Below are 82,315 nucleotides of genomic sequence, written 5' to 3'. Positions count from 1 at the left end.
GGCAACGATAGTTTAGGGGTTGCCCTACGCTAAAATAGCTCGATGCCAGGTTTATTTTTAAACATAAAAAGTCTCTCTAACTACATAAGAGAGGCTTTTTATTTGCCCACTAACCAGCTTAGACTCAAATAAAAATAAGACCAAATAAAAGCCGTGGAAATTTAGGCAATCCAACGGCTTTTTAGTGTGGTGTAAGGAGACTTAAGTAATTATCATGATAAACTCAGCAGACTATTAGTATTAGATACCTAACGTAATTTGTAACAAAATTGTCCTTTTACGGCTTGAAGTAGGTGTAATTTATAATCGCCTGGCATTTATTTTTGCTGGCTTTAGAGCAAAGCACCACCACAGCTGGAACCACAGCCAGCAGTACAACCATAGCAATAAGCAGCGGTTTGTACTTCATTAATCAGGTCTAAACTACCAGCCTCTAGCAATTTGGCAACTGTCAAGATTTCACCGTTACGAGTTTTCGCAGGCAAATTCATCATCTGGTTAAAGTCACAATCATATACATTACCTAGATAATCAATTGAAAGTTCATCGCGACACATTAAATATTCGATAGTACCGGGATTAAAATGTGATTCTAAAAACTGCAAATAGTTGGTATAGAGTTTTTTTCGTTCTAAATGCATTTTGGTTCTACCAACTGGCAGATTGGTAATGGTGAAGAGGTTGTTAAACACAATATTAAAATGTTCCTGTAAGAAAGTTTTATAATCTTGTTCTAGGTTGCTCTGTTCTGGAGCTAAAGAAAATTTTTCCTCTGTAGGCAACTGAGGATTAAATACCAAGTCCAAAATTAAGTTTGGCTCTTTACCATAGCCGAGTTTGTTAAGCCACTGCAAAGCTTTGATTGAACTATCAAAGACACCAGCACCGCGCATTTTCTCAACATTATCTGCTAGATAGCAGGGAAGAGAAGCTACAATTTTTAGTTGATTTTTAGCAAAGTATTCTGGTAAATCGTCAAAACTATTTTCAAAAAAAATTGTTAAGTTAGAACGGACAATTACCTGTTTATTCGTTAACTTTGCAGCTTCTACTAGTGGTTTAAACCCATAATTCATTTCAGGTGCACCACCAGTCAAATCCACAATTTTTATTTCTGGAAATCTATAGATTAGTGAAATCAATTGTTCACAAATTTCTGGAAAAAGTTCTTCTGTACGTTTTGGGCTAGCTTCAACATGACAGTGTTTACAAGCCAAGTTACAGCGCTTACCAAGATTAATTTGTAAAACAGTAATTCTTTTTTTTCTTAAAGGATAATTAAGTTTGTTTTGGAATTCCGTTACAGATGTCTCTAGTGTATTTGTTAATTTAGTCTGCATTAGTTACTACTCCTTGAAGATAAGCGAAATATATTGAATATTTTTAGCCCTGTAATAATCTGTACGTTACTCCACTAATAACTGCGGCAATAGGTAAAGTGAAAATCCAGGACATTAGTATTTGATAGGAAACACGCGCATTAAATTTTTTAGGAATCAGTCCAACTCCAAAAATAGAACCCACTGAAAGGTGAGTTATGGAAACCAAAAGCCCAAACTGGCTAGCTATGATAGTCAGAACTCCGGTTACTATATTTGCTGATAAGCCTTGAGTATAATTCATTGAAGTAATCTTTTCACTCATGGTTATTGCAACTTTTTGGGAGTTGAGTAAACCGCCAAGTGCCATTGCGATCGCTATGGTGATCATTCCTCCCTGAATTGAAAAATATTCAATAATCAAAATGAGGGAGACAATCTTAGGAGTATAATTTAATCCTCTAGCAAAGCTGATAATTCCAGCGCTCAAAAAATGACAAGCATCAACTATTTTTTGGTTAAATGATAGGTGATATTTAGAATTAACATAGTCAAATAAACTGTAAAGTCCTGCTCCTAATAAAATAGCAATAATTGGAGCGAATAATAAAGGCAAAATAAAAGAAGTTACCAAAGCTACAAAATTAACTTTGAGTCCGACCGCTACTAATCCAGCACCAACAATAGCACCTATTAAACTGTGAGTTGTGGAAATAGGAAAGCCCATGAATGTAGCGATGAGCACAGTTAAACCAGCTGCGATCGCCACTGCTAAATGAAATTCTGGTGCATTGGCGATCGCATTTGGCACTAGTCCTTTTCCTGAAAAAATTTTAATTGATGTACTTGCTAAAAAAGTTGCAGATACGCCACCAGCAAAAGTTGTAAAACTTGACCACAAAATTGCTGTTTGATAACTACATGTTCGGCTACCAAATAGTGTTGCTACACCTTTGAAATTGTCATTAGCACCATTTGAATATGCTAAAAAAAGCGTAGCTAAAAATAAACTAATTAACAACATTTTGGGGTTTATAAATAAAAAGTCAGAATCCAGAATAATTTTTCAAATATTGAATTTTACATTCACTTTTTCAGTTGTACAGAATTATTCTGAATCCTGAACGGCATTTGCCCTACTTGGAGAGATCCTAAGACCGCACTATCTCCTTTTGACAACTGAATTATTAAAAAATTAACAGCAACCACCACCGCTATAATGCCAAGTGGAATCAGTAACAATTATTTCTGCTGGCTTGATAGTTGCAAGTTTAGCAGCAGTTTTATCGCACACGGCTGCGGGAATACCCCGTTGAAGTAAATGACCTGCTGAATCATCGAAGAAGGGTTCCGAACCAGCATAAATTGCTGTTTTACCCGTGAAAATACAAGCACCGTCTTCTGGAATAGCAACCTTAAAACAAACAGAATCTAGACTTTCTAAAAGTAGGTTTTCTTCTAAATTATAAGTCTGGGAATCTAGTAGACGGTAAGGACGACGCGCACGAATTTCAACTTGACCAAAGCCAGCATTTGTAATCCGTTCAGTATACTCTTCATAGGTGAGTGCCCCTGATAAACACATAGCTCTGAGTCGCTCATCTTCTTGGAGATGTACTGGAATTGGACGAGTAGCAATTGGATCGCTCATCTGCAAACGTCCACCTGGCTTTAATACCCGATGCGCTTCTTTTAAAGCACGAGTTAAATCTTCTGGTTCAAAGATGTTGAAAAGGCAATTCTGTGCAACGATATCAACGGTAGCATCACCAACGGGTAAGCTGAAAGCATCGCCTTCTCTGATTTCTACAAAACTGGTGTCAAACCAGGGGTTTTCTTGAGCAGCAATTTCTAGGTTGCGTGCAGCGGCTTCTTGCATAGCGGCAACTGGTTCAACGGCAATTACAGCACCTGCATAACGGGAAAAATAAGCGAACTGCAAGGCTTCTAAGCCACCACCAACACCAACATACAGCACAGTAGGTTGGTTTCCTAGTTCAGTTGAGTGAACAGTGGTACCACAACCATAGTTCATTTCCTGCATTGGCAAAGGAATTTTTAATCCCGGTAGTTGCAGGGGTGTACTTTGCACACAACAAAGTCCAACTTCTGGGGTTTGGGCGACTTCGCGGTAAAATTGCGCCGCTGTTTCTAAATACGTCATGCCACTTGAGATTTTGAATGATGACAACTTTGTGCATCCTAATACAATTAACTCTGAGTTGCATGAGTTGTTGCTGAGATTGCCAAAAACCCAAAATTCTCCTAATATAGAAAAATTTTGGGTTTTTGCATTATTTAAGACTGGGAGTGTGGGGAGATTATAACAAAGCTTCCCACTCCTCCCATACTCCCAATACCCACTAAGCACCCAATGTATAGCCGACATCAGTGACGGTTTGAATAAGGCACTTTTCATTATTGGCTTCAAGTTTCAGCCGCAGGTAGCGGATGTATGGCTCAATGATGTTGGCATCACTTGTGAAGTCGTAACCCCAGACTTCCTCTAAAATGCGATGGCATGTAATTACTTGTCGCGGATGGATAAGAAAATATTCCAGTAAATCAAATTCCTTAGCCGTTAATTCAATTAACCGCTGACATCGGTACACTTGGCGTGTGCGACGATTTAGACTCAGGTCTTCAAATTCTAAAATATCTGCGGTGTCTGCTTGATATCTTCTTCGCAGGTGAGTGCGGACTCTGGCTAATAATTCATCAATGCTGAAGGGTTTAACTAGGTAATCATCAGCACCAGCGTCTAAGCCTGCAATGCGATCGCTCACTTCATCTTTGACGGTTAATAAGATTATTGGCACTTCATAACTAATACTTCGCAGACGATGGCAAATTTCCAACCCTGATAAACCAGGTAGCATCAAATCTAAAATCACTAAATCTAGATGCAACTCCCGTGCTGCGGTAAGTGCAGTTAATCCATCGTAGGCGATGCTAACTTGATAACCTTCATAATTCAACTCCGATTCAATAAATCGTGCCAGTTTGACTTCATCTTCAATCAGTAAGATGTGCGTCATGATGATGTTAATGATTTCAGCAGGGTACGGTAAGGAACAATACGGTTTAGAAGCACTTTAGCCAGGTGTCAGCTACTAAATAGCCAGACATCTAATTAGGTGTACGCTAGCTTAGTATAAATCTGAGTAAGTAACAACCGTGAATCTGCAATTACCGATGGCTGCTAAATCAAACAACGATACAACTAACTATTAACAATAGGCTGTGACATCTTCACCGCATTCATCGGCAAGATAACAGAGTGCTCTGAAACGCAATCCAACTACTTCCTCGTACAGAGGATTTAATTTACACATTGGTGGAATGTGAAATAGCTTCCGACCAAATACAGTGATGTCTCGTTCAAATGGACACTGAGCAGGAATAGCCTTGCAGAGAAAATGAGCCAATTTGGAGTTATGAATTTCTACTGCTTCCAACCACTCGCGGACTGGGTGCAAGAAATCTTTGTGTAACCGGATTTGCATAAAGCTTGACATAATTGCTCTCCTTGATATTTTTAAAATAGATTGGGTTTGTTTTATTTGAACCTATATCAATACATACGGTCGGGTTTAATAGTTTTATGCGCTGATTGCTGGTTTTTTTTGGTTTTCTACAGAGATGGCTAGGCTCTCTAGGAACACTGTTAACTACACATTCAAGTGCCAAAATTCCAGATAATTTGCCAAAGTAAGCATAAGTATTTTGCCAAACGTTAGGCTAGATATTGCTGGACTGCAAAGCTATAGTTAACCAACTTCAAAGGAGGCGCAGCTACTTACCCTAAAAAAGCATTGAGCTTTAGGTAAGCTGCGAAAACTAATGACCTATGACTTTCTTAATAATAAAAAGTTCCTTTTCGATCGCTGGGCGCCAAGCTATGATTGGCTGTTTCCTTCAGTGTTTTATCGAGCTATCCACAAACGATTGCTAGAGTACGTCAATTTACCAGAGCGAGCAAATGTACTCGATATAGGGTGTGGTACTGGACGTTTACTTGAGCGCCTTGCCACTGAGTTTCCCGATCTGCAAGGCACCGGATTAGATTTATCTGCTAATATGTTGCGGATGGCAAGACTGACCAACCGCCGCCATCCACGCTTGATTTATGTTGAAGGCAAAGCTGAGTCTCTTCCTTTTGCTGAGGGTCAGTTTGATGCTGTTTTCAGCACCATCAGCTTTTTGCATTATTTAGAACCTCAACAGGTGGTTAGTGAGATATCACGGGTACTTTCTCCTGGTGGATGCTTTTATTTGGTTGACATTACTTCCAAAAAAGACGCACAACCTCAACTATTGCCAATTTCTCCTCGTGGAATTCGACTCTATAGCCCTAATCAACGTCAGCTTCTAGGTTCCTCTGCTGGGCTATTGTGTTTGAGTCACCATTACTTATTGGGGCCTGTGTTGCTAACGATTTTTGCTAAACCTCGGATTTGAAAACGGGAAGTAAAGGGTTGGAAACAACTGATATCAAGCTTTGTTGTGTATATCTTACTTAATTAAGAATTAGGACGATACTCCATAAACACCACAGGAACTCTGAGTAGCTTTTTAGCTAATTGTGAGAATCTAAATTTATCCTTGAGTGCAGAAGAGACTTTTGTCTTGGGAAATTGTGGTAGGTCTGCAAAAGATATTGGCACAAAACCAAAGCGATTGTAAAACTCTGCCAATCCCTGACCCAAACATTCAAGATAAAGTGGTTGCGTTGCTGTGCTAATCAAATGCTGGGTTAGTAAAGTACCCAAACCGCGACCTCTCCAAGCTGATGCAACGACTAAACTACCAAGTTCTTGCGCCCCTGAGAAATTACGTAATTGTCCACATGCTACCAGATGGCGTAGGCTTTGCCCGCCGTAGGCATCGCATTCAATTACCCAAAATTGCTGCCAATTTAATTGCGTAGGGTCGAGTTTCGCTGAAAACACTAGCAATCGAATCGACCACTGATCCCCAGATCTTGCCTTGCGAAGCACACACTCAGGTGGTAATGATATATTACTTTGATTCATTAATTATGTTTTAGTAGCTTATATCACAATTATCACACCATACTTTTGAGTCAATCACACTCAAGTCGCTATGCATTTTCTGGTAATTAATTAATCAAGGAATTTCAAAAGTATTTTGGATAAAAAATCCGTTTCTAGTTTTCCCTTAATCACTAGTGGCTTTTTGGGGTTCACTAATGACTAATTATATATTTCTAAATTTTCATAAGCATACATAATTACTATTAAATAATACTTTCGATAGAGGGGTATATCAGCCATAACTATATTCTAGATAGATGAAAACACAGCGCTCATCTTCTTAAGATACTCCTAAGAGTGAATGATTAGGAATCTAATAATGTCTGAACAACAAAAATCTAGTAATCAAGATACTACACCCACTTCTTCTGGTGGCTACCAAACTACACTTGACGAAGCTACCCGCAAAACTGGCGATGCTGAAAAAAGTGATGCTAAAACTACTGCTACCCCAGAAGCGCCAGAAAATGATACTGTACAAGGCAGCCCCAATCAAGGAACTGAGTCACGTTAATTAATTTCAACCTTCCCAAGTTTTAATTATTTTGTGGCGGTTTTTTAATGAGTTTAATCCAGTAAGTTGAGAGTGGATATGTGGTTATTACACCACAATTATCCACTCTTTTTTTGCGATAGGCATTGACAAGGAAAAATAGAGTGATACCTTCTCTACGAGAAGCTTCGCGTAGCTTGCTTCCCCGGAGGGGTAAGCTAACGCAGATTTCAACGTAGTGGAGAAGTTCGAGATTAAGGTGAAGATTGGAAAAAACTAAATTTCCAACGGTTCAGCTTAACAGGATGCGATCGCTGTTAGTTAGCTACAAGCTTGTCAACAGCTAAAATAAATAATTTTATTTGTATAATTTCTTCAAAAAATCTCGCTAATTATACTAGTATTATTTAATTTAAGGGACGCCAGAGTGTCCTGTGAGAGCTAGAACTGATTTGTGCGAGTATCTATGAACAAATTATCAGAAAAATTTGTTGTCGGTGGTTTTAGCTTGGCATTATTGCTAATGTCTGGTGTCGCAACAGCTTCCTACTTAAGTATTCAAAGGTTAACGGCAGAAAGGCGATGGGTAGTTGATATTCAACAAGTTTTAGAATCCATAGATCATGTACGTATTGGACTCGGTAATGCTGAAAGCGCACGAAGTAGCTACATTTTCACAGAAGACACAGTTTACCGAGAAACCTATAAAAAGCAGAAGCAGGAAGTTTACCAAATGCTTAAAGCCATGCGGCGACTAAGCAGTGATAACTCTAATCAACAAAGGCGACTTGATACGCTCGAACCTCTGATTGCACAAAAATTTTCTCTGCTTGAACAGTCCATCAATTTATTTGAGCAAAAAAGTTTAGATAAGCCAACTCAAATAGCTATTGTTATTCGGTGCATAGAGATAGACAAACAAATTAAGGCAATCAGCCAAGCAATGGAAAATGAGGAAAAAAACATATTACAAGAGCGAACAGCAGTCACTAAAGATCTTTTTCAGGAAATCGTTATTGTATTAAGTCTGGGATATGTTTTGAGTGTGGTTTTACTAATTGTGGTTTACTCACTGCTGCAAAAGCAAATTCAGATGAACAAGGCTTTATCACAAGAAGCTATTCGTCTGGAACAGCAAGCTGCAAAAGCAAAACTGGCAGATATTTTAGAAACTATTACAGATGCTTTTGTTGCCCTTGATCGCGACTCATGCTATACCTACATCAATCACAAAGCCGAACAAATATTTAATCGCCGCTCAACAGATTTGATTGGTAAAAACGTCTGGGAAGTATTCCCTGAAACTGTCGAATATAAGTTTTATCAAATTTACCATCAGGCTGCGGCAGAACAGCGAGTTATTCACATGGAAGAATATTATGCACCGTTCGGCCGCTGGATTGAATATTATATGTACCCCTCAGCGGAAGGAATATCAATTCTCTTTCAAGATGTCACTCGTCGCAAATTGGCAGAAATTGCTCTAGAAGAGAGTGAAAGACGCTATCGCTCACTGGTGATTGCTACTTCTCAGGCTGTCTGGACATCTGATAGTAACGGGATGCCAAAAGAGTTCTCATCTTGGATAGCTTTGACTGGGCAAACTGATGCCCAAGTCAAGGGATGGGGATGGCTCAATGCAATTCATCCTGAAGATCGAGAGTTGACACAGTTGTTGTGGACTGAGGCAATAAAAACTAAAAATCTTTACTTTAGTGAGTATCGCGTGCAGGTTGCGGATGGCAGCTATCGATTTTTTGCCGCCCGTGCAGTTCCTGTTTTAGATGCCAACAACGAGATTCAAGAGTGGATAGGCACTTACACGGACATTACAGAACGCAAACTAGCGCAACAGGCACTACAAGGGGTCAATGAGGAACTAGAAATCAAAGTTCGGGAACGAACAGCAGAATTACAAAAGCTTAATCAAGATCTACAACGCTCCAACCAAGAGTTAGAGCAGTTTGCCTATGTAGCATCCCACGATTTACAAGAACCATTGCGAGCTGTGGCGGGTTATACCCAATTATTAGAGAAGGAATATCAACACTGTCTAGATGATTCTGCCAAAGAATACTTGGCTTACATTGTAGATGGGGCAAAGCGGATGCAGCATTTGATTCAAGACTTATTAGCTTATTCTCGCGTGGGGACTCGTGGTCAGGAATTTGTCCTTGTTGATTGTAATACCGCGCTGAGTCTAGCTCTAAGTAATTTATATGTAGCGATCGCCGAAAGTGAAGCCATCATCACTCATGACCCTTTGCCAAAGCTACTCGCAGACAAAACCCAAATGGTGCAACTATTCCAAAATCTGGTCGGCAATGCCATCAAGTTCCGGCGACAAAAACCACCACAAATTCACATTGGCGTCCTGACAACAGAAAGGGAAGCAGAAGGAGAACTCTCCACTCCACGCTCCCAATGGCTGATCTCAGTACGGGATAATGGCATCGGTATTAAGTCTCAGTATCTTGAGCGGATTTTTGAAGTTTTCCGACGCCTTCATACTCGTCGAGAATTTCCTGGCACAGGTATTGGTCTGGCTATCTGCAAAAAAATCGTCGAGCGACATGGTGGCCGCATCTGGGCTGAGTCTGAGCCTGGTGTAGGAACTGTATTTTATTTTACCCTCAATACAAAGTAAGGTATTCTTTAAAAGATACATACTACATATCGAAATTAATAGCTCTTTACTAACTGCATGGTTGACGATCAGGCATCCCGACCTATTGAAATTTTGCTAGTTGAAGACTCTCCTAGCGATGCAAACCTCACTATCAAAGGCTTCTTGAATGCCAGAATCGCCAACAACTTGCACTGGGTTGAAGATGGTGAAAGTGCTATGAACTACTTGCGGGAGCAAGGAGAGTTTGCTAATGCTCTCCGTCCAGACTTAATACTGCTTGACCTGAATCTCCCAGGAATGGATGGACGCGAAGTGTTAACAGAAATCAAATCAGACCCAAATCTGAAATCCATTCCTGTTATCGTAATTACTACTTCTAATGATGAGCAAGATATACTACGTTCTTATCATCTGAGTGCTAATTGCTATGTAACAAAACCTATTGATGTCTTCCAGTTCATTCAAGTTCTACAGTTAATCAAAGATTTCTGGCTGATAGCAGTTACACTGCCACGAAACTAATTGGATTGTGAGTTTCACTTACTGCTGAAAACAGCAGAGAATTAAACCGTATCTGACGTAACAGTCCCCTTCTGAAATGTCTTCAATTTTGAATTTTGTTAGCGCAGCTAAGCCGTGTCCGCGAGCGTCATTTTGAATTTTGAATTGTTAACTCCCCTACTCTCTACCTATTTTGGCGCTTGAGGGTTTGGCGTTGGACAAGTTTGATTAGCAAAATCACACTGGTAAATGTACTGTTCTTGCCAACTCAGGGGAATTTCTATTAAGTCTCGTATTCCTGTTATACCTTGTCCAATAAATAGCAATAAAGCAATACAATTTAAAATCGTATGGATGATGCGCCAGCGATTGGATTTATCAACATAAATATCTTGCACAATTGCTAACGAAAAAACCATCAACATTGCTGCGGTCATCCCAATATAAAAATGTGACCAGTACCACTCATTGTCGCGCCGAAATACTCCATCCTGAAAACCTAGAATTATTAAACCTGCACCAGTTAAAGTGGCAAAAATTCCTCGCCATACTCGCTGCTGAGCGCGATAAAGTAGCGCTAAAGAAGCGATAATGCCGACAAATATTAACAGAATAAACACAACTTGGACAGGTGTTTGATTCCACAATTGATTTTTGATAATATTTTTGCCAATAGGGTAAGATAATCCTATTAAAGTTAGTCCAACCACTCCACTTGTTAACCATTCACCTAATTGCTTGTGTTCTACGCCCACAACTGGAGGAATTTTGCTCTTACTTCCAGCTAAAATTTGCAATCGACGTTGACGTGTCTGCCAAGCAAACTTAACTACTATACCGATGAGCGGAAACACAAAAATAACTGCGATCGCCGGATGTAAAATACCCAAAATATCTGTTATTTGCATAGAACACCTTTTGATAAATTATTGATACCTGGAATATTCAAATATAAATAAAAATAAGTATTTTTCACTGGCAGCATTCTTTTTGTCAGTTGCAATAACTATACCCGTAACATTGGCCAAATGATAAAATATTATAGTTCTGGCTTGGAAAAATCTTAAGACATCATACCATTAGTTAAATTAATTTAAGCTGAGAATTTGCTTAATATTTATTTTTTTATGTATAACTGATTCTCAGCAAATAAATATATCTTTTAAACTAGCAGATAATTTATTATTTAATGGCATATCACGTCGGCGTAAATTACGAACTTTAGCCAATTTCCAAACAGAGTAATAATTATCACCGTAAACAATATCTGTTTTGACGTTATACTTTTTTTCTATTCGTTCGCGCCAATTGTCTGAAGGATTGAGTAAAAATACATCAGCAAACTCTTTAGGAATTTTTGGAATTTTTTGATTATTCACCAACAAAAACCGCGCTTTTGGTTCCAACAGATAGCTTAGAGAAAAGACATGCCCATAATTATTGTCTAAAGAATTACTCATCAAAAGTGGGCTATTACTCTGATTGATAATTTGGGCAAATTGAAGATTGCCATAATTCATACTTTTATTCCACCAAGTTTCTGCTTGGGAATTCACCTTATAAGAAATCAGGCCACAAATAATCAACAATCCCATGATTATGTGCCAGCTGCTTCGACGTGACATGCTGCCATTATATAGTTGCGTAGCTAGTAGATAAGCAACAGCTAGTTGGATTCCTAAATAAAATGGTATTAAATATGGTTCAGTAAAAGATCGAATACCCCCAGCATTTAAATATGGTAGTATTATTGGCAGTGCTGGCACTACAATCAATGTAATAATAAATAACCAGACTTTAGAACTAGTGGTAAGACAAAGAAAATAAATTGCATATCCTACCAAAATTAAAAAAATTGGTGTAATTAAATATGTCAGAGGATTTTGTAATGTCAAATTTATATCAAAAAAAATCCGACTGCTCTGCATCAATAAAAATGGAATTATAGGTATCAAAGATGACTGTGTTGTTGTTTTCTCTCCTGAAATTAGAAATTGAAAAAATTCACCGATCGCAACTGTCATCCAAGGCATAAAAGCTAAGAAACTTACTAGTGATGCTAGCAAATAATTTCTCACAGTTTCAGTCAACTGAAATTTGGCTGTAGCAATCACATAAATTCCATGAGCAAGTGCTATAAATCCACTCCAAAGAAATGTATAAAGACTAATGGCTAAAGTTATTGCATAAATACTCCAAGCACCGAAAAAATCTGGTTGTTGTTTTGTTAGTTCATCTTTATCTTGTGCTTGCAACTTCATTGCTCGCAGTAGTGAAGTGCTAGATAGTAAGATAGTGATTAACCAGAGAATATATTCTTGTGCTTCTTGGGCATATACTAAGTGAATTGGAGAGATAGTCATAAGTGCGATCGCTACACCAGGAATGGGTAATGGCACATCAAATAATTCTCGACATAGCCGATAAACACAAGGAAAAACTAGGAAGCTAATGAATGCAGATAAACTTCTGATTGCTGTTACCGAATTACCAAAGATTTCCGTCCACAATCTAGCGATTATGTAATACAACGGCGTATGCTGAGAATCTTCTCTCGCCAAAGACATAATTGTGTCATTTAAACTTTTTTCTGGATTTGCACCTTGAAATTTAGCAAAACTTTCTTTGGCAATAACACGATTATTAAAAATTTGCTGTTTGACTTCAGTTATGGTAAACCCAGAAATCCGCAATGATGTATAAGTCTCATCATATGAGTAAACCTTGCCATCAAGGTTAAAAAAGCGAAACAATATACTCATCGTCAACAAAAAAAGAATTAAAAGCCGCAACCAACTCGGCGCAAATTTGAGATGGCGCATAAGTAATTTTCCCAAAAATTTATTTAAAACGATCCAGTTTGCTTGGCTGGATGAGATGCCCAGAGGTAGCCCATCGTAGACATTACCGAGACATCAACCGATGTGAGTTCGAGCAAGGTGATTTGACCTCTTTCTCAAAAAGCTTTCATCAATGAAACCTCCACTCAAACTTTTCCTTCTTCAAACCTCTCCTTTTCTAAGGGAGAGCCTTAAAATCCCCTCGTGGTAAGATACAGCGAGGCAGTAGGGGGTCACACCCCTCATTTGGTACATCTCTCATTTTCCTATGAAATAACCTTTGAGATATGCTAGATTTAACCCTAAAAAATCAATCCTGGTGTGAGGGGTAACATGCCTGAATAACGAGCAGTATCCTACTAGGAGAGGGAGGCTGAAGGCAAAGAGGTTTATTAAACTTCCTCTCAAGCGTAACTGCTTGTCAGACATCGCCAACTTAATTGAGAGTCACTTAATTTGCCAGATTGGCAATAAACACCCTCCTCTATTAACTATGAAAAGAATTGGGTAAGGTTGTATCAAATCCTGCAAAACTGGCTTCAGTCAACATTCGTTTTTTTTGTAGGGGTAGCCACGACTGACTGTTGCCAAGACAAAATATAATGTTTAAAAAATTTGATAACCCCATCTGACGAAATGTTTGCTATTAGATATAGTTAAAAAATCAATAGTTTTAAACTGGCGATCGATAGCTGGAAGACTACATATCTTAGCACCAATATTCAAGTATGCCTGCAAAATATTAGGAATTTCCACATCACATAAATCTGAACAATTTTGAGGCAATTCTAGACAATATTCAGAATTTGGATAAACTAAAATACTCGGATGCATCAAGCCATTCTGCCGAAAATAATTATAAACGCAAGTAGCTTTCCAAGGGGATTGTGTTAGTAACGATCCACAGCCAAAGAAATATTGATTTTTAGTCCAAATGAGATAATTTGCTAGCCCCTCCCAGAGTAGCAAAAGAGTCTGACTATTGCGGTATTCTTTAGCTATACATGCACGCCCAACTTCGACTGATGCCTGAAGTACAGAATCAGGAATTGCATTAAGATTAAATATATCGGCAGCATCAAAGCCTAGTCTTTGAGAAGCCATTTTATAGGTTTGCATCCGATAAGTTCCAATCGTTTTACCTGTTTGTTTGCAGATGAGAATCAAATGATGGCAAACCTCATCAAACTTATCTTCATCCCTCTGGGTAAAGCTAGAAGTAGATAATCCCAAGCCTAGTTCCAGATTAAAAACTTCAAAACGCAATCGAAAAATCGATTTTAATTCTTCTTCAGTTGACGCCAGCCGTAGGATATATTTTTTAGTCTGAATGACAGGAAAATCTTGAAGAGAAAGAGGATTCAGTGGGTAATTGATGTTGCGGCCAGAAATTTCCATCTGTCTTCCTACTTATAACATTTGGGATTTGGGATTTTGGATTGAGAATTTCTTTCTCTTAAAGGGATCTCTGAATCCATCTGTCGCATCCATTTTTCAAATTGGTATTAGATTTGCGAAAATATCCTACTATAATTTAGGCGCTGTGCAAATAGATCGCATTATGCAATGCGTCGAAATGTGATTGGCAGAGTTTTCCATGAAAAATCCTCAACAGAGCTTTTTTTCTCTTTGGGATTAGGGATATAGTGTTTTTATTATCAACATTAATAGCAAAAAAATCTGGCAATAAGATACAAAATTTTCCTTCGATATAGGGTATAAATGCAAGTAATACTATTTTCAAAAATCTTTGCAACACATAAATTGTTCGTAGGGACTTACATCTGTCATCTGTATGGCCTCACATATCTATAGCAGGAACTTCGTGAAATGCTATCATACAAATTTACATTCACAAACGTAATTTAGAAATTTTATTCCCCGTTCCCTACTCCCTACTTTGCCAAACTGAAAGTTACGCTCAGATGTGCAGATTAGTATTAGTTAAAAGAGTCACTATCAGGGCAAAAAGCCCCTAGATTAATCCAGGGGCTGGGATAATTTTAATTGTGATGTCTGGGTTGGCGTAGCAATCGCCATTTATAACAAAAGCGCTCTCAAATACTTTATCAATTACGGTGATTATTGCTGTAACGAACCCTTGTACCTGCCCAGAGCAACTTCTCCCGCAGTGTTTGATAGTAAGAATTGTTCTCGCGCAAAATAATAAATTTAGCTCGACAATCCGCTATCCGGACATCAACGCGGTGTCCAGGCCAAATTGAAGTCCCCAACACTCCATCTGTCCACAACTTGGTACTCAAATCATAATCCCCCAAAGGCCAAATACTCACCACAGAACCAGGGGGTAAAACGAGGGGGCGACTAGAAAGACTCATTGCACAAATCGGAGTAACGGTAATCGCCTCCATACCATCGTGCATAATTGGCCCATTAGCAGAAACGGTATAACCTGTGGAACCTGTGGGAGTGGAAATAATCAATCCGTCCCCGACGTATTGATCGACTACCTCACCATCGATTTCCATTTCCAAGATCGAGGTAATCATTCGGTCAGCAGAAGCCGGTTTGACACAAAATTCATTCAAAGCCAGGTAACGCTCACTGACTGGCTCCAAATTAGACCCATGACCCTCATACACTGCAGCTTGTAACATCATCCGCCGTTGGATAGCATAGCGATCCTCAAACAGTCGATCCCAAACTTTCTCCGTATCCTGAAACTCGTCCACTGACTCAGTTAAAAACCCCAGATGACCTCCCACATTCACTCCCAGAATTGGGATGCCAGCCGGGGCTAAATGTCTGGCACCAGTTAAAACAGTACCATCGCCACCAAGTACCAAAGCGAGATCGATTGGTTGATTCGCCGAAGCCAAAAAGACAGGATAAGGATTGTCTTTCGGCCCACTAGGTCCCATCAATACCTGGCAGTGGCGATTTTCGAGTTGTTTAGCGCACATTTCTGCCCATTGTTTACTCCGGGCATCCCGCGCTTTATAAGCAATGATTACCTGCTTGAGTTGCACGCACAGTTACCACTTCAGGAGATTAAACTGCTCCATATCGACGGTATCACGGTTGCGATAAATGGCAAGCACGATCGCTAAACCCACCGCCGCCTCGGCCGCGGCCACGGTAATCACAAACACGGTGAAAACCTGACCCTTAATTAATGTTGAGTCAAGGAAGTTGGAAAATGCCATTAAATTGAGATTAACAGCATTGAGCAGCAACTCAATCGACATCAGCACCCGCACAGCGTTGCGACTGGTAATTAAACCGTAGATGCCGATGCAGAATAAAGCCGCTGCTAATAATAAAAAGTACTGGAGTTGCATGAATCTGAGTATTCCTTCTGAAAAAACATGACTCTTTATTTGCAACTAAAGTCGCAAATTTTACTCTTTTGTTTCGCTGCTGGTCGATACTAGTTCTCTGGGGCGTTCTGGCAAAGTCAAAACCGTTTGTGGTAGTTCAGATGGTGCCAGGTCTGGCAAATACTCGCGACGTGCCAAAATGATCGCTCCTACCATCGCCATCAGCAGCAAAATCGAAGCTAATTCAAAAGGTAGTAAAAAGTCAGTGAAGAAATGCTCTCCAATCAAAACTATGGAACTTGTACTACCCACCACAGGAGGAGTTGAGTACGCCCAAGGGGTCGCTAATACCATCGTACTCAAAAGGCCAAACAATCCTAAGCTGACTATACCCGTTAGTAGTTTCCGCACCCAAGAGTTGGGAAATGGCGCAAAATTCTGCCGTTTATTCACCAACATAATGGCAAACAAAATCAGCACGTTAACCGCCCCAACATAAATTAGTATTTGTGCGGCGGCAACAAAATCACCATTCAGCAACAGGTAAATTCCCGCCATGCTGATGAATACGCCCCCTAGCATAAAGGCAGAATAGACGATGCTAGGGGACAGCACTACACCAATGGCTGCCCCAATCATCATCACACCCAGTACGCCAAGGCATACAATCTGTACTCCTTCCGCTAGATTCACTGTTTTTTGTCCTCAGTCAATTGTCATTGGTCATTGGTCATTGGTCATTGGTCATTGGTCATTAGTCACTTGTACTGAGCGAACGCGAGTGCCTCTCGTAGAGAAGTATTAGTCATTTGGTTTAGACACAGGACAAAGGACGAATAACAAAAGACAAATGACGAATCGCATTTATTTTTCGGTTTGTTCCACCAAATCTTGTGGACGCGCACCCGCAGGCGGCGCATCCGCAGGCAGTCCGTGGGGTTCGAGGACGCCCTTGGGTAGATAAACTAGTTCGCGTAGTGGTGTCACCATTGGGTCATTTGTTACTTTATAGGGCAGACGACCTAACGCTACGTTGTCATAGTTCAATTCATGGCGGTCGTAAGTGGAAAGCTCATACTCTTCTGTCATAGATAGACAGTTAGTGGGGCAAAATTCCACACAATTACCGCAAAAGATACAAACTCCAAAATCAATACTGTAGTGCTTGAGTTTTTTCTTTTTGCTGGCTTTGTCGAATTCCCAATCTACTACAGGCAGATTTATTGGACAAACGCGAACACAAACTTCGCAGGCGATACACTTATCAAACTCAAAGTGAATTCTACCGCGAAACCGTTCGCCAGGAATCAGTTTTTCGTAAGGGTACTGTACGGTAATCGGACGCCGACGCATATGGTCAAAGGTAACAGAAAGCCCCTGACCGATGTAACGTGCAGCTTGTACTGTTTCTTTGGCGTAATCACCAACTTGTTTGAGGAACTTTAGCATCGTGTTTCACTCTCTCTATCAATTTTGGATTTTGGATTTTGGATTTTAGATTTTAGACTTAATCCAAAATCTCATCAATTTTGGATTTTAGATTTTAGACTTAATCCAAAATCTCATCAATTTTGGATTTTAGATTTCAGACTTAATCCAAAATCTAAAATCTAAAATCTAAAATTCCTTTACCCACCAAAGGCGAAAGGAAAGGCTAGTTTCAGGGCGGCGGTTAATAGGAGGTTAACCAAACCAACTGGCAACAAAAACTTCCATCCTAAATCTAACAATTGGTCAATCCGTACCCGTGGCACTGTCCAGCGCAACAAAATGGCGACAAACACTAGTAAATAGGCTTTGAGTACGGTCATGGTGATACCTAAAGAAGCAGTTACTATCTGCAACACGGGATTGGCTTCACTGATTCCCAGCCAACTAGCTATGAGGTTGAGGGGAATGGGAAAGTCCCAACCACCGAGATAGAGAATTGCTACTAGTAGGGAAGAAAGTATTAAGTTAACGTAGGAGCCCAGGTAAAACAGACCGAATTTCATGCCTGCGTATTCAGTCTGATAACCTGCTACTAGTTCTTCTTCTGCTTCGGGTAAGTCAAAGGGCAATCTTTCGCACTCAGCTAGGGCGGCTATCCAAAAAATCAGGAAACCGACTGGTTGACGCCAAATGTTCCAGCCCAAGATGCCGTAGCCAGATTGTTGATTAACAATGTCAACGGTACTGAGGCTATTAGACATCATAGCGATCGCTAAGACTGCCAACGCCAATGGAATTTCATAACTAATAGATTGCGCTGCTGCCCGCAAGCCCCCTAAAAGGGAGTATTTATTATTAGATGCGTAGCCAGCCATCAACAAGCCAATGGGCTGAATGCTTGACAAGGCAATCCATAAAAATACACCCATACCCACATTGCTAATCACGATGTTCTGCCCAAAGGGAACAATCAGGAACGACAGAAACACCGGAATCACAACAATAATTGGGCCGAGGGTGAATAGCCAGGGATCGGATTTGGCTGGCACGATATCTTCTTTAAATACCAGCTTCAGACCATCCGCTACAGGCACCAGTAATCCAAAAGGCCCTTGGTATTCTGGGCCAATTCGTTGCTGTGCGGCGGCGGAAATTTTTCGTTCTAGCCAGGTAGCGACTAATACCCCCACTGTTGCCCCAATCAGCATTAGTACCATTGGCAGTGGCATCCAAATTGCTTTGGCTGTTCCTGCTGGTACACCTAAATCCGTGAGGGATTCAATAAAAGTTCCTTGGAGGTCAATTCCTGAATTCATGTTTCCGCTCTTTAAGACATTAGTCCAACTGAGTTACAAATATTACTTGAATAATATCTGTAAATTCACTCATTGATAATTTTTGCCAAGATGACGTCTGATTGAAGATTTGTTGCCAATTCCCATGCCTAGTATATCCTTGGATGGTTTTACCACCCTGAAGCGACATCAGAACTTCTACTTATGGTTGGCATTGACGTTGGCTATTGAGTGGGGGGCAAAGGGGCATAGGGGCAGGGGAGGCAGAGGAAGCAGGGTAAGATGGGGGAGTGTGAGGAGATTAGAAAAAGCTTCCCATTCTTCCCACCACTTCCACACTCTCTGTTTGCCCCATGCCCCATGCCCCATGCCCCATGCCCTATGCCCCATGCCAGTTAACGTTGATCAATGGGGAGATAAGGAACTTCGTGACGACCGTTGTAAACTTGGGTAGGACGGAAAATCCGGTTTTCTGCTAGCTGTTCTTTCCAGTGGGCTAGCCAACCGGCAACGCGGGCGATCGCAAAGATTGGCGTAAACAAGTCTGTGGGAATTCCCATTTTCCTGTACACCAAACCTGAATAAAAGTCAACATTGGGATAAATCCCTTTGCCAGCAAGTTTTTCCTCTACTACTCGTTCCATCTCTTGAGCAATGTCATAGGAGTTGTCATAGCCAAACTTCTCAAACAGTTGCTCTGCTAGGCTTTGTAAAATTATGGCTCGTGGGTCTTTCACTTTATAAACACGATGTCCAAAGCCCATAATCTTAGATTTACGTTGCAGACAATCCTCTATGTAGGGGCGGACATTTTCTACAGAGCCAATTTTGTCCAACATCTGAATTACTTCTTCATTGGCTCCACCATGCAGAGGCCCTCCCAAGGTTCCCACGGCACTAGCAACCACAGCATAAGGGTCGGTCAAAGTGGAAGCTGTCACCCTGGCACTGAAAGTGGAAGCATTCATTGTATGCTCGACCTGAAGTATCAAGCAGATATCAAAAATCCGTGCCATTAAAGGATCGGGTTCTTGCTCATTGAGCATGTATAGAAAATTGGCAGAGTAGTCTAAGTCATCACGGGGACGCACGGGGTCATTGCCTTTTCGCATCAGTTGGAAGGCCGCCACCATCGTCGGAATGGTTGCTATCAAGCGCACAACTGAATCTCGAATGTAGGCTGGATTATGTAAATCCCGGAGCGAATAAAACAACCCTAAAGCAGCAGCAGAGGCTTGCAGGGCATCCATTGGGTGACCGCTTTCTGGAAAGCATTTCATCATGTCCCGAATGCGGTATTTTATTCGCCTGTGGTGACGAACTTCATGTTCAAATGCTTGGAGTTCTTCTTTACTGGGCAATTCACCCCAGATTAAGAGATAAGCAGTTTCCAGGAATGTACTTTTTTCTGCTAGTTCCTCAATCCGGATGCCACGATATTCTAGTATTCCCTTTTGCCCATCAACATAACTGATACTCGATTGGGCGGCGGGAATGCCTTCTAGACCAGGCTTGTATTCGCACACCATCATGGCAACACCATTTACTTTTTGAAATATCTGATCAAGCTAACTTACCAGAAATTATTGTCGCCATAACAGTAGCCCTTCTAACAACAATCGAAAATGTTGAAAAACTGTTACAGCAGGTACTTGGGTGGTGTCAACCAAAACATCTGACTACGACCCAAAGAAGAACCTGTTTCTGGTAGTTTTATCCCAATCATACCTGCTTTTTTCAAGACTAAGCTTGCTTTGACCTCTCCCCATAAAAGAATTTCTGCCCAAGTGGTCAAACCAGGTTCATGTCCAACCAAGGCCAGTTGAGTGTTTTGGGAATAATTTCTTGGCTCTAACCAATCTACCAGCCAACTAGAAATTTCACCTTCAGGAGCAAGGTGGCTAGATTCCTCTAGCTGGGAACTTAGTCGATGTGCTATGAGGATTTCAGCCGTTTGGCGGGCACGCACTAAGGGGCTGGTGACAATCAAATCAAAATTTAAACCTAATTTTACAAGTTTCTCGGCAACTTTCTCGGTTTTTTGCCTTCCTTCTTTGGTGAGGCTGCGTTCCTCATCCTTGATGCCTAAATCTTTATCTTCGGCGATGCCATGACGAATTAAGTATAGTTCCATAACTTTGAATTTTATTAGCGTACCCTGCGGTGAGTTATTTAGTTACGCTTGTTCTGTATTCATCTATCCTAACCTTAATCATCATTACCAATTCGTTATCAACGATTGTTGAGTTTAGTTATGCGGCTTTGACCACTCATTTTCTCGAACACTACGTACCCAAGCAGTGCTATTAGTTAGCTAGATAATATTGGCAATATCTACGACGGGCTACGCCTACGCGCCCCCAATAAAGTTATCATTTATCAAGTCCAAATCTAGCGATTCCTAGGCAGGTTCAACTACTGCATATTTTTGTCGCAAAAAGGCAATAAAGTCGATTACTTTTTGCTAATATTTCAACTTTTTTGAAGATAGGCTCTATCTCCAACTTCTATAAATTTGGAATTTCCACAGATCCACGATGTTATATAATAATTCCCTGACGAAATTACCGACTTTATCAAGCCAGGAAGTTGTTTATTTTTAATGATTCCTTTTTCGCTGTAATATTCTGCTTCACCGTTGCAAAGAAAAATTATAGTTTTCATTAGAAATAAAACTGACTAATCATGATAATCATGATGCTAGCCATTTAAGATACTAAATATAACCCAATACGGTTCAGTTAAAGGCTACTGGTAAAAAATTTTGGGTTTTCGAGACGCGATAAATCGCAGTCTCTACAAGTGTTTTGGTCTTATCTGAACTGTATTGAAATATAACCCGTATATTTATTTAATTTTGGATACGGTTTGCGGTCGTTATAGCGTAAAGAACCTTACGGTTATTCCTCAGCATTAGGATAAAAGTCTAAGTCTAAAATTTCATCAACAGAAAAGGGACAGGCGATCGCAAAGTCATCCTCCAACAAACCAGTTTCCACCATTGCCTCTTGCCGCGCTCTTTGATAAGTAGTATTTATCCATTCGGCATCATTTAAAAAACGGCGCAAGCTAAGACTTTCTTGCAGCAATTCATCTATATTCAGTCGCTCACGGGTAATGGTCACTTGCCAACTATGGCTACGACGTTCAGATTGATATTTCCACTTCAACAAATGCGACAACACTAACCGCAACGCACTTTGCAACGCCCGCTGTTGACTCTTACCCAAGTCCACCACTTCCTCAATTAGGTGTTCTAAATCCAACGTGTCCCACTGATGCGATTGTAAAAGTGCTGCGGTCTGCTCTACCCAAGCATAAAAGTCTTGCTCATACAAAGTTTTTAACATTTGAAGTTCTATGGACTTCATGGCGCTCCTTTTTGGGAAATAAATAGGTAAGCACGAGTTAACTTTATTTGTACCGATTTACTTAAGATTACGTGAATTCGACGAATCTAAAAAACCCCTCTCCAAACCTCTCCCCCACAAGGCTATCCATTAGTCACATCTTTCTTTACAATCTTGAAACGTTTGTTTTGTAGGCATCTTAAACACTGAGGTGTGAGGCATACTTGACAAATTGGCTCTTAATATTCTCGCTAAAATTAGGTTTTTATTGAGAATTAACAACAGACCAATAAGGGTTGTAAGAAACGTGAGTGAATACTCTCGCAAATGTTGAGAAAGATCCGGGTAATGGATAGCCCACAAGGAGAGGGGTTGGGGAGAGGTTTATCGAACTGACGTTAAGATTAGGCACGAACTAGATTCCCAATTAATTAATAAAAACTAAATTCCCGACTTTTTTTAAAAGTCGGGAAGGGATGTTATGTAACAAAACACACTTTGGTTAGTACATGAGTTAGGAGTTCTCCCCATCTCCCTCATCTCCCTCTACTCGGACTGAATTGGGTTATCTCTGGGATTAACTAACCTCAGTAACTTTTGCTTAATTTGAGCGTCGAATACTTCCCATTTCATTTTTGCATAGGCGGAATTTTCGTTACTGCCAGATAAAAAACCCATCGGGATTTCAAAGCCGCCTGCGCTTGTCCTTCCACCACCAAAAAAGCGCCCTGTGCTATCTTGCCCAAAGGCTTCTTTGATAAATTCATCAGGATCGAGGGTGAGTTTGGTGGTTCTCAAGGAACCAATGACTATTTCTAATTCTTCGTCTTCATCGTGAACAATGCCATAAACTACGGCGGTATGGACGTTTTCTTCGGTGACGAGAAAATCAGCCGCTTGGGGGATGGCATCGCGGTCGTCGTAGCGTAGGTAACCAACACCAGCAATGGAAAAGTTATTTTGAACAATGCGATTTTTTAGCGATCGCTCAATTACATCCATCACCCGCTTGGAACGATTCGCCTGTAAAATGGCATTCAGCAGTTGCGCGTCATAAAATCGGCTTAAATATGCAGCTGCCATGAAATCTTCTTCTTGCGCTTGCATCAGCCGATTTGTATCCGAACGTAAGCCATGCATCAAGGCAGTAGCACATTTTACGTGTTGATTGATGCTGCTATCTAATGCTAGTAATCCCGCTTGCAGATATTGAGTAAAAATTGTCGCCGTCGCTCGTACATAAGGACGAACATCCACAAACTCTGATTCGAGTTCGCCTTGTAAACTATGATGATCGATCAGCGCAACTAATGGAATTCCAGCCTGCTGAACTGCTGATATTAGCTGTGAAGTAGTTCCTTGGTTATCAATTAAAACGAAACCTTGATAAGATGACAAATCTTTGGTTTTCAAGGTTTGCTGCGTCCAGCGTTGGATAGGTAAATTAGTGAGTCTAACCAAGGCAATATTTTCTTGATGACTCAGAGCACCAGCATAAATTATTTCACATTTGATATCGTATTGCTGGGCAATTAATTGATAAGTCCAGGCACAAGAAAGAGCGTCTGGGTCAGGAAAATCTTGCAAAATTACTAGTTGGCGATCGTGTCGGTGCGCTAGCAGAGTTTTTTGCAGTTCTTCTGACTTTTGTTGTGTTAAGGAATTACCACGCTGGCTAAGATAGATAGCTGCTTCGCTTAGCGATGGTTGTAATGATGGACTTTTAAGTGCAACTTCCACTGCGTCTTTCTCTATTTCAGCTTCCTCTGGGTTTGGCTCTTTGGTCAATGACAAACTCTCAAACTCATTAACGGGAGAATTTAAGTACATAGGGAACTTTTTTTAAAGTGTGAGGCTCCATTAATTCAGAAACACTAAGATCAGCAATTTACTGAATTTAGCCACATTATTTTGATCTTCGCAAAAATCTCAAGACATCGCACTATATACCTAAGTATATTTTTTGTCAGTAACAGCGCCCAGCAATCAACTAAATTTCACTAGAACGCATGTAGTTGCTGGAAAAAAGTAAGTTTTGTATATCTGGCTTTATGTTGCAGCATAAAGGTTTTTTATGAGCTTTTTTCTTCTCTGTAATCTAAATGGCAGGGATTTTTATTCAAAATTGATAGCCGAACTTTAAACTTTATCTTACTTAGGGTATACTTTCCATCTAATACTTTAGAGAGACTCTTTGATATTTGAAACAATCTTATGTTCAATAGTCTCATTATTTTGACTAATGAGCAATTAATAATTATATCTTTAACAAACAGGGCGTGTTTTGCATTTTTTGTAAAAGGGGCTAGGGAATCGGGAGATGGGGAGATGGGGGAGTGTGGGGAGAGAGGGGGAAAGATTTTTTCCTCATCCTCCGACTCCTCCCACACTCCCAATGCCCCATACCCAATGAGTCTAGTAATCTCAAGGTATGTTACAAGACTTCAGCAAGTAAGGATTGCTTAACAGTGCGGTCAGTTGAAAATTTAAATATTTTTCAAATCATCCTAGTAATTTGCTACTTTTATGAGGTATATTAAGAAGCTGTTGTCTTTTTTGCCTGGATTTCATTAAACTGCTATGTTAGCTTCTGCCGAACAATGTCCCTCACAATATGTGGACAAAACTGATCTAACACACAATTTGTCAAGGCAAAATGTGTGCAACTCGGCTTTAGCCTTATTTCAAAACCAAGCACAAAGGCAAACCTATGACTATTCTTGTATACTTTTTTGGTTACTAGGCTACGTCATATCAAAGTCCTATAACATACTTTTGCCACTCTGTGTGCAGTCCACTCTTGAGATGTTTGCTGACCTCGAAATAAAGACTGCTATAAGGTTGGCGAGGAAGATGACGCAAAGGCATATGAGCTTCGTGGGGAGTGCGACTGCCTTTTTTAACATTGCAACGAACACAAGCTGTAACAATGTTCTCCCAGCTATCCCCTCCGCCGCGCGATCGCGGTATTACATGGTCTAAGGTCAATTCGTCTCCTGTGTAACCACAGTATTGACAGGCATGACCATCACGATGCAATATGTTTCGGCGAGTGAGAGGAATTTCTTTATAAGGAACGCGGACATAATGACGCAACCTAATTACGGTCGGCAGCGGAAAATCCGAATAAAGGAATTTACCGTTGTGTTCCACCCGTTCTGCCTTGCCCTTAATTAACAGAACCGCAGCGCGACGCCAACTCGTTATATTGAGAGGTTCGTAAGAGGCGTTTAAGACTAAAACCTTCCCCATTGATCTGCGCTAAGGGTATTAGTTTTACATATATTAACACAAATATACCCTTATAGGGAGATGATAAGAAATTATACTTTCTGGAATAATTCAGAAAATTAAGTTAGTCATTAGTCATTAGTTATTCTTTGTGCCCTATCTGTCTTTGCGTCCCCCCATCTCCCCGACTCCCCACTCCCGACTCCCCACTTCACCATCAGCATCTTGTATCAATTCCAAGTCAGCGTTAAACTTCCTGTTTAATCTGATCTCGCTTTTAGGAGCGTGTATAGATAGATAATCGGAAGTTTAGCTCTGCTGTGATAGGAGTCAGTACAAATGTTAAGTCGCAAGCAAAGCCCTGGTGTAGTTCCTAATGAACAGTGCGACACCTACGCATGGTTTTCGCAACGAGCTTGGGTAGAAATTGATTTAGGGGTGTTGTCGCACAATGTACAACAAATAGTGCAGCTGTTATCGCCACGTACTCAATTGATGGCAGTGGTAAAAGCTGATGCCTATGGACATGGAGCGGTAACAGTAGCCCAAATTGCAATCCAATCGGGAGCTAGCTGGCTGGGAGTTGCTACAGTTCCAGAGGCGATTCAATTGCGAGAAGGCGGAATTCAAGCACCGATTTTGATTTTAGGGGCGACTCATACACCAGAGCAAATTCATGCGATCGCTCAATGGCAACTTCAGCCGACACTGTGCAGTCCGAAACAAGCCTTAGTATTTTCTGATACTCTAGAATCCATGAACTATGGTTCTCCCGTACCCGTACACATCAAATTAGACACGGGAATGTCTAGGTTGGGAACTAATTGGCAGCAAGCTGCTGAATTTGTGCAATTGGTACAGCGGTTACCACATCTTTCTATTGCCAGTATTTATTCTCATTTGGCAACAGCAGACGATCCTGACACTACCGCGATGAAGGAACAGCATAGACGATTTGAGGAAGCGATCGCCCAAATCAAAGCAATGGGAATCCAACCGCCTTGCTTGCACTTGGCAAACTCAGCTGCTGCACTTACAGACCGAGCATTGCACTACGATATTGCACGAGTAGGTTTAGCAGTTTACGGACTTTATCCAGCAACCCATTTACAAAAGGCGATCGACCTCAAACCCGTTTTACAACTTAAGGCACGAGTTACCCAAGTCAAAACAATCGCCCCAGGAACCGCTGTCAGCTACGGTCATCAATTTATCGCCCCGCGTGAACTTCGCCTCGCCGTTGTGGGAATTGGCTATGCTGACGGTGTTCCTCGTAATCTTTCCAACAAAATGCATGTGTTAATTCGCGGTCAGCGAGTGCCGCAAATCGGGACAATCACAATGGATCAGTTGATGCTGGATGTCAGCGCCATACCCGATATCCAAGAAGGAGAAGTAGTCACTTTGCTTGGAGAACAGGGAAAAGAAAAAATTTCAGCAGACGATTGGGCAGAACAATTAAATACCATTTCTTGGGAAATTCTCTGCGGCTTCAAACATCGTCTGCCTCGGGTTGCGGTTATGTAATTGGGCATGGGGCATTGAGGATTGAGGATTACTTATTCTTTCTCCCCCTGCTCCCCCGGCCTCCCCATCTCCCCCACTCTCTATTCCCAAAAATAATTTCTTATGGTAAGATAAGAACCTATGCGGATGTGGCGGAATTGGCAGACGCGCTAGATTTAGGTTCTAGTTCCGAAAGGAGTGAAGGTTCAAGTCCTTTCATCCGCATTTTTAATTTAATTGCCGAAAACTGCATGAGGCTGTTGGCTTATGCAGTGAATTTATGAGTTAATTTATCGTCAACTGCAAGGAAGAGGGTCAGTAGAGCCAGATTCTACTGGCGTCAGAAGATTATTGTCTGTGTTTTCTAACTTTGCGATCGCTCAATGATTGTGCGATATCAAACCCGAAGACAATCGTCTTTGGTTTTAATCACTGCGTCGGTCGAATTTTACTTTTTTACTTAGTACTCGTTACTTAGCTCTGTTTCGGCGATCAGTTTTTCAATCAGTTCTATAACACCATCCCCGCGACTACCATGAGTCACAAAATCCACACGCTCTTTTAGTGTTGGCAAAGCATTGGCAACTGCCACTGAATAACCACAAAAACTGAGGAAATCATGGTCATTTTCTGCATCGCCAATCCCGACTACATTTTCAGGTGATAACTGCATTTCATCCAAAGCGGCAGCTAAGCCTGTGGCTTTGTTAATTCCTGAGGGTAGCACCATCACCGCACCCTTGTTCAATATGACTTGTAATTTTAATCCCAAGTGGCAGATAGTTTCTAAAACCGTAGTTTCATGGGGACGCCATGTGGCGACAATTACACGACCAACTGACACTGGCTTGACTTGGCGATCGCGCAATGCGTTAATAAATTCTGCTGATGGTTGCGAACCTAATAGTTTCTTTTGGCAGGTAGCTGGTGAGTAGAGCAAAGCACCGTTTTCTGCTACTACATAATCAAATAAATCTATATGTACAAAAACTTGTAGCAATTCATCTAGCTGTCTACCTGTCACCAAGATGAGTTTGTAACCAGAACTCCGCAGACGTGAAAGTGCTGCCAAAGTATTTTCATTTACATGATTGTCAGTTGCTAGTGTGCCGTCGTAGTCAGTGGCCAATACAGAATAATGCATAATATTTATTTAACCCACAGCATAATCTGTAAATTGGCGCTTAAATGGGGAATGAAAACCGATGACAATATCCTGCTTGGGGATACCTAAATTTGCTAAATCTTCTCCTACTTCATTTTCTGTACCATTGTGTTGCAGCCAAACTTTACCATTTTTGATGTCTAGATGTAAAAAACAACCATAAACACGACGTTGATTTTTCCAGCCGACATTTACAAGTTGATAGTGGTGATGTTCTGTGTCAAAAATTAATTGGGTTTCAATTTCTGGGTCTTGACTAGAAATTGCAGCATATTCTTGGAGAAGTTGCTGAATTATTTGTTGGTATTTTTTTAGTTTATCCATTCGACAATATCCTCCGTTACAGGCTGATAAGTAATCAATTTAAGTTGATATATTTTGATAACGTTTTGTATAAGTCTGATAGTAAAAAAGGAAGTATATGTATCGATGGGAACCGCTAAATAGAGAGTACGGTCTGGTTCTTGTTCAAATAATGCTAGTCGATAGTTAATAAACTGTCCTAAAGCTGTGTGAAATTCAGAAATTGCAGATGTTTTAAAAAAGCTTTTAATTTCAACAGCAATTTTTTCGCCCTCTCTTTCTGCTGCTAGAATTCTTTCGGCACCTAAGTCTATGTACATATCCCCTAACTCGAAACTGACAGGTAAGGGTTCGTGGGTAATTTTCCACCCTTCTTTTTCTAGTCCTTTTTTGACTGCGTTGTGAAAGATATCTCTTGCTGGCATAGTACAGTATTATAAAGCATTTTCTATTTTGTAATTCGTAATTATGTAGCGATCGCATCTTTGTTTTTACTTGAAACTGCTATTGGGCGCATCCTCCTGTTACCTTAATTTAGGGATAATCTTAAAAGTTTCAGTAGCTAGTTTTTTTGCTGAATGAAGATGTAGAGGGATGAGCGATCGTCGTCGGTAACACATCATTTGTAATGAAATTCTACACTTTTCTGGAATCTAGGGTACTGGTGTTGAATTATTCTCATAATAAAATTGCGTCTCATGCCCTTACCCATGAACGAACAGCGTCAGCAAGCCTATTCCAACTTCATTCAAAGACTGTTGAATTGCGGTAGTAACGATGAAGTCCAAGAGATTTTGGCAGCAAACGAAGAATTAGTAGATGTTGGCTTCTTGGGGGCGGTAGAAGCGAAGATGGAGATATTTTCGCATCAGGGATATGAGAATACAGCGAGTTGGTTGCAAGGTTTGGCAATGCAACTAAGGGAAGTGTTGAATATAGATACTAAAGTAGATTTGCAATCTCTTAGTGAAGAAGAGATACAGGCATATTTTCAATTTTTGATGGAAGTACTGCAAGCAACCGCAGAAAGTAACAGTGAGGCGCAGGTAGTTTACCCCTTGCTGGCAAAGAGTATAGACAAACTTGACGAAATGTTAGCAGAAATATTACGCCAGTGGGGGACAAATAGACTGGGGGAAGCGGAAGCAGATGTGGCCCAATCCATTGCTGGAGATATAGGAAATTTTAGCAATCTAATTCAGCAATTCCCTTTGGGTAACAAAGCCAGCAATATGGAAATTGCGATCACTGGCTATAAAGTTGCACTAACTGTCTACACCCGCAAAGCATTTCCCTATGAATGGGCAGCTGCTCAAAATAATCTCGCTTCTGCTTACAGTGATAGAATCACAGGGGATATAGCTGAGAATTTAGAGCGGGCGATCGCTTGTTACCAAAATGCTCTGAAAGTTACAACTTTTGAGGTTTTTCCCTATGATTGGGCAATGACGCAAAATAATCTCGGTCTTGCTTACAGCAATAGAATCAGAGGGGATATAGCTGAGAATTTAGAGCAGACGATAACTTATTACCAAGATGCTCTAAAAGTTTTTACTTTTGAAGCTTTTCCCAAAGATTGGGCATTGACGCAAAATAATCTCGCTAATGTATACCGTAAAAGAATCAGAGGGGAGCGGGCACAAAATTTAGAGCACGCAATTGCTTGTTTGCAAGATACTTTGAAAGTCAGAACTTTTAACGCTTTTCCCTATGATTGGGCAATGACGCAAAATAATCTCGGTCTTGCTTACAGCAATAGAATCAGAGGGGATATAGCTGAGAATTTAGAGCAGACGATAACTTATTACCAAGATGCTCTAAAAGTTTTTACTTTTGAAGCTTTTCCCAAAGATTGGGCATCGACGCAAAATAATCTCGGTCTTGCTTACAGCAATAGAATCAGAGGGAATATAGCTGAGAAATTAGAGCAGGCGATAACTTATTACCAAGATGCTCTAAAAGTTTTTACTTTTGAAGCTTTTCCCAAAGATTGGGCATTGACGCAAAATAATCTCGCTAATGTATACCGTAAAAGAATCAGAGGGGAGCGGGCACAAAATTTAGAGCACGCAATTGCTTGTTTGCAAGATACTTTGAAAGTCAGAACTTTTAACGCTTTTCCCCAAAATTGGGCAAGGACACAAATTAATCTCGGTCTTGCTTACAGTGACAGAATCACAGGGGAGCGGGTAGAGAATTTAGAGCAGGCGATAACTTATTACCAAGATGCTCTAAAAGTTTTTACTTTTGAAGCTTTTCCTCAAGATTGGGCAATGACGCATAATAATCTCGGTCTTGTTTACAGTGAAAGAATCACAGGGGATATAGCTGAGAATTTAGAGTGGGCGATCGCTTGTTACCAAGATGCTTTAGAAGTTTATACTTTTGACACTTTTCCTTATGAATGGGCAACCACGCAAAATAATCTCGGACTTGCTTTCCATAAAAGAATCACAGGGGATATAGCTGAAAATTTAGAATTGGCTATTGCTTGTTTCCAAGAAGCTCTGAAAGTTACAACTTTTGAGGTTTTTCCCTATGAATGGGCACAAACACAAAATAATCTCGGTCTTGCTTACTGGAACAGAATCAGAGAGGAGCGATCCGAGAATTTAGAGCAGGCGATCGCTTTTTTGCAAGAAGCTCTGAAAGTTTATACTTTTGACGCTTTTCCCCAAGACCATGCAGAAGCTTTATTTAACCTTGGGACAGTTTACCAAGAATCAAAACAGTTTGATTTAGCTTACAATACCTTTGACTCTGCCATTGCTACAGTAGAATCTCTGCGGTCAGAAATAGTTTCTGGGGAGGAAATCAAACGCAAACAAACAGAAGAATGGAACAAATTTTATCGCCGTATGGTAGAAGTTTGCTTGGAATTAGGTAAGTTCACAGCAGCGATTGAATATGTTGAACGTAGCAAAACTCGCAATTTAGTTGAACAGATCCTCGAACGTGACTCTAAAACTATCTTCCCTCCAGAGGTCGTAACTCAACTAGAAATATACAGGGATGAAATAGCTACAGGACAATATCAAATCCAAAATAGCAAAGTTGAAAATCCTAAAGTCCTAACACAACATCTCCAACAGTTGCGACAGCAGCGTAATGAATTGCAAAACCGCTACTTACCCGTTGGTTATGGTTTCAAATTTGACTCATTCCAGGCTACTTTGGATAAGCGTAGAGCCATTATCGAGTGGTATTTTCTTGACGAGAATAAAATTCTAGCATTTATTGTCAAATCTACAGGAGAGGTAACAGTTTGGCAATCCCAAGCAGAAGACCGACAAGCCTTAATTGATTGGGCAAATCAATATATGCAGAACTACTACAATCAAAAAGATCAGTGGCAGAATAGCTTAGGGGAAGAACTCAAAGAATTAGCTTCGATTCTGCACATTGATGAAATATTAAACCAGATACCAAAGCACTGCGATCAACTCATCCTAATTCCCCATAGGTTTTTGCATTTATTCCCCATTCATGCACTCCCAGTCAGTCAAAATTGTGAAAATTCGTCTTGTCTTCTGGATCTATTTGCTGGTGGTGTGAGTTATGCACCAAGTTGTCAACTATTACAACAAGTACAGCAACGAAAGCGCCCTGATTTTCAATCCCTGTTTGCCATCCAAAACCCTACAGAAGACCTGAATTACACCGATTTAGAAGTACAAGTTATTCAAAGCTACTTTAATACTGCTAATATCCTAAAAAAAACAGCAGCGACACTCACAGCAATTAATAATTCTGACTTAAATACTTACCACTGTGCTCATTTTAGCTGTCACGGGTATTTTAACTTAACAAACCCCGGTAAATCAGCCCTAATTTTAGCAAATGCACCTATCGCAGACACACCAACAAAACCTGATTCTGAACGTTACTTAACTTTACGAGTAGGAGAAACCCATGATTTAGAAAAATGTCTTACCCTAGATAAAATATTCAGTCTCAAACTAGAAAAATGTCGCCTCGTCACTCTTTCAGCTTGTGAAACTGGATTAATTGATTTTAACAATACCAGTGACGAATATATTGGTTTACCTAGCGGTTTTCTGTTAGCAGGTAGTCCCAGTGTTGTCAGTTCCCTTTGGACTGTTGATGACCTTTCCACGAGCTTTTTGATGATTAAATTATATGAAAACTTATTTAAAATTGATAATGCGGAAGCAGGAGATGTTGCTATAGCCCTTAAGCAAGCTCAAACATGGCTGCGAAATCTGACTATTGAGGAATTAGACACATTTTTGGAGGAACACAAACCCCAGATTGATAAAGTCCTTGCTCAATTAAGAGTGGGACAACGCATCAGATTTCAAGAATCTTTGAAACTAATTAAGCAACGTCAACCCCTACCTTTTGCAAATCCCTACTACTGGGCTGGATTTACAGCGTCTGGACTTTAAGCACCAGATTTAGGTACTTTACAAAACTCTTTCGCACCCAGTTTAAATATGCATATACTAAGTGCAGTTGCAGTACCCAGAGGAATGCCTGCACTAGCAGCCAATGGTTCTATAATTGGAGCAATTAATCCAGATTCCAAAGCGGTTCTGACTTCCTCTTGACAGATGAATTGGCGGCATTTTTCTAACCAATCATTTAATCCTCTATCTGCTTCCTGTGCAGTTTTCCGCATAACCAGCAGTGGAACGGCATCGTCTAAATAGCCTTCACATTCTTCTATGGTATCCAAAGCTACTAAAGCCTGGGGAAGATTCGCCAACTGGCTGCGAAACTGACTAATTTCCTCTGGTGTAACGGTAATCATTTAATAGTTTTAAGCAGTAAATACACGAAGCGTTAAATAATTATACATTTAATGCCTAATATAGAGATATGGCGTAGTTTACAGCCATAAGCATCGCGATCGCACAACATCAACAGTAGGAATAAACTGGCGGTCGCGCAAATTTTTTGGACAACCAGCTGTGCCAAAGCATTAACAATTCAAAATTCACGCATTAAAGACAATTTCAGACGAAGAGGAGTGCGGTCTTGGGGTCTCCCCAAGAGGAGCAACTCCGGGGGATTTAAACCCCAACTGAAACTGGGGCTACCTGTAGAGGTAGGGGTCTTATATCAAGTTCGGATAATCACTTATTATTAAAATTTCTCCGCGTTCCCGCGTCAGTCCTAATGATAAGTCTTCACCCGAACATGATATTAAACCCTTTTATTTACGATAAATTCTTATTTAAGTAAAAAATATTACTAAAATTATTATTGGTAATGTTTTATTTTTGCCCATAAAAACCAGTATTATTCCTGTGGTCATAACGGTCTTACTTAATGAAGAGTGGCTTTATTTAGTACTTGCTTATTTAAATGCTTGATTTTATTGCAGTGTAAATACAGAAGTTCAAATATATTATTTTAAGAAAATCAGTATTATTCCTGTGGTCAGAATGGGGTTACTCAATGGAAAGTGGCTTCATCTAGTCTTGACATTCCTATGTCTTATTTTTCCAGAATGTATATAAATCTCAGTAATAGGAAGTAAATTAATCACAATTTACGAATTTACTGAGATTTGAGCATTTGAGAATAACGCTGCTTTCGTTGAGTTCCACCACAAATGCTAGAGGTCAAATTTGTGTACTTTAAAATACAAAATTTTGAAGCCTTTTACTTAATTTGAATGTGGAAGAACTCTGCACTAATTTAGCTTACACGTACTGAATTTAGCTGAGTAAAAGCAAAATGAGCACAACTCCTATAGGTAGCTACAAGTTGTTCCAAAAACTACATCCGCTATCTCTGTTGGCACAATTAACTAGTCGGCGTGCTACAGGTTGCTTAAGCGTATTTACTGGGATAGTTTATTGGTCAATTTATCTAGAGGACGGTAAACTTACTTATGCCTCCTATTCAGATAAACTGTTTGAGCGGCTTGATAGTCACTTGCGGCGCTTGAGTCAGCAAATTCCGGCTCTCAACAGCGCTACTCGCATCCAGATGCGGTTGATGTTTGAGACGAAAAATGAACATCAATCAATACCAAACGCAGACTATCAAGCTATTTGCTGGCTAGTAAATCAAGATTTGATTACTCCTGTGCAAGCAGGAACTCTGATAGACGAATTAGCAAAAGAAGTACTGGAATCATTTCTGTGCTTAAAAGAAGGTAGCTATGAATTCAGTCCGGAGAACTCTTTGGATGAAGTACCAAAGTTCTGTCGTCTGGATTTACGGTTACTTGTCGAACATTGTCAAAAGCAGTTAAGAAATCGACAAAATATCCAGTCATCAATTCCTGCTGGTGTAAATTCTCAAGTTTTGCCACAATTGCAAATAAAACTTGGGCAAAAATCCCCCAGACAAATCAATTTTGATATTTCTGAGAATAATAATCTAACGACTCAGTTACCTGTCGGCAAAAGTACATATACAATTGCCTGCATTGATGATAGTCAAACAGTGTTGAATTCCATTAAACACTTTTTGGATGAAAACACATTTTCAGTTGTAATGATTAACGATCCGGTGAAAGCTTTAATGCAAATTCTCCGGAGTAAGCCCGATCTGATTTTGCTAGATGTTGAAATGCCTTCTTTAGACGGCTATGAACTATGTTCTTTATTAAGGAAACATTCGGCTTTTAAAAATATACCTATTATCATGGTGACTGGCAGAACAGGATTTATTGATAGGGCAAAGGCTAAAATGGTCAGGTCATCAGGATATTTGACTAAGCCTTTTACTCAGTCAGAATTGCTAAAAATGGTTTTTAAATATCTTGATTAATTTAGAATTCAGAATTCTTATACCAGATTTAATCACTTTAATTTATTTTTAGGAGATATATAGTGAGCCTGACTTTACTTGGCACAATTCTGATTGTAGAAGATTCTCCCAGCGAATTAGAATTAATGAGCCATTATCTCAAAGAAAGTGGTTATAACGTAATTAAAACTACTGGTGCAAAAGAAGCTTTAGAAAAAGCTGTGTTAGAAAAACCAGATGTAATTGTGACTGATGTAGTTATGCCGGAAATGAGTGGATTTGAATTGTGCCGCTCCCTCAGAAGAAATCCAATTACTGCAAAAGTACCGATTGTAATTTGTAGTTCTAAAAATCAGGAAATTGACCGTTTGTGGGCGATGAGACAAGGTGCAGATGCCTATATAACTAAACCTTACACCCGCGAACATCTCCTACGCACTATTAAATCAGTGGTAATTTGAATCAATGATTAGTACAAACATTACACTTTCCCCAAAACCAGCCGAAAATAACTTAGCAGACGGTTATTTAAAATTTCAACTAAATCAACAGACTGGTGCAGTTTTATCAATGAAGCATACTCAAGAAGCAATTCTTGTGCCTGTTGAGTCTGTTACCTCGATGCCTAATATGCCTCCTTCCATATTAGGGTTAATGAATTGGCGGAGTCGAATAATTTGGGTAGTTGATTTGCCAAGAATGCTGAATTTAGAATCTCTTGATTATCGGGTGCGCCAGTATAGTGCGATCGTTATCCGAGTGGAATCACTGCTTTTAGGATTAGTTGTACAAGAAATCAAAGGTACAATTAGGTTTGTTGCAGATGAAATTCATTCTCCCATAGGACAAGTGGCATCAAGCTTAGTTCCTTATTTATGTGGCTGTGTAGTGCAACAAAAAGAAATATTACTGGTGTTAGATTCTCAGGCTATTGTACAGTCCTCTATTCTTCGTAGTGATTAGAGTTTACTAAAAATAATTTAGGAGTCAGAATTCTTTATAAAAAATAATTTTTAGTTCACTTATTCACGCATTGGAGAAATAATCTTATGTTTAATAAAACTGGCACAAACAACGGTAGTAGTCCTCAAAATCGGGCATCGCTGATTTCATCTCAAAAAGTGACTGGAAATGTAGTAAAACTGCCAAGTAAGCTGACTACTGAAACTGCGAGTAATTCTTCTGGAAATCAAGCTTTTAGCTATTTTACAAAGCTGAGTTTAGTTACGAAAGCGACAATTTTGGCGATCGCCATTGGTACACTACCAGTATTGGCCATAGGTGCGATCGCTTTTAGCTTTGCCAACAAATCCATTACTAAGCAAATTACTCAGTCTCAACAAGCCCAAGCCACTGGTTTAAGTGATAAAATAAACCGTTTCATGTTGGGACGTTATGGAGATATCCAAGTTATATCTAGTTTGCCATTTTTGACAAATTCTCAAATTAGTAACAGCACAAGTAGTCAAGAAAAGCAAGCAGTATTAAATCGCGTTGTTGAAGCTTACCAAGCTTATGATAGTGTTGCCATTTTCGATCGCCTTGGCAATTTAATTGTTCAATCTACAGGCGAAGTTCTGGAAAACCAAAAAGACCAGAAGTATTTTCAAGAGGTTCTACAAAAAGATGCCCCTGTGATTAGTAATCCAGAAGCAATAACAAGTACTGGTGTCGCTAACATTTACATAGCGGCACCGATTAAAAATACATATACAGGTCAAACAATTGGCATAGTTAGAGCGCGAATGCCCGTCAAATCTTTAGATGAAGTCATCAAAAACTACGCACTCAATGGACAAACATATCATTTACTTGATGCTGCGGGTACAGTTTTTTTGAGTCCACAACAAAAATTCTTAGGTAAACAAGCAAAGGCAGAATATCAGAGTTTCGCTAAACTGCTAACAGCAAAAAAAGTAGATAGTTTTATCGAAGTTCCTAAAAATTATAAAAAACAACAATTAGTTAGCTACGTACCATCAACTAAGTTAAATGGCCTGCCTGATTTAAATTGGCAGGTACTTTTATCTACAGACACAGCAATTGTATTTGAACCGCAAAGACAATTGTTATGGATTATAGCCATCGGCACTGGATTGACAGCTTTGATTATCGCAGCGATCGCATCTTGGTTAGCGAAACTCACTGCACAGCCAATTCTCAATGCAACTGCGGCATTAACAAAGCTAAATCAAGGCAAATTGAATACCCGTTTGGACACCGGAAGAGAAGATGAATTAGGGGTATTGAATGCAAATATCAACCAGATGGCCGAACAATTAGAGGTCTTGTCCAAGGAACAGGAACTAGATGTTGAAGGGGCAAAATTACTAGCAGACATTACCCTGAAGATTCGGAGAACTCTGAAAACAGAAGATATTTATCAAGCAGCAGTTAAAGAAGTTCACCGAGCCATCAAAACAGACCGGGTAATTGTTTATCGTTTGAATCCAGAGACTAAAGATGGTATCGTTGTTGCTGAATCATTAAGTGGCAATTGGCCAGAAGCGATCGGAGTGCGAATCGACGATCCTTATTTTTGGGAACAGCATATAGAAAATTATCAAGATAACCGAGTGCAAGCAGTTTCCAACATTTATCTAGACCAAAACTTGAAAAATGCCGATACTTACATTCAACTATTAGACAAATTTGCCGTCAAAGGTTATCTGATTACACCGATTTTTATCCAAGAACAACTTTTCGGCTTATTAATTGCTCATAATTGCCAAAATTCTCGTGTTTGGCAACAGCCGGAAATTAACTTGTTTCAACACATAGCAACTCAAATCGGTTATGCATTAGAAGAAGCGAAGTTACTAGAACAAATAGAACAAGCCAAAAATGTTGCAGTCAAAGGTTCTGATGAAGAACGGCACGAAAAAGAAGCACTGCAACAACAACTTTTAGAACTACTCGATGACATCGAAGGTGCAGCCATAGGCGACTTGACAGTGCGTGCAGACGTGACTGCCGGAGAAATAGGTACTGTTGCCGATTTTTTCAACTCCATTGTGGAAAGTCTGCGAGATATTGTTACCCAAGTCAAACAAGCCGCTACTCAAGTAAATACTGCCATCGGCTCTAACGAAGGAGCCATCCGCCAACTAGCAGAGCAAGCACTCACCCAAGCTACTCAAATCAACTGCACTCTCGATGCTGTCGATCAAATGACCCAATCTATGCAGGCTGTAGCCGAAAGTGCCGAAAAAGCAGCTTTTATTGCCAATCATGCTGCTCACAACGCCACTCAGAGCGGGCACGCGATGGATTTGACAGTACAAAATATTCTGTCTATGCGGGAAACAGTTGGGGAAACTGCTAAAAAAGTCAAGCGTCTCGGCGAATCTTCACAACAAATTTCTCGCGTCGTTTCGTTAATTAACCAAATCGCCATCCAAACTAACTTACTTGCCATTAACGCCGGTATTGAAGCAGCCCGCGCAGGTGAAGAAGGTCAGGGTTTTGCTGTAGTTGCCGAAGAAGTCGGCGAACTAGCGATTCGGAGTGCCGCTGCAACTCAGGAAATTGAAGAAATTGTGGGGAATATCCAACGAGAAACTAGCGAAGTGGTGCAGGCAATGGAAATCGGAACCATCCAAGTGGTGGAAGGTACTCGAATTGTAGAGGAAGCCAAGGAAAGTCTCAGTCAAATTTTGGATGTATCCCGTCAAATTGACTTTTTAGTGCAGTCGATTTCCACTGCAACTGCATCTCAAGTAGAAACATCACAAAGTGTCAGCCAATTGATGAAAGACATCGCTGCCGTATCACAACGCACCAGCGATTCTTCTCTGCAAATTTCCCAATCTCTGCAAGAAACTGTGGAGATTTCCCAGCAATTGCAAGAGACTGTCGAAACTTTCAAAGTTAGTTAAGTTTTGTCATTTGTCATTTGTTATTTGTCCTTTATCCTTTGTCATTTGTCTTTCGTATTTTGCTAATGACTAATAACTAATGACCAGTGACTAATGACCAGTGACTAATGACCAATGACTAATGGCTAATGACTAATGACTAAGGACAAAAACCATGCTAAATGACAAAGAATTAGAAATCCAGATGCAATTTCTGGAAGAAGCAACAGATTACTTGAATACCCTGGAAGGGGTATTGCTGGAAATCGATACTAGTAACCGCATCGATTTAGATAAAATCAATGCTGCACTCCGGGCTGCTCATTCTATCAAAGGCGGTGCGGCGATGATGGGATTTAAATCGCTGAGTGATTTATCGCATCGTTTAGAAGATTCTTTTAAAGTTTTAAAAACTCGCAAAACTTCTTTAGAAATTGATACTCAGTTGCAAAGTTTATTGCTTTCTGGTGTTGATTGGTTGCGTCAAATTGTTGACTTGCTGGCACAGGGAAATCTGGTTGAAGAACAGTGGTTAGCAACTTTTTGTTACCCAATTTTTGATGAGTTGCACGAACGCTTGGGTGACCCCAGCCCTGAAGATGCGACAAGCATGTTATCCCCAGAAGATGGGCAAGATGTTATTCCTTTGCTATTTGAAACAGAAGTAGAAGAATGTTTGCAGCGCTTAGAATCTGCGTTGGCAAATAGCCAGCAGTCTAATTTACAAGAAGAATTTGCCGTGATGGCAGCAGAATTAGGCGGCTTAGGGGAAATGCTCCAACTGCCAGCTTTTAGCAAACTTTGTGAGTCAGTAACCCAGCAATTAGCCACTGCAAGCAGCGATGTCTCCGACAACCCCTTCGGGGAACGCATTTATGAAATTGCTCAGTTAGCATTGCAAGCATGGCGGCGATCGCAAGCTTTGGTACTCACAAATCAATTAGATAATTTACCTACAGAAATTCAATTTGGTAATTCTACCCAATCCCAGTCAATATTAAAGACAGAAGTAATACCAGAGTTTATGGGCACAGATGCAACTGACACAGATATTCTGGAAACAGAAATCGTGTCAACATCTACAGAAAATTTAAATAAAAATGAAACAGTTGCTGCCAATTTTACATTTTTAGATGCAGAATTTACCGATGATTCCCATGCTATAAATATTACAGAGCAAAATACTATATTTGCTAGAGAAAATCACACTCCAGATGGCAAATTAACTGTTGGTAAAGAACGTGAAATTCAAGACAATACTGTTCGAGTTCCCAGCAAACAACTCGAACAAATTAATGATTTATTTGGGGAACTGATTGTTCAGCGCAATGGTTTAAATGCCCAACTAGAAAGATTACGCAAATTAGTCCGGAATCTCAACCAGCGAGTGCAAGTTCTCGACCGAGAAAACCAAGAATTACGTACAGCTTACGGGAAAGTTTCAACTCAATTCGCCGTGGTTGGTAGTGGGAAATTGCCACTTGAAAATGGCAACCATATACGAGAGACAGAGAACGCCCTTGATGGTTTAGCAATGGATCGCTATAACGATTTAAACCTGCGATCGCAGGAAGTTATGGAAACCATTGTTCAGCTACAAGAAGTCACAACTGATGTGCAATTAAGTGTAGACGACACAGACCAAATTGCTCGCAAAATTAACAAAACATCAAAACAATTACAAACAAAACTTAATCATATCCGGATGCGGCCGCTGTCGGATTTAGTTGAGCGTTTTCCTAGAGCTTTGCGTGAATTAAATGTAGAGTATGGAAAAAATGTACAGCTAAAAATTGAAGGTGGTAATACTCTTATTGAACGCAGTATTTTAGAAGCATTGAACGAGCCTTTGATGCACCTATTAAGAAATGCCTTCGATCATGGTATTGAAGACGCTGCTACGCGCCGCCTTCTCGGTAAACCAGAACAAGGATTAATTGAAATTAAAGCGACTCATCATGGTAATCGCACGCTTATTAGTATACGTGATGATGGTTGGGGCATTTCTCTGGAGAAAATTCGCACCCGCGCCTTAGCTATGGGATTAGATACTTCTCTCATCACTAATGCTAGTGATGAAGAACTGTTATCACTAATTTTTGAACCAGGTTTTAGCACTTCCGACCAAGTGACAACATTATCTGGTCGTGGTGTTGGTATGGATGTAGTTCGCAACAATCTTAAATTGATTCGAGGAGATATCAAAGTTGATACCGAACCAGGAGTTGGTACAACCTTCACCCTCTCAGTACCATTTACACTTTCCGTGGGACGAGTATTGCTAGTAGAAATTAACAAAATGCTATTGGCATTTCCCACAGATGTCATTTCCGAAATATCGTTACTTCAAAATGAGCGAATTTTCCAAATGGCAGGTAGCGAAGTCCTGAATTGGCAAGGAACTATGTTGCCACTAATTCGCCTGAGTCGCTACTTACAATTTAATTGCCTGCGTTACGATAGTACAGAACTGGAAACTCCGGCAGCAATTAATGTTAACAGCATCTTAGTAGTTAAAGGTAATAATCAAACAGTAGCAATACAAATAGACCGTTGTTGGGGTGAACAAGAAGTTGCTATTCGCCAAATCGAAGGAAATATACCTCTACCTCAAGGCTTTAGCAACTGCACAATTCTCGGTGATGGTCGAGTAGTGCCACTAGTTAATACCAACGAATTGCTGTATTGGATTGCTAGTAATCAGCGGACTCCTAGAGGTACTCAATTACCATCAGCAAGATTAAAGACACCATTTTTGATATTTGACGAAGAGAAAATATCAGCAGCATCTACCAAATTCAAAGGCACAATCTTGATTGTAGATGACTCAATTAATGTTCGCCGCTTCTTAGCTTTAACCCTGGAAAAAGGAGGGTATCAAGTAGAACAAGCAAAAGACGGTCAAGACGCTTTAGAAAAACTCCAAAATGGATTGAGAGTTGAAGCAGTAATTTGTGATATTGAAATGCCTCGTCTTGATGGTTATGGCTTTTTAGGTAAGGTCAATTCCGACGTTGATACAAAAAACATTCCAGTTGCGATGCTAACTTCTCGTAGTAGTAATAAACATCGGCAATTGGCTATGCAATTGGGGGCGAGAGCCTACTTTTCTAAACCTTATAACGAACAAGAATTACTCCAAACATTGGAAGAAATCATTCGTAATGTTGCAGAAAAGGCAGCGTCTAATTAAGCTGGGGACTGGGAATTAGGGACTGGGACAATTATGGGCTAATACCGTTCAGAGCTTTTCGTAGTGGCGTGGCAAGCTTAAAATGGTGCAATAGAAAAATTGGATTATGTCTTTTAACTTGAATTTTTCAGAGATTTTTAATGCAACATTTTAGCTGTGTCAGTCCAGTAGAGTGCGTTACGCCAAAGGCTAACGCACCACTTGTTTTTGACATTCTTGTGGTAACAACAGTTTGTCCGTTTGTTACCAATACAGAAGCGGACGTTAAGAATAAAGTTGTTGTCGTTACCACAGCTTGTCCGTTCGTTAACAACATAACTTATTTGGTTCAGAATGCTTATCCGTTGTTAACGAAGACTTGTCCGTTGGTTAACAAGACAACTTGTTTGGTTCAGAAGGCTTATCTATTTATGACAAAGCTTATGCGATCTTTACCACAGCTTAAGCAAAACTTATCAATACAAATCTTATGCTATTAATAGCACAACTAAGATTCACGACCCTGCAATGCGATGACCGGAAATACTGTACCTATCTCTCAACCTTGGGAAGGGATTGATGCAGAATGAACTACTCTTGATGAAGGTAACAACTGCTGCAAAAGTTTCAAAGGTTTTTTATGAACAAGAGAGTAACAGTAAAAAACTGCGATCGCTAAATATAGCAGGAGGCAGAAGGTAGGAGGCAGCAGGCAGGAGGTAAAAGTATTACTATTCCTAGCTTCCATGCTTTCAAAATGTCCTAACCTGTGTGACTACGGCTATAGTTTAAAAGACTGTGGAGGTTAATACAAGCCAACCTCCACAAAATTTAGTTTGATGATTGCTGTAAATACTGAATCAACTCTCTGGAAATAAAATACTCCCAAGAACCTTTATTAAGCCTCGACTTTTACGCCTTTCCAAAAAGCGACATAGCTTTCAATATTCTTAGCCTTCTCCTTGGCGCTGGGATAATACCAAGCAGCATCTTTGTTGACTTGTCCATCAACTTCGATAGTGTAGTAGCTGGCAACGCCTTTCCAAGGACAAGTCGTATGTGTGTTACTTTCTGTGAAGTACTCTTTGTTAATTGTGTCAGCCGGGAAATAATGGTTGCCTTCCACAACTACGGTATTATCACTCTCGGCTAAAACTGCGCCATTCCAAATTGCTTTCGGCATAACTGATTTTGTAAATAAAGTTTACATATATATTTTTACACTTCCACCGACACAACGAAATCTTACAGCTGGTCTTTGCTTGAGTTTTTGCGCCTAATGCTTATTTACTCTAAAAAATAAGTTCCCAACTCTTTTATTCTCTCTACCCAACTTTTCACTTCATCAGCCACTTTATACTTCCATTGAAGTTGAAGCACTTCTCTAGTATGAGAATCATCAAATATAACTTTATCTTTGTTTTCAAAGACTGGTGCAACGAATTCTACCTCAGCAGCCTGAGCAAACAATGTTGACATCTGACTAATACTCAAATTTTCCGGCGCAGCTAGGTAATGTCCTCCCCTAGTGCCTTTTCGCGCAGCCGCAATGTAGCAGTCTGCCAAATCATCGACATGAACCCACGCCGTCATAAAATCTGGTGGAAATGGCTGATGTCCTTGGTATGGTTTCCCTATAATGAACTGTTGAATTGCAAAATCCCAGAAACTGCCACGAGTTGGTGCCGCACCATACACTGATGAAGGATAGACAATGGAAGCGTTACCTCCATTGTTGATATATTTTTCTATCAGCACATCTTTCAACACATTTACGCCCGATAGTAAGTCAAAACATGCTAAATATTTAGGCCGTGTATAACCTCTTGGCGGAGGTGTTTCGGTGATTCGTCCGCCATCGGCAGTAATTAAAGAGAAATTTCCACTGGTTGTAATTACATGAATATCCGGTGAAACTGCTTTAGCACCGTGTAAAGCTGCTTCTAATGCGATACGGTCTTTAGCAAATTGAGCTTCTTGGGTTGGTTCTGGAGGCATGTTCCAAGCTACATTAATTACTGTTGTAATCTCATGTTTGCGAATTGCTTCGGTAACATCGTTGCTAGAAAAGTTTACCTCTTGAGAACGGATTATTTCCTTACAGAAAGGCTTTATAGTCTCAACATTACTGCTTGGACGCACAAGTGCAAACACAGCAAAATCTGGTGTCTGAGAAAACTTACGGCACAGCGCTCCGCCAATGTAGCCGGTTGCACCTAAAATCAAGATATTTTTAATGGAAGAACTTTTTTCGGATGAAAATTCTTTGTTGTCTGGCATAAATTCGTAATTTGTAATTGCTATATTACAAGAGTTTTTTTAATGAAATTGTAAGATGTGTGATTGCGGAAAGTACTGTTTATTAGCTATTTACAGTGCGCTAGGCTACGCAGTCTACTATGTAAAACGTATATTTTGCTGGAAAAATGCATTCATAAACAGTAAGGTATTTTCGATAATTGAGCTATTCTACATGTTTTTTAAGTAATAATACTTGCTTATTTTCTGCTGGACAGTACTGGCAATGAATAATTGGAGTAGATAGCGATCGCCCAAATAATCCCAGGCACTTAGCTATAAATTATACTTTTAAAAGTGATTAAGTACTGCTTAAATCACAGAAGATAATGAAACTCATAGATTTTTCTTTATCCAGGTATTTTTTCGGTTGTATATTATTACTAAGCTAAAGGAAATGTGTAATTTTACTAAATGTTTAACTTTTAATAACCGTGGAAGAATTGCTAGAAGTTGTAGAAAAAATTCTACAAAACAAGCCTCTCGAGTCCATTCAGTGGTTTGTGCTTTATCAGTCGTGGTTAGGCAAAACTTACGATGAGATGGCAGAGGGAACAGGTTATGGTAGGAACTATATCAAACAAGTCGGTTCTCAGCTGTGGCAAGACTTGTCCGAAGCCTCTGGAGAGAGAATAACAAAAAAAAATCTGCATCTAGTGTTAAGCAAATATTTGCAAGGGATAACTAGACAGCAAAATCAACCACAACAACAAGAACAACAGCTCAACACAAAATTTAGTTTCACAAGGCTTTATCCAAACTTATTTTCAGCCAACAAGATGGAATTTCCTAGTGGTCCTGTGCCCACAGGCTCTACTTTATACATCAATCGTCCTCCACTGGAAGAACTGATTTGTAGTGAATTGATACAACCTGGTTGCTTAATCCGAATTAAAGCACCCAGGAAGATGGGAAAAAGTTCACTGCTCAACCAGATGATTGCTTATGCTAAAGAGCAGGGTTATCAAATTGTCTACTTGGACTTTCAAGAAGCTGACCAAGAAGTTTTTGCTTCTCTAGATAAATTTTTACGTTGGTTCTGTATCTATGTCACTAGGCAGTTAAACCTCCTTCCCTGTCTAGATGATTTTTGGGATACAGAAATGGGCAGCAAAGTCAGCTGCAAAATCTATTTTGAAGCGTATTTATTACAATACATTGCTGAAAGTCCTGTGGTTTTGGCTTTGAATGAAGTGCAACGAGTTTTTGAACACCCAAATATTGCTCAAGACTTTTTACCAATGCTGCGATTTTGGCACGAACAAGCAAAGCAAGACCAGACATGGCAAAAACTACGAATGGTAGTAGTTCACACCACAGAAATTTATGTTCCCCTGAAGCTTAATCAATCGCCTTTTAATGTGGGGATTACAATTACTCTGCCACCATTTACCCTCAATCAGGTACAGAATTTAGCATTGCGTTATGGGCTAGAGTGGGCAGCAGACTCCCAAGGGGCAAAACGCCTGGAACCTCTACAAACAATGGTGGGGGGACATCCTTATTTGGTAAGCCTTGCACTATATCATTTATCTGGGCAAAACATGACCTTAGAAAGATTATTAGAAACAGCATCGACACCAGTGGGAATTTACGGTCAGTATTTACGAGAACTATTGAACTTACTGCAAAAAGAACCAGAATTAATGTCTGCGATGCAACAAGTAATTGCCAGCGATGACAAGGTAGAATTAGATGCGATCGCCGCTTATAAACTAGAAAGCATGGGTGTAGTGCAACTCAACGGCAATCAAGCTTCTGTCATGTGTGAATTATATCGTCTTTATTTTAGCCAACAGTTGGGAAAACACTGACGTTAAAAGAGTAAAATTATTTGTGTAGTTAGGCAAGAGGCAATAGCCAATCTTCCAGTGTCATGCTTGCTGTTTAGCTTGTCTTGCATTTAAATTAGCAGGGATAAATCAATTAATCAATCTTTTTAACATTAGTTATGGGTACGGGACATCTCTATCAAAATTTCTCCTAAAACTCTTGTTTCTGCGTTCTCTGCGCCTCTGCGGTTAAAAATCTTTATTCACCACAGAGGCACAGAAAAGAGCGATCGCTCTCCTTCCGGAATTTCTTTATGCTACACTGTAGTCAATATCAAGCCTCATCACAACTCTAACGAGATTGCACAAATGAAGTAGTACCAAAAACCTGTTGCGCCAAAGCAACAAATGTCAACAAAGAATAAACGCAACTAGTTTGACAGGGTTACTTCACATAGTCATGCACTAAAGATATTGTCATCACTACTATCCACATCAAACCGCTTGGCAAGTCTCTGCGGTTGAGTTTGTTTTGTGTCTCATCTACCCGAAATCGTTGTGAACACGCGGGTGGAAGTTTGCGAATTGAGGTTTGAAAATAATGCAGAAAAAATCAATACTATTAGCTGATAATTTAAGCTATGAACTCAGCTTAGAAAGAACTTTGTTTGAAAAAGTTCAGGTCAGTATTGAGGCAGGCGATTCCATTGCTTTAGTTGGTAACAACGGTGTAGGAAAATCAACCCTACTCAAGATTCTTGCAGGTCAAATTACACCCAGTACAGGTTCAGTTTGGCATCATGGTGTTGTTTATTATTTGCCTCAAATCTGCACTATCCGAGAAGAAATCAAATCAGATACAGTACTGAATTTTTTGATTTCTCTCTCTGATGAATGGTGGCAAATTGAGGAAATTTTACAAACACAATTCGATACAAATCTTGACCTTTCTCTACCAATTGCAAATTTGAGTGGTGGAGAATTAACAAAACTATTTTTAGCGATTGGTTTGACTCAAGAACCAAACTTGTTGTTACTAGATGAGCCAACTAATCACATGGATTTGCAAGCGTTAGAAAACTTAAAAGAGTTTCTTGGCAATTTCAATGGCGCATTTGTAATTGTCTCACACAAGCCCTTTTTCTTAGACCAGGTGACAGATGTTACCTGGGAACTTACACCTGCTGGTTTGAAAGTATATGGAGGCAATTTTTCTCAGTATCGAGAACAGAAAGAAATTGAGTTAGATGCAGCATTGCGATCGCACGAAGTCGCCAGAAAGGAACTCAAACACGCTCAAGCTACGGCTATGCAAGAACAACAGCGTGCAGCCCAAGCTCAGCGCAATGGTCGTGCTAAGTTTCTCAGTGGTAGTATCGACAGAACAGCAGCCGGAGCGATGAAAAGAAAAGCTGAAATATCAGCCGGAATTGCGAAAAAGAAACATGAAACAGCGGTAACTAAAGCTAATCAAAAACTTGCAGATACCAAGGTGAAAACTACCAAAGTAACCAGTATCCAATTAGAAGAAAAAAGCCAAAAGCGTAGAAATTTAATTGATATTCAAGGTGCAAATCTTAGGATATCAGAACGGGTACTTTTACACAACATTCAGTTGCATGTTTCTTCTGGCGATCGCCTTGCCATTGTCGGCGCTAATGGTTCTGGTAAATCAAGTTTGGTAAAGGCAATTTTAGGAATGGAAAACCAAACCGCAGTTTTCGTATCAGGTGAGGTTTTGCTTGCACCAACGATGAAAGCTATATATCTCGATCAAACCTATGAATTGGTTAATCGCCAATACACAATTTTGGAAAATATGCAAGCAGCTAATCCAAATCTCAGCTATCAGCTTTTGCGTCAACAACTAGGACATTTTCTGTTTAAATACGATGATGTTAATAAAAGTGCATCTGTACTCAGTGGTGGTGAGTTGGCAAGATTGGCGATCGCTATGATTAGTATCTCTGAAATTGACTTACTAATTCTCGACGAACCAACTAATAACTTAGATAGTGAAACCGTAGAACAAATGGTAGTAGGTATCAATGACTATCAAGGAGCTATTTGGGTAATTTCCCACGATTTAGATTTTCTCAGTCGGATTAATATTACTCAAAGTTTCAAATTGAAAGAAAAAGTCTTAGAAATGACAACCTATTTACCTAGTACGCCTGAGCAATATTATAGAGAATTACTGGCATCTAATGATGAGTGATATTTGTATTATTGAGTCTTTAGTAATACCTGGCTTAGGCTTAAAATCCAGTAATTGCTGTTTGATATTGTATTGGTTGCAACTTTTATCTTCGGATCGCACTGAGGATTGTCCGTCATCTGCAACTAAAATTTCAAGCTCTACAACAGAAGCCGCAAAGCATACAGGCAAGTTATAATTCTCTTGCGGATGAACGTAACAAAAATTTATGAGTAACCCCCTTGTACAAGCCTTTTTTGTAGGCAGAGCAGTAGCTGAAGTAGTTAATGAGCGTTTAGAGGTCGCCTTGACCGATGCTTTGAGTGAACTGGGTAAATTTGATGCTGAAACTAGAGACCAGTTGCGCCAGTTTACAGAAGAAGTCCTAGAGCGGGCAAATCGAGCAGCAGAAGCCGCTAATACTGGCCAAGCTAGCACAAGCACTAGGCAGCCCGGTTCGGCGCCAGTAGACGTACAAGCAGAGATTGATGAATTGCGAGCTGAAATTGCCCTATTACGAACAGAACTGCAACATCATCGCAGAACTTCTGCATAAATTTGGTCGTGCGATTCGTTAGTCGCTTGTACTGAGCGAACGCGAGTGCGTCTCGTAGAGAAGCCGAAGTATTGGTCATTAGTCATTAGTTTGATGCAAACGACAAAGCGTAAAGTCTGAGCGGAGGTTTCCGACCATCAGACGCCACTTGTTAGCCTACGGGTTCTCCAAAGGAGTACATGCCAGGAGACCCATCCAACGCAGTGGCTCAACGGCAGTTCCTTTAAGCGGGGGAACCCCGGCAACTGACTGCCTCAACTTTGTAACAGAGGACAAATGACATAAGGACATATAAAAAACAGTTTAGGAATCAGAGTGTCTTTTCTTGCAGATAATACGGTTGCAAACCAACGGTAAATGGAGCATATGGAACAAGGTTATTCAGACAAGGCATACCGTTGGAATCGGGAAAAATACTCCAGCAGACGGCGTTTTGTGGATATTTGGTCTTTCGTTTTGACCTTATTGTTCAGACTTTGGCTATACAACAAATCTTGGAGTTATCCAGGTGGTGTGACTGAAGTCAAGCAAACTGCAAGACGCAAATTCCAAGCGCTTTGGATTCGTAATACTTTGCTGGACTTAGGCCCAACCTTCATCAAAGTTGGGCAATTGTTTTCTACCCGTGCTGATATATTCCCTATTGAATATGTAGAAGAACTAGCAAAGTTACAAGACAAAGTACCAGCATTTAGCTATGAACAAGTAGAATCAATTATTGAGCAAGAACTAGGCAAGAAAATTCCTGAACTCTTCCAAAATTTTGAACCTATTCCTTTAGCTGCTGCTAGTTTAGGGCAGGTACACAAAGCTGTGCTCCATAGTGGAGAAGCAGTGGTAGTTAAAGTGCAACGTCCGGGATTAAAGAAGTTATTTGAAATAGATTTACAAATTCTTAAAGGAATTACCCGCTACTTTCAAAACCATCCCAAATGGGGGAAGGGGCGAGATTGGCTCGGTATTTATGAAGAATGTTGTCGTATTCTTTGGGAAGAAATTGATTATCTCAACGAAGGTCGTAACGCTGATACTTTTCGCCGTAACTTTCGTGGCTACGACTGGGTAAAAGTCCCAAAAATTTACTGGCGGTATACTACCTCTCGTGTCCTGACCTTAGAATATGTGCCTGGAATTAAAATTAGCCAATACGAAGCTTTAGAAGCAGCGGGTTTAGATCGAAAAACCATCGCTCGTCAAGGCGCTCAAGCCTATTTGCTACAGTTACTCAATAGTGGCTTTTTCCACGCCGACCCCCACCCAGGCAATATTGCCATCAGCCCCGATGGTGCTTTGATATTCTACGATTTTGGAATGATGGGGCAAATTAAGTCCAACATTCGTGAAGGACTGATGCAAACGCTGTTTGGTATTGCCCAAAAAGACGGCGATCGCGTTGTCCAATCTTTGATCGATTTAGGTGCGATCGCCCCAGTAGAGGACATGGGGCCAGTCCGGCGTTCCGTCCAGTATATGCTGGACAATTTCATGGATAAGCCCTTTGAAAATCAATCAGTAGCGTCAATTAGTGATGATCTTTACGAAATAGCTTATAATCAACCATTTAGATTTCCAGCAACTTTCACTTTTGTGATGCGAGCCTTTTCTACCCTAGAGGGGGTAGGCAAAGGCTTAGATCCAGAGTTTAACTTTATGGAAGTTGCCAAACCTTATGCTATGCAGCTTATGACCGATATGAATGGTTCTGAAGGGAATAGCTTTCTTAACGAATTGAGTCGTCAAGCAGCTCAAGTAAGTAGTACTGCCTTGGGTCTACCACGTAGGTTAGAGGATACCCTAGAAAAGTTAGAACGGGGAGACATGCGCCTGCGGGTTCGGTCTATAGAAACTGAACGTTTGCTGCGGCGGCAGAGTAATGTTCAACTCTCAATGAGCTATGCTCTGTTAATTAGTGGTTTCACGCTTTCAGCTACTATTTTAGTAGTCAAGAATTTTGTCTGGTTGGCACTGCTGCCTACTTTAATCGCAGCAGGGATTTCAGTGATTCTGATCAGACTACTTCTACGCCTCGACCGTTATGACCGTATGTATTAATTGTTGAAAAAATTTATGAAAATTAATTTCACCGGTCTTAGCGATCCGGGACTTATTCGTTCTAATAATCAGGATGCTTACTATATCGACCCACAAGGACGATTTTTTGTTGTTGCTGATGGTATGGGTGGTCATGCGGGAGGAGAAGAAGCAAGTCGCATTGCCACTAATGAAATTCACGGGTATTTAGTGGCAAATTGGGAATCTCCAAAGTCTTCTCAAGAATTGCTAGAGCAAGCTTTGTGGGATGCCAATCAAGCGATTTTGCAAGATCAGCAAAATCATCCCGAACGCGCTGACATGGGTACAACGGTTGTAGCGGTAATTTTTCGCTCCCCAGAACCGCCCTGGTGCGCTCATGTTGGCGATTCCCGCCTGTATCGCTTCCGAGAATCGCAATTAGAACAAGTAACGGAAGACCACACTTGGGTAGCACGAGCTATCAAAATCGGTGACATCACCCCAGATGAAGCACGATTACATCCTTTTCGTCATGTATTATCGCGCTGTTTGGGGCGTGAAGACCTACATCAAATTGACGTGCAACCACTAGATGTCAAAATTGGCGATCGCTTACTGCTATGTAGTGATGGTCTCACAGAAGAACTTGTCGAGCAAAAGATTGCTAGCTGCCTCCAAGAGACTCCTTGGCTAGATAAAGCCGCCATCTCTCTAGTTGAGGCTGCTAAGGAGCAAGGAGGGCACGATAACATTACTGTTGTCATCGTCTCACTCGAAGAAAATAATCCCTAGTCTTTGGATATTGTGCATTGAGCATTAGTTGTTGGTAACTGACTAATGACTCATGACAAATGCGGTAAATATACCCATCAATTTGTTCAGCCTGAGCATTTTTGCTTTTGACAATTTGATACTAATACTTTTAGCCTCCAAAGTGACCTAAGGAGGCTAGATTTCCATAAATTAGTAAATTGACATCTTGCACGTCATGAGGTAAAGCGACTATAATTCACGCTTATTACCATTTATTCCACCACCTCCTCCAACTCCCCACCTTGGAAAGTTTTTTCCATACACGGGAAGACCTGATCTTAGTTTTTCTTAACCAGGAAAACTATCGATGATTAGGCATAACGCCTAATATTCTCCAAGGAGAAAGGAGTAAAGAAGGTAAATGTACCTTTCTAGAACAAAGCAGAGCATATTTCTGGAATATGACTCGGCCGACTTGGGTGGTATATCAGTGGGATTAGGTGCAAGATATCAGAGCGGAAAAATTCCACACTTAGGATGTGGGCAATCTGTCAAACACTTGTTATCTTTCTTAATACGGAGGAACAAATGCGGGACAGATACAAGTCCAAGTATTATCCCATTTGGACTTCTGTGAACGATATCACCTTTACGCGTTGTTTTTTCGGAGTTTAGTTATGAACCAACCAAATAAATTATCCTTAGAACAGCAATTCAGCATTTGCTCATTTGCCACTCAGGTGCAGAATATGAGCCACGATCAGGCCAAAGACTTTTTGGTCAAGCTGTATGAACAGATGATAGTGCGCGAAGCAACCTATCAAGAACTTTTGAAGCACCAGTGGGGCTTAGATTCTGGTTCCACTATGGCATAGAGTCTTTCTGATGTCGCAGTGGGCGACCTCCTTCTCTTGCTTGGTTCCAACGAAGGAAAAGAGCTGGGGATGCCGGGGCGTCAACTCCGATAAACGATTCTACAATGCTGTGGCAAAAGTAAAACTCACAAAGTTAATCAAGAATCAATGAGTAAAGTCTTCTACGGCAGACTTGCTAGGCTCTAAAGTGAACTTGAGATTTTTATTCAAATCTACTGTGTACTTTAGCCAAACTTCCTCTTGTGTCTTATAGTGTGATTTTCACACCTGCGTAAATTTATACTATATTATCTCATGTACACAGGAATACCTACAGAGCAATTAGATAGCCTAACTTTTGCAGCTAGTACTTTCACTATTTATACATATAACTAGAACTGAGAGCATTATATATATTTTGTTTATAAAAATTTACAATTTTTGATTGAATGCTCTTTTTTACACATAAAAATGTAACATTCATAAATTATTGTTAGTTGGAAAGGTCGTATGGAGAGTCTGTATCAATACTTTCGAGTTTTGCCAGAATTTGAGGCTTAATCTTTTCGTATTCGCTTTTGAGTAAATTTTTACTAATTTGCGGGTCGGCAGAAGATATGAACGTGTTGCTGATTTTGACCCACTCTTGCAGTCGTTGGCGTTGGGCAGAAGCCACGCTGGAAAGCAGGATATGAGTACAGCGACTTGGTGTTTCTCGTGCGAAAAATAACAGACGGTAGTAACCTGTTTGGTGTAGCAAGCGGGCAATTTCTTGACCTAGACTGGTTTTGAGATCGAGGTAGTAATGTAACCATTTAGGACCGTGTTTGCGGTTGTAAATGACGGTAATCCACAACAGCATCGGGTGGGGAACGGAGATGAAAAGAAATTGATTATAGCGGGTACAAACTAAACGCTTTTGAATTTCCTGTTGGGGTAGCATTACCCACAAGGCTGGTAAAACCTCTCCGTTTGTATGTACGGGTTGGGGAAAGACAATATCAGCAATTGGTTTATTTTGAGGCCAGGAAATGGTGTTAGCAATCTCATCGTTTAACGAGGATATCCGTAAATCGGCTTTCGTCTTTTGCTCAACCTCAGCACTAACCGTCAATGTAGCAGGAACTAGCGCATAATTGTTCTGTTTAATTTTGCGTTTGTGGTCAGGTTGTTCTACGGAAGCTAAAACTTTCAGAATTTCACTGATGCTTTGAGGGCGATCGCGTGCTACTTTGGCTAGACAGCTCATCACCAAATCTTCTATTTCTTTTGGTAGTTCTAATCCTGGCGAAGCCTCAGTAAAAGAACGTGGTTTTTGATAGTGATGTGTTTTATACCATGCTCCAAAAGAGTGAGTTGGTGCCACCAATGGCATTTTCCCTGTGAGCATCTCAAACATCATTACGCCCAAACTATAAATATCAGAACGGTTGTCTAGTTCTTTACCCTCCATCTGTTCGGGAGAAGAATAAGCTAGTGTTCCCAAATAAAATTTTGTATGGTCGCCATCTGACTGTAATAACTTAGCAATCCCAAAATCTAAAACCTTGACCAATTCTCCAAAACTTGGATCTTGAATCACCAGCATATTGCTTGGTTTGACATCGCGATGGATAATTGGGCAAATTGTACCTTCAACTGGGATACCATCATGAGCGCACTGTAAACCTAAACTGAGTTGACGGGCCATGCTGAGAAATCTTGATAAAGGCAATCGTTGTTTGCGAATAATATTGTTTAAGCTTTGTCCTTGTAGATATTCCATGACGTAGAACGGAGTATTATTGTCATCTACGCCATAGTCCATGACTCGGACTATATGGATACTTTTTTGCCCTAGTAAAGCACAAGTTTTCGCTTCTCGCTCAAAGCGGTCTTGCAGCCGCATCTTTTCATTTTGGATTGATAAAGCGAGGAACTTTACAGCAACAGGTACACCACCCAACAAAATATCCTTAGCACGATAAACTCGACCCATTGCTCCAGTACCGATTAACTCCTGGAGTTGGTAGCGTTTGCTCAGTAAGCGACCAATGTTGGGGTCTGACATAGAAAATTCGACTCTAAAAGCAAGTTGTAGGTATTTGGGAGGAAAAGTACGTTCAAACTCATACAACAGAATTGCTGAATTCAGAATACAGAATTCCGGAATAAAACAGCCTTCATTTCCGGCTATCAAACCTAAATTCTCTACCTGACTCAGTTACAAACTGCTGTATCTGATTGTTGTGCCTAGAAATTACTTTCCAGGCTAGTAGTTAAAGTCCATCAGTGGACTAGCTTTTTTCAGTCTTCTCAAATAGGCTGAAATTATAATCTGGAAGTTGGCAACTAAGACGGTTATTACAACTAGTGCAACATCCAAGATCAAACAAGCAAAAAAGGTAAATGTATACTGACGTTTTGTAGTATTCCAGATTTTGATTATGATGTAGTTTTAGTTTGCCCAATTTTGACTAAATAAATAACTCTCAGATATGCCAAAAACCGTGATGGCAAAAATGGAAGCTTGTGGGTTAATGAGACAGAACTTCTCTTTGCTTGCGGAATGTATCTAGCAAGCTTGAAGAACGGTGGTATGGAAACTGGGTAATACTCACCACGAGCTAAACGCCCCGCTACCTCTAACAGAACTCAGTACTCAGCATTACTGACACTTTTATTCATTAGACTTCTTCCAAAATTCATTCTTTTCGCCATCTTATTTGTATCTTTGTGCCTACCCTACTAGAACGCCTAAAGGCGAATGTGTGAGACAAAAAATTATTTATGTAAGAGACTTTATGAGTTGCAATAACTTGTAGCAATGCTAAAGACTTTCCACAAAACCTTAAATCTAATAATGGTAGGACTTATCAAAATTTTAAACCGTACATCCCCGACTTATTTGGGAAGCCAGGGATATTTTTTGTGGTCAAATAATTCATTATTTATAAATAACTAATTAGTAGTTTTTCGTTTTTTTTGTATATTATAAGACATGTGAAAAACCGATTTATCTTTGGTCATATAGTATTGAATTCGGCGCTCAATTATCTTATTAATTCGCGAAATAAAATGATAAAAAAAATCAGGGTTTTTGGCCATTTGTGTTAATGCTGTTAACCATTTACCTTCCTTGAGAGGCTCTACAACTTTAAAGTAAGCTAGATTTTTTTTATAAACTGCAAGACTATAAGATAAAGCACGCATTAAAGCTGGATTTTTGCTCACAACTTCTTGTTGCATGAAAGAATTAGTGGCTTTGCAGCTTTGATTTAGACGTGGCAATCGGCTTTGATGTACAAGCGAGCCGGGACGTGAGCGGTAAAAATAATAGGGTTTTGGCTCAACAAAAAAGCGAGCTCCTTTGACTAGACATTTCATGTCAAGCCAATAATCTTGACCCATCCTAATATCTTCATCGTACTCAATACCATGCTGAAGTAGAAATTCTCGCTTGAATAAAGGCTTACTTAAACCAAGATGCAAGCCTGGTTCTCCAAAAATATCAGTTTCTATAAAATAAACGATATCAACTTGGAAAATTTTATCTATACCTTCTCCACTTTCTTGAATCAATGTACTCCAAGGAGATGTTTCACCATCGTTGATAAAATAAATATCGTCAGCAATCATGTCTGCATTTTTTTCATTTGCCAGCGACACAAGCTTTTCTAATCTTTCAAGAGCATACCAATCATCTGAATCAAGCACAGCAACCCATTCACCTTGAGCTGCTCTGAGGGCACGATTACGCGCAGCAGCAGCACCAAGGTTTTGTTGATTAACTATCACTTTGAGACGTTCGTCAATAAAACTTTTAGCAACTTCTACAGTTTTATCACTTGAAGCATCATCGACGACAATCACTTCGATATCAGTGAGTGTTTGCTCTAAGGCTGACTTTATTGCTTTCTCAATATAAGCCTCAGTATTGTAAGCAGGAATAATGACAGATACTTTGGGATTCACGAATATTGATCTCCTAACGACACCGTTACGTAAAAATACTAAAGTCCTGACGATAACTAAATTATTTGTTTTTTCCTATGTACGTTACAATATAATGCTAATGAAATTAGCCATGAATTTTTCAGGCCAAGTCTAGAATTTTGGACATTTGTAGCCACTACAGTGTTATAAGTGCATCGCTGTAAGCGGGTTTGAAAACCTAAAGGAGTTGTGAAGCAGTCCGTTTTTATACGGAGTATTCACGGCACTTACTACTGTAGAGGAGATGAGCTAACTTACAAGTAAGTTCCCTTTGTTGTAGCAGCTAGCCTTAGTTAAGAGATTTGTAATGACTGATGTAGAAAATAAGCAGTTTACATTCTTTAATATAATTTGTTTTGTTTATAACTAGTTACTTAATACCTTAGATTACCTGACGTTCTAGGCTAGCTTCCATTGTGTTAGTTAAAAAATGACCAGCCAAGATACCACTACTTAAGTAGTATGTATCTTCCGAAATCCTGTGTAGGGTTTCAAAGCCACTACGACGTTGACGATCGCCTAGTACCCAGTAACGCTGCACAATGGTATCTAAACCAATCCAACCTTCGCCTTCAACCTGCCCCAAAATATTATGTTGTAGTAAAAAAGTATACTGACGCTCTCCCTCATGCAAGCGTCCCTTGTATTGTAGAGAAATTTCCGAGCGATCGCTGCCTGGGAATATCAGCTTTGTGGCCATAGTAAACCAGTTATCTCGATTCCAAGCTACTAAGGTCATACCCTTGACACTGATTGGCATACCATTACGTTCCAACCAATTCCCTTGTATTGTCCAGCGTCCTGATTCCAATAAAAAAGTATGAGCCACCTTCTATATTTCCTGTCTCGATCGAGTGCTGCCAAGACTACAGTTATAGCAGTGCTGAGTGGGGCATTGGGCATGAGAAGAGGACACGGGGACGCGGGGACACCGAGACACAGGGAAAAATTTCTCCGCGTCCCCGCGTCTCACCATCTCTCCATCTCCTCACCTCCCACTCACGATTGATGAATTTCCCCTAAAAGAACTTCACCAGATGCCCCAGTGGCAGTAGGTAGGTTGCCAGGAATACCCAAATGTCGCCAGTAGGCTAAAACTGCAAAGGCGATTGCTTCTTTAAAATCTGCGCTCAAGCCGACTTCATCTGTAGTTAAGACTGGTATTGATGCTAATAATAACTGTAATCTTTGTTTCAAATAAAGATTACGGCTACCGCCCCCGCATAACATTACACATTGTGGCATTTCGGGTAAAAAAGTCTGGTAACTATGAGCAATTGAAGCAGCTGTCAGTTCCGTGAGAGTTGCCAATATGTCAGCAGAATTTAGTTGGTATGCTTGGGCATCTTTTAAACACTGTTCCAAATATGTCACACCGAATAACTCTCGACCAGTAGATTTAGGTGGTGGCAGATGAAAGTATTCTTGCCTGAGCCATTGGTCTACCAATGGATAGCAAGGAGTACCACTGGCTGCCCAATTGCCGTCTTGATCGTAAGTTTTAGCACCAGCGCTTAAATGCTGCACTGCCAGATCCAACAGACTATTTCCCGGGCCAGTATCCCAAGCGCGAATTTTTGAGAGCCAGTCCCCATGCCGAGCTGGAACATAAGCAACATTACCAATACCACCAATGTTTTGAATACAACGTCCTTCTTGGGGATGGCTGAGTAAATACGCATCTACTCTAGGAACTAGAGGCGCACCATGACCACCAATAGCGATATCAGCAGCACGGAAATTACTCACAGTTGTAATGCCCGTCAAATGAGCAATTAAGGCACCTCGCCCTAGCTGGAGACTGTAGCCTAGTGGAGAGTGGGGAGTAGGGAGTGGGGAGTAGGGAGTATTTTTCTTTCCTATTCCCCATTCCCCATTCTCCATTCCCCATTTTCCAACTGGTCGATGATAAACTGTCTGACCGTGGGAACCAATCAAATTAGCCGCCTGGTGACCATTTTGAATATTTTGGGCAGCTTGGGCAAAGCTAAATGCGATCGCATCATCTATTAGAGCCAATTCTGCCATTGATATGGCTGCGCCTGCACAAAGGGCTAATATTCTTTCTCTAAGTTCAGCTGGATAGGGGTATGTTTCTCCAGCTAGCAACTCAATTTTGAGATCCAACTCTTGACCGGAAATCTCTACCAAGGCCGCGTCTATGCCATCTACAGATGTGCCACTAATTAAACCGATAACACGAGTAGGGATAGCAGCTTTTTCATTCGGATGCATTGACAAATATTCTATTTTAGATTATGAACGGTAGTTTAACAGTTAAGAGTTACCAGTGTTCACCCTACTGATAGCACCTCCAACAGAGTAGAAAGCTGAAAATGTTCATCGCATTCAGATATTATCCGTCCTTTATGCTGATTTCAAGCTTTTATTAGCAATTTATCTGCTGGTTAATATTTCTGGAAGAGCGGCCGGCTTCATCGGAAGAAGTCGATATGATAGAAAAGTAGATAAAACTTAAAAAATATTTATCAAATGCTCATTCAATCATCTGGCTTGTCCAAGGTAAAAGATTCAGTCACAGAAAAAATCTTTTTGGGCAATCAACCAAATGCCGAGTTAATAGCAATTCTCGCAGTTTACTTTGTCCAAGGAATTTTGGGGCTATCGCGTTTAGCTGTTAGCTTTTTCCTCAAAGATGAATTGCTATTAAGTCCAGTTCAGGTGTCGGCCTTACTGGGAGCTGCCTTCCTACCTTGGATGATTAAGCCAGTGTTTGGTTTTATCTCTGATGGTTTGCCGATATTTGGGTATCGCAGGCGTCCTTATTTGATTTTATCGGGGATACTGGGGACTGTTTCCTGGGTGAGTATGGCAAGCATAGTTCATACTAGCTGGGCAGCTGCGATCGCGATCGCCCTGAGTTCTCTCTCCGTTGCTATGAGTGATGTCATAGTTGACTCATTGGTTGTGGAACGAGCCAGGGGAGAGTCGCAAGCGAAAGCCGGTTCACTACAATCACTATGTTGGGGTAGTTCTGCCATCGGAGGTTTGATAACAGCATACTTTAGCGGCCTGCTCCTGCAATACTTTAGTACCCATACTCTCTTTTGGATCACAGCCTTATTTCCTCTCATTGTTTCAGGGGTAGCTTGGTTGATTGCTGAGTCCCCCATTACCAAAGATGTTAAAGACACTAATCACACTAACTCGCTAACAACCAAACATCAACTGGTACAGCTACGCCAAGCCCTCAGCCAAAAAAATATTTGGCTACCAACAGTATTTATCTTCATCTGGCAAGCTACTCCAAGTGCTGACTCAGCTTTTTTCTACTTCACCACCAACGAACTACACTTTGAACCAGAATTCTTGGGACGGGTGCATTTGGTGACAAGTTTTGCTTCTTTAGCAGGTGTTTGGATTTTTCAACGTTTTCTCAAAAGCATTCCTTTTCGTGTAGTTTTTGCTTGGAGTGCTGTCCTTTCCTCAATTTTGGGGATGACAATGATTTTATTAGTAACTCACACTAATCGGCTATTGGGTATAGATGACCACTGGTTTAGTTTGGGTGATAGTCTTATTCTCTCTGTGATGGGGAAAATTGCCTTTATGCAAGTGATGGTGCTGGCAGCAAGGCTTTGTCCTTTTGGAGTGGAAGCAACATTATTTGCCTTGATAATGTCAGTGTTCAATTTAGGAGGAAGCGTTTCCCACGCATTTGGGGCATTAATCACCCATTGGCTGGGAATCACGGCAACAAACTTCGATTTGCTTTGGCTGTTGGTGCTAATTACTAACCTCAGTAGGCTGTTACCTCTACCATTTATCAGTTGGTTACCTGGTGCTGAAGAGAAAATTGAGACATCAAACGAAGAGCAACAACCTTTTTTGCCGGATTTAATGTCTGATTTAGTAGCCAGAGAACCAGAGTCAAGAGTAGTTGAGTAATATGGTACTCGGATTTGATTTCTGAACAACAGTTAGGGTTATATCTAGGAATTCATCAAGGTCTACTACAGTTTTTACACCGAATGGGCAAGTAGTACTGACACCTGAAGAAGCAACACAACAGGAAACTGCAAAAGCAGAACGTTTGGCAGCAAAATTACGGCAGTTAAATATCAACCCAGATAGAATTTAGACTACTGCGATCGCTACTAATATCAACAAATATAAATTCTTTTTTGGTAAAAAGCCCCCAATAAGTTTTCGACTTGAGGGCGAGTTTTTTCACACAATAAAATAGGAGTCCTATAGTATTAGCTTATCTATATATAGATGTGTACTAAAAAAAATTTATACTAATGTATAGAGAATTTTACTGTTTTATTTATACACGAAAAAGCACTTGAGAGTTTTGCTCACCCAAGCGCTTCCCCGTATAACTTTGTACCAACTCACTAGTTTGATGCAACATTTGTAACCTGCAATACCTCCTTATAAAGGAGGATTGCGGGGATAACTTGTGACAAACATGTGGTGAAATGGTATCACTCCTTGCACTAACTAAGAATATCTCTTCTGCGATCGAACCAAGGTTCTGATGAGTGACACTTTATCAACTGACACTAGTTAAAAACGACTCACTGTGAAGGGTAGCTAAAAATACCAATTAATAATGTAACGAATTAATGAATATATTATAAAAACTGATAATTTATTGGCGATCGCCTCAGGTCGAGTGCAAATAAAATACCTCAACTTCTGCGGCAAATGTGACGCTCCGACTTCTGTTTGTGTCTTCTCTTCCATAGCCAATGCCCAATACAGACAATTTTTGAATACTGAATCGACGTTCTAGGTATGTGGTAAGATTGATTTCCTGGAACAGAGGTATTATCTGAGTTAAAGTCTCATATAAATACATTGCAAAGGTTAAGCTGACCCTTGATTAACTCCGACGATAGTTTGACTATAGACTTGGAAAATACACAACAAGACTGGTGACGAACTGAGTGTAATTTGTAGAGAAATATCTAGAATTTGCTACCAGACTTAGCCAACTTCCCACAATTTTGACTTTTATTTGACTTTAGGATAGACACATGAACGATAAGCTGATGCTGATGATTCCTGGTCCCACCCCGGTGCCAGAAGCTGCCTTACTTGCATTAGCCAAGCATCCGATTGGACACCGCACAAGTGAATTTAGCAACATCTTGGCAGAGGTGACGGAAAACCTCAAGTGGCTGCACCAAACTCAAAGCGATGTGCTAATGCTGAATGTTAGCGGTACGGGTGCTGTAGAAGCCGGTATCATTAATTTTCTCTCTCCAGGCGATCGCATTTTAATTGGTTCTAATGGTAAATTTGGCGAACGCTGGGTAGAAATCGGTCAAGCCTACGGTTTGAATGTAGAAGAAGTTAAGGTTGAATGGGGAAAACCCTTAGACCCAGAAGTATTTGCCCAAAAACTTCAAGCAGATACCCAAAAGGAAATCAAGGCTGTCATCATTACCCACAGCGAAACCTCGACGGGTGTGCTAAATGACCTAGAAACCATCAACCGCCATATCAAAGAACACGGTGAAGCTTTAATTATCGTAGATGCTGTAACTAGCTTGGGTGCCTTCAATCTACCCGTAGATGCTTGGGGCTTGGATGTAGTCGCCTCTGGTTCCCAAAAAGGTTATATGATTCCACCAGGATTGGGTTTTGTCTCTGTTAGCCCCAAAGCTTGGGAAGCTTACAAAACCGCAAAATTACCGAAATACTATCTGGATTTAGGCAAATATCGCAAATCCGCAGCCAAAAATACAACCCCATTTACTCCTCCTGTGAACATGATCGTAGCGCTGCACACTACGTTACGAATCATGAAAGAAGAAGGCTTAGAGTCAATATTTACTAGACACGAACGACTGAAAAATGCTACCCGCGCCGCCATCAAAGGATTGAACTTACCCCTGTTTGCAGCGGATAGTGACGCTAGTCCAGCGATTACATCTGTAGCGCCACAGGGGATTGAATCAGATAAGATTCGGTCATTTATGAAAAAGCGCTTTGATATTGCTTTAGCAGGCGGTCAAGACCATCTGAGCAATAAAATTTTCCGCATTGGTCACTTGGGTTTTGTGAGCGATCGCGATATCCTCAGTTGCATAGCATCCTTAGAAGTTACCTTAAGAGAACTTGGCTATGAAGACTTCACCCCAGGATCTGGTGTAGCAGCAGCGGCTAAAGTGTTTACAGAATAGTTACCGGGTATCGGGGATTAGGCATTGGTCTAAATAAATCACAAACGACTAATGACTAATAACAAATCAAAAGAGCGAGTAGAATCATCAGCTCGCTCTTTTGATTTGTATGCAAATGAGTAAAAACTGCTAGAGACAATTTCTCCATATATCAACCTTTGCATAAGTTAGAGTGGATATGATATGCCTCAATTCTCTTGAATAAGCTACTCATAAACTACCCTGGCTTTAATTTACATCCAGTTAATAACCAGCAAGCTAACACGATCGCCTTTCCTCCTTTTGAATTTTAAATTCCCTAATTATGCTGTCTCTAGCCAATCATAAATTTGCTCTAGCTGCTCTAGAGTAATTAAGCCATACTGCCAAAGAATCATTGGCAAAGGACCTGGGTCTTGCTCCCGATGACGAAGCGCCACCGCTAGTGAAGCTGCGGAAATTGCCAAATCTTCTTGCAAAAAATGAATAAGTCGAGAATATTTTGATGGTGACACTTGTATCTCACCTCCTTGTGCAGAGTGTATTGTCATATATGAGTTCACCATTACTTGCTAGCTAGTAGCCAATATTTGATCTGTCACTGTACCGCTATCGACCATACATCTAGACCCAGTTTTCTCGATCTACCTAAAAACAGGCTTCTCATAGAGGGTCTAGTAAATAAAAATTTTTCTACAAATCATCTGCTCGAATTTCAAGCAGTATTTTTGCTTAGTTAAATTGACTTTATCTTGTCTACTGTGTGCTTTAAGTTAATTACACATGTAGTAACAAAGATTCCATAGCCTATACTCCCCTATTGACGACTATTTACACTTACGCCTAAGGGAATATTTTTGCGACCAAACCTTAAAACTGCGATTTCAGCTTAAAGACGGTAGGATTTGACATTATTACCACAGTTTTTAAATAGTAGCCTCACAACTGACTGTTTTACCACATAAAGTGACATTTTTTACAAAAAAAACATAGATTTTGATAGCTAGAGCTTAAAAGAAAGCACTAGTACCGCAAGGCGGAATTCAAAATTCAAAATTCAAAATTCAAAATTAATGCAGCGTAAGCGTTTCGTTGATTTGGAATGGTCTGTTTATTTCCGCCGACCTCTACTAGAGCCTCAAAACTCAATTTTGATAATATCGCCGACTTTTAAATTTAATTCCGTAGCTCGTCCAGACCGAAGTTCAATTACCTTGTCGATTAGTGTATTCGGGCCATAGGTGGGGCAAGGCTCACTAGCACAAGGGGGGGCAGCAGTTTGTATATATTTAACCACACCATTCTGTATAAATACCATATCCAAGGACACGGGTACATTCTTCATCCAGAAGCTGACTGGCTGTGCTGAAGGGAAGGGAAAGAGCATTCCTCGGTCATCTGGCAAAGCTGGTCGATACATCAAGCCCATCGCTTGCTGTTGTGCCGTCTTTGCTACTTCTAGCTGAATAGTTGTGCCATTGGGAACAATGGCTTTAGCAGAAATTGGTAGTTTTTGACCTAAACTCTCTGGTGCTGGAGTTGGAGAACCAGATGTGGGAGTAGAAGGTATAGCTGTTGTTGGGGCAGAACAACCCATCAGCAAAATACCTAGCAATATCGAGAGCAAGCTTAGCCAACGAGTCATATAGTTTTTTGATTCTGTAATTTAGATTTCAATTTTACAGAATTTATCCGATTTTGGATTTTAATAGGGCATATTTTAGAGAATTTTGATGAAACATCTCTACAGACTCATCAATCAAGCACTAATAAAAGTCAGTACTACGATTCTCTTAAAACGTAGCCGACGCCTCGTACCGTCTGTATGAGGCGCTTTTGACCTTCATCTTCGATTTTTAGACGCAAGTAGCGAATGTACACTTCAATTACATTTGATTCACCCAAAAAGTCGTAGCCCCAAACATTTTCTAGAATTTGTTCGCGAGTTAACACTTCACGGGGATGTTCCATTAAGAATTTTAAGAGTTCAAATTCTTTCATTGTCAAGTCAATTGCCCGTCCGTTGTGTATGGCACGGCGAGTTGCTATGTCTAAAATTAGATCCCCAAAGCGTAATTGCTCCGTGGTATCGACATCGGGTTTTAAGTAGAGGCGAATTAACTTTAAAAAGTCTTCTGAGCGGTAAGGCTTGAGGATGTAATCATCAGCTCCAGCTTCTAGGCAAGCTACACGATCATCAACTGTATCCCTTGCCATTAAAATCAACACAGGCGATCGCATACCAATGCTTCTCAGATTTTTGCACAATGAGAGTCCTGATTCTCCTGCTAGCATCCGGTCTAAAACAATTAAAGCAGGCTGGCGATCGCGACAGTGTTGCAACCCACTAGTTGCATCATGAGCCAAAATTGATTCATAGCCAGCTTCTAGCAAATCGCAAGCCAGCTGATTTGCTAGGTTGTCATCGGTTTCAATCACCAAAACACACGGACTTTGAGCAACTGTCATAAGAATTTACGATATGGGCATGGGGTATGGAGCAGAGGGCAGAGGGGCGGAGGGGCAAAGGGGCGGAGGGGAAATTGCGCTAAGTCTTTCCCTGGAACCCTGAAACCTTTGCACCTTGACTCTTTCCATGCCCCATGACGCCACTTGCTTTAAGTCGGCAGAGCCGCCCAACGCAGTGGCTCCCCAATGCCCTATGCCCTATGTCCCATGATTATGGTAATTCTACAGAAGTTGGTTTGGCGATATGTGGTAAACCCCAACCTAATTTTTCTCGTAAAATTCGGAAAAACTCTGGCGGTTGCAGGCGAATAAATCGGACACTATATTGCGATCGCTCTATATGTACTCGATCCTCTGGTAGTACGTAGCACCCCCCGTTCCCATCCACCACCATCACCAGGCGAGGAATATTGACTGGGTAGATATTAACCGGTTCTGTGTCTGGAAATACTAGTGCTCTAGAAGCTAGGGAATGTGGGCAAATGGGCACTAGCTGTAGAGCAGGTACGCCAGGAGTCACAACTGGTCCGCCAGCACTTAATGAGTAAGCGGTGGAACCAGTTGGTGTAGAAACAATCACACCATCAGCTGCAATATCTACTGGTGCATGATGTCCAATGGCAATTTCAAAATGGCACATAGAGGTCAAAGGTTCCCGATGCAGCACCATTTCATTCAAGCAGAGAGCTTCCCACAATACTGAATCTGAGCGAAACACTTTGACGGTGAGCATGGCTCGTTCTTCAATTTCATACTCACCTGCAATCAACTGCTCTAGTGCTTGGGGTAATTGATTGAGGAAAGTTTCCGTCAAAAATCCCATATGACCGGTATTCACTGTTAACAGTGGGATACCACAGGGTGCTACCTGGCGAGATGCTGCTAGAACAGTGCCATCTCCTCCTAACACCACCGCAAATTTCATATCTGAGTCAAAACCAGGCGGGGTCAGACCGTCTAAGGGGGTGTGGCACACAGGACTCTCAGGGTTAGAGTAGCCCAATATGCCACCGATACTCGATGTGACACACACATTCCAACCGGCAGCGGTTAGCTTTTCCTCTAACTCGATAGCGACACGACCCGCTATCGGTTTAACGTCGTTGTAGATAATGCCTGCTTTCGGCACACTCAAATATCCAAGTTTAGGCAATGCTCTGTATTATGTAATCGTTACACATTTTTGACCATGTAGTCATTAATTTAGCTAAATCCGGGAAAAGCCTGCGCTCACAGCTTGCGCTACAGCGCAGGGTAGCTGACAGTCAAATGTCTATATTCCGGAGTTTAATAGCTATTGGCTATTAGCTTTTGAAGATTGTTTAAAAGGAGTTTTTTTAGATTTCTGCTTTTTAGTCTTATTTTTTTCGTAGTCTAACTCTTTAAGCTTCTTCATAATTCGGCTGAAGTATTCTTGGAGATAACTTTCTAGAGTTGTGGTTTGTTCTCGCTCTAAGCCAAATACTCTGTATACTTCATCCATTGAAGCATTTAGCTGTTTACCACTAGCCAATACTTCTGTAAACGCCAACCTGTCTGCAACGTTCCATCCCCACTGAAAGAAGCGCATGAAGCCGCGCACAGCACGCAGTAAATTTATTGGCATCCGTGTTACTCTGGCTTCTTTTCCAGATAAGCGTTCGCACAGGTTAATGATTTCTTCTGCGCTCCATGCACGAGTACCTACTACGGGAAAAGCTTGGTTTTCTGTTTCCGGCACACTCAATGCGCGGATAGCAAATTTGGCAACATCCTGGGTGTCCATGTAGGCGATGGGAGAAGATTCACCAGTCACCCAAACTGGCTGTCCTTCCAAAATGGGAATCCCGTATTGACCGATTAACCCTTGCATAAAGCCAGCTAGCCGCAAGATGGTGTAATTCAAGCCAGACTCAGCCAAGAAGAGTTCTGTACACCGCTTAATTTCCATTAGCGGCACTTCTGGGTATTTATCGGCATCTAAAATCGAAAAGAAGATAAAACGCTCTACACCAGCTGCCTTTGCAGCTTGAATCAATGCTACTTTCCCGTCCCAGTCTACTTGTTTGATACTTTGTGAATCTGTAGGGCGAGATGTTGAGGCATCAATGACTTGGGTTACCCCTTCTAATGCTTCTGCCAGGGTATCTGGATAACGCAAACTTCCCGATACAAGTTCTGCACCCCATTCTTTAAGAAAAGCTGCTTTTTTAGTGCTGCGGACTAGACAGCGTACTTTATATCCCTCATCGATAGCACGACGAGCCACTTGTCTTCCTAAGGTGCCAGTGGCACCGACGATTAATAATGTCATGAGGGTTGTAATATATCTTAATGTTTTATGAAAAGAATGTTATCAGAATAACCTATGCAAACAAAAGTTTACATTTTTTTCAGAAAATTAATTTAAGTGGAGAGGCTCATGAGAAAATTGCTGTCCGCTTATGGGACAAGCTTTTTTCTCGGTTAGCGGTGAAAAAGGGAGTGGGGAGTGGGTGAGATGAGGGGGATGGAGGGATGGGGGAGATGGGAAGAATTCTTATAACTCCTAACTTTTAACTCAGCACTAGCTACGGGCTAAACGCCCCGCTACCGCTAGCTAACAGCACTCAATTATTCTTCTCCGCCTTGAATTTTCAGTAATAACGCACCTAAGCCCCAGCCGACAAAGATTAAACCGAAGGACAATAGAGCTGCATTCAAAATTTCAGCGCCCATTCGTGTGATTCTCCTTATGGAAATTGATTTGTTGAAAGTAGGTCTGCCAGAAGCTGTTTAATAGTTGCTGTGGGATTAGACCTGTGTAAATAATTTTAAACTAGTTTAGCAGCTAATCCCTACTGGTTTTGGAGGCAATCTCTACTAAGGAGGGGAGATGAGAGGGGTGAGGAAGATGAGGAAGAATTTAATATTAATTATGAAGAAATTTTATGTATCAAAATAATCAAGGGAATTTAGAAAATTTTGGCAAACAGAATCGTCCGCGTTTGGCGCTGACAGTCGGAGATCCAGCGGGAATTGGGCCGGAGGTAATTTTGAAAGCTTTAGCAGATCCGGCAATTAGTAAAAAATATGACGTTACTGTGGTGGGTAACCAAGATTTGCTGGCACAGACTTATGAAAAACTGAATTTAACTCAAAATTTAGTACCTTTGGTAAATCCAGAGCTATTGTCAGTAATTGATGTGCAGTTAAAGGAGGAAATTAAAGGTGAAATTATTCCAGGAATAGGTAATGCAGCTAGTGGTGCGGCTAGTTTTGCTTATATGGAATATGCGATCGCCCAAACACTTGCTGGTAAATTTGATGGTATCGTCACCGGGCCGATCGCTAAATCTGCTTGGAAAGCCGCAGGGTATAATTACCCAGGACAAACGGAACTGCTGGCAGAAAAGTCTGGTGTGAAGCGCTTTGGTATGTTATTTGTAGCGCGATCGCCCCATACTAATTGGACACTCCGAGCTTTACTGGCTACCACACATATTCCTCTATGTCAAGTTCCTGATATATTGACACCGCAGTTGTTGACAGAAAAACTGGATTTGTTGGTGGAGTGTTTAAAGCAAGACTTTGGGATAGAAAAAGCGAGAATTGCGATCGCAGGTTTAAATCCCCACAGTGGCGAACAGGGACAATTGGGACGTGAAGAACAAGATTGGTTAATTCCCTGGTTGGAGGAAGAACGGCAAAATAGACCGCAATTGCAATTAGACGGGCCGATACCGCCAGATACAATGTGGGTTAAGCCCGGTCAAGCTTGGTACGGAAATTCTCACCTTTCAAATCCTGCTGATGCGTACTTGGCACTTTACCACGACCAAGGCTTAATTCCCGTGAAATTGATGGCGTTCGATCGCGCAGTTAATACTTCTATTGGTCTTCCTTTTGTGCGGACTTCACCAGATCATGGAACAGCGTTTGATATTGCGGGTAAGGGAATTGCTGATGCTACAAGTATGAAAGCGGCGATAGATTTAGCGGCTGAGTTGGTTAGTCAAAGGATGGCGACGGGTCGTCGTTAAAACCTATTTGTTGCAATATTTACTAGGAGTAATGCTTAGTTGAATTTTGAAATTATCGGAGACATCACCAATATTGAAATAATTGCTGTTGGTAACTCCATTCGTGAACTTGAACGCTTGCGTAAAACTTATGGTTCAGGACGGTGGCGAAAACTTAAAGGCTTTGCAACCATTAGCTTAGACGACGGAAGCATTTATGAAGCTGAGTTACACTGGTATGAAGCCCACGGAATTGGTAAGAAAGAAATCAAAATAAAACGCTTTCTATAGGAGTCGTTATGCAGTCAGCGAACACAGAAACTCAATATGTTGTTTGCATTAGCAACAAAGATTATGCTGCTTCTTTAGAAATTCGGAAAATTTACCAGACTGTTCCTGATTCCGATGCTGTTAAGCACCGAATGATTAGAGTTATTGATGAATCAGGTGAAGACTATTTATACCCTAGCAATTATTTCGTATTGATTGAATTACCAAAAGCGGTTGCAGAAGCTTTTTCCCTGGCTAGTTAAAATTGATGTTGTTTGAGCAAGGAAAAATTGAATTTTCTTGTCTGAGTAAATTCCTGGATGCATTGGGATTACAGCTAGCGGTAACAGTAAGTCAACATCAGATAATTTCTGAACGATAGTTTAAATAACTCAATCTTAAACATAACAATTTATTTTCACATTTTATAATTTGTCCATCGAAGTTATTTCATAATTTCAAGTCAAGGCAATTTATAAATACCAGTCATCTATTTTTCGGGTGACTGGTATTTTTTGTGCTTTTTGTTAGAGGAAGGACAGGCTAACGCCTAAAAATTAGGAACTATGCATTTATCTACTTGCTTAGTTGAATAACTTCTTTCTTTAATCTCTCCAGGTGAAAACGAATAAAGAGTTTTACTCCAATAGTTGTGGTGTCAAAACGCCTTTTTTTTCTTTTTCCCTTCGGGGTGAGGATAAGTGTAATTAGTTTAGTTTTCAGAATTAAAACTTTTAGGAGCTAATAATGAATTTAGTTGAAACTATTGGATACGTTCGTAGCGATCTTCAAAGTCTTTATGACTGGCGTAATTATCAATCTAGGATGAAATCAATGTCTTCTAGTCGGGTTGCTTATGGTCGAACTCACAAATGGTTTGGATACGAGGTAATACTAAAGCCTAACGCGGAAATTAAGAAAGGACATTGGGATGAGAGGGTTAATCGACTTGGCGATCGCATTCTTCCAGGATGGAATTGTGCCTTACTCTGCCATTATCGTCCAGGTGGTCGCATGATACGACACTGTGACCACTCTGTTTTTGAACCTCTCGTAGCATTAGTAAATATTGGACGTGCTACTTTCTGCATCGGTAATCAGGAATATCAGCTTACAGATGGTCAGGTTATCAAGTTTGATTCTGGTATTCTCCATGAACTACTTCCTGTTGTATCTGACCGCTGGTCTTTGAGCTTCCGCACGATTAAACCAGAGTATTTACGGTTCTAAATTCCTGTAATCTATTTACTGTAAGGATTACGTGAGTCTGGTCGTATCGCTGATGTCACTCTATATTAAATCTTTGTAACTTGCGCTCCCATCTAAAAAACAAACTTTCCCTGTTCACCTCATCTGTCTCTTCACTTTCATTAATGAGGTCTTGGTTTTTCTGCTCTAATTCGCGCATATAGTGTCTGAGTATACCCCCAACAGCGATCGCTCTAGTTTTGTGCAGTTGACGGGTTAACTCTAAAAACCATTCTCTATCACTTACCAAATCTGACTCTTTCACCTGATATTTGAGAATTTCTGGAATGAGTAGTGAGGGGTTATGATGTTTAGCGATCGCGCTAATATGAATAACTGGCTGGTAATCAATCCGTAAGCACTGCTGCCATAACGCTACCCATTTGGCATGAGATAAATAACCATGACTGAAATACGAAGGCGATACCATTGCCAAAATATGTAAATGCGGATGTGCCGATATTCCATTTTTAGCTTTAGTCACTTCTATGGACTTCACCCAACCTTTTGCAGGCCATACTTTTAATTCAGTCAATCGCTTAAAAGCTTTATTTATGGAATCTAAGTTTTCCCTAAGTTCTTCAATTCGGCAATTCTTCACAGTCAAGGTAACAAACAGCCAACGGTACTTGGGGTAGTCAGTAACAACCTGTGGGAGAATTTTGTAAGCCCTTGCTTTCCACATGAGCGATCGCCGCCACTGACAAACTGGACAGTGACGAACTCTACAAAATTGGGCATCTGATAGTTTTAAGTTGAGAATACCTTCCGATTCCTCTGGTACTAATTGAAACTCCAGCAACTCGGAACATGTTCTCACTCGGCGAGCATACTGCTGAAAGCAATGTTCATCTGCTTTGGCGTAATACTGGAAGACTTTATCAGCATTGGCTCGGTGCTTGTCCCAAGTTTTACCTATAGGCGCAACATTACTTAAGCTAAGTACATTTTGACTAGGTTGGGACTTATCTTGAGAGAATATATTAAAAGTTATAAGCTTACTGTCTGAGGCTTTCGCGGACACAAAATCACGGAGTCAGTTTGGTATTAACGTCCAAAATTAACCCAATTTATACATTGCAGCCTCAGGAAAAATATTTAGTTATTCATCTGTCACGCTCAGGTTTTGAGCGATTACGACGACTCTAGGTAAAACGTTTAGGCTCTAGGATTAAATCTACAGCAGCACTTAAGTTTTTAACGATTAAGTCGGGATGGTAAAGTTCTAATTGAGTGCGATCGCGGATACCACATTCCACAGCCATCACTTTAACACCGTGTTTTTTTGCAGCGGTGATGTCGGCTTCTGTATCTCCCACCATCCAGGTATCAGCGGCGGCTGGTAGTTCTTCTATTGCTCTGGCCATCAACAAGGGTTTATCTTCGATGTCACGAGTTTTAACGTAGTCGTTACTCAGGCAATAACAACGGTTTTCTGGAAAAAATCTGCCTAAATCGTGCTTTTGGAAGGCATAATCTAGTTCCCGGACTCGGCGCATAGTCATAACTGCTAAATCAACTCCGGCTTGTTGAATCTTTAACAGTGCATCCACGGCGCCCGGTGCAAGGGTGTCATACTCGAAGTAAGGTTGTGTATGTACTGTTTGTCGCCGCAATTGAGCGAATTCTTGTGCTTGGGCTTCGTCTAAGCCAGAATTTAAGGCGATTTGTTTTTCGGGAATACGCTTACGCTTTGACTCCCAAAACTCTGCTTTGGGAAGTTCTTGCACTGGTTGGTCTGGGCGACGGGTTTTTTCTAGGCAAAATTGATAAACTCGGTAGTAGCGTTCGGAAACATCGATAATTGGGCCGTCGAAGTCAGTAATTAGTCTTAGCATCGCCACAAAATGTTAATTTTTATTAAAATTATCGCAGTTGTGTGGCTATTTTGCGATCGCAAATTTGCACTGTTGAATTTAACTAAGTGTTTTTTGTAAAGACTTTTTCAGAAAGTATCGACGATGACCTGGAGGAAAATCTTCCAACTCTCCAAACACTTCATAACCCAAGTGCTGATAAAATCCAGGAGCTTGGAAGCTGTAAGTAAAAACATACGCGTTGAAGCAGCCACGATTAACAGCCTCTTGTTCTGCGGCCAAAAGAAGTGCTTTTCCATATCCATCACCTCTTAACTCTTGTGCAACCCAGAGAGTAGCAATATGGAACCATCCCAAGCCGATAAAACCCTCCAAGCCGCCCACTACATTTTTCTGAGAATCACGAAGCAGTAAAAACAACGGCGTATATTGATAATCGCCAATCTTGTCTACATTGAATTCGTGAAGTTGCTTGTCTGTAAATTCAACTTCTTTAGAGTCTGGCTGACTTTCAATTGATATTTTATACTCAAGCATTTGAATCTTTATTTAATACTCTGAATAAGTGCGAAGAATTATAAAACCAATCTGGTTAATTAGTGTTGTCTTTGCACCCCTGATGCTTCCTTGTTTTTAGCGGCGATTTTTAAGCATCTTTAACTATAGTGACAGTTTGAAAAAATACAACTAAGATGTAAGCGGTCATATCTTCGGCTGTATCAGCTAACTGGTATTGACTAAATACATAGATAACGAATGAGTAGTTGGCTAGCATCTGTCAAAGTTGAAGACTGTTTTGGTATCTTCACACAGTAGCAATCTACGGGTATTCCTCGTCCTTGTGTAATTGGTATTCGCCGCAAAAATTCTACTAGCAGGTTTATCTAATGTTTGGAGAACAGGAGACGTTGCACTGCAACGTCTCTATATTGATTTGGGTTTTATATATCAGGTCTACCAATGAAGAATTTGAAATATTTGGGTTGCGTTACTTTGTTTGGAATTTTAGCTTCTGCATCAACAGCGATTGCTCAAACAATACCAGAACCAGAACCGATATTTACGCCCCGCTTTGGAGTACGCTACACCACTGAGGGGGCAGGATATGAATCATTTAGCAGTTTCGAGGGGTTTTTACCTGTTTTACAAACTCCTGGCAATAGTTTGACTTTCTTACAAGGGAAAGTTTTATTAGACAATGACTCTAATTTAGCTAGCAATATATTGTTAGGACATCGATTTTTTAGCGGAAAAGATAATCGTATTATTGGTGGCTATATTTCTTATTCTACTCGCGATACAGGTAGGAGTAATTTCGATCAGTTAGGGCTAGGTTTTGAAGCTTTGGGTAGTTGGGATTTTCGTTTTAATGCTTATCTTCCTTTGAATTCTTCAGAAAATCAAATTGACCAAAGAAATCTGCCATTCTTTCAAGGTGATTCATTAATAATACAGCGATCGCGCTTTTTAGAAGTAGCGATGTCTGGTGTAGATGCAGAAGTTGGTACACGTTTAGCAAACATTGGTAGTGGCGACTTGCGGGGTTATGCGGGTGTATACTACTACTCTGGCGGTCAATCAAGGGAAGCTTTTGGTTGGAAAACGAGAATTGAAGCTCGTCCTAATGATTATTTAGGTTTGAGTCTTTCTCTACAAAATGATGACCTATTTGATACTAGGCTGATTTTTAGTATTGGTGCAAATTTCCCTGGTAGTGTTAGTAGGAGAAGCAAGCCGAAGAAAGATAGTGCTTTGGCGCGGATGGCAACAACAATAGAGAACCAAGCTACTATTTTAGTTGCTGTTGAAAATAGAACTAATTCTTTTCCTGCAACGATTGAATCAGAAAATCAAGGTTCTACAAATAATAATCCTGGAACTCCTACAAATAATCCTGATACGCCTACAAATAATAATCGCTCCATCATTATCCACGTAGCACCTGGTGGTACTGGTAATGGTACTTTTGAAGCTCCCTTTGGCACAATTGCTGATGCTGTGGCGGTAGCTAAAGCAGACAATGTGATTTATGTTCGTTCTAATTTCAACACTATTTTTCCACCATTTACTATTCCCGATGGCGTTCGAGTATTCTCGAGTGGCCCTCTACAAGTAGTTAATGTCAAAGATTTGGGAGCCGTCACCCTACCTTTATCTGGCAGTGGGATACATCCAACAATTACTGGCGCAGTTCCTACTGGAAATGGATTAATTACACTGGGGAATAATACTGTTATTTCTGGATTTAATATTCAAATTCCTGGTACTGATGATGCAAGAGGCGTTAAGGGAACTAACATTAGTAATGTGAGAATTTTAGATAATAAAATTACCAATGCTTTTAGCGAAGCTATTTATTTAGAAAATGTCATAGGTACAGTAGAAATTGCTAGAAATACTATTACTGATACCCGCAGCCCTGCAATTGACACTAGTTTAGAAAGTGGGATTTTTGTTTGGAATTACCAAGGAATTACAGATTTAACAATTACTGATAACCGCATCATCACCAACTTTGATGTTGATACTAATTACAGGGTAGATGGTATTGAAGTTAATCTCTGCCGTGATGTTGATGCAGCGTTTGTAAATAAAACTTGTGCTAGCAATGCCAGCATTACAGCTAATATCCTCAATAATCAGATTATTTATAATGGTCAAGTTAATGGTGGTTCTGGTGCCGATGGTATCGATTTGAATTTAGGTAATTTAGGTCAAGGCACATTTGTAGTTACTGGTAACACCTTGAAGAACATTGTTGACGAAGGGATTTCAATTAATGCCGTTGCCAATTCTGAAGGTAGTTTTACTATTGCCAATAACATCATTACTCATGTTGGTGATAGTAGTATTGAAGTTGAATTGCTCAAGCCAGAAGCTGCAACTCCGGCCGTCAATTTGTTTAATAATAGTATTACTAGCTTCACGATTACAGGTAATACTTTAGATACATCTGGTAATGATGGTATTGACTTTCAAGTGGCAGACAAAGCAGATGTAACTATAACTATTGCTAATAATATTATCCAAAATATTGGCAGCGGTGATAGTGGTGATCGCGCTATTCAATTACAAGCAACAGATAATGCGATCGTTCGTCCTACAATTAATAGTAATACTATCAGCAATATTTCTGGAGATGGTATACAGCTAGCTCAAGTTATTTCTCCCATAGTCACTAGCAACAACATTACTAATACAGGCGATCGAGGTATTGTATTAGAAACTGCTAGCGGCACTACAAATATTAGCGATAATACCTTAACTGATGCGAAGCAAGAAAGTATTAAGTTATCGGAAATCACAGGCACAGCAACTATTAGTCAGAACAACATCAATGGTAGCAACAATAATATTGGTATTGACTTTACAAATACCATAGGTGATGTCAACTTAATAATTGCCAATAACCAATTGACGGAAAACTTTAATGATGTCCGTGTCAGTTTAGCTGGGACAACTGGCACAGTACAAATTAACGACAATACCATCACCAATAATGGTACTGCTGTAGATTTGCAATTGTCAGATAGCACTAATTTGAGCAGTGTAACTATCAACAATAATCAAATCAATGGAGTTGATGCAGATATCACATCTAATGGTATCAACTTACAAGCTTTTAACGATGTCGTTGCCGATAATATTACTATCTCAGGTAATAGTATTAATACCATAACTAATGGAGATGGAATTAATCTTCAACTCAATGGAAATAGTAGTGCTGTATTTACAATTTCTAGTAACATAATTAGCAATATCAGAGACACGATTACTGGAGATTCCAATTTTACTGATGCTATCAATATCGAATTTTTTGATAATGTGAATTCTACAGCTAATGTTACTAGTAATAGCATCTCTGATATAGCTGGACGCGGTATTAGTACAAGTAACTTCAGTAATACAACTACTTTGGATGTGCAGATTACAGGCAATCAAATCTCAAATACTACTGCTGAAGGTATTGGATTAGATGATTTGCAAGGCAATTTAGAGGTGATAAATAACACTATTCAAAATTCCCAAGCTGTAGGGATTAAATTAACTGGTGGTGAGATAGCAAAGATTACTGATAATGCTATTACCAACGCAGGTACACAAGGTATTCAGGTAGAAAATTCTAACGGTACTATCAATATAGATAGGAATACAATTACTGATGCGAATCAAGAAAGTATTGCCTTATCTGAAGTTACAGGTACAGTTACCCTTAATCAGAATATTATTAACGGTTTGAACAACAGTTATGGTATTTTTACCCAAAATTCTACAGGCAATGTGGATTTAACAATTGAAGATAATAGTTTGTCAGAAAACTTAAATGATATTAGCGTTAGCTTTTCTGGTACGGCATCCGGTAGATTACAAATCAATAGTAATACCATTTCTAATATTGGTAGTGGTGTCGATGTTCAATTAACAGGCAGTGCTAATTTGAGCAGTATAGCTATTAATCAAAATCAAATCACTGGAGTAAACACAAGTAGTGGCTCAAATGGTATCAACTTCCAAGCTGCTGATGATGTTGTTGCTAACAATATTACTGTTGACGAAAATACTATCAACGGCGTTAACAATAAAGATGGAATGAATTTTCAAGTCAGGAATAATTCTCAGACAATCTTTACAATATCTGCAAATACAATTACCAATGTCCGAGATTTTGACCCAGGAGACTCGAATTTAACTGATGGTATTAAACTAGAATATTTTGATGATAATGTTAGTAGCAGTGCTACTATCTCTAACAATGTTCTCTCAGTAATTGATGGAAACGGTATTCATGCGACTAATAATGGCAACGATAGCACTAACTCAGTAGAGGTAACAATTACAGGAAATCAATTTAGTGATATAGACAATTTCAATATTATGATTGAAAATATTTCAGATTTTCAAATATAGCCATAACGGAGTGACACATCCTTGGGTGAAGACGCGATTCATCGCGTCTCTACAAAATGGTGTATTTATCCCATTCTTTTTTAAATTGGTATAACTTGCATAATTAGGGTAGGCAAGATGCGTGCCCCACAACAGTTATGTTTAGTTCGGTGTGCAAATTGAATATTTTTCAGCTTATCAGTATTTATTGCAAAGTACCGCGTTTGATTTGTTCGCTTTCAATGGCTTCAAATAAGGCGCGAAAGTTTCCTTCGCCAAAACCTTGAGCTTGGAAACGGCGCTCAATAAATTCAAAGAAAAATGTCGGCTTTTCAAATATTGGCTGGGTGAAAATTTGTAGTAATAAAGGCGCAGTATTTTGTCCCTCTAAAGCAGTATATTCTTGCCAGTCTACGAGAATTTCTTGTTTGGCGATCGCCTCAATTTCCCGATCTGATAATGGAAATCCTGGACGCTGTTTTAGTTGCGTGTAATAGGTTTGAGGAACTGAGAGTAACGATAAACCACTGGCACGAAATTTAGCGATCGCACTCACAAGATTTGTTGTGCGCAAAGCAATATGCTGAATTCCCGGCCCCCGGTTGAGATCTAAAAATTCTTGAATTTGGGAATTCCTGGTAGCTGGTTCGTTAATTGGCAATTGTACGTCGCCATTATGCGAAACCATCACTTGACTGTGTAAAGCAGAGCGATCGGTTTTAATTTTAAATACCTGCTGGGGTTTAAAATCAAGAATATTTTCGTACCAAGCAACAGCACGTTCTAAATCGCCAATTTCTACGTTGAGTACGATGTGATCTATGCCAGTAATTAAAGAGCACGCGGTGAAAGAATTCTCCGCCTCAGAGCGTCTTTCAGTCTCCGCGTCTCCTTCTACTTCTCTTTGTATCAACGTATGAGTCAGTCCACCCCAAGCGGCAATTTTGCTCCACTTGAGGGATGTTACGCCTAAATTCTCTTGCTGGATGGGTTGTAAAACTGTGGCACCGTGCATTTTAGCATGTGCGATCGCTGCTTCTACGTCTTCCACAGCAAAAGCGACATCGGCGACACCAGGGGGATATTGACGTAGAAACTCAGCTACTGGACTTGTGGGTAACAGTGGTGAAGACAGCAAAAAGCAGACACTACCACTTTTAACTACTTCTGTACAAGTATGAAATGAATTAATGCGATCGCCTACTGCTTGAAAACCAAGATGGTGTACAAACCAATCCCGCCATATTTTGGCGTCTTCTACATAGAAATGAACGTGATCAATTTTCATAGATACTGAAAATCCAGCATAACAGCTTATATATTTCTAAATTTTGCCTTTTTTGCTAAATTTTCAGGTCTTTCCCAAGCAAGAATTATCTAGGCGAACTACAACGTCCCCAGACCTAAAAAAACAGATGACTATCAGGTTGGATGTTAATTTCCATTGGTACAGCTTGCGGTTCGGCACAAAGGGCAAAAAAAATCGCATTGGCCGCAGTTTCAGCACTGAGCATTTTTTTCCGGTCTACTTTTAAGTTCACATTATCCCAAAAAGGAGAATCTACCCCACCAAAGTAGAATAGCGTGAACTTGACACCAAAGCGCTTGAGTTCCTCTGCCATGCACTTGCTGAAACCGACAACACCAAACTTAGAAGCAGAATAAGCCGCCGCCATCCCCATCGAATGCTTGCCGAGAATTCCTACTACATTACAGATATGACCAGACTTGCGTTTTTGCATCTCTTGGGCAGCCGCCTGAGTAGTGTAAAAGCTGCCTTTTAAGTTGACATCCAGCATTTTGTCTAAATCAGCAGGTTCCAGGCTATTGTAAGGCTTGAGTATACCAGCACCAGCAGCATTCACCAAAATATCGATTTGACCAAACTCAGCAACGGTTTTTTCGATCAAAGTGTCTACCTGTTGAGGATCGGTAATATCTGTGGGAACAGTCAAAACTTGTCCTGGTAAATCAGCAGCCAGTGTGGTTAAACGCACCGCATCTCTCGCAGCCAATACGAACCGTACTCCCGTAGGCGCAAGTTTACGTGTTAAGGCTGAACCAATACCACCAGTAGCACCGACAATAACGACAACTTTATCCTGCATTTTAATATTTACATTTCTTTACAACTTTTTACATAATACTCAATTATGGACTCAAGTTCTAGATAGATGTAGGACTTACGCAAAAGCTCTCTGAAACTCTTATTTCTTTGTCTCCTTTGGGTCCTTTGCGGTTCGTTTTTTCATGATTTTGCGTAACTCCTGAGATGTTCAGAAAGTATTTACTCAAAGAATAGCGGCATTACCTCATATTCGTTGCCACTTGGCTTTAACTTAAATACAGAGGATGATTCTAAATATTTAGTAAAATTAGAACCTAACTTTAATTTTTTGACAATTGAATTAGGAGATTTTTCAGTTATTTTCTGTATTTCTGTACCTAGCTTGGACACAGATAATTTAGTTTTGGGAGAATTTATTTGAATATCTTGAATTATTTTCAATAAAAATTGATCTAATTGTTCTCTATCAGAAAGTTGCATAAAATATTGTTGTTGTTCGTCTTTCATGGATTGTGTAGACGCATCATCTGGAAGAGAAATTATTTCTTCAACTTCTGACCTCTTTTGATGATTCTTGGTATTGATATTGCATCTTTCTTCAAATAAACTGGCAATAGCCGCTAAACTGTGTAATCGAGCATTGATTGAGTTTTGTTCATTTTTAATTAAATCTTGAATTTCCTCAACTACTTGTTCCAAGGATGGAACTTCTCTGGTCATTGTTATAGAGTAATGAGTTAAGTGACCAGTATTCCGGTTTTCTATATGCAAATTTTGTCCTTGTCTACGCACCCAATAAACAATCAATCCCTGGTTTTGGAGTTCGTTACAGAGGTGGATTAAAATTCCATCTCCAGAACAGACCAAAATTTCTTTAACTGCTGGATAAGATCGTAAGACACAAGCACCAAATCCAATCATTTTGGCATCAGCACTATCCTTCCCTCCAGGCACATGCACAAGTTGATAACCACGGTTATAAAGTTCAATATCGTGCTTACCAATACTTGGATTTCTCCAGTTGGCAAATGCTAATTTAACTTGCAAAGGATACTCACATAAACTCGCTAAAAATAATTCAGAATTAATATCTAATTTTAAGTTTTCTGCATCTAAAAGTAAAACAGAAATTCCTGTTTCTAAATCAGGTTTAATTTCCTGCTTTTGCTGGATTTTTTGGATAAAATGCTTGAAAGCATCAGATTCAAGCCAATCAGGTGATAATAAAATTTGCAGTAATTCTTCAGCTAATATAGAACTAAAAGAGCTAAGATTTTTTTCTTTGAATTTTTCTGCTGATAGTTCGTTTGCTAAAGCAAGTTCTCCAACTTCAGCCGTATTTAGTTGACTGTAGTCCTTGCTGTTAGCAATCAAGTCAGCTTCCAGCAAACGAGAAAGTGGCGGCTCAAGGAATTGTTTACCACAGTTTTTGCAGAGGTAATTCTGCTTGCTATTACGACGACCATTTTTACGATATGAAGTAGACTCGCACCGGGGACATTTCATTTTTTATTGAGGTGGTCTAAAGCAGATACTCTTCTTAAGTTTATAGTATAAAAATTATGTCAACTTAGATTAGTATTGCCCAACACAAGAAAAACTCAAAGGGCGCGGAAATTAAATTACAGTAATCCGTTTGGGATTTTTCAACTGATTTGCGTATCTAGGGAGTAAAAAATCAGCCTTTTCGAGTTCGAGTCATCTAATTCCTACTCATAGTCATCTAAATAGTCAAAATTTAAAAAAGATTTTAACTGACGCGGGCAAAAATGTAATCGCGGGTACGGGAATCAAGGGGATTAGTAAAAATTTTATTTGTAGTACCAAATTCAACCATTTGAGTAATGCGGTTTTCATTACTGTAAAAGAAAGCCGTAAAATCAGATAGGCGAGTTACTTGCTGCATATTGTGGGTAACAATCACAATTGTTAACTCTAAGCGCAAGCTCTGGATCAGATTTTCAATTTGCATACTACCAATAGGATCGAGACCTGAACAAGGTTCATCCATCAGTAGAATTTTTGGTTTAACTGCTAAAGCGCGGGCAATACATAGTCTTTGTTGTTGTCCCCCAGAGAGTTCTAAAGCAGACTTGTGCAGCTTATTTTTTAGTTCATCCCAAAGATCGGCAGCTTTAATTGCAGATTCAACAATCGCATCTAATTCTACTTTCGGATGCCATCCAACTAATTTCACGCCATAGGCAACATTATCATAAACGCTCATGGGAAAAAGATTTGGCTTGGGAAAAACCATACTAATTTGGCGACGTAATCTACTTAAATTGACACGGCGCTCATAAATATTCTGTCCAAAAAATTCTACTCTTCCTTCAACATTAACTTCTGCTTCTAATTCGTTCATGCGATTTAACGATTTAAGAAAAGTAGACTTGCCACAACCACTAGAACCAATAATTGCCGTGATTTGGTTTTGGTAAATATCCATTGACACGCCTTCAACTATCTTATGAGTCTCGTAATAGAAGCTGAAGTTTTTGACTCTGATGGCTGGAATTAGTTTACTCATATTCCCAAAACGTGTGAAACAAAACTTGACTAAGTAAGGTAGTACAAATCAGCAGTGCTGTTTCACTATGTTACTCCTAAAAGGAGAACTTCATGGAAAATACGTAAGTATATGGTAGATATATAGCAAATATACCTTTAGTAAATGTTTATATTAAATTATGTCGCAAAAATCATTGTTGAGAAATGAGGGAGGTGGGGAGATGCGGTTCGGCTCCGCTCACCGACCGGGGGATGGGGGAGTGTGGGGAGACAAGGAAACAAGGAGAATAATTAGTAACCAATGACTAATGACTAATGACTAATGACTAATGACTAATGACTAATGACTAA

At 40.1% G+C, this 82,315-nt stretch carries 69 protein-coding genes, 1 tRNA gene and 1 pseudogene; 28 read left to right on the top strand and 43 right to left on the bottom strand.

The features are described from left to right. Positions 1-332: 332 nt before the first annotated feature. The 5 genes from arsS to ACM0OY_RS18295 all read right to left on the bottom strand — a co-directional run bounded on the left by arsS (position 333) and on the right by ACM0OY_RS18295 (position 4,837). Positions 333-1,340, bottom strand: a complete 1,008-nt coding sequence (gene arsS / locus ACM0OY_RS18315) for an arsenosugar biosynthesis radical SAM (seleno)protein ArsS (RefSeq protein WP_414570268.1) — start codon at positions 1,338-1,340, stop codon at positions 333-335. Between the two features lie 43 nt (positions 1,341-1,383). Continuing rightward, the gene (locus tag ACM0OY_RS18310) at positions 1,384-2,343 is read right to left on the bottom strand and encodes an anion permease (RefSeq protein WP_414570267.1); all 960 of its coding nucleotides are present in this window, start codon (positions 2,341-2,343) and stop codon (positions 1,384-1,386) included. A gap of 171 nt (positions 2,344-2,514) precedes the next feature. Then, the gene (gene arsM / locus ACM0OY_RS18305; RefSeq protein WP_414570271.1) at positions 2,515-3,483 is read right to left on the bottom strand and encodes an arsenosugar biosynthesis arsenite methyltransferase ArsM; all 969 of its coding nucleotides are present in this window, start codon (positions 3,481-3,483) and stop codon (positions 2,515-2,517) included. A gap of 199 nt (positions 3,484-3,682) precedes the next feature. After that, positions 3,683-4,357, bottom strand: a complete 675-nt coding sequence (locus ACM0OY_RS18300) for a response regulator transcription factor (protein WP_414570266.1) — start codon at positions 4,355-4,357, stop codon at positions 3,683-3,685. A gap of 192 nt (positions 4,358-4,549) precedes the next feature. Further along, complete coding sequence (locus tag ACM0OY_RS18295) at positions 4,550-4,837, bottom strand: Mo-dependent nitrogenase C-terminal domain-containing protein (RefSeq protein ID WP_414570265.1); 288 nt, start codon at positions 4,835-4,837, stop codon at positions 4,550-4,552. 325 nt (positions 4,838-5,162) lie between these two features. Here ACM0OY_RS18295 and ACM0OY_RS18290 point away from each other — a divergent pair, with 325 nt between their 5' ends. After that, a complete protein-coding gene (locus ACM0OY_RS18290; RefSeq protein WP_414570264.1) occupies positions 5,163-5,780 on the top strand; it encodes a class I SAM-dependent methyltransferase in 618 nt (205 codons plus the stop codon). 62 nt (positions 5,781-5,842) lie between these two features. On the opposite strand, the gene ACM0OY_RS18285 is transcribed toward ACM0OY_RS18290, so the two are convergent. After that, a complete protein-coding gene (locus tag ACM0OY_RS18285; protein WP_414570263.1) occupies positions 5,843-6,355 on the bottom strand; it encodes a GNAT family N-acetyltransferase in 513 nt (170 codons plus the stop codon). Positions 6,356-6,695: 340 nt separating this feature from the next. Between ACM0OY_RS18285 and ACM0OY_RS18280 the strand changes: the two genes are divergently transcribed. The 3 genes from ACM0OY_RS18280 (at position 6,696) to ACM0OY_RS18270 (ending at position 10,020) form a co-directional block, all read left to right on the top strand. Then, complete coding sequence (locus tag ACM0OY_RS18280; RefSeq protein WP_414570262.1) at positions 6,696-6,890, top strand: hypothetical protein; 195 nt, start codon at positions 6,696-6,698, stop codon at positions 6,888-6,890. A gap of 445 nt (positions 6,891-7,335) precedes the next feature. Next, entirely contained in the window at positions 7,336-9,516 is a 2,181-nt protein-coding gene (locus ACM0OY_RS18275) for a PAS domain S-box protein (protein ID WP_414570261.1), read from the top strand. Positions 9,517-9,573: 57 nt separating this feature from the next. Next, positions 9,574-10,020 (top strand): response regulator, encoded by a 447-nt coding sequence (locus tag ACM0OY_RS18270; protein WP_414570260.1) that lies wholly within the window; start codon positions 9,574-9,576, stop codon positions 10,018-10,020. 167 nt (positions 10,021-10,187) lie between these two features. Here ACM0OY_RS18270 and ACM0OY_RS18265 read toward each other — a convergent pair whose 3' ends face one another. From ACM0OY_RS18265 to ACM0OY_RS18205, 13 genes are all read right to left on the bottom strand, one after another. Further along, positions 10,188-10,907 (bottom strand): DUF4079 domain-containing protein, encoded by a 720-nt coding sequence (locus ACM0OY_RS18265; protein WP_414570259.1) that lies wholly within the window; start codon positions 10,905-10,907, stop codon positions 10,188-10,190. A gap of 234 nt (positions 10,908-11,141) precedes the next feature. Continuing rightward, complete coding sequence (locus tag ACM0OY_RS18260) at positions 11,142-12,821, bottom strand: glycosyltransferase family 39 protein (protein WP_414570258.1); 1,680 nt, start codon at positions 12,819-12,821, stop codon at positions 11,142-11,144. Positions 12,822-13,445: 624 nt separating this feature from the next. Beyond that, positions 13,446-14,237, bottom strand: a complete 792-nt coding sequence (locus ACM0OY_RS18255; protein WP_414570257.1) for a GNAT family N-acetyltransferase — start codon at positions 14,235-14,237, stop codon at positions 13,446-13,448. A 671-nt stretch (positions 14,238-14,908) separates the two neighbouring features. Then, a complete protein-coding gene (locus tag ACM0OY_RS18250; RefSeq protein WP_414570256.1) occupies positions 14,909-15,829 on the bottom strand; it encodes an NAD(+) kinase in 921 nt (306 codons plus the stop codon). Between the two features lie 6 nt (positions 15,830-15,835). Next, positions 15,836-16,141, bottom strand: a complete 306-nt coding sequence (gene nuoK, locus ACM0OY_RS18245; RefSeq protein ID WP_006199065.1) for an NADH-quinone oxidoreductase subunit NuoK — start codon at positions 16,139-16,141, stop codon at positions 15,836-15,838. A 60-nt stretch (positions 16,142-16,201) separates the two neighbouring features. Beyond that, the gene (locus ACM0OY_RS18240; protein ID WP_414570254.1) at positions 16,202-16,813 is read right to left on the bottom strand and encodes an NADH-quinone oxidoreductase subunit J; all 612 of its coding nucleotides are present in this window, start codon (positions 16,811-16,813) and stop codon (positions 16,202-16,204) included. A gap of 171 nt (positions 16,814-16,984) precedes the next feature. Continuing rightward, positions 16,985-17,569: an NAD(P)H-quinone oxidoreductase subunit I gene (ndhI, locus tag ACM0OY_RS18235; RefSeq protein WP_414570253.1), complete on the bottom strand. Its 585-nt coding sequence runs from the start codon at positions 17,567-17,569 to the stop codon at positions 16,985-16,987. Between the two features lie 179 nt (positions 17,570-17,748). Further along, positions 17,749-18,867 carry an NADH-quinone oxidoreductase subunit NuoH gene (gene nuoH, locus ACM0OY_RS18230; protein ID WP_414570252.1) on the bottom strand — a complete coding sequence of 373 codons (1,119 nt, stop codon included), beginning with the start codon at positions 18,865-18,867 and terminating at the stop codon, positions 17,749-17,751. Between the two features lie 374 nt (positions 18,868-19,241). Beyond that, a complete protein-coding gene (locus ACM0OY_RS18225) occupies positions 19,242-20,378 on the bottom strand; it encodes a citrate synthase (protein ID WP_414570251.1) in 1,137 nt (378 codons plus the stop codon). Positions 20,379-20,485: 107 nt separating this feature from the next. Continuing rightward, a complete protein-coding gene (gene sixA, locus ACM0OY_RS18220) occupies positions 20,486-20,980 on the bottom strand; it encodes a phosphohistidine phosphatase SixA (protein WP_414570250.1) in 495 nt (164 codons plus the stop codon). Between the two features lie 766 nt (positions 20,981-21,746). Further along, positions 21,747-22,217 carry a DUF29 domain-containing protein gene (locus tag ACM0OY_RS18215; RefSeq protein WP_414570249.1) on the bottom strand — a complete coding sequence of 157 codons (471 nt, stop codon included), beginning with the start codon at positions 22,215-22,217 and terminating at the stop codon, positions 21,747-21,749. A 525-nt stretch (positions 22,218-22,742) separates the two neighbouring features. Then, a complete protein-coding gene (locus ACM0OY_RS18210; protein WP_414570248.1) occupies positions 22,743-24,026 on the bottom strand; it encodes a DHH family phosphoesterase in 1,284 nt (427 codons plus the stop codon). A 924-nt stretch (positions 24,027-24,950) separates the two neighbouring features. Then, positions 24,951-25,448, bottom strand: coding sequence for an HNH endonuclease (locus ACM0OY_RS18205; RefSeq protein ID WP_190883361.1), 498 nt, complete (start codon positions 25,446-25,448; stop codon positions 24,951-24,953). Between the two features lie 318 nt (positions 25,449-25,766). On the opposite strand from ACM0OY_RS18205, the gene alr reads away from it, so the two are divergent. Continuing rightward, the gene (gene alr / locus ACM0OY_RS18200) at positions 25,767-26,954 is read left to right on the top strand and encodes an alanine racemase (RefSeq protein ID WP_414570247.1); all 1,188 of its coding nucleotides are present in this window, start codon (positions 25,767-25,769) and stop codon (positions 26,952-26,954) included. Between the two features lie 122 nt (positions 26,955-27,076). Beyond that, positions 27,077-27,158 (top strand) — tRNA-Leu (locus tag ACM0OY_RS18195). A gap of 235 nt (positions 27,159-27,393) precedes the next feature. Here the strand turns inward: ACM0OY_RS18195 and ACM0OY_RS18190 are convergent. The 3 genes from ACM0OY_RS18190 to ACM0OY_RS18180 are packed head-to-tail and all read right to left on the bottom strand — an operon-like array spanning position 27,394 to position 28,826. Next, positions 27,394-28,077: an HAD family hydrolase gene (locus ACM0OY_RS18190; protein ID WP_414570246.1), complete on the bottom strand. Its 684-nt coding sequence runs from the start codon at positions 28,075-28,077 to the stop codon at positions 27,394-27,396. 9 nt (positions 28,078-28,086) lie between these two features. Further along, positions 28,087-28,422 (bottom strand): XisI protein, encoded by a 336-nt coding sequence (locus ACM0OY_RS18185; RefSeq protein ID WP_414570245.1) that lies wholly within the window; start codon positions 28,420-28,422, stop codon positions 28,087-28,089. Continuing rightward, complete coding sequence (locus tag ACM0OY_RS18180; protein ID WP_414570244.1) at positions 28,410-28,826, bottom strand: XisH family protein; 417 nt, start codon at positions 28,824-28,826, stop codon at positions 28,410-28,412. The genes ACM0OY_RS18185 and ACM0OY_RS18180 overlap by 13 nt, the downstream gene beginning before the upstream one ends. A 273-nt stretch (positions 28,827-29,099) precedes the next feature. Between ACM0OY_RS18180 and ACM0OY_RS18175 the strand changes: the two genes are divergently transcribed. Continuing rightward, entirely contained in the window at positions 29,100-32,810 is a 3,711-nt protein-coding gene (locus ACM0OY_RS18175; protein WP_414570243.1) for a CHAT domain-containing protein, read from the top strand. Here ACM0OY_RS18175 and ACM0OY_RS18170 read toward each other — a convergent pair. Beyond that, positions 32,807-33,175: a hypothetical protein gene (locus ACM0OY_RS18170; RefSeq protein ID WP_414570242.1), complete on the bottom strand. Its 369-nt coding sequence runs from the start codon at positions 33,173-33,175 to the stop codon at positions 32,807-32,809. The genes ACM0OY_RS18175 and ACM0OY_RS18170 overlap by 4 nt on opposite strands. A 932-nt stretch (positions 33,176-34,107) precedes the next feature. Between ACM0OY_RS18170 and ACM0OY_RS18165 the strand changes: the two genes are divergently transcribed. The 6 genes from ACM0OY_RS18165 (at position 34,108) to ACM0OY_RS18140 (ending at position 42,861) form a co-directional block, all read left to right on the top strand. Beyond that, positions 34,108-35,151, top strand: a complete 1,044-nt coding sequence (locus ACM0OY_RS18165) for a response regulator (protein ID WP_414570241.1) — start codon at positions 34,108-34,110, stop codon at positions 35,149-35,151. A 62-nt stretch (positions 35,152-35,213) separates the two neighbouring features. Further along, the gene (locus tag ACM0OY_RS18160) at positions 35,214-35,591 is read left to right on the top strand and encodes a response regulator (RefSeq protein ID WP_414570240.1); all 378 of its coding nucleotides are present in this window, start codon (positions 35,214-35,216) and stop codon (positions 35,589-35,591) included. Between the two features lie 4 nt (positions 35,592-35,595). Beyond that, on the top strand, positions 35,596-36,093 hold the full coding sequence (locus ACM0OY_RS18155; RefSeq protein ID WP_414570239.1) for a chemotaxis protein CheW: 498 nt from the start codon (positions 35,596-35,598) through the stop codon (positions 36,091-36,093). Positions 36,094-36,179: 86 nt separating this feature from the next. Then, positions 36,180-39,008 (top strand): methyl-accepting chemotaxis protein, encoded by a 2,829-nt coding sequence (locus ACM0OY_RS18150; protein WP_414570238.1) that lies wholly within the window; start codon positions 36,180-36,182, stop codon positions 39,006-39,008. Positions 39,009-39,162: 154 nt separating this feature from the next. Further along, on the top strand, positions 39,163-42,180 hold the full coding sequence (locus ACM0OY_RS18145; RefSeq protein ID WP_414570237.1) for a response regulator: 3,018 nt from the start codon (positions 39,163-39,165) through the stop codon (positions 42,178-42,180). Between the two features lie 558 nt (positions 42,181-42,738). Next, positions 42,739-42,861: a hypothetical protein gene (locus ACM0OY_RS18140; protein WP_414570236.1), complete on the top strand. Its 123-nt coding sequence runs from the start codon at positions 42,739-42,741 to the stop codon at positions 42,859-42,861. Between the two features lie 196 nt (positions 42,862-43,057). Here the strand turns inward: ACM0OY_RS18140 and ACM0OY_RS18135 are convergent, their stop codons facing one another. Further along, on the bottom strand, positions 43,058-43,342 hold the full coding sequence (locus tag ACM0OY_RS18135) for a DUF427 domain-containing protein (protein WP_414570235.1): 285 nt from the start codon (positions 43,340-43,342) through the stop codon (positions 43,058-43,060). A gap of 104 nt (positions 43,343-43,446) precedes the next feature. Continuing rightward, positions 43,447-44,439: an NAD-dependent epimerase/dehydratase family protein gene (locus ACM0OY_RS18130; RefSeq protein WP_414570234.1), complete on the bottom strand. Its 993-nt coding sequence runs from the start codon at positions 44,437-44,439 to the stop codon at positions 43,447-43,449. 446 nt (positions 44,440-44,885) lie between these two features. Between ACM0OY_RS18130 and ACM0OY_RS18125 the strand changes: the two genes are divergently transcribed. The 6 genes from ACM0OY_RS18125 (at position 44,886) to ACM0OY_RS18100 (ending at position 52,623) form a co-directional block, all read left to right on the top strand. Beyond that, a complete protein-coding gene (locus ACM0OY_RS18125) occupies positions 44,886-46,271 on the top strand; it encodes an AAA-like domain-containing protein (protein WP_414570270.1) in 1,386 nt (461 codons plus the stop codon). 559 nt (positions 46,272-46,830) lie between these two features. Then, the gene (gene abc-f, locus ACM0OY_RS18120) at positions 46,831-48,447 is read left to right on the top strand and encodes a ribosomal protection-like ABC-F family protein (RefSeq protein WP_414570233.1); all 1,617 of its coding nucleotides are present in this window, start codon (positions 46,831-46,833) and stop codon (positions 48,445-48,447) included. 208 nt (positions 48,448-48,655) lie between these two features. After that, on the top strand, positions 48,656-48,982 hold the full coding sequence (locus ACM0OY_RS18115; protein ID WP_414570232.1) for a DUF6825 family protein: 327 nt from the start codon (positions 48,656-48,658) through the stop codon (positions 48,980-48,982). A 366-nt stretch (positions 48,983-49,348) separates the two neighbouring features. After that, positions 49,349-51,034, top strand: coding sequence for an ABC1 kinase family protein (locus tag ACM0OY_RS18110; protein WP_414570231.1), 1,686 nt, complete (start codon positions 49,349-49,351; stop codon positions 51,032-51,034). Positions 51,035-51,049: 15 nt separating this feature from the next. Beyond that, positions 51,050-51,787, top strand: coding sequence for a Stp1/IreP family PP2C-type Ser/Thr phosphatase (locus ACM0OY_RS18105; RefSeq protein ID WP_414570230.1), 738 nt, complete (start codon positions 51,050-51,052; stop codon positions 51,785-51,787). Positions 51,788-52,425: 638 nt separating this feature from the next. Continuing rightward, positions 52,426-52,623 (top strand): NblA/ycf18 family protein, encoded by a 198-nt coding sequence (locus tag ACM0OY_RS18100; RefSeq protein ID WP_414570229.1) that lies wholly within the window; start codon positions 52,426-52,428, stop codon positions 52,621-52,623. Between the two features lie 472 nt (positions 52,624-53,095). On the opposite strand, the gene ACM0OY_RS18095 is transcribed toward ACM0OY_RS18100, so the two are convergent. From ACM0OY_RS18095 to ACM0OY_RS18085, 3 genes are all read right to left on the bottom strand, one after another. Next, a complete protein-coding gene (locus ACM0OY_RS18095) occupies positions 53,096-54,652 on the bottom strand; it encodes a serine/threonine protein kinase (protein WP_414570269.1) in 1,557 nt (518 codons plus the stop codon). 890 nt (positions 54,653-55,542) lie between these two features. Beyond that, the gene (locus ACM0OY_RS18090) at positions 55,543-56,556 is read right to left on the bottom strand and encodes a glycosyltransferase family 2 protein (protein WP_414570228.1); all 1,014 of its coding nucleotides are present in this window, start codon (positions 56,554-56,556) and stop codon (positions 55,543-55,545) included. A 403-nt stretch (positions 56,557-56,959) separates the two neighbouring features. Then, positions 56,960-57,406 carry a hypothetical protein gene (locus ACM0OY_RS18085; RefSeq protein ID WP_414570227.1) on the bottom strand — a complete coding sequence of 149 codons (447 nt, stop codon included), beginning with the start codon at positions 57,404-57,406 and terminating at the stop codon, positions 56,960-56,962. Here ACM0OY_RS18085 and ACM0OY_RS18080 point away from each other — a divergent pair. Then, positions 57,398-57,586: a hypothetical protein gene (locus ACM0OY_RS18080; protein WP_414570226.1), complete on the top strand. Its 189-nt coding sequence runs from the start codon at positions 57,398-57,400 to the stop codon at positions 57,584-57,586. The genes ACM0OY_RS18085 and ACM0OY_RS18080 overlap by 9 nt on opposite strands. Here the strand turns inward: ACM0OY_RS18080 and ACM0OY_RS18075 are convergent. Further along, positions 57,577-58,812, bottom strand: coding sequence for an anhydro-N-acetylmuramic acid kinase (locus ACM0OY_RS18075; protein ID WP_414570225.1), 1,236 nt, complete (start codon positions 58,810-58,812; stop codon positions 57,577-57,579). The genes ACM0OY_RS18080 and ACM0OY_RS18075 overlap by 10 nt on opposite strands. 258 nt (positions 58,813-59,070) lie before the next feature. On the opposite strand from ACM0OY_RS18075, the gene ACM0OY_RS18070 reads away from it, so the two are divergent. The 3 genes and pseudogenes from ACM0OY_RS18070 to ACM0OY_RS18060 all read left to right on the top strand — a co-directional run bounded on the left by ACM0OY_RS18070 (position 59,071) and on the right by ACM0OY_RS18060 (position 62,735). Beyond that, complete coding sequence (locus tag ACM0OY_RS18070; RefSeq protein ID WP_414570224.1) at positions 59,071-60,486, top strand: folate/biopterin family MFS transporter; 1,416 nt, start codon at positions 59,071-59,073, stop codon at positions 60,484-60,486. A 26-nt stretch (positions 60,487-60,512) separates the two neighbouring features. After that, positions 60,513-60,679 (top strand): annotated as a pseudogene (locus ACM0OY_RS18065) (Uma2 family endonuclease); the annotation flags it as partial. 904 nt (positions 60,680-61,583) lie between these two features. Then, positions 61,584-62,735: a pyridoxal-phosphate-dependent aminotransferase family protein gene (locus ACM0OY_RS18060; protein WP_414570223.1), complete on the top strand. Its 1,152-nt coding sequence runs from the start codon at positions 61,584-61,586 to the stop codon at positions 62,733-62,735. A gap of 302 nt (positions 62,736-63,037) precedes the next feature. Here the strand turns inward: ACM0OY_RS18060 and ACM0OY_RS18055 are convergent, their stop codons facing one another. The 6 genes from ACM0OY_RS18055 to ACM0OY_RS18030 all read right to left on the bottom strand — a co-directional run bounded on the left by ACM0OY_RS18055 (position 63,038) and on the right by ACM0OY_RS18030 (position 67,880). Beyond that, positions 63,038-63,265, bottom strand: a complete 228-nt coding sequence (locus ACM0OY_RS18055; RefSeq protein ID WP_414570222.1) for a DUF2949 domain-containing protein — start codon at positions 63,263-63,265, stop codon at positions 63,038-63,040. A gap of 587 nt (positions 63,266-63,852) precedes the next feature. Continuing rightward, positions 63,853-64,359 (bottom strand): DUF192 domain-containing protein, encoded by a 507-nt coding sequence (locus tag ACM0OY_RS18050; protein ID WP_414570221.1) that lies wholly within the window; start codon positions 64,357-64,359, stop codon positions 63,853-63,855. 137 nt (positions 64,360-64,496) lie between these two features. Next, positions 64,497-65,183, bottom strand: a complete 687-nt coding sequence (gene nblR / locus ACM0OY_RS18045; protein WP_414570220.1) for a response regulator transcription factor NblR — start codon at positions 65,181-65,183, stop codon at positions 64,497-64,499. A 211-nt stretch (positions 65,184-65,394) separates the two neighbouring features. Then, positions 65,395-66,312 carry an NAD(+) kinase gene (locus ACM0OY_RS18040; RefSeq protein WP_414570219.1) on the bottom strand — a complete coding sequence of 306 codons (918 nt, stop codon included), beginning with the start codon at positions 66,310-66,312 and terminating at the stop codon, positions 65,395-65,397. Positions 66,313-66,477: 165 nt separating this feature from the next. Further along, complete coding sequence (locus tag ACM0OY_RS18035; RefSeq protein ID WP_414570218.1) at positions 66,478-67,476, bottom strand: SDR family oxidoreductase; 999 nt, start codon at positions 67,474-67,476, stop codon at positions 66,478-66,480. Positions 67,477-67,775: 299 nt separating this feature from the next. Beyond that, positions 67,776-67,880, bottom strand: coding sequence for a PetM family cytochrome b6-f complex subunit 7 (locus ACM0OY_RS18030; RefSeq protein WP_096537968.1), 105 nt, complete (start codon positions 67,878-67,880; stop codon positions 67,776-67,778). Between the two features lie 212 nt (positions 67,881-68,092). On the opposite strand from ACM0OY_RS18030, the gene pdxA reads away from it, so the two are divergent. The 4 genes from pdxA to ACM0OY_RS18010 all read left to right on the top strand — a co-directional run bounded on the left by pdxA (position 68,093) and on the right by ACM0OY_RS18010 (position 70,663). Further along, positions 68,093-69,184 carry a 4-hydroxythreonine-4-phosphate dehydrogenase PdxA gene (gene pdxA / locus ACM0OY_RS18025; RefSeq protein WP_414570217.1) on the top strand — a complete coding sequence of 364 codons (1,092 nt, stop codon included), beginning with the start codon at positions 68,093-68,095 and terminating at the stop codon, positions 69,182-69,184. Between the two features lie 39 nt (positions 69,185-69,223). Then, positions 69,224-69,454, top strand: coding sequence for a hypothetical protein (locus ACM0OY_RS18020; RefSeq protein ID WP_094352567.1), 231 nt, complete (start codon positions 69,224-69,226; stop codon positions 69,452-69,454). Positions 69,455-69,462: 8 nt separating this feature from the next. After that, positions 69,463-69,696: a hypothetical protein gene (locus ACM0OY_RS18015; protein ID WP_414570216.1), complete on the top strand. Its 234-nt coding sequence runs from the start codon at positions 69,463-69,465 to the stop codon at positions 69,694-69,696. 484 nt (positions 69,697-70,180) lie between these two features. Next, positions 70,181-70,663, top strand: coding sequence for a hypothetical protein (locus ACM0OY_RS18010; RefSeq protein WP_414570215.1), 483 nt, complete (start codon positions 70,181-70,183; stop codon positions 70,661-70,663). Positions 70,664-70,718: 55 nt separating this feature from the next. Here the strand turns inward: ACM0OY_RS18010 and ACM0OY_RS18005 are convergent, their stop codons facing one another. The 4 genes from ACM0OY_RS18005 to ACM0OY_RS17990 form a co-directional block, all read right to left on the bottom strand. After that, on the bottom strand, positions 70,719-71,705 hold the full coding sequence (locus ACM0OY_RS18005) for a protein rep (protein ID WP_414570214.1): 987 nt from the start codon (positions 71,703-71,705) through the stop codon (positions 70,719-70,721). Between the two features lie 121 nt (positions 71,706-71,826). Further along, complete coding sequence (locus tag ACM0OY_RS18000; protein ID WP_414570213.1) at positions 71,827-72,519, bottom strand: HAD family hydrolase; 693 nt, start codon at positions 72,517-72,519, stop codon at positions 71,827-71,829. Between the two features lie 78 nt (positions 72,520-72,597). Continuing rightward, the gene (locus ACM0OY_RS17995) at positions 72,598-73,035 is read right to left on the bottom strand and encodes a GNAT family N-acetyltransferase (RefSeq protein WP_414570212.1); all 438 of its coding nucleotides are present in this window, start codon (positions 73,033-73,035) and stop codon (positions 72,598-72,600) included. A gap of 109 nt (positions 73,036-73,144) precedes the next feature. Beyond that, positions 73,145-73,273 carry a hypothetical protein gene (locus tag ACM0OY_RS17990; protein ID WP_414570211.1) on the bottom strand — a complete coding sequence of 43 codons (129 nt, stop codon included), beginning with the start codon at positions 73,271-73,273 and terminating at the stop codon, positions 73,145-73,147. 185 nt (positions 73,274-73,458) lie between these two features. Between ACM0OY_RS17990 and ACM0OY_RS17985 the strand changes: the two genes are divergently transcribed. After that, positions 73,459-77,406: a beta strand repeat-containing protein gene (locus ACM0OY_RS17985; RefSeq protein WP_414570210.1), complete on the top strand. Its 3,948-nt coding sequence runs from the start codon at positions 73,459-73,461 to the stop codon at positions 77,404-77,406. Between the two features lie 184 nt (positions 77,407-77,590). Here ACM0OY_RS17985 and hppD read toward each other — a convergent pair whose 3' ends face one another. The 4 genes from hppD to ACM0OY_RS17965 form a co-directional block, all read right to left on the bottom strand. Next, the gene (hppD, locus tag ACM0OY_RS17980) at positions 77,591-78,673 is read right to left on the bottom strand and encodes a 4-hydroxyphenylpyruvate dioxygenase (RefSeq protein ID WP_414570209.1); all 1,083 of its coding nucleotides are present in this window, start codon (positions 78,671-78,673) and stop codon (positions 77,591-77,593) included. A 115-nt stretch (positions 78,674-78,788) separates the two neighbouring features. Then, entirely contained in the window at positions 78,789-79,493 is a 705-nt protein-coding gene (locus ACM0OY_RS17975; RefSeq protein ID WP_414570208.1) for an SDR family oxidoreductase, read from the bottom strand. A 179-nt stretch (positions 79,494-79,672) separates the two neighbouring features. After that, on the bottom strand, positions 79,673-80,842 hold the full coding sequence (locus tag ACM0OY_RS17970; RefSeq protein WP_414570207.1) for an NYN domain-containing protein: 1,170 nt from the start codon (positions 80,840-80,842) through the stop codon (positions 79,673-79,675). A gap of 361 nt (positions 80,843-81,203) precedes the next feature. Beyond that, complete coding sequence (locus tag ACM0OY_RS17965) at positions 81,204-81,983, bottom strand: phosphate ABC transporter ATP-binding protein (RefSeq protein ID WP_414570206.1); 780 nt, start codon at positions 81,981-81,983, stop codon at positions 81,204-81,206. Between the last annotated feature and the right edge of the window lie 332 nt (positions 81,984-82,315).

Origin of the sequence: Nostoc sp. CCY 9925 (assembly GCF_963920935.1) — a bacterium.
GTDB lineage: Bacteria > Cyanobacteriota > Cyanobacteriia > Cyanobacteriales > Nostocaceae > Nostoc.
Note: the sequence above shows the minus strand (reverse complement) of the source record. Positions and strands in the feature narration are given on the sequence as shown.

Excerpts from the sequence above, each read along its gene's own strand:
- arsS (WP_414570268.1), bottom strand. The coding sequence starts at position 1,340 with ATGCAGACTAAATTAACAAATACACTAGAGACATCTGTAACGGAATTC.
- ACM0OY_RS18310 (WP_414570267.1), bottom strand. The coding sequence starts at position 2,343 with ATGTTGTTAATTAGTTTATTTTTAGCTACGCTTTTTTTAGCATATTCA.
- arsM (WP_414570271.1), bottom strand. The coding sequence starts at position 3,483 with ATGACGTATTTAGAAACAGCGGCGCAATTTTACCGCGAAGTCGCCCAA.
- ACM0OY_RS18300 (WP_414570266.1), bottom strand. The coding sequence starts at position 4,357 with ATGACGCACATCTTACTGATTGAAGATGAAGTCAAACTGGCACGATTT.
- ACM0OY_RS18295 (WP_414570265.1), bottom strand. The coding sequence starts at position 4,837 with ATGTCAAGCTTTATGCAAATCCGGTTACACAAAGATTTCTTGCACCCA.
- ACM0OY_RS18290 (WP_414570264.1), top strand. The coding sequence starts at position 5,163 with ATGACCTATGACTTTCTTAATAATAAAAAGTTCCTTTTCGATCGCTGG.
- ACM0OY_RS18285 (WP_414570263.1), bottom strand. The coding sequence starts at position 6,355 with ATGAATCAAAGTAATATATCATTACCACCTGAGTGTGTGCTTCGCAAG.
- ACM0OY_RS18280 (WP_414570262.1), top strand. The coding sequence starts at position 6,696 with ATGTCTGAACAACAAAAATCTAGTAATCAAGATACTACACCCACTTCT.
- ACM0OY_RS18275 (WP_414570261.1), top strand. The coding sequence starts at position 7,336 with ATGAACAAATTATCAGAAAAATTTGTTGTCGGTGGTTTTAGCTTGGCA.
- ACM0OY_RS18270 (WP_414570260.1), top strand. The coding sequence starts at position 9,574 with ATGGTTGACGATCAGGCATCCCGACCTATTGAAATTTTGCTAGTTGAA.
- ACM0OY_RS18265 (WP_414570259.1), bottom strand. The coding sequence starts at position 10,907 with ATGCAAATAACAGATATTTTGGGTATTTTACATCCGGCGATCGCAGTT.
- ACM0OY_RS18260 (WP_414570258.1), bottom strand. The coding sequence starts at position 12,821 with ATGCGCCATCTCAAATTTGCGCCGAGTTGGTTGCGGCTTTTAATTCTT.
- ACM0OY_RS18255 (WP_414570257.1), bottom strand. The coding sequence starts at position 14,237 with ATGGAAATTTCTGGCCGCAACATCAATTACCCACTGAATCCTCTTTCT.
- nuoK (WP_006199065.1), bottom strand. The coding sequence starts at position 16,141 with ATGCAACTCCAGTACTTTTTATTATTAGCAGCGGCTTTATTCTGCATC.
- ndhI (WP_414570253.1), bottom strand. The coding sequence starts at position 17,569 with ATGCTAAAGTTCCTCAAACAAGTTGGTGATTACGCCAAAGAAACAGTA.
- nuoH (WP_414570252.1), bottom strand. The coding sequence starts at position 18,867 with ATGAATTCAGGAATTGACCTCCAAGGAACTTTTATTGAATCCCTCACG.
- ACM0OY_RS18225 (WP_414570251.1), bottom strand. The coding sequence starts at position 20,378 with ATGATGGTGTGCGAATACAAGCCTGGTCTAGAAGGCATTCCCGCCGCC.
- sixA (WP_414570250.1), bottom strand. The coding sequence starts at position 20,980 with ATGGAACTATACTTAATTCGTCATGGCATCGCCGAAGATAAAGATTTA.
- ACM0OY_RS18215 (WP_414570249.1), bottom strand. The coding sequence starts at position 22,217 with ATGAAGTCCATAGAACTTCAAATGTTAAAAACTTTGTATGAGCAAGAC.
- ACM0OY_RS18210 (WP_414570248.1), bottom strand. The coding sequence starts at position 24,026 with ATGTACTTAAATTCTCCCGTTAATGAGTTTGAGAGTTTGTCATTGACC.
- ACM0OY_RS18205 (WP_190883361.1), bottom strand. The coding sequence starts at position 25,448 with ATGGGGAAGGTTTTAGTCTTAAACGCCTCTTACGAACCTCTCAATATA.
- alr (WP_414570247.1), top strand. The coding sequence starts at position 25,767 with ATGTTAAGTCGCAAGCAAAGCCCTGGTGTAGTTCCTAATGAACAGTGC.
- ACM0OY_RS18190 (WP_414570246.1), bottom strand. The coding sequence starts at position 28,077 with ATGCATTATTCTGTATTGGCCACTGACTACGACGGCACACTAGCAACT.
- ACM0OY_RS18185 (WP_414570245.1), bottom strand. The coding sequence starts at position 28,422 with ATGGATAAACTAAAAAAATACCAACAAATAATTCAGCAACTTCTCCAA.
- ACM0OY_RS18180 (WP_414570244.1), bottom strand. The coding sequence starts at position 28,826 with ATGCCAGCAAGAGATATCTTTCACAACGCAGTCAAAAAAGGACTAGAA.
- ACM0OY_RS18175 (WP_414570243.1), top strand. The coding sequence starts at position 29,100 with ATGCCCTTACCCATGAACGAACAGCGTCAGCAAGCCTATTCCAACTTC.
- ACM0OY_RS18170 (WP_414570242.1), bottom strand. The coding sequence starts at position 33,175 with ATGATTACCGTTACACCAGAGGAAATTAGTCAGTTTCGCAGCCAGTTG.
- ACM0OY_RS18165 (WP_414570241.1), top strand. The coding sequence starts at position 34,108 with ATGAGCACAACTCCTATAGGTAGCTACAAGTTGTTCCAAAAACTACAT.
- ACM0OY_RS18155 (WP_414570239.1), top strand. The coding sequence starts at position 35,596 with ATGATTAGTACAAACATTACACTTTCCCCAAAACCAGCCGAAAATAAC.
- ACM0OY_RS18150 (WP_414570238.1), top strand. The coding sequence starts at position 36,180 with ATGTTTAATAAAACTGGCACAAACAACGGTAGTAGTCCTCAAAATCGG.
- ACM0OY_RS18145 (WP_414570237.1), top strand. The coding sequence starts at position 39,163 with ATGCTAAATGACAAAGAATTAGAAATCCAGATGCAATTTCTGGAAGAA.
- ACM0OY_RS18140 (WP_414570236.1), top strand. The coding sequence starts at position 42,739 with ATGCAGAATGAACTACTCTTGATGAAGGTAACAACTGCTGCAAAAGTT.
- ACM0OY_RS18135 (WP_414570235.1), bottom strand. The coding sequence starts at position 43,342 with ATGCCGAAAGCAATTTGGAATGGCGCAGTTTTAGCCGAGAGTGATAAT.
- ACM0OY_RS18130 (WP_414570234.1), bottom strand. The coding sequence starts at position 44,439 with ATGCCAGACAACAAAGAATTTTCATCCGAAAAAAGTTCTTCCATTAAA.
- abc-f (WP_414570233.1), top strand. The coding sequence starts at position 46,831 with ATGCAGAAAAAATCAATACTATTAGCTGATAATTTAAGCTATGAACTC.
- ACM0OY_RS18115 (WP_414570232.1), top strand. The coding sequence starts at position 48,656 with ATGAGTAACCCCCTTGTACAAGCCTTTTTTGTAGGCAGAGCAGTAGCT.
- ACM0OY_RS18110 (WP_414570231.1), top strand. The coding sequence starts at position 49,349 with ATGGAACAAGGTTATTCAGACAAGGCATACCGTTGGAATCGGGAAAAA.
- ACM0OY_RS18105 (WP_414570230.1), top strand. The coding sequence starts at position 51,050 with ATGAAAATTAATTTCACCGGTCTTAGCGATCCGGGACTTATTCGTTCT.
- ACM0OY_RS18100 (WP_414570229.1), top strand. The coding sequence starts at position 52,426 with ATGAACCAACCAAATAAATTATCCTTAGAACAGCAATTCAGCATTTGC.
- ACM0OY_RS18095 (WP_414570269.1), bottom strand. The coding sequence starts at position 54,652 with ATGTCAGACCCCAACATTGGTCGCTTACTGAGCAAACGCTACCAACTC.
- ACM0OY_RS18080 (WP_414570226.1), top strand. The coding sequence starts at position 57,398 with ATGAGCCACCTTCTATATTTCCTGTCTCGATCGAGTGCTGCCAAGACT.
- ACM0OY_RS18075 (WP_414570225.1), bottom strand. The coding sequence starts at position 58,812 with ATGCATCCGAATGAAAAAGCTGCTATCCCTACTCGTGTTATCGGTTTA.
- ACM0OY_RS18070 (WP_414570224.1), top strand. The coding sequence starts at position 59,071 with ATGCTCATTCAATCATCTGGCTTGTCCAAGGTAAAAGATTCAGTCACA.
- ACM0OY_RS18060 (WP_414570223.1), top strand. The coding sequence starts at position 61,584 with ATGAACGATAAGCTGATGCTGATGATTCCTGGTCCCACCCCGGTGCCA.
- ACM0OY_RS18055 (WP_414570222.1), bottom strand. The coding sequence starts at position 63,265 with ATGACAATACACTCTGCACAAGGAGGTGAGATACAAGTGTCACCATCA.
- ACM0OY_RS18050 (WP_414570221.1), bottom strand. The coding sequence starts at position 64,359 with ATGACTCGTTGGCTAAGCTTGCTCTCGATATTGCTAGGTATTTTGCTG.
- nblR (WP_414570220.1), bottom strand. The coding sequence starts at position 65,183 with ATGACAGTTGCTCAAAGTCCGTGTGTTTTGGTGATTGAAACCGATGAC.
- ACM0OY_RS18035 (WP_414570218.1), bottom strand. The coding sequence starts at position 67,476 with ATGACATTATTAATCGTCGGTGCCACTGGCACCTTAGGAAGACAAGTG.
- ACM0OY_RS18030 (WP_096537968.1), bottom strand. The coding sequence starts at position 67,880 with ATGGGCGCTGAAATTTTGAATGCAGCTCTATTGTCCTTCGGTTTAATC.
- pdxA (WP_414570217.1), top strand. The coding sequence starts at position 68,093 with ATGTATCAAAATAATCAAGGGAATTTAGAAAATTTTGGCAAACAGAAT.
- ACM0OY_RS18015 (WP_414570216.1), top strand. The coding sequence starts at position 69,463 with ATGCAGTCAGCGAACACAGAAACTCAATATGTTGTTTGCATTAGCAAC.
- ACM0OY_RS18010 (WP_414570215.1), top strand. The coding sequence starts at position 70,181 with ATGAATTTAGTTGAAACTATTGGATACGTTCGTAGCGATCTTCAAAGT.
- ACM0OY_RS18000 (WP_414570213.1), bottom strand. The coding sequence starts at position 72,519 with ATGCTAAGACTAATTACTGACTTCGACGGCCCAATTATCGATGTTTCC.
- ACM0OY_RS17995 (WP_414570212.1), bottom strand. The coding sequence starts at position 73,035 with ATGCTTGAGTATAAAATATCAATTGAAAGTCAGCCAGACTCTAAAGAA.
- ACM0OY_RS17990 (WP_414570211.1), bottom strand. The coding sequence starts at position 73,273 with ATGCTAGCCAACTACTCATTCGTTATCTATGTATTTAGTCAATACCAG.
- ACM0OY_RS17985 (WP_414570210.1), top strand. The coding sequence starts at position 73,459 with ATGAAGAATTTGAAATATTTGGGTTGCGTTACTTTGTTTGGAATTTTA.
- hppD (WP_414570209.1), bottom strand. The coding sequence starts at position 78,673 with ATGAAAATTGATCACGTTCATTTCTATGTAGAAGACGCCAAAATATGG.
- ACM0OY_RS17975 (WP_414570208.1), bottom strand. The coding sequence starts at position 79,493 with ATGCAGGATAAAGTTGTCGTTATTGTCGGTGCTACTGGTGGTATTGGT.
- ACM0OY_RS17965 (WP_414570206.1), bottom strand. The coding sequence starts at position 81,983 with ATGAGTAAACTAATTCCAGCCATCAGAGTCAAAAACTTCAGCTTCTAT.